Genomic DNA, 115343 nt, shown 5'->3' on the forward strand with positions numbered 1-115343 from the left:
AGGGGATGGAGTTTTTTGCATTTCACGGCTTCTACGACGAAGAGCAGAAAATCGGGAATAAGTATGGGGTAGACCTCTATATCGAAACAGATCTTCATGCTGCTGGCGCCTCAGATAACTTGGCTCAGACGGTCAACTACGAAGTACTTTACCGCTTAGTAGCAGAAGAAATGGCAGCCCCAGCACGTCTCCTAGAGCACCTAGGTCACCGCGTAATGGACCGGATTCTAGCCCGCTTCCCCCATATCCACGGAGTGAAGGTGAGTGTGTCGAAGTTCAACCCACCCCTGGGCGGCATCTGCACCCGCGCCCGTGTAACCTTAAAAAGAAAACGCAGCTCTGCTGGATCAAGTAACTGACGTTCTTCCTTGTTCTAACAAAAGAGGCCTAGGTACACCGTGTACCTAGGCCTCTTTTGTTGTTAGCTTGATGCTACTTCCTCTACCTCATTGCACCCGAGCGTAATACACTCTAAACTGCAGTGGATTAGTGCGATTATTCTTTGCCCCCAGCACGACGCGTGTCACATCGTCAGGCACGACGCCGCGCAATACACCAGCAGTAGTAGTAGGATACAGCAACAAGCCAGTATTCTGGATGCTACGATTCAGTACTGCTTGCAGGTAAGTGGTCAACTGAAACTTGTAGTTTACCACCTCTAAACCTGTCGTTGGCGATATTCTAGGATAAGAGCCTGTTGACGAGTCCAATGGGTTGTATACACCCGTAACGGCATTCCCATCCAACTGCGTGACAATAGCTCCTCTGCGGTTAGAAGGATCCGTGAGTGTAAGAGCAATCGTAGTTGGTGGAGCTAAGTATCTTGATTCTGTACCCTGCACGCCTTCCATTGTCAGTTCGGCCGAGATAACAGACAAGGTGCCACCTAATTCCTTGAGGTTGTTGATGTAGGGAATGTCTACGCGCGTATACAAACCTAGCCCAGCTTGGATGTAAGTTTCTGCTGCAGTGCTGCTACTGCTCAGTGCCTGATAGGGCTTAGTGAGCGGAGCTAGGAGCGTAGCACTACGATTAGCGCGCAAGCGATAGAAGTGCCGGCTACCAGTTGTCAGCGGAAAGGTATATACAAGAGGATCACTTGCTGCTGCTTCGTGATAGTACAAGTTTAAGCTGGAACTGGCGTCACTTATTAGATAACGCAATAAAGCGGCGTCATCCGTAGCACCTGGCGATAATACCAAGCCTTTGAACCGGGCCTGTAAGTCATCAGGTGAAGTAAGTGCTCCTGCGCGAGCAAGCTGATATAGTTCCCGGCCTAGGTCGTCGGTCAAACGGATACGGAGTGTACGCGCACCTGGGCGCGCCCGGAACGTGTACTCTTTTGCCTGCGTTAATCCGACCTGCCCGAGTGGCGTTTCGTCGTAGCGTAAGGCATCAAGGGTGTAATACGTTTTGTCTACGAAATTTTCCTGTAAGCGCTGTACAAGCAAGTGTTGCGTGCGTGTAGTATCACCGTAGCGATACGTATCAGTACGCAATGTCAGAACTAGTGAGTCGTAGGACGTAGTAGCACTAGGAGTGGCGCTATTATTTAACCCTACTTGAGTAAAGCCGCGTGCCTCTACTATGCCTAGGCGTGGGTCAACGTAGCGACCTACCATTAGGGTAGAGCTAGTAGACGACGCAATAGAGTCGAGCTGCACCGTGGACGTACGTACCGTGAACGTATCGATGTACGTAATACCTACTTTATCTGTCGTGACGGGTAGATCGTTACCAATTGCCCCAGGTTCGGAGCAAGAAGTAATGAGCGCAGCTAGCAGTAAGCTGCCAACTGCGCACAAACTGCGAAATAATGTTTTACTATTCTGTTGCATCAGGAGCTAATTCCCACACGTCATCAAGGCGTATGCTACCGTTGGAGCCAGTTGCAACGTAGCCTGTACTACCTAGTCCAAATCCTACTGCATATGTCCGAGCAGAACCAGGGAAATTAGTTTTTTGCGTCCAAGTATCTGCATCGGGGTTGAACTCCCAACAGTCAGACTTATTTCCTTCGCCTACCGTCACATAGCCTTTGCCATTCACAACGAAGCTCGCGCCATAATTACGGGCTACTGCGCTGTAATCGTAACCATCAGTCGAGTTGTTGGTCAGGCTGCGCATGTTGGTCCAAGTGTCAGTAGCCGGGTCGTATGCTTCGTTATCGGTTAGCACAGCACCATTATCCGTACCTGATGCTATGTAGCCATAGTTTCCGATGGTAAAGGCCATTGCACCAATGCGCTTATTACCGAAGAGGCTAGCTTTCTGCGTCCAAACGTCCGTAGAAGGATTGTACTCCCAGAAGTCTTTTAGGTTGGCAGCACCAACTGCTGTTGAACTGATAGTACCGTAGCCCGTACCAACGTAACCTTTGTCGCCAATGGATAGACCTACAGCACTGTAGCGAGCACCACCGGCAAAATCTTTCTTCTTCGTCCAAGTATTAGCATTGGGGTCATACTCATAGAAATCACTTAGACGATTGGTCCCGTCGTACCCGGTACCTACATAGCCTTTGTTCCCAACGGCAAAAGCTACAGCATTGTAGCGTGCTACACCGGGGAAAGGAGCAATCTGACGCCAAGAGCGGTTATCGGGGTTGTACACCCAGAAGTCCTTGAACTTATCAGTGCCGTTCCAGCCTAGGCCCACATACGCTCGGTTATTGATGGTAAAGGTGACGGCGCCACTGCGAGGCGCGCCTTCAAACTGGGCGCCACCTGACCATACGCCAATGATTGCATCAGTATCATCGTCATTCTTATTGCAAGAAGTAAAACTGAACGCGCTGAGCAGTAAGCAAACCGCGAAGAGAAGGTGTTTCATAGAAAGCGAAAACAGTAAAAAAAGAAAGGGTACAGAGGTAAGAGTTAAAAGACAGGGCGAAGGTGGCAGCAAGTTCCGGATTTTTTAGAACATTCTTCCGCACGTCAAAGCTACGAACGCAGCAGCTATGGCCGAAATTGCCTCTATCAATGCGGGCGGAACATCGATGAACAGCCGCCCCTGTGCTCTCAGCCTTGGGCGTAAACCTAGCTGATCTGGTGCTTTTAGACATTACGAAATAAATCGTAGAATTTAATTGCATCTACGATTCTATTCGTATATGTTTGACATACGAATCTGTTCGTATCATCTTTTGCCTGTTAGTATGAGTACTTCCCCGCTCCCCAAGCCGACCGAATCGGAACTAGAAATTTTGCAGGTGCTGTGGCAGCACGGCCCAAGCACTGTCCGTTTTGTGAACGACCAACTCAGCCAGAAGCGCGACGTGGGCTACACCACTACATTGAAGCTGCTCCAGCTCATGCTGGAAAAAGGCCTTGTACACCGCGATGATGACAGCCGTACCCACGTGTATCGGTCAGCAGTGCGCCAAGAAGAAACGCAGGGCCTGCTGCTCGACCGGTTTGTAGATACGGCTTTCGGTGGCTCAGCCATGAAGCTAGTGATGCAGGCCCTCGGCAACCGCCACACCTCCCGCGAAGAGCTAGATCAAATTCGGTCGCTGCTCAACGAGATTGAAAACAAAGAAAACAAGAACCCTAACGCAAACGACTAATGAACTGGTTGGAGCAAACTTTTTCGCCGGCGCTCATCCGCGCCCTGGGTTGGATGCTGATTCACTCCGTGTGGCAAGGTGCTGTGGTAGCACTGGCGCTGGCGGGGCTGCTCTTGCTCTTACAGCGGCATAGCGCGCAAGTGCGCTACGTGGCTGCTACGGCTGCGCTGTTTGCGTTGCTGTTCCTTTCATTGGGCACGTTTGCACGCTATTACTATGCGACTCCCGTAACTACCAACATGCCAGCCGCGACCATGCACGCAGCCGGAGTTTCTGCTGTAGGCACGGCCACAGCAAGTAGCACGGCAGTGGTAGCTAGCACCAGTGCGCCGGCTAGGCCGATAAATGCACTGTCTGCTTGGCAACAGTACTTCGAGCGAAACATGCCGGTGCTAGTGCTGGCCTGGGCGCTTGGGTTGCTCGCCATGACGCTGCGGTTATTGGGTGGTCTCGCTTATGTGCAGCGTATACGCCACTACCGGGTGCAGCCACTCTCAGCTGAGTGGGAAGAGCGGCTAGCTATGTTAGCCAACGAAGTCGGGTTGCGCAAGCCGGTGGTGTTGCTTCAATCGATGTTGGTGCGGGCCCCCATGGTAGTAGGGCATTTACGACCCGCTATTCTGCTGCCGCTCGGCGCCATCACTGGCCTGAGCGAAGTACAGCTCGAAGCTATTCTGGCCCACGAGCTAGCTCACATTGTGCGGCGCGACTACCTAATGAACTTCTTACAGTCAGTGGTCGAAACGCTGTTTTTCTATCATCCGGCGGTGTGGTTTATTTCGGCCTGTCTGCGGACGGAACGCGAAAACTGCTGCGACGATATTGCGACTACGCTTTGCGGCAACCCCCTGAGCCTCGCTCGCGCCCTGACGGCCTTAGCTGAACTGAACGCTGAGCCTCGCGTAGTTCCCCAACTCGCTATGTCGGCCATCGGTCCCGACGGTTCGTTGCTAGGTCGCATCAAGCGGCTGGTGCAAGGCCGGGGCACGCCCACATTTGCCGAGGGCTTTTTGGCGGCTTGCGTAGTGATGGTAGGAGTGGGGCTGCTGAGCACAGCAGTCGCGCTGGCTGATCCGCAGCCTGCTACGAAGCTAGGTAGCCTCAGCGAATTGCCGATCAACTTGGAGGAAAGCAGCCTAGCCAAAACGCAAGGCACACCGACACACTTAGTACTGGCGCAACCCGTCATGCTCACACCCGAGCAGGAAGACAGCTTGAAGAAGTCAGGCACGGTCGTTATCAAGAAGGATAAGAAAGGCCGCCTGACTGATTTGTACGTGGATGGCCAGCGCATCGAGACAGCCGCTCCTGCCAAGGGCAAGAAAGGCACCCAAGTAGAAGTGGTGCAGCTGCCCGAGAAAATGGTTGCCGCCAATGATTTGTCTCTTAGCGAAATCACCCGGATGGCCTTGGATGAGGCGCGGCAAGCCCTGAGCAACATCGATATAGACCATATTACCAGCAATGCCCTAAAACAAGCCGAAACTGGCTTGCGAGCTGCCGAGAAAGAAGCCAAGACCGAGGAGGAGCGGCAGACTATTCGGGAAGCACTGCAGGGTTTTCAGGAGCAAAAGCTTTCGACCCAGCAGGAGATGCGCCAGGAGCTGGAAGAAGCACGCCTCGAGCTAGAAGAAAGCAAGCGCGAAGCAACAGAAGCACAACGTGAGAGACTTGACGTGCAACGGGAGGAGATCGAAGCGCGACGCGAAGCGGAAGAAAGTCGCCGCGAAGCGCTGGAAGATGCCTTGGTCGACGCGCTGGAAGATGATGGCTTAATCAGCGACCCAGGCAACTACCAGCTCAAGATCAGCGCCACCGAATTAGTTGTGAATGGTAAAAAGCAGCCCGCCGCGTTGCACAAAAAATACCTAGCCCTCTACGAAAACCAGAGCGGACGCAAACTTACCGGCAACAAATCTTACAACAGCGTACGCAACTCGGTTAGTCATACTTCTTCCTCCTACGCGGAACGGCCTGAGCGTCCAGAAAGACCCGAGCGTCCGGAACGGCCAGAAAGACCTGAGCGTCCAGCCCGCCTAAGTGCGCTGCCTCCGGTTCCGCCAGTTCCACGTGTCCCCCCCCTAGCTTCGGTGCCACCTGTGCCTCCCGTACCGCCGATGCCGCCCGCAGTTGACAGCGACGTTATCCGGGAAGAGCTACGCAAGGATGGTGTACTTGGCAAAAAGGACAAGAGCTTTCAGTTTGAGCTCAACAACAAAGGCCTTTTTGTGAACGGCAAAAAGCAGTCAGAAAGCCTGACCAAGAAGTACCGCGAAATGCTCGACGTACCCGCCAGCACGAACGGTAAATCCTCGCGCAACATCCAGATTTCTGTTAGCGAGTAAGCTGACCTAGCTTTTGAAAGCCGGCTGCTTGAAAGAGTATGCCGGCTTTTTTGTGCCCGTTGCTGTCGATTAGGCAACGGTCGGAACGTCGTGTGCATCTGGGTCTTAGTAACCTCCCAAGCTGCTTACCGCGGCGCAGACGATCCTGCTAGTCACTCTACCACTCTTCCTTATCGCTCCACCTTTCCTTTCTTCCTATTACGATGCGTTTTCGCATTATTCTTATCGCCTTTTTACTGCTCAGTTTCCTTGCTAGCTACGGGCAAAAAGCAACTACTACCGCTACCGCGAAGCTAGCTCCTAAGCGCCAGCTCAACGCGTTGCGAATCACGCAAGCCCCTAAGCTCGATGGAGTGCTTGATGAGCCGATGTGGCAAGAGGCGCCGCTGGCCAACAAGTTCACCCAGTACCGGCCCAATCCAGGTTTGCCCGAAAACCACCCTACCGAGGTGCGTGTGCTCTACGACGATGCCGCCCTCTACATCGGGGCGGTGATGCATGACGTGTCGCCTGACTCTATCTTCCGGGAGCTGAGCCAGCGCGACGACATGAGCAACACCGATTTCTTCGCCGTGTTCTTGGATACGTACCGCGACAAACTCAACGGCTACGGCTTCTTCCTGACGCCCGGCGGCGTGCAGCTGGATGCGCGCTACTCGCCCGCGGGCGGGGAAGACTTTGGCTGGAATGCCGTGTGGGAAAGCCGGACCGCACTGCACGGCACCGATTGGGTGGCCGAACTGCGCATTCCGTACTCCGCTATCCGCTTCAGTGCGGCGCCTGAGCAGGTGTGGGGGCTCAACTTCATGCGCCGGCGCCGCAGCACCAACCAAGATTTTCTCTGGAACGAGACCAAGCCCGAGGTCGATGGCTTCGTGAACCAGTGGGGCGAGCTAGCGGGCTTGCGTGACCTGAAGCCACCGTTGCGCCTCTCGCTCACGCCCTACGTGTCGACCTACGTCAACCATTATCCCTACCAGGAGCAGGGCACGCGCAACACCAGCACGAGCTTCAACGGCGGCGCCGACGTGAAGTGGGGCATCAACGAAAGCTTCACGCTCGACGCCACGTTAGTGCCGGACTTCGGGCAGGTACAGAGCGACAATCAAGTGCTGAACCTCTCGCCCTTCGAAGTGCAGTACCAAGAGAACCGCCAGTTTTTTACCGAAGGCACGGAGCTGTTCAACAAAGGCAATCTGTTCTACTCGCGGCGGGTAGGGGCACAGCCTATTGGGTTTTCGGAAGCGGAAAACCAGCTGCGCGATGGTGAGAAAGTGGTCAGCAACCCCGGCGTAACGCGGCTGCTGAACGCCACCAAGGTTTCGGGGCGCACGAGCAAGGGGCTAGGCGTTGGCGTGTTCAATGCGCTATCCAACAACGTGTACGCCACGCTGCGCGACAGCTTGGGTGCCGAGCGGAAGGTGCTGACGCAGCCGTTTGCCAACTACAACATCTTCGTGCTCGACCAGTCGCTGAAGAACAACTCGTACGTTTCGCTCATTAACACCAACGTGACGCGCACCGGGGCTACCTACGATGCCAACGTGACCGGGGGCTTGTTCCGCTTTGCTAACAAGAGCAACTCCTACGCTCTAGATGGGCAGCTGGTGTACTCGCGGCGGCGTGGGCAGGCCTTCAACTCGGAAGCGCCGATCGACGACCAGAACGGCTATAAGTACTCGCTCGGCTTTGGTAAGATCAGCGGCAACTTCACCTGGAAAGTGCGGCAGGGCATTGAGTCGAATAGCTACAATCCCAACGACCTAGGTATCCTGTTCGGCAACAACAACATCACCCAATCTATCGACCTGAACTATAACAAGTACAAGCCCTTTTGGAAGGTGAACAACATGTACACCTACTATGGCGTGACCCAATCGCTGTTGTACAAACCGACGCGCTACCAGGACGTAACTTTCTATGCAGGTGGCAACACCACATTCACGAAGAGCTTCCGAACGGTTGGTGCCGACCTCGACTACGCGCCCGCCACGCACAACTTCTACGAGCCGCGCACCTCGCCATTGGGTGAATATTACGTGCGAGTGCCGGCTAACATCGGCGCTGCGGCCTTTGTCTCCTCCGACGCCCGGAAGAAGCTAGCATACGACGTGAACGTACGAGGACGCTGGCACGCCAACGATGGCAACCGCACCGGCCGCACCGGCTACGACGTGAGCCTGAGCCCGCGCTACCGTATAAGCAACCAACTCACGTTTCGCTACGATTTGAGTTGGGGCGTGCGCCAGAACCAGATTGGCTACGCTGGCGCCCTGAACCAAGACGAGCCCCTTGACGTGGACTTCATGAACGCACCTTTGCTAGGTCGGCGCCGGGTCGTGACCATCACCAACACATTGTCGGGCGCTTACACCTTCAATAACCGCATGTCGTTCACGATTCGTATGCGCCACTATACCAGCACCGTGCACTACCGCGACTTCAGCAGCCTAGGGGAAGATGGCAAAGAAACACCCGCCGACTATCGCCGCAACCGCGACACGAGCTTCAACGCTTTCAACGTGGACGCGGTGTTTTCGTGGTGGTTTGCACCCGGCTCGCAGATGAGCGTAGTGTGGAAAAATGCGGGCTCTAGCTTTCTGGAAGCCAACGAAGCGACGCCGCTCTACTTCAACAACCTAAGCAACACGATGAACACGCCGCACAATAACTCGTTGTCGGTGAAGGTGCTCTATTACCTAGATTACTTGGCCGTGAAGCGCATGCTGCCGGGTGCGAAGAAGTAGGGAGGCTAGGACCTCTAATCCTCGAGTGTGGACCGCAAAGTCCCAGCGCTTTTCTCTGCTCAGCAGGAAGTGCTTTTTTGCTGGCAGTCTTCACACCTAGGGTGAACTTGGTTGAAATAGGTTTGTTCTTTACCTATCAGCGTGATTAGTAAGTCACTGATCTGCTGAGGGAGGTGCCGCCAGGCAGAATGAATTCTATGACCAAGAAGAGTGTCGCAGTAGTGCTCTTACTGCTTGTGGCTGCCGTAGGCTACGGGCAGCCGAGTACGATGCGTCTGGATAGCTTGCAGGCACAGACGCGCCGAGCAATGAGAACCAATGATCTGATAAAAGGGGCCAGTCTCTACCAGCAGCAAGCGGAAGTTGAAAAGTACCAGACGGCCAAGGCCAACGCGCATTATAACGCTGCCTGCGCTTACGCCCGGGCCAGCGCCGTTGAGCAGGCACTAGCCGAACTGAAAGCCGCGGCTAAGCTAGGTTGGCACAACGTGGCGCTGGCTAAGGAAGACGATGATCTGGTCAGCCTAAGACAACTTCCTGAATTCAACGCCATCCTACGGCGGATGAGCAAAGTGGAGGCGAAGCAGCTCAACCCAAGAAAGGCAAAGTTGGTGACCAGCGACATTGATTTGTTCTGGAAAGCCTACGACGCTACGCTCAAAAACCCAGGGTTGAAGGAGGAAATATATCAGCAGCAGTACTTCGACAAAGGCACCGTTGGCTTGCAGGATTATTACCTGAGTAAGATCCGGTCCACGCACTTGTTCGTGAAAAACCTAGACAGCAAGCGTGCCTTTTACCCCGCCATCCGATCTAATACGGAGCAGGTGGCGGCCATGAAAAAGCAGATTCGGGCTGGCTTTATTAAGTTAAAAGAGCTGTATCCGCCGGCCTGGTTTCCGAGTGTGTACTTTGTCATCGGGCGCTTCAACGCCGGTGGCACGGTTTCCGGCAACGGCATGCTCATCAGCGCCGACATGGAAGCGCGCTCCGCCGCCACACCGCTCGGCGAGCTGACGCTGTGGGAGCGTAACAACCTAGGGGCCCTGGATGAACTTCCCGCAATTGTGGCGCACGAGCACATCCACATCATTCAGAAAAAGCCCAAGGGCCGAACCTTGCTGCAAGGTGCTATTCACGAGGGCATGGCCGACTTCCTAGCCGAGCTAATCACGGGCAAAAACCCAAACGCTCGTTTGGCAGCGTACGGCAATCAGCACGAGAAAGAGCTCTGGGTTAATTTCCAGCAGGAAATGGCCGGTACCAGTTGGCGCAATTGGATTGCCAACGGCGACCAAGAAACTCCCGAGAAGCCTGCTGACCTGGGGTATTATATGGGCTACAAAATCTGCCAAGCCTACTACGAGGAGCTACCGGATAAGAAGCAGGCCATCTACGACATGCTGAACATCGAAGATTATCCGGCTTTCTTGGCGAAGAGTCGCTACGAGGAAAAGCTAGCTTTGCGCTAACATTCTCCTTATCAAAGTCCCTTTTCTCATGGCTCAACACATCGGCCGCGTTACGCTCATCGTGCGCGATTATGACGAAGCAATTGCCTTCTACACCCAAAAGCTAGGTTTCCAGCTTCTGGAAGATACGAACCTAGGTGGTGGCAAACGTTGGGTGGTTGTAGCTCCTGCGGGCGCTGCAACGGGCTTACTGTTGGCGCAAGCCGCCGATGAGGCTCAAGCCGCCTACATTGGCAACCAGGGCGGTGGCCGGGTGTGGCTGTTCCTGCACACCGACGATTTCTGGAGCGACTATAACCGCATGAAAGCGGCCGGCGTGCGGTTTCTAGAAGAACCCAGAGTGGAGGTTTACGCTACGGTGGTCGTCTTAGAAGATCTGTACGGTAACAAGTGGGACTTGCTGGAACCAGCCAAAACGGTGTAGCGCGAAGCTCCCGCTTCGCGTGTCGTTGAACGACAATCGTTGCGACCACCTTGGGTGCTAGTCGTTCAACGCTGCACGAAGCGGGAGCTTCGCGCTACAGCCCTAACAGTTCGCCGGCGGCACCGAAGGCCGATTTCTGGCCGCTTATTACTTGCTGGCGGATAGCAGCTAGCTGCGCTTGCACGTCGGGGCGGGCGTAGAAGCGTTCTTCCAGGCCGTGCCGAATGGCTTCGTGGAGCCAGTGCAGGTTTTGCGCTTGGCGACGCCGCTGGAAGTAGCCGCTGGCTTGGGTTTGCTGCATGTATTGCTGCACAACATCCCACACTTCCGGTACGCCCACGCCGCTCACGGCTGAGCTAGTCGTCACGACGGGTTGCCAGCCCGATTCGGTGGCCGGAAACAGGTGCAGGGCGTTCTGGTATTCGCGGCGGGCACGGCGGGCGGCTAGCTCGTTGCCGCCGTCGGCTTTGGTGATGGTCACGGCATCGGCCATTTCCATGATGCCCTTTTTGATGCCTTGCAGCTCGTCGCCGGCGCCAGCCAGCATGAGCAACAAAAAGAAATCGACCATGCCGTGCACGGCTGTTTCGCTCTGGCCTACCCCCACGGTTTCCACAAAAATAACGTCGTAGCCGGCTGCTTCGCACAGAAGCATGGCTTCGCGGGTGCTGCGCGTGACGCCACCCAACGAACGGCCCGCCGGCGACGGGCGGATGTAAGCGGCCGGATGCGCCGCCAGCTGGTTCATGCGGGTTTTGTCGCCCAAGATGCTGCCGCCGCTACGCTGGCTCGTGGGGTCGACGGCTAGCACGGCTAGGTGCTTGTGCTGCTCATTGACCAAAAACAGTCCTAGCGCTTCAATAAACGTGCTTTTTCCTACACCAGGCACGCCGGTAATACCCACGCGCACCGACTTGCCCGCATGAGGTAGCACTTGGTCAAGGACCTGCTGGGTGAGGGCTTGGTCGGAAGCTAGGGTGCTTTCGGCTAGCGTAATCGTTTGGCTCAGCACAACGCGGTTGCCGGCGAGAATGCCATCGGCGTATTGAGCGGCGGTGAAGCGTTTGGCCAAGGAGTAAAAGTATTAGGGCGAAAGAACGTGTACGAGGAGGCTAGTAGCTCAGGTTCCTTGATCTGTGAGTAGTTGACCGAAAAGCTAGCGTAATAGAAGTACTATTTATTCTATGCTTTTCAATAAATTGTCCGCTGATGCACCGTGCGGCACTAGCTAAAAGTAGCAGATTACCTGCGCTTCTGAGTGCTTCTCTTCTCCTGAACCCACCTACTATGAACAAACGCTTTACGCTGTTGCTAGCCACGCTGGGGCTGGTTTCTCCCACCCTTTTGCACGCCCAAAACGAGCTCGGTAACTTTTCGGCTACTGGCCGCGGTGGGGTCATCAACACCTTTGCTACCGATTACCAGGCCGTTGGCGTTAATCCGGCTAACCTAGGTCGGGCGGGCGGGGCGCGGGTGGCCTTCACGATAGGAGAGATTAGCGCGGCGGCTAACTCTCAGTCACTCACCCGCGACCAACTCAAAAGCTTTGTTTATGACCGCGACCAGAAGCTGACGTTAGCCGATAAGCAGGGCTTGGCGCGCTCATTCACTTCTGATAATGCGCTTAATGTGAATGCCGGATCTACGGCGTTTGGTCTATCCGTACAATTGCCCGTGATTGGCGGCATTGCTGTGAGCAGTCGTCAGCGCGTAGTGGGGCACGTAGAGTTGAATAAAGACGCCGCCGAGCTCTTGTTCCTAGGCAGCCAAGCACCCATTTACGCCAACTACGACCCCAACAGTGGGAAAGTACCCCTGATTTCGGAAGTGCTGGCGGGCTCGGCCGTGCAGGCTTCCTTCCTGAACGAGTATAACATTGCTTGGGGTAAGAAGCTCCTTGATCTGCCGGCTTTTCAGCTGTCGGCGGGTGTGGGCTACCGCTACGTGCAAGGATTTGGCGTGCTGGATATTCGAATTCAACCCGGCGACCTAAAGGCGTACAGCTCTTTGTCGCCGGTGTTCAACATCGACTACAGCAGCATCAGCGCTGGCAACCCAAACTTCAACGCGCAAGTAGATGGCGGCTTGGAGAAAACCGGCAAGGGCCACGGCTTCGACCTAGGAGCAGCGGCCGAAATCGGTAAAATGATACGTGTTGGCTTGTCCGTCACCGACATCGGCCACATGACCTGGGAAGGCAATTTGCTGTCGGCCAACGACCAGAAGCTAAAAAAGCTAAACTCGACTGGGGTAGGCACTTACAACTTCTTTAAGGAAGCGTCCGAAATCCTAGCTTCCGGCACCGACAGCTTGTTTCAGTACCAAGCTGGCCAAGCCCGTCGCGCCAACCTGCCGACCAAGCTGCGCGCCGGTTTTGGCGTGCGTATCAGCGAGTTTCTCGAAACCGGCCTCGACGTGACGCTGCCGCTTAACAGCGTGGCCGGCAACTACGTCTCGCCTTACGTGGGCGCGGGCATTGACTATAGCCCCAAGCGCTGGTTGCGCCTGAGCAGTGGCCTAGCAGGCGGCGCCGGGTCACGGTTGAGCGTGCCGCTGGGCATCACCTTCGTGAGCAAAGTGTATGAAGCCGGCTTCAGCACTCGCGATGTGCCCGGCCTGCTCACGGCAAAGAACCCGTACTTGTCGGTAGCTATGGGCGTGCTACGGTTCAAATTTGGTAAGGCTGATTAAGCCCGTAAGCACGCGCTCCGGTACGTGCCTACGGATTGCGGAGGAAGATGGGCAACCCTAGCTTGCTGCGGCGACCACCGAGGTTCAGGCCGTCATCAAGGTAGTTGCAGGCTTTGCCAGTTGCGTTGGGGTTTTGAATAACGCCTAGGTACGGGTTGTCCTCGCGGGCCACATAGATTTTGCCATCGGGGCCGAGCTGGAGGCTGCCTACTTTGCGGTTGGCGGAGTTGCCAACGGGCGTTGCTTTGTTGGTAGCTAAGTCAAATTGCCACACTTGGGCATTGCCGCCGCCAGTTCCGTTGCTACTGCCGTAGAGCTTAGTGCCATCGGGTGAAAACTCAACTCCGTAGGCTTCTTCGTACGGCCCAAAGGAGCGCGGCTTGCTGACTTGGCCCGTGCGCCGGTCGAAGTTGAACACTTCAAACTTGTTGCTCTCCCGCCACAAGGCACTAGCTAGCTTGGTGCCATCCGGCGAGAACTTAAGGCAGCCAATAGCGTTACGGCCCGGCCCGGCGTTCATGCTGCCCACGTTGCTCATCACCGGCTTGCCTGTCACTCCATCAGCCGTGACGAGGTAAGCTACAAAAGCGTTGGAGTTCCAGCGGTGCGCTAGCACCCACACGTCGCGCCCATTCTGGTGACGCACGGCCGCTAGCTTTTCAGCCACAGGCGTGATCAGCAGCAAATTGGCGCGGGGCACGTCGCCGAGGCCATTGTCGCGCGTCATGTCTACCACGGAGTAACGCAGGCCGTTCACGCCACCCTGCGGCGCCGTGGTAAAAACGTAAAACACGTTACCGCTGCCTGGGTCGGGCACAACGAGGGCGCTTTGCGTGCTAGAGCCGCTGCCCATCAGCTTGCGGCCATTGGGCATTACCTGGTGCTGGCGGTTGAGGATGTTTTCGCCGTTGGTGTAAAACAGCAGCTGGCCACGGCTGGTAGTAGCTACAGCGCTGCCCTCGTAGGTGGTCATTTTGCTGTCGAGCAGAGGAGTAGGCTGCACATCGGCAAAGGAGAGGCCCGCTTGCTGGCCAAAATACCAGATAGAATTTTCGCGTTGCGCTTGGGCCCGAAAGCCAGGCAAGCTCAGCAGCAAAAGCAGCAAAAAACGGTAACGCATAGGAGGGAGCAGGGAGAAAGAGCTAGTGCCAACAGGGAGCTAAGGCTACAAACGTAAGCCGTACCCTGAATCTTACAAACTATTCCTATTCCCGAAAGCCGTGCCGAAAAGTCTTAATCAGCAAGTGCGGGAGCCCGATAAAATCGGTAGCCCACCTCCAAGATGATCTGTTGCAAGTTTTGGTGCAGATAATGTTGTTGCTGCTGAAACTGAATCGTGCGCCGGTACTGCGTGAGGCCCCACTCGTAGCGGGCATTGATATCGAGCCGCCAGATACTCACGCCAGTGCCGGCTTGAAGCGCCGCCTGCACACGAGCCGGGGGCTCGGCAAGGGCATCGACAACAGCCTGGACGTCGGGGTTGGTGTCTTGGTACCTATCTGTGTTACGAAGATGATAGCCAAGGCTAGGTCCGGCAAACAAGCGGAGCGGTCCTGCTTGATAACCCGCCAATAAGCGTGCATCTAGGTGCCGGATTTGCTGACTGGCGTAGCTAAACGAGCCGCGGTCATAAGCTATTCCTATGGGTGTGGCTAGGGTTGAAACGTAGCCGACTTCTGGCTGTGCATACCAACCACCCCGCCCCACTTGCCAGCGGCCAAAAAGCGTGATGCCGTTTCCCGTTTCATCATTCGACTGATCGAATTGCGGGTCGATGGTGACCGCCCCTAGTTTGTAAGCCGATTGGCCGGAATGCAGCCGCGCAATGTTGAAGCTGCCGCTCACTCCTAAAGCTTGTAGCTGCTGGCTCTGCGCGGTGCTGGCTAAGCCAAGCAAAAACAGCGCGGCCGTGGTAGTAATAAAGGTTTTTTGCATGATAACGAAAGAATAAAATAGAGCAGATGAGGCACGAAAAGAATAGCAGTAAGGAAGTAATAAATTATTGGTTAACAAATAGAAATAAGCGTGTTAAGGCTCCTAGCTACACATCCCACTCGCCTGCTAGCAGCCTAGGTAGCAGTGGCTGCACAATGAGGTAAGTGGCACCCCAAAGGCGGTGGTCGCCGACCTGAAAAAAGGGAAAGCGAGCTGAAGCGTCCCGGTTAGGCGACCAGAATTCGCCTTCCTGCTGGGTACTAGGGTCGGCGAGGTGGCGCACACTTACTTCCAGTACTTCCGCAATTTCGTGCTCCATGGGCAGCCACGTCACGGGTGGCACAATGCGGCCCAGAAACGGCGTGATGAGGAAGTTGCTGGCGTAAGTAGGGATAGTGGGTAGCGTGTCGAGGATCTGCACATCGGTAGTGGGCAGGCCGGTTTCTTCCCACGTTTCGCGCAGGGCCGTATCGACGAGCGACGCGTCGGTGGGTTCCGGCTTGCCGCCGGGAAAAGCAAGTTGTCCGCCGTGAATACCGAAGTCGCCGCGGCGCACTAGCACGAGTTGCAGTTCGCCAGCGGCATTACGATAAACAGGGACGAGCACGGCGGCTTGGCGGAGAGGAGCAGCAGAAAAACGCATAATAGAAGCAAGAATAACGACAAAAGTAGTGCACTAGCTAGCTCGGCGCTACGGGCTCTTAAGTAGAGGCGGGTACTCGTACCTTTGGTTCCATCCTCCTGCTATACCACCCGTGCCTACTACCTACGACGTTGCCATTATCGGAGCCGGACCCGCCGGCACAGCTTGTGCGCTAGCGCTGCGCGGTAGCGGTCTGCGCGTTGTGCTGCTCGATCGGGCTAAGTTTCCCCGCGATAAAGTATGCGGCGACATCATTCCGAGCCCCGCGTTGAAAGCCTTGCGGATGCTCTCTACGGAGCTGTACGAGGAAGTACTCGCGCTAACCCGCAAAGCCGAAGCCCCCACGAGCTGCCTGATCACGCCCGACGGTCACCAGGTACGGTTTCATTGGAAGGGCCGCACGTTCAACAGCGCCCGGTTGCACTTCGACGAACACCTACTGAACACGGTCAAGAAGCACACGGATGTGTGCGTGCTGGAAAGCAAGCCTGTAGTGGGGGTGGAGCTAGCTTCCGACCACGCGGTGCTGACCACCGCTGACGGCGACTTACTCACTGCACGCCTAATTATCGGCTGCGACGGCGCAAATTCGGTGGTGGCGCGCAAGCTCACGCCGCGCTCTTTCGATCGGACGCGGCACTGCGTGGCCGTACGTGCTTACTTCAGTGGCGTGACCAACATGCCTGACCGCACCAACGAGCTCTACTTTTTGCGCGAATACCTGCCGGGTTACTTCTGGGTTTTCCCGGTAGGTGAGGGCCTGTTCAACGTGGGCTTTGGCATGCTGTCGGCTACCGCAGCGGCTCAGAAGCTAGACCTGAAGAAGGTTTTGCTGGCAATCGTGAAGGAGCATCCCCAAGTCGCCGGACGTTTTGCCGGAGCCACCCAGGTATCGGCTATTGGTGGGGCGGGGCTGCCGCTGGGCGGTACGCCGCGTCCCATTGCCGGTGCCGGCTTTCTGCTAGCCGGCGATGCGGCTTCGTTGGTAGAACCGCTGCTAGGGCACGGCATCGATACAGCGATGCAAAGCGGCATGCTGGCGGCTGAGCAGGCGAAGCGGTGTTTCGCCAGCCAGGACTTCAGCGCCGCTGTTATGCAACACTACACCCAAGCGGTTCAGGAAAAGCTAGGTCGTAAGCTGGCCCGCAACTATTGGCTGATGCGCTTCCTCTCAAATAAGCCGAGAATAGTGAGTGCTAGCTTCCGGTTAGCTAGCAACTCACTCTTGCAGAAGTGGCTCGTGCGCGCTGTCGGCTAATGAAGAAGCTAGTACGAGGTAGCTGTATTTACTCCGGCTGAAATACCAGTTGGGGCTTGGGGCTTTGCCCATCATACAGGCGCAAGCTGCCGTCGGCTACTTCGTAGCGAACAATGGTCGGTAGTGCCGCTAAGTAACGGGCCGCTACCGTCGGGCTGCTGCAAGTAGGGGTGCCTAGGGTCAGCGGCGCTACGCTCATTTGTTGGGTGGCGGGCGTGTACGCAAACTTGCCGTTGAAAGTAGTACAAGTAGCTAGTCCATTTACTAAGTTGTTTGCCCTGAACTCGATGTAAGAATCAGTGTCGTAGCTGTAGCTGGAGGCCATTAGCGGAAAGTCGCCTACGTAGGCTAGCTTCCAGCGGGTATTTAGCAGCGTGCGTCCAGGCGCTAGATCGGAATCCTCCTGACAACTGACGGCTAGCAAAGCAACGCCTGCCAAACAACTGCTAAAGTGTCGACGCATAACCAGTTCTGTAAAGGGAATTTTCTAGGAAGATCAAGCGAACCTACGAAAGGTTGCATGAGCTAACTAGCCTCCGCCAACCATGCAACGAACAGGCTGGTAGCACAAAACACCCAGCGTGCGGCTTACCCAATGCTCCGAATTACGCCACCGTCTACGCGTACGGACGCGCCGTTGGTGGCGGAGGCGAGGGGGCTAGCTAGGTAAACTACCATGTTGGCTACTTCCTCGGTGGTTGCGAAGCGCTGTAGCAACGACGAAGGGCGGGCATGCTGGAAGAAATCGCGCTCGGCCTCTTCTGCCGACTTGCCTTCGGCTGCTAGCTTTTTGATAAAGTCTTGTACGCCTTCCGACGCCGTAGGACCGGGCAGCACCGAATTGACCGTCACGTTAGTGCCTTTGGTAAGCTCCGCTAAGCCACGCGCCACGGCGAGCTGGGCCGTTTTGGTAGTGCCGTAGTGAATCATTTCTTCCGGAATTTGGAGTGCTGATTCGCTGGAGATGAACAGAATACGACCCCAGTTCTCGTTCAGCATCTGCGGGAAGTAATGACGTGAGAGGCGAACACCGCTCAGCACGTTCACCTCGAAAAACCGCATCCAATCCTCGTCGCTGATTTCGACAAACGACTTAGGCTCGAAGATGCCGATGTTATTGACCAAGATGTCAACCCGCGGTACTTCCTGCAAGAGCTGTTGCACCTGATTAGCCTGACCAAAATCGACGGCTACGCCGCGCATTTGAGCATTTGGCGTCTGGCGCTTGATGGTGCTGATAGCGTCTTGAATGCGGGCTTCCGTGCGACCCGTGATGATAATTTGGGCGCCTTCCGCGGCTAGGCCTTGGGCAATAGCAAGGCCGATGCCAGCGGTAGAACCGGTAACAAGTGCTGTTTTGTCGGTGAGTTGAAGGTTCATGAGAACGTGAAGCTAGGTTGCACGAATGAACAAGCAACTACCCGGACTGTTCGGAGAAGCCCACAGGTACTGCTAGCGCGCGACGTGTTCTTTGCACGTACCCACGTCCGCTAGCGGATAGCATAGCTGCCAGTCGAATCTACCGTCACTTCCGGCAACGTGTGATGCTGGGCGAAGTATTCATACCCGGGTTGTAGGCTCTGCCAGAACGCGTAGTGCCTGCTCTGCTGACGAGCCATCAGATTGGCGTTGGTGAGAGCAAACGGGAAAATATGCACGGCAATGTGCTGCTGACCCGCATTATGTGCTTCTACGGCTAACACGTAGGCTTCTTGAATGAGCGCATCGGTAATGGGTAAGCAGCCAATAGTAACATCGGAGCCGTGGATGAAAATATCCTGGCCCGGATGCGCACTGCCTAAAAGCCGATCAGCAGCATTCGGGTAGTTCAGGCCCAACGACAAATAGTACAGGCTCTGCGGGTTGAAACGGTCGAGTTCGTAGAAGCCCTCCGGTACTTGCCCGTCGCCTTCCGTTCGCTTAGGACCTAGGGTGCCCGAGGTGCCCGCAATCGGATAAGTACGCAGCAACTGGTACGGTCCTTCGCCTTGGTTACGGCCCCACACCTCTAACTGCCGCCCAATCTTGAACGCCCGAAAGAATAGCTCCAGTCGGCTAGGTTCAATGTGGTGGCGCTGTAATACTACTTGCAGTGGCTTCCACGTAGCCGCATACGCCTCTCGTACCCGCGGATACAAAAGCTGTTGGTCGCGAAAACAGGGCCCATCAAGTTGAGCACTGCAGGTAGAAAGCAAGAGCGTGGTAGCTAGCAGAAAGCGCATGAAGGAGGCAAGGGCTTGCGTACTAGCAATGATTGGCTAGTGCGCAGCCAAAGCACAACGGCGCTGATGATATAATAAGTATACCTATGTTTAAATACTAAAAAGGATACAAGCTCGTAAGCCACATAGTGTATTCAATTGTATGCAATATGATTTGACGCGGTAAATATCCTGTTTAGGTGTTATTCAATCCAGCTAGGCGAAATATCCCATCTGGCGCGTCGATAGCCTTTTCCTTTGCATCATCAAATCAGAAGGTGTTCGACGCCTCGCTCCTTGCCTCTATTTCTCCTCCCTGTTCGATAAACATATTATGCGCTCCTTCTTTACTCGTTTCGCTGCTCTCACCCTGCTGATGTTTGTGTTGTTGAGTACCACCACATTTGCCGCTACTCCCTACACCCGGGCTGCAGGCCGTGGTCATGCGTACACGCACCGTCCTTACTACAAGCAGTATCATGGTACAAAGTACCGTGGTTTGATGAGCCTGATGCGCAGATAAGCCTAGGTCTGACGTCAGACATGCTAAGAGTTTTCGTGTAGCAACAGCTACCAAAAAGCATACACACCTATCCTTTTGCAACACCGCCCCTGGTAAAGTCCTACGGATTACCAGGGGCGGCTTTTTTTAAGTGGCGCAGTTTCTAAGATGAATGAACTGACAGGGGCACAGCTGGTTTCTCTTTGCCAAGCTGCCGAAGCACCACCACGAGCAGCAACACCGTTGCGCCGCAAGCAACGCCAAGCACCGGCGCAGTGGTAACGGTCAATGCCCAACCATTGATTTTGGCGCTGAGCACGTCGCAGAAGTTTACCAGCGCCATGTAAGTAGTAAACTGCGAGCCTTCCACCTTCGCTTGGCAGAGCGCCATGAGGGCGGGCAGCGCTGCTACGCTGAAGCACGGGTCAGCCATATTCGTGAGCAGCAACCCAGCGGTGCCCACGCTTTTGTAGTGCCAGAGAAAATACAAGCTACTGAACCCGAGCAGAAAGATACCTAGCCCAATCATCACCCAGCGCTGGAGTCGCACGGCGCCCACCCGGTCGGAAAGCATGCCGCCGCCCACGAGCAACGTCAGCGTCGCTAGGCTGCCCCAACTACCCTGCAAGATCGAAACGTCGCTGTCGGGCCAGTGAAGACTGTGGATTAGATGAAAAGAATACGCACGACCAAAAAGCCCCGTGCATAAGTACACCAGAGCGATGATACTGAATAGGCGCAAGCTGCGGGCTTCGGTGACGCTGTGATAAAGCGTCTGGAACAGCCAGCGTAGCGACGGGTTCTGGGCGGCTTCCACTTGCGTCTGCCGCGTGCCAAACTGAGGGATAAGCTTATCGTGGCGGTCGAGACGAATAAAAAAGGTTAGCACCGTCAGCGCAAGCAAAACCATCGACTGCGTTAGGGCCGCTTGGTAGAAGCCATAGTGATGCAGCATGAAGGACAAGACGGCCGCGCCAAACGAAATACCCATTAAGTAGCCCGCCCGCATCAGGCCGTTTACGCGGCCGCGCTCCGCTTCGGGCGTCACCTCAATGGCAATAGCGTCGACGCTCGCATCCTGAACGGAAGCAAAAATGCTGTGCGTAAAGAACAGCGCCGACATAAGCGGTAGCTGCGCTACGGGGTCATGAATCAGCAGCAACGACAGCGAGGCCACTACGGCCACCAACTGCGTAAGCACGACCCACTGCTTTCGGTGCCCGATCACCGAGTATTGGTACTTGTCGATGAGAGGTCCCCACACGAACTGGAACGTCCAGGGAATCCCGACGATGGCCGCAAACGAACCCACTGCCTCCGCCGTCTGTCCCTTCCCAATAAGATAATTATAAACAGCCGTTAGCGCAAAGCCCGACGGTATGCCCTGCATTACGTAGAGGTAAAAAAAGGTAAAGTACCGTAGACCGACACTTTCTTTCAGGACGGGAGCTGCCACACAGATCAGTTAAGCCAGTAAATCGGGGCGACTTATGACGTGGTTGAATAACCTAATTAATTCTTGGTTTGTTTAAAGAAACTCCAGTACCATTGGCCAGCTTTCGCTTAGTTTTTGAAGAGCAAAATGATGCAGGTACGTTCTCTTTTGCTTCTTGTTTACGTAAGCGAGGCTAGGTGCCCTTAGTCATTTAAGATCAAGCTTTTGCTTGTTTTTGCGTTTCGCCGTAACAACAAACAGACAGTAGAAGCAGTCTAATGCAAACGGGTATATTCGCTTTGCTCTCACCCACCTAGCCGCCCATTCTCGTGAATTCCTCTCTGCGGATGTATTCTTCCTGGTCGGACGCAACGCTGCTGGACGCATTACGAGCAAACGATGAAGCTGCCTTCGAAGAAATTTATAGGCGCTACTGCTACCGGCTATTTACCCTGGCCTATGGCAAGCTGAAGAGCCGCGAAATAGCGGAGGAACTTGTGCAAGATCTGTTCGAGTCGCTCTGGAGCAAACGGACCACCACCACGATCCAGCAGTTAGACTATTACTTGTTTTCGGCGCTGCGCTACCGAATTATTAACTACATCAAAGCACAGAAAGTGAGGGCAGGCTACGAGTTCTTCTGCCGCGTTTCACTATCTGATGCGGATACAAATACGGAAGACTCGCTGGCGATGAACGACCTGCACTCGGCATTCGCGGCGGGCATGCGTCAGCTGCCCGAGAAGTCACGCGAAGTATTCCGGCTGAGCCGCTTAGAGCACTACACGGTGCCGGAAATTTCGGCGCGTGTACACTTGTCCGAAAAGACTGTGGAGTATCACCTGACCAAGTCGCTCAAGCTACTCCGGAGCTACTTGCGCGAATTTTTAATGAGCTTGTTGCCGCTGCTGTTCTTTTTTAGAGGCTTATAAGGCGCTGATGAACAAGTGTTTGTTTCTGATGTATAGGTTCTAGGCCGTATTGGGTAGAAAAAAGTTTAGGTTCCTTTTAGGGGTATAGCCGACTTCGTTGACTTCCTTTTTAGAAGCCGCCTAATCTCTGCTCCCGTGACAGAATCTGAGTTCCACCATCTTCTTCAGCGCTACCTTGATGGCCGGTGTACGCCTGCGGAGCAAGCTGCAGTGGAGCAGTGGTATAACCGACTGGAACAAGTGGAGACGAAAATGCTTCCTGTTCAGAATCAGGAAGCCATAGAAGATGCTATTTGGCATCGAATGGAGCAGGCTAGGTCAGCAACCACTCCAAAGATGCAGGTGGTACAACGGCCCGTTTCCTTCTGGCAAACGCCCCAATTGCAGTGGGCTGCTATCCTGACTTTGTTCGCCTTAAGCCTAGGGGTGTGGTTTGGGCTAACCAAGCGCTTCCACCCCGCCCACAATATAGCGGCGTCGGCGAGCAACTGGACGCGCCATACGAACACAACGCAGCAAGTCCAGGCATTCCAACTGCCCGATGGCAGCCGCATTACGCTGAACCCGGGGAGTAGCCTGCGGTATGCTTCGGCTTTCGCCGGACCTAGGCGTGAGGTGTATCTAGAAGGCGAGGCGTTCTTTAAGGTTAGCAAAAACCCGCGTCGGCCTTTTTTGGTGTTTACCAAGCAAGTAGTAACTACCGTGCTCGGCACGAGCTTCCGGGTGAAAGCCTACTCGGATAGCAAAGAAGCCTCTGTGGCGGTGCGAGAAGGCAAGGTAGCTGTGCAAGCCCGGGAAGATGCTAGGCTAGATGTTACGCCGGCCAAGCCAGCTGCCAATGGCGTGCTATTGCTGCCCAACCAGCAGGCTGTGTATTCAATAGCTAACCATCATTTACAGAAAGGGTTAGTGGAAAAGCCAGCAGTATTGGCCCCACAAACTTTTGAATTTGAGGAACGCCCCGTCATGGAAGTACTCTCGGCCTTGGAAAAGGCGTATGGAGTAGAAATGGCGTACGACAAAGTGAAGCTAGCTGGCTGTACTGTGAGTATTGCCTTCTATAATGAGCCCTTGTTTGAGAAGCTAGACTTGCTGTGCAAGTCCTTGGGTGCTTCCTACACATTGGCTGGTACGCAGGTCGTCATTCATAGCAACGGTTGCCAAGCTAGATAGGAAGATACATACCTTCTTCTATATACACTGCCTTGATTTTGAGTTTACTACGCTTCTGCTACCAGCATGAGGCTAGCTGTTTCCTTTAGTTCCCACCTTTAACTCACGCTCATGGAAAACTCCATACCGTTCCCACCCATCTGGCGCCCCGTACGACTGCTTCTGCTGCAAGTAGTAATGGCTTGTTTACTGGCTAACGTGGCAACCGCTGGCCCTAGCCTCGCGCAAACCGTGCTAGAGCGTAAAATCACGCTGCAAGTAGAAGCCCAAACCATTAAGGCTACGCTCAATCAGATTGCTAAGCAAACCAATATCCGCTTTGTGTACAGCCAGCAACTCATTGGGGCTGAGCGCAAAGTATCTCTGCGGGCGCAGAACGAGCCACTGGCTCTAGTACTTGACGAACTGCTAGCTCCGCTGAAGATTCAGTATGAAGTAAGTGAAGACCGCGTGGTACTACGCATGCCTTCTAAGCCGACTTCCGCAAACGTTTCAGCTACGCAGGATATCACCGTAACTGGTAAGGTGTTGGATGACAAAGGCGAAGGCCTGCCCGGGGTAAACGTAGTCGTAAAAGGCACTACCAACGGCACTCAAACGGGCGGCAATGGTAGCTACACCCTCACCGCCCCCGACCAAGGTACCCTGGTTTTCTCCTTCGTAGGCTTCCTTTCTCAGGAAGTAGCTATCGGTGGTCGCGCTACAGTGAACGTTAACCTAGCCCCTGACACCAAGACCCTTAACGAGGTGGTGGTAGTGGGATACGGCACGCAGCAGAAGCGCGACGTGACCGGCTCCATTGCCTCTGTGAAAGGCGACGTGTTAGTGAATCAGGCTTCGCAAAACGCGGTGAGCTCCTTGCAAGGCAAAGTAGCCGGCGTACAGATCACTAATAATGGTCAGCCGGGTTCGACGCCGCAAATTCGGGTACGTGGTACGGGCTCCATTCAGGGCAGCGCTAACCCTTTGTACGTAGTCGATGGCACGTTCGTGGATGATATCAGCTTTCTGAACCAGGATGATATTGCTTCCATTGAAATCTTGAAAGATGCTTCGAGCGCCGCTATCTATGGCGTGCGCGCTGCTAATGGTGTGGTGCTGGTAACGACTAAGCGGGGCAAAGCCGGCACACCGCGCATCAATTACAACGGCTTTGTGGGGGTGCAGCAAATCACTAATAAAGTGAAGATGGCCAATGCTTCGCAGTACGCTACGCTGATCAACGAGCGCAGCGGTGCCCAAACTCTCGCCACCAACCTACCGAGCACCGATTGGTTTGACCAGATTTCGCGCACAGCTTCTATCCACAACCACCAATTGAGCATGTCGGGCGGCTCGGAGAAGATAACCTACAGCGTGAGCGGCAGCTACCTAAAACAGCAGGGCATTGTGAAGAACAATGACTACGAGCGCATCACGGCCCGCCTGCAAACTGACTACAATGCCACCGACCACATCAAGGTTGGTTACAGCGCCATTTTCCAGAACAACCGCTCGACTGACGTTCCCGCGGATGTGCTGTTTTACCAAGCCTTTGTAGCGCCGCCTGTGCTGCCCGTGTTCAAGGCCAATGGCAACTACGGCGATGCCGCCGACTTCCCGCTGGGCAACTTCGGTAACCCCCAGGCCACTCTCGACCGCTACAACCAGAAGTCGAATGGGCAACAGTTGGTGAGCAACATCTATGCTTCCATCAACTTCCTGAAGGCTTTCACGCTGCGCTCCAGCCTCGGTATCAACTACGGCGTGGCGCAGTACCGAAACTACCAGGCCAAGGACTCGCTGACGACTACGCAGTTTGCACAGCGCAGCTTCCTGACGTCTTCCTCGACGAAGAACAGCCGGTGGCTTTGGGAAAACACGTTGACCTACGACCAAGCTTTCGGCGACGGTAACCACCGCGTGACTGGCCTGCTCGGTGTTTCTGCGCAGCGCGATCAGAACAACCAGTTCCTGGGTACCATCAACGATGTGCCATACTACAATGAGTCGTCGCTGTACCTAGGTCTGGGTGACCCCACCACGGCTCGCATCCAAACGCCCGCTGACAAGTACACGTTCGCGTCGTACTTCGGCCGGGTCAATTACGCGTTCAAAGACCGCTACCTGCTCACGGCTACGTTGCGCTACGATGGCTCTTCGAAGTTTTCGAGCGACAACCGCTTTGGTACATTCCCTTCGCTGGGTGTAGGCTGGGTGGCGTCGGATGAAAGCTTTATCAGCGACCTAGGCGTGTTTGACCAACTGAAGGTACGCGGTAGCTGGGGCCGCTTGGGTAACAACAACATCCCGTCGAACATTTCTGTACAAACGGTAGCTGTTGGCGCCGGTGCGCCTTACTACACCGCCATCTTCGGTGGTACCCCTTATTTCGGCGGCAACATCAACTCGCTGGCACAACGCGCACTTGACTGGGAAACGACCACGGAAACAGACCTAGGTTTGGATTTAGGTTTCTTGGAAAATCGCCTCACCGCTACAGCCGATTTTTATGATCGGAAAACTAGCAAGGCTATTTTCGACATTCCGGTGCCCGGCACGGCAGGTCTGCAAAGCCCTACTACTCGCGGTAACTTCGCCAGTCTGCGCAATCGTGGGGTTGAACTCACAGCCACTTGGACCAACCAGGCTTCGGAGAAGTTCAGCTACAACGTCAGCGTTAACGGTAACTACAACCAAAACAAAGTACTCACTTTAGGCGCCATTGGAGCTGATTTTCCAGCTGGTAACCTGCCCGTAGGCGGTGTGCAAACATCCATCGTGCGGGCTGGCTTGCCCCTCGGTTCCTTCCTAGGCTATGTAGTCGACGGCATCTTCCAGACCCAAGACGAGGTAAATAAATCAGCTCAGGCTGGTACGGGCGCTGTTCCTGGCTCCTTCCGTTACCAAGACCTGAACGGCGACGGCGTGATTAGCGAAGCCGACCGGAAGATCATCGGTAATCCAAACCCACGCTTCAACTACGGCGTGAACCTAGGTTTTCGCTACGGCAGCTTCGACCTTGCTCTTGACCTGCAAGGGGTAGCGGGGCTCGAAATCTATAACGCCACGAAGGGCGTGCGCTACGGCAACGAGAACTACACCCAAGACTTCTTCAACAACCGGTGGCACGGAGCTGGTACGTCTAATTCGTACCCCTCAGCGGCTATTGGCGGCACCGATTTGAACTCTAACACGTGGTATGTGGAGAATGGCGACTATTTCCGCATCCGCAACGTGCAGGTGGGCTACAGCTTACCCAAGACGTTTGTGAGCACCCTCCGCGTGCAAGGCATCCGCTTCTACGCCAACGCACAAAACCCAGTGACCTGGTTCAAATACAGCGGCTTCACCCCTGAAGTTGGCTTACTACGTGGTTCGACGGGCAACACCAGCCCTGGGGTAGACCTGAACGTGTATCCGCTGTCGGCCACCTACAACCTAGGTGTGAACGTCACCTTCTAACTGCAAACAACCCACCATGTATACTAACTTTTCATTTCTAAAGCGCAGTGTGCTAGGCGCATTGTGCATCGCTGGCTTAGCCGGTGGTATCACGGCCTGCAAAGATTCCTTCCTGGATGTAGAGCCCCAAGGACAACAGCGCCAAACGCAGTTCTTCACCAATCAGGAGCAGGCCATTCAAGGCGTGAACTCTATCTACGCGAACCTTCGTAGCTGGCCGGTAGTAGCGTTTGCGCACCTGGCCATCACCACATTGTCCTCGGATGATGCGGAAAAAGGCAGTGTTGCCGGCGACGCCGCTTTCCTCAACGATTACGACAACTTCACCTTCACCGCCACCCAGGGCATCCTGAATGACTATTGGGGCGGGCAATACCAAGGTATTAACCTGTGTAACCAGGTACTAGCCTATGTGCCCACCATCAACATGGACGCGGCACTGAAGACCCGACTGCTGGCCGAGGCGAAGTTTCTGCGGGCGTACCACTATTTTAACTTGGTTCGGGCGTACGGCGGCGTGCCGCTGGTGCTGATTCCGGTGACGGCTGAAAGCTCCCCAGACCAGTTGAACCCAGTGCGCAATTCGAGTGCGGAAGTGTACACGCAAATTGTGCAAGACCTGACAGATGCAGGCGCTGCGCTGCCAGCCCGGTACGCCAGCACTGACCTAGGTCGGGCTACGAAGGGGGCGGCGCTCGGCATGCTGTCGAAGGTGAAATTGTACCAAAAGCAGTGGGCCGACGTGTTATCCTTGAGCGACCAAGTGATTGCGCTAGGGTACACGCTGGCTCCCGACTACGAGAAAATGTTCCGCATCGAAGGTGAGAATGGGCCGGAGTCCATCTTTGAAATTCAAGCGCAGACTATTCCCGGCAACTGCGACGCCTCAAACAGCCAGTGGGCTGAAGTACAAGGCTCCCGGCCACAATTCGGCTGGGGTTTCTTCAACCCCACCGCCGACTTAGAAGCAGCCTACGAAGCCAACGACAAGCGCAAGGACGCCACTATCTTATTCCGCGGCGAAACCACACCGCAAGGCGATAAGATAGACCCAGCAGCGCCTAACCCACGCTACAACCAGAAGGCCTATGTACCGTCGTCGGTAGATCGGGCGTGCGGTTACGGCAAAGACCAAAACGTCCGGATTCTGCGCTTGGGCGAGATACTGCTCATCAACGCCGAAGCCGCCAATGAGCTAGGTCAGACGGCGAAAGCCCTAGCCGCCGTAAACCAGGTTCGGGCTCGGGCAGGCCTAACCCCCCTCACGACCACCGACCAAGCTACCCTGCGCCAAGCCATTTGGAAAGAGCGCCGCGTAGAACTGGCGATGGAAAACGGCGACCGGTTCTTCGACCTAGTCCGCCAAGGACGAGCTGGCACGGTGCTGCGGGCCCAAGGCAAGCAGTTTGTGGATGGCAAGAACGAGGTTTTCGCTATTCCGCAGCAGCAGATCAACATCACGGGCGGCAAGCTCACGCAGAACCCTGGGTATTAACCCCGCAAGCGGGAGTTGGCAGTAGCTGGCTCCCGCTTTTGGTTTTGCCTCACTCTAGCTCTCTTCGCCACCCATGAAGCATTCTTTCCTTTTTGCCTTCCTGTTCTTCGTAACCATCACGCTGTTTGCTCAACAGCGACCTGCTGCAGGCAGTAGTGCCCAAGCCAAGCCAACGCTTACCTACACGGCCCCCCGGCAGAAGAATTTGTCGGATGAGAAGCTGCTCGACGAGGTGCAGCGCCAAACATTCAAGTACTTCTGGGACTTCGGCCACCCGGTGAGCGGCATGGCGCGGGAGCGGAGCAACGAAAGCTTCGACTACGGCGATGAAGTAGTAACCACCGGCGGCACGGGCTTCGGCCTGATGGCTATCATCGTGGCCGCCGACCGCAAGTGGATTACGCGCGAGCAAGCCGCCGAGCGGGTGTTGAAGATCGTGAACTTCTTGTGGAAGGCCGATATGTACCACGGCGTATTTCCGCACTGGATGGACGGCGCCACCGGCAAAACCATCCGCTTCAGCCTAAAGGATGATGGCGGCGACCTTGTCGAAACGTCGTTTTTGTACGAAGGCCTGATTTGCGCCCGCCAGTACTTCACGAAGGATACCCCGACGGAAAGCCAACTGCGCAACAAGATCCTCTGGATGTGGGAGAACGTGGAGTGGAACTGGCACACGCAGGGCGGCCAGAATGTGCTGTACTGGCACTGGAGCCCCAACAACGGCTGGAGTATGAACCACCAGATTCATGGTTGGAACGAGTGCCTCGTGACCTACGTGCTGGCGGCTTCTTCGCCCAAGTTTGCCATTGATAAGAAAGTGTATGACCAAGGTTGGGCTACTGGCGATTATTTCAAGAACGGGAAGAAGTACCTAGGTACCACATTGCCGCTGGGCTTCGACTATGGCGGGCCGCTGTTCTTCTCGCACTACTCGTTCTTGGGCATCGATCCGCATGGCCTCAAAGACCAGTACGCCGACTACTGGCAGCAAAACCAAGCTCATACCCGCATCAACTACGATTACTGCGTAGCTAACCCCAAGAAGTATAAGGGCTATAGCAAAGACTCGTGGGGCCTCACCGCCTCCGATAGCTACCAAGGCTACGCCGCGCACTCGCCCACCGAAGACCTAGGGGTGATTTCACCCACCGCCGCGCTGTCGGCCATGCCCTACGCGCCTAAGGAGTCGATGATGGCGCTGAAGCACTTCTATAACGACCTCGGCGACAAGATTTGGGGGGAGTACGGCTTCGTGGATGGTTTCAGCGAGCAGCATAATTGGTACGCCAAGTCTTACCTAGCTATCGACCAAGGTCCCATCGTGGGTATGATTGAGAACCACCGGACGGGCTTGCTGTGGAAGCTGTTTATGAGTTCCCCCGATGTGCAGCGCGGCCTCAAAAACCTAGGTTTTGAAAGTCCACATTTAAAGAAGTAAGCCCATTCTAGAAACGTCATGCTGAGCTTGCCGAAGCATCTCGCTCGGTTCGTTGAACGATTGAGTTAGTGTTGCACGCGAGATGCTTCAGCAAGCTCAGCATGACATTCTATTTCACCCGCCCATGCTCCGAACGCTTCTTTTCTGCTTTATCACCGCGCTGAGCCTAGCTGCTCAGGCGCAGCCAACTTCGAGCCCTGGTCAGCGAACCTACTGTAATCCGCTGAATCTCGACTACGGGTACACGCCCATCCCGAACTTCGCGGAAGCTGGGAAGCACCGCGCCACCGCTGACCCGGTTATCACGCTCTACAAGGGCGACTACTATCTATTTTCCACAAATCAATGGGGTTACTGGTGGAGCAAAGACCTGTATAACTGGAAGTTTGTGTCGCGTTCTTTTCTGGAGCCGCAGCACAAAGTGTACGACGACCTGTGCGCGCCTGCTGTGTTCGTGCTCGGCGATACGCTGCTTGTCTATGGCTCGACGCAGGAGAAGAACTTCCCGATCTGGATGAGCACCAACCCCAAGAAAAACGAGTGGAAGAAAGCCGTCGACCCGTTCCAGGTTGGTGCCTGGGACCCAGATTTTTTCCTCGACACCGATGGCAAACTGTACCTCTACTGGGGCAGCTCTAACGTGTACCCACTCTACGGACAGCAGATCAGCCGCAAGACGTTTGCGCCGATAGGGGAGAAGAAGGAGCTGTTCAAGCTGAACGACACGCAGTTTGGCTGGCAGCGCTTCGGCGAATACCTCGACAACACCTTCCTCGACCCGTTCATGGAAGGCGCTTGGATGAACAAGTATAACGGCAAGTACTACCTCCAATACGGCGCGCCCGGCACCGAATTCAGCGGCTACGCCGACGGCGTGCAGGTGAGCGACAAGCCCCTAGGTCCGTTTACGCCGCAGCCGCACAACCCGTTTGCCTACAAGCCGGGCGGCTTTGCGCGGGGTGCAGGCCACGGCAACACCTTTCAGGATACCTGGGGCAATTGGTGGCACCTCTCCACGATGGTCATTGCGGTGAAGAACAACTTCGAGCGCCGCCTAGGTCTGTGGCCCGCCGGCTTCGACAAAGATGGCGTGCTGTACAGCAACACCGCTTTCGGCGACTACCCGACCTACCTACCCACCGGCTCCGAAGACCATTTGAAGAGCCGCTTTACCGGCTGGATGCTGCTGAACTACAACAAACCTGTGCAAGTATCGTCTACGCTCGGCGGCTACGCGGCCAACAATGCCGTGGATGAAAGCATCAAAACCTACTGGAGCGCCACCACCGCCAATAAAGGCGAGTATCTGCAAACCGACCTAGGTAGCGTGTGCACCGTGCGCGCCATTCAGATCAACTACGCCGACCAGGATGCGCAGTTCCTCGGCAAGCAGCAGGGCACGTACCATCAGTACAAGCTCTACCAGTCGAACGACGGCAAAACGTGGAAGGTGCTGGTCGATAAAAGCCAGAACAAAACCGACGTACCCCACGACTATATCGAGTTGCCCGCCGGCGTGAAAACGCGCTACCTCAAGCTCGAAAACATCCACATGCCCACTGGCAAATTCGCCATCAGCGGCCTGCGAGTATTTGGGCTAGGATCGGGCACTAAACCTAGCTCTGTCAAAGGCTTCGTAGTGTTGCGCACCGAAAAAGATAAGCGTAGCGCATGGCTACGATGGTCGCCGACGGATGGGGCGTACGCCTACAACATCTATACTGGCATCGCGCCCGATAAGCTATACAGCTGCATCATGGTGCACGGCCAAAACGAATACTACTTCAAAGGCATGGACAAAGACCTGCCGTATTACTTCACCATCGAGGCCATCAACGAAAACGGCATTTCACAACGCACGCCGGTGATGGAAGCCAAGTAGATAGAGCGGTGTAGAGACACATACTTGTGTCTCCTCGTTGCTGATGTTGTTTACCTCGTGCCGCTCAGAGCTAGGTCGTTCACGCGAAGTCGTTCAGGAAAGAGACACAAGTATGTGTCTCTACATGAGGTGCCTAATTCAAAAGAACCTGTTCTCAATCAATATCCTTTTTACATGAACTCAACTTTCCGTACTGCCGTGCTGGCGCTAGGTCTCCTGGCAAGTCCGCACCTACAGGCACAGAAGGCTGCCACGACCAGCACCGCCAACGATCCGAAAATGAATCAGTTCATTGATGAGCTGATGAAAAAGATGACGCTGGAAGAGAAGATCGGTCAGCTGAATCTGGTGTCGGTGGGCTTCGACGTGACCGGCCCGGTGGTGAGCAAAGACGTGGACGCGAAGATCCGCAAGGGCCTCGTGGGTGGCGTGCTGAACACCTACACACCCGTGGCGGCGCGTAAGCTTCAAGAAATGGCCGTGAAAGAATCGCGCCTGCACATTCCGCTCATCCTTGGCTACGACGTTATTCACGGCCACCGCACCATCTTCCCGATTCCGCTGGGGCTGGCCGCTAGCTGGGACCTAGCGGCCATGGAGCGCAGCGCCCACATTGCCGGCCAGGAAGCCGCCGCCGACGGCGTCAACTGGGTGTATTCGCCCATGGTGGATATTGCCCGCGACCCGCGTTGGGGTCGCGTGGCCGAAGGCGCTGGCGAGGATCCCTACCTAGGTTCCCGCATCGCCGAAGCCATGGTGCGCGGCTACCAGGGCACTGACCTCACGAACCCCTCCAACGTGATGGCCTGCCTGAAGCACTTCGCTCTCTACGGCGCCGCTGAGGCTGGCCGCGACTACAACACCACCGACATGAGCCTAACGCGCATGTACAACGAATACCTGCCGCCCTACAAAGCGGCGGTAGAGGCTGGCATCGGTTCGGTGATGAGCTCTTTCAACGACATCAATGGCACGCCCGCTACCGGCAACAAGTGGCTCATGACCGACTTGCTCCGCAACCAGTGGGGCTTCAAAGGCTTCGTGGCCACTGATTACACCGCCATCAATGAGTTAATTCCGCACGGCCTCGGCGACGAGAAGCAAGTGTCAGCCATTGCCCTCACAGCGGGCATCGACATGGATATGGTGGGCGAAGTCTTCCTGAAGAACCTAGCTCAAAACTTGAAGGAAGGCACCGTAAAGCAGACCGACATCGACCTAGCTTGCCGCCGCATTTTGGAAGGCAAGTACAAGCTAGGTTTGTTTAAGGACCCGTACCACGGTGTGAGCGAGAAGCGCGCCAAGGCAACGCTGATGAAGCCCGAGTTTATCGAAGCTGCCCGCGACATTAGCCGTCGCAGCATGGTGTTGCTCAAGAACGACAAGAACACGTTGCCGCTGAAGAAGTCAGGTACCATTGCCGTCGTCGGGCCGCTGGCCGACCGTTCGCGCGACATGATCGGTAACTGGAGCGGCGCGGGTGAAGGCAAACAAGCCATTTCGATTCTGCAAGGCCTGAAAAACGTGGCCGGCAACGGCGTGAAGTTTACTTACGCCCAAGGCGCCAACGTAACGGATGACGAGCAGATGATTGCCCGCCTCAACGCCCACGGCGGCGAGCTAGCCATTGACAAGCGCGCGCCCGAAGCCATGATCCAGGAAGCCGTGCAAGCCGCCCAAGCCGCCGACGTCATTGTCGCCGTCGTAGGGGAGTCGCAGGGCATGACCGGCGAAGCTGCTAGTCGCGCCGATATCAGCTTGCCCGGTCGCCAACTCGATCTGCTGAAAGCCCTCAAAAAGCTAGGTAAGCCGCTGGTGATTGTGCTCGTAAACGGTCGGCCGCTGACTTTGCCCTGGGAAAATCAGAATGCCGACGCCATCCTCGAATCGTGGTTTGGCGGTACGCAAGCCGGCAACGCCGTGGCCGATGTGCTGTTTGGCGCCTACAACCCGGCCGGTAAGCTCACCATGACTTTCCCGCAAGTGGTAGGCCAAGTGCCAATCTATTACAACCACCGCAATACTGGCCGCCCCTTCGCCGGTGAGCAGCTTGATAAATATAAGTCGCGCTACCTCGATGTGACGAATGACCCGCTGTACCCATTCGGCTATGGTTTGAGCTACAGCAAGTTCACTTACTCGAAGCCCGAGGTAAGCAAAGCTACCCTGCGCACCGGCGATACGCAAGAGGTGAAGGTGACGGTGCAAAACACTGGCAACTACGACGGCGAAGAAGTCGTGCAGCTGTATATCCGCGACATGGTGGGCTCCATCACGCGCCCCGTGCAGGAGCTAAAAGGCTTCCAGAAAGTGATGCTGAAGAAAGGAGAGAGCCGCACGCTCACCTTCCGCCTCACCCCCGACGATCTGAAGTTCTATAACGCCGACCTGAAATTTGTGTCAGAACCCGGCGCCTTCCAGGTGATGGTGGGCGGCAACTCCCGCGACGTGCAGCAAGCTAGCTTCACCTTAGAATAAGAGAGCCTAGCTAGGTTTAGAAAAAAGAGCGGCCATGCGAAAGCATGGCCGCTCTTTTTTCTAGTATTAAGGTGCCGTCTGCCGGTCCGACGCTTACTTGATGCGGCCTGCTTCGGTATCTAAGGCTGATTTCCGTTCGTGCGGCGCGGCTACTTGCTTGTTGCCAAAGTTGTAAGTGAAGTTCAGGCGTACTTGGCGGGTCTCGCCGTAGCCATAGCTGCGCAGATAAAAGCCCGCAAACTGGCTTCGACTGTTCCAGCGGCTGGTTAGAAAAATATCGGTGATACCTAGGCTCAGGCTGCCGGCCTCCTTGAAGAACTTCCGACTGAGAGCCGCGTCGAGCTGGCCGTTGCCGTGGTTACGCTCGTTGGCTGAAGTAGTAGTTGGCGAGTTGTAATTACCCACTAGTTCGGCGTTCAAACTCCAAAAAGGAAGCTGGAAGCTTTGTTGCAAACTCACATTACCAGCTAACGCCCGCAGCCGAAACTGCCGATTCACATCAAAAGCAATTTGGTTGTCGACGTAGTACAGCGTAGCGCTGGCCGAGATATTCCACCACGTAGTAGGGGCGAAGGAGCGAGTAGCCGTAAGGCTGAGGTGGTGTTGGCGGCCCACGTTGCGCGGGGTCATTGCCACCTTGTTGCTTTCGAGTGTGTCGTTGATGGAGGCAATGATGTCGCGGGTGCGGGTGTAGGCGAGCGTGAGAGCTAGGTTGCCGCCCGTCGCATAATCGACGGCAAAGCGGTTGGCGTACTGCGGGCGCAGTAGCGGGTTGCCCTGCCAAAAAGAAAGCTCGTCGAGGAGCGTGATAAAAGGATTCAGATTTTGGTAGGCGGGCCGGTCGAGGCGGCGGGCGTAGGAGAGGGATAGGCGGCGCTGGTCGCTGAGCTTGTAGCCAGCGGAAAGGGCCGGAAACAAGTTTAGGTAGTCACGCTTTACGGGCTGGGTGGGCGTCGTTTGCGCGTCGGCGTAACTCAGCTGCCCCCGAGCCCGCGTGTTTTCCAGCCGCAAGCCGCCTTGTAGACGCACGCGCGAACTAACGGCCACCTGGTAGTCGGCGTAGGCGGCGGCAATTTGTTCGTGGTACTCAAACCGGTTAGAGCGCTGGGCATCTAGCAGTTCAGCCGCACCTTCTACCCGCAAGAAACGGTAGTCGTTATCCGATTGCACATCCGAAAACTTAGCCCCGACGCTCAACTGCCCCCGACCTAGGCTGTCTTGAAAATCGGCCTTGAAAGCATATAAATGAATACCAGCCTGCGTGAGCGAGCGGTACAGGTTTTCGCTCAGCGTGGTGCCTTCCGGGCTGCGGTAAACATTGGGCTGCAAGTTGCGCGAGCCGCCGTCGAAGTAGCCGTAGTCGGCGGCGGCGCTGAAGGTACGGCCAGTGCTGTCTTGCCAGCGGTAGTTCAGGCTAGCATTGTAGCGGTTGCTGCGTTGAAAGTAGTAATCGTTGGTGGCGTAGAGGGTGCGCAGGAGTTGGCCGGTGGCCTCGGGCAAGATGCGCGTGGTGGTGTGGGTGAGGCCGGGGCCAAAGCGCTGGTTGGTGCTCAACGCCAGACCTAGGGTCTGGTGGTCGTCGAGCTGGTAATCGGCGCCGAGCGTGGCGTTGACGCTGCTGCGCTTGTCGGTATCGCGGGTGGGGCTGTCGTAGATGGTGTCGCGCTGCACCCGATAGAGCGTGTAGCGGTAGGCGTAGTTGCCAAGCTGGTGGTTGTAGGTGCCGTAGAGGTTCAGCCGGCCACGGCGGTAATTTAGGTTGAGGTCAGCATTGGTTTTGGGCGTGTACCAGTGCGAAACGCCTACCGTGAAGGCGCCGTTTAGGCCTTCGGCCATGCCTTTCTTCGTGCGGATATTGATGAGCCCAGCCGTGCCCGCCGCGTCGTACTGCACACCAGGGTTGGCGAGCAGGTCGATGTTGCTGATAGCGTTGGCCGGAAGGGTTTTCAGTAAGGCCACGAGGTCAGCACTTTCTAGGTACACCAGCTTGCCATCGAGCATGAGGCGCACGCCCTGCTTACCATTCAGTGAAACAACGTTGTCGCGACTAATAGCTACGCCCGGCGCTCGGCGCAGTAAGTCGTAAGCCGTTTGGCCCGCCGCCGTGGTGCTGCCGGCCACATTCACGCTGAGGTTGCCGTTTTCGGCCGTTACCAGATCTTGCTTGCCAAATACGCGCACTTCGCCTAGCTCGGCCGCTGATGCTGTGAGTACCAGCGTGCCCCAGTCGCGGCTAGCTAGCGCAAACGCCTCGGACTGATACGGCTGGTAGCCCACGAACCGCACCATAAGCTGATAAGCGCTCGGCGCGTCATAGTGCAGCACAAACTCCCCCGCGGCGTTGGTGAGCGTACCCTGCACCGCCTGCTGATCGGTGGTGCGCACCAAGGCCACCGTCACGAACTCTAACGGGTGCTGTTGAGCATCGACTACCCGGCCGCGCAACGTCTGATCGGTTTGAGCCTGGGCGGCAAATTGAATCAGCAAGCAGAAGAGCAGGGGCAGAAGATACCGCATAGAAGCGAGGAAAAGGCGTGTACTTCAAGAGGTGAAGTACCGCCAAAGATAGAAGCTCCGGCGCAGCGAAAACCCGTTTGCTGGTGGCCCAGTCTACCTAGCTAGGTTCCACAGCAATGCGGCCACCAGCGCCCCGACTAGCGTGTTAAGCGAGTTGACGGCATCATTCGAAAGCCAGTGCTTGCGCTCCAGCGTGGCACCCAGCACCGAGTCGGCTAGGTTGCCTACCGTGCCCGCTAGCAATAGCCAGCCAAATGCCCTGCTCCACCCGAAACCTAGGCTATACACCACAGCAATAATAAAGCTGCCCGCTAGCCCCAGCAGCGTGCCTTCAAGGCTGATTACACCATCTAGTCCGCGCGTATCGGGCTTCAGGGTGAGGATATTGTAGTAACGTCGGCCGTACACATTACCTAGCTCCGAGGCCATAGTGTCGGCTGTAGCTGAGGCAAAGCTGCCGGCTATCATCAGTTGAAACACTGGAGAATAGGCGGGAAAAAGCCAACTTAGTAAGCCTAGAATTCCTGCTACGCCACCATTAGCCAACGCTTGACTAGTAGTGCGCCGGCCCTTGTTTTCTTCAGCCAGCCCCGCCCGGCGCTTCTCCTCCACATGCCACCCCGATGCTGTCGACCCAAGTAGAAAGAACACGCCGAGCATCGCCAAACCCGTATAACCCGCCCCTAAAAAGATCAGCACGCCCAACACGCCACCAGTGCAGGCGCCCGCCACCGTGAGCTTGCCGGCCCGCACGCTGTAGAACATGCCCGCCCCCAAAATCAGCACCACCGCCCCGACGTGTAGGATATTATTCATCTAGCTTGATTTAGTTTGCTGCGCAATCTTATAGTGTTAGCAAGCTAGCACGAAGCGCCAGAAGATATCATTGAGCATAGATATTCTCCCCCTTTGCAAATAAGTTGGTAGAACGATCGAGTAGATCCAAAAGCAAAGAACGACTTGTCAACTTGACAAGTCGTTCTTTGCACAGGTAATATGTTAAGGGAGGATGCTCTCCCAAGCCTTTGTGCTACCGTCTACTTTTTGGCGGTTGCTGTTTTTACAAAATCCTTGAGTGTCCAATCTTGAATTTCTCCTAAAGCTATGTCACGCATCAAGTTGTATTCAGCGTATGCTACAACTTGTCCAGTTGCTGCTTCGACCAATTGGTACCCGTGGTTCTTGTACACGGTAATGCAACGTGCATACAGATACTGTGGATCGGCAGAAGCTACTGCGGCTTCGATCGTAGCACGATCAACTACTTGGACAGGGTAGGGGTAAAGGCTGGAAATCTTAGTCTCAGGAAGGTTTGGGGCCAGTCGGCTGCGATCCAGAAGCAAGGTTTTCTTGGTAAGAATAGCATTAGAATGATTAATGCGTTTCAATTCAGTGGCTTCCAGATCTTTTTTCTTTTGCTGATGAATACGCGCATCGACGAACAGCTGTAGTTGTTGTAATGCGCTAATCATGTCACTAGTGGAGTACGCCTGGCTCCAGTAGTGATGGGGGTTGGGCATAAAGTACGTAGCAGCAGCTATGCGTGATTGAGGATCATCGGGTGATGCATCAGGTGATAATGAATAAAGGGAGTTTCCGAAGCTTAGTTTATCAGGCTTGCCTTGGACGGTGAGCATCAAGGCCGGAGCAGTGAATGTGCTACCGAATGATAGGATGGTGTGTGACGCTTTCTTGTCGTTGTAGTAGGTTTTTTCTTGCTCCACAGTAATAAACTGCACCTCCTTCGACAAATGCCATGTCTTGACCGCTTCACGTAATGCGTCGTTGGTTGCTGCGATGTCAGCGCGATACAAAGTAGCCTCCTGGGGATCTTTGGCAGCTCGGCGTAAGCTGCCGGCATCTTTAGCTTCTTCGCGAAGAACCACCAGCAAAGGCTGTGTGCTGAATCGTGCAAAGTCGGAAATCATTCCTTCTCGGATAGGTAGATAAATCTCTTGAGCACTTGTATTAAGGCTAATCAAACAGCCTGATAACAATAACAAAGAAGTAAGACGCTTCACTAGTAGTAAAAAGTTGGGTAGAAGAGAAAGGAAAAGGATGTGTTTACTGATTGAATAAACCTCCTGAAAAATAGTGCCACACTAATATTATGTGACGCTGTTCTCGGCCTATAATCTTCTTGAGCGATATGTAGATAATTAGGGATAAAGCTCAATTCACGTCCTGCGCAGGAAACCATTGCTGAAACCACCCCAAAAGCGAATGAAACTCATGCTGCCCACCCACAAAACCTAGGTACGCATCCGGCCGCACGAGGAGCAGACTTTGACTACCGCCAAAAGCCTGTTTGAACTGCGCGGTTGCTTCTGCCGAACTAGATGCGGGGGCGATGTGGTAGATGCGCAGCATATCCTGCCACGGCCGAAGCTGCTCCACCCAGTCATACGGCAGGGCTGCTTTGCTTTCATCACCAACTACAAACAGCGTGAAGCAAGCTGGATCGAGTAGTACTTGCAAGGTCGCTTCATGGGATTGTGCGCTCACTTCGGTAAGCAGTTGTGCTCGAATGGCGAAGTCGGGCATCCGGTCCCCGGCCCTGAGTTCTCCGCGCAGGTAACGCGTGCGCGATAGGGCGCTAGCTCGGTAATTAGCGGTTACTTCGCTCACTAAGCCTGTGCTTAGCTCTTGAATGAACTGGGCATTGAGCACCACTGGCGCGGCGAGTGTGAGCAGCTGGTGCACCAGCTTGCTGGTGGAGTTGAAAATGTCTGTCGCCGTTTCGGTGCGCGCCACCACTTGGCGGATGACGGGCAGTCGCTCTTCCGCGTAGGTGTCGAGTAGCTCGGGGGCGGCTTTGCCGTGCCACACCAAGGCTAGCTTCCAGCCTAGGTCGATCATATCCTGAATACCCGTGTTCATGCCCTGTCCGCCGGCCGGACTGTGGATATGGGCTGAGTCGCCGCCGAAGAAGATGCGCCGTTCCCGCAGCGTGTCGAGCATGCGGCTGTTGATGTAAAAGCGGGAGCTCCAAGTCAGGTCGTGTAGTTGGCCTGGCCTGTGCGCGATAGTATCGTATAGGCGTTGCAGCTCCGCTAGCGTTGGTTCGCTGGTTGCGTCAGCTTGTTGATCCGTGTCGCTGGCAATGAACCGGAAGTGGCGGTTTCCCATCGGGAATACGGCCAGAAAGCCGTGGCTGGTCAGAAAGATCGACAGCTCATTATCGGGCAAGTCGCTGTCGAGGTACAGATCGGCCACGGCGTAGCGTTGCGGAAGCGACTTGCCTTTAAACTCTAGGTTCAAGGTGCGGCGCATGAGGCTGTGCGCTCCTTCCGCGCTAATGGCATAGGCGGCATCTAGCTCTTCTAACTGGCCTGCCTGGTTGCGCAACACGGTCCGCACGCCCGCGTTCTTTCCTAGGTTCGACGCCGATTCTATCTGCGAAAAAGCAACCAGCTCAGTGCCTCGCTCAATCACAACGCCCTGTTGCGCTAGGTGCTCGCGCAGCAGGCGTTCGGTCTCGGCTTGCGAAATGAGCAGGATGTAGTTGTAGCGGCTCGGGATGTTAGCTAGCTCTATTCTGCCCAGGCGTTTGCTGTCGCTGTAGAGGGTGGCGGCCGTGCCGCGGTTGCCCACTTGAAGCATCTGCTGCGTAAGGCCTCGTTGCTCTAGCAGTTCCAACGTGCGCGCCTGCACGGCCAAGGCGCGCGAAGTAGTGGAGGGCGTCGGCATCTTATCGATAAGGCGGACCGGAACGCCGAAGCGAGCTAGCTCCATGGCGGCCGTCATGCCAGTGGGGCCTGCGCCTATAATCAGAACGGGTCTGCTTTCCCCGAGCGTGCCTTGTGCTATTTTGCTTTGCTGGTTCATAAGCTTTTAAGGGTGAGATGGTTGTTTCTTAGTAGGGTGACGCCACGGATAACTGCCACAGCGGACCTAGCCTACTTGGCTACTATTAATTGTATGGTTCAACCATTTGGTTAAGCACAGGGCCAAAAAATTAAGCTTCGATTGCCCTGATAATAAAATCGGCTACTTCGGTGTGGCGACGCTCCATTTCTGCTTCAAACTCGGCGGCTGATAATGCCAACACCGCCCGAAAAACCGGCTCCCCGAGGAAAGGAAAAATCAACATCGACATCATATTGATGAGCAACTGATTGGCGCTAATCGGTCGGATGCGGCCTGCTGCTATTGCGGCATCTACTTGTTGTTGGAACAAGACAAAGCCGGCTTGTTGGTGCCCCAAAGTAGCCGTGAAAAAGAACTGCGGACTGCGGTTTACCTCGTTGATGATGAACAAGGGCAAAAAGCGGTGCTGACTAATAAATGTGACGTACTCGCTCGCGAACTGCCTAATCTTCGCAAACAAGTCAAGGTCAGCTTCCAGGATGGCTAGCATACGTGGCACCAGCAAGCCTACCGTTTTATTGATAACTAGCGAGGCTAGCTTCTCCTTGCTGCGGAAGTAGTAGTGCAGCAAAGCTTTGTTGATGCTCGCTCGATCGGCAATTTCCTGCATGCGCGCACCAGCTATGCCCTTTTCCAAGAACACTGCTTGAGCCGCATTCAGGATAAGTTCTTCGGTACTCGGCTTGCTGGCTTCCATTAACCTACTGGATTAACTATTTGGTTAAACTTACGCTAAAGTAGCACAGAGGGTTCAATCCGACAATAGCCAAGCAAAACAAAACCGGCTCGCCAAATTGGCGAGCCAGTGTACAAGATTCCACGCACAAGCTGTAAAAAGAGCTAGGTGGCTTAGCCTATATCGGAAACGATAAGGTGCGTTTTGGACAGCACCGAATCTGGCAGACTAGTGCGTCGGAGGAGCGTGGCAATGGGCTCCGGAATATCCTTAATGGTAAGCACAGCAACTGGGCGAACTACTAAGTGATACTGCGGATCGAGGTGCTTGTTGAGCAACGTCTTATCGAAGGAGAACAGGCCCCGGCGGGCGTAGCGCATAGCGTTCTGGTAGTTGCGGCCGCTCTTTTCGGCGTTGGCTTCTACCTGCACCAGTGAGGCCGCGACGGTGTCAGGCAGCGCCAAAAAGTATTGGTGCAGTTGCAGCAACGTCTCCTGAGAAGAAGCTACCGATTCTGGCAATACACCGCCGCCCGAGGAAATGTGCAGCACGTGCCCGTCGCTGTCAATGGCAAACCATTCGATGTCAGAATCTTCTTGTTCTATTTCGTCGATGCGCATAAAAGGGCATGTGCAAGTAATTACCTGGGAGAAGTTGCTTCAAAGCTAGGTAGTTTGCCTTTCCAGAAGGTACAAGCAGGCAGAGATTTGGGTCGTGTTGATCCTATCGGAGCATATCTCTCGCTTCGTTGCTTGATGTAGAGACACATACTTGTGTCTCCTCGCGTTGCTGACGTTGTTTACCTAGGTCGTTCTGACATCGGTCGTTCAACGACGAGACGCAAGTATGCGTCTCTACATATCGTTCTAGCATTATAGGTTCAGCACAACGCGCTGATTCCTCTAGAAATCCACAACGTCAAGCCAAGTAATTAAACCTACAGCTCCGGACGACCAGATGATCGTAAGAGTAACCTAGTGTCAGCAGGCGAGATTTCTCCCGCTGGTCGAAATGACGACCTATTTGGCTAGGTGCTTAGTTGTAAGAATGGAGCTAGGTCGCTTATAGGACGAGCGGCTTCCAGGTAACGTCAGCCACCGCTGCGGTATTAACCGACAAGTACTTGTTGTACATCTCCTGCGCAGGACCTTGCTCCGGCTCGCCTCCATCTGAGTGCAATACCAACAGCAATGCTTCCGGGCTTAGGCCGAGCAGAGGAGCTAGCTGTTGCCGTACCTCGGCTGGGGAGGCGTTCAGGCCATCTTGCAGCTTAACGACTGTCACGGTTTGCCCGTCTTGCTCGATCTGAGCGTACACGCCCGCTGGGCCAGTAGAAAAAGTGTCTGGGAGCATAAGAAAGTAGATTGGGGAAGCACACTTAGCATACGCAAAGCAGGGGCAAAGGGCCAGACAACAATGCCGCGCTGACCTAGGCTCGCTCGCTAAATAACGGACGGATTTTATCCTGATCTTGCGCTCCGCCACTTTCCCACCGCTGCTATGATCAGGCTCCTTTCCTCGTTCCTTTTGCTGGTTGTTTTATCCTTCGGCTTTGGCGCCTTCCGACCTAGGCCGGCGGTGTTGGGCGCGGTGAAAACCCGCAGCGGACCCGTATCAGGCGGCAAAAATAAAGTGGGTGATGTAGCCTACTACAAAGGCATCCCCTTCGCCGCGCCGCCGGTGGGAGAGTTGCGCTGGAAAGCGCCACAACCGGTGAAGCCCTGGGTCAAGGTGCGAGAGTGCCTACAGTACGGACCTAGCCCGATACAGGCAGCGCCGGCGCCGTTCAGCATGTGGAGTGCGGAGTTCTTGATTCCGGCCGCGCCCATCAGCGAAGATTGCCTGTACCTGAACGTGTGGACCGGAGCCAACGCCACCACCGAGCGCAGGGCGGTGCTGGTCTGGATCTACGGGGGCGGGTTCACGAGTGGCGGCAGCGGCGTGCCCATTTACGACGGCGAGGCCCTGGCCCAAAAAGGCATCGTGTTCGTCAGCCTCAATTACCGGGTGGGGCCGTTCGGCTTTCTGGCGCACCCGGAGCTGACGAAAGAATCAGCGAATCATGCTTCCGGCAACTACGGCTTGCTCGACCAGCTAGCGGCCCTGCGCTGGGTGCAGCAAAACATAGCCGCGTTCGGCGGCGACCCCACCAACGTGACCATTGCCGGGCAATCGGCGGGCTCAATGAGCGTTAATTGCTTGGTGGCTTCGCCCTTGGCCAAAGGGTTGTTCACCAAAGCCATTGCCGAGAGTGGGGCCGGATTTTCGCGCCCGTACCCCACGCTGGCCCAGGCCGAGCAGGAGGGCGTGCGCTACGGCCAGGAGCTGAAGGTGCCTACGCTAGCAGAACTGCGCCAGCTTCCGGCGGCCGCCTTCGTGCAGAAAATGCCTAGCCTGCGCGGACCCATCACCGATGGTTATGTGTTGCCCGCTTCCATCCCAGAGCTGTTTGCGGCAGGCAACGCCAACCCCGTGACCCTGCTCACCGGTTGGAACGAAAACGAAGGCTTGCTGGCCGGACCCTTGAAGAACGCCGCCGATTTCCGGCAGCAGGCCGAGCAGCAATACGGCGCCCAGGCGAGCACCTTCCTGCGCTTCTTCCCGGCCACCAACGATGCCGAAGCGGAAACTTCCCAGCAGAACCTAGGGCGTGATGTCATCTTTGGCGTCCCGAATTATACCTGGGCCAACGTGCAAAGCCAGACCCTGCACCGCCCCGTGTACGTGTACCGTTTTGCGCGCAAAGTGCCGGCTACCGGCCAATACGTGAAGTATGGGGCGTTTCATACCGGGGAAGTGCCCTATGCCTACCACAACCTGCGCTTTGTGGACCGCCCCTGGGAGCCCGGCGATGAGAAGCTAGCCGATACCATGACGGCCTATTGGGTGAACTTCGCCCGCACCGGCAATCCCAATGGCGCTGGGCTACCCAAGTGGCCCGCTTACCAAACCACCGACAAACAAGTCATGGTGCTGGACCTGAACCCGGCCACTCAATTCCTTCCTGATCAGGCTAGCTTAGATTTCTTAGCTACCCAAGCTGGGAAGAAGTGAGAGGCAATTAGCATCACCTGCACGGATAAGGCAGCGCTTTGCTTGGTTAAACTTGTAATCTTGTTGTCTGAAGAAAAATTTACTCGCATTCAATAGAAAATTCTGAAAGATGCTCAATAAATATATTGAGACTTTCATTAAGACGTGCAGCGCTGATCAAATCTTTGTTTTTTCTGTACGTTGATGATAATTCATTGTATACTTCTGGCTCTTTGCTTTTAATGGTGTAGTCTTGTTTTTTAAATATTCATTTAAGGCATTTAAACAATTTATTGACTTATTTCTAATATTTTGGTTATTAGAATAAAATATTGGTAATAACCAACACTCTATGCTGTCAACAGGAATTGCAAATATTGTTCTATTTGCTACTTTGTTATAGAATTCAGAACCTATTGCGTTAATAAGGGAGGATTTAATTCCGTCGTAAACTTGATAAATGGGCTTTGCCTTTCCTTCTGAGTCTGTCTTTTTAATAGAAAAGTATGGTTCTTCGCATATATCTGTATCTATGTGAATGACTACATATTTGTTAAATTGATATATATTTCTAAAGTTTTCTGTTTGTAAAAAATTTACTAGGTAATGCCAACCTCCTTGTGATTCGTTCTTGCTTAAACTACGGTTTGGCTGCACTAAGTTTAAGTCCAAATTCTTGTTTCTATTGAATCCGATAAGAATATTAGAAATTACTTCTTGGTCGCAAGGACCCTCAGTTACAAGCGCAAAGCAATTCATTAATTAAAAATTTTTAGGAAGGCCGCCGATAAATCCTTTCATGAATGCTTCTGATAATTTAATTGATTCTTGACCTTCTAACGGTTGTGGTTTATTAATTTTTTTAATATTAGTTTCACCTATTTTGTTTCTAAATACAACATGTAAAGTGTAGTTAGGGTCCTCTAGATCTATTCCATCTAAGATGGACGGATTGTGAGTAGTTAGGATTACTTGCTTGTTATGCTCTAATGCTAATTTAGATAATTGTCGAATAACTTCGGTGCAAAGTTTTGGATTTAACGCACTGTCGATATTGTCAATTGAGAAAAAAGACGGTGTTTCATCCGATATAAATAGAGCACAATAAAAAAGTAAGAATAAAAAACCTTCATTAGTGCTTCTTTGGTCCAAAACAACATCTACATTCTTTATAAATCTATCTTTTAAAGTTAAGTAAGGTTCGTTTTCTGAATTTTCTTTACTGAAACTATCAAACCATGATATAAGCTTCATGAAGCTCTTGAACTTTTCTTCATTGCTTTTATCTTTTATTAGCTCTTTAGTATATTTTAATATGCCTTCTCCATTTATACCAAGAGGTGTTATTTGACTCTCCTTTTCGTAAATTCTTAATGTTGATATTTCTGGCATGTAAATTATAAATTCACCCAATTCATTTGTTTCGTAATTTTTTAAACCTGTTTGCATAGTTTCTTTTAATATTTCTACTTGAGAATGTTTTGGAACTTTTAGCTCCTTCATTCTATTTATAAGGCTTAGATAAGGGTTGTTTGGATTTTTTACTAATTCTTTAAAAAAAAGCTTTTTCTGAATCTCGTAGATTTAATTTAGATAATCTCTTTTCTAATTCCTTTCCAGTGTATAATAGATGAAGTGCTTGTCCTGTTGCATATTCGTCAATTATAGGAGCATTTGAAAGATTAATAGAATAACCCCACTTATTATAAGTTGAATCATTTGTATGTATTCTAATTGTCAATGAATCTATTTTATTTCTGTTTTTATCGTAATCAACCTTGATGGTGGGTTCAAAGAATTCCTCATTATCAATAGCTGATATTACTGAGGTAGGGGAGGTTACCCTAATACCTCTTGAATATAGAAATTCGTTATCTAATTTGTCGACCGCTGCTGCACCTGCAATTGCAATTGCTTCTAATATATTGCTTTTTCCACTGCCATTTTCTCCAATAAGTATATTAAATCTTGATAGTCCTAGATCTATTTTTTCTATTGATTTGAAGTGCTTTATCTCGATTTTAGAAACCATGTTCTTGTTTTTTCTTGTTGCCTATTCTGCTTGTAAACTTATCATATTTATTCCTTAAGTAACTTTCCTCAAAATCTCCTGCGCCGCCACGGCAATAACCGTCCCTGGGCCGTACACGCCCACCACGCCGGCATCATACAAAAACTGGTAGTCTTGCGCGGGGATGACGCCGCCGGCAATGACGAGAATGTCTTCGCGACCTAGCTTGCCTAGCTCCGCAATGAGCTGGGGGATGAGCGTTTTGTGGCCGGCGGCTAGGCTGCTCACGCCTACTATGTGCACGTCGTTCTCTGCCGCTTGGCGGGCTACTTCGTCGGGGGTTTGGAACAGCGGCGCGATGTCCACGTCGAAGCCCACGTCGGCGAAGGAGGTAGCAATGATTTTGGAACCGCGGTCGTGGCCGTCTTGGCCCATCTTAGCCACCATCATGCGGGGGCGACGGCCCTCCTTCTGGGCAAATTCGTCGGCCATCTGGCGGGCTAGGTTGAACTGCTCGTCGTAGTCCATTTCGGAAGAGTACACGCCCGACACGGCGCGGATAGTAGCCTGGTGACGGCCGTATATTTTTTCAAGTGCATCCGAGATTTCACCTAGGGTAGCGCGCAGGCGAGCCGCTTCCACGGCCAGCGCCAACAGATTTTCCTTGCCCGAGCGGGCAGCTTCCGTGAGGGCATCGAGGGCGCGGAGCACGGCGGCCGAGTCGCGCTCCGAACGAATCTTGTTCAACCTAGCTATCTGCGACTCGCGCACGGCGGCGTTGTCGATGTCTAGGATTTCAATGTCGGTCTTCTCGTTGACCTGGTACTTGTTCACGCCCACAATGATTTCCTTGCCCGAGTCGATGCGCGCCTGCTTGCGGGCGGCGGCTTCCTCAATGCGCAGCTTGGGCAAGCCCGTTTCGATGGCCTTCGCCATGCCTCCTAGCTCTTCCACCTCCTGAATGAGCGCCCAGGCCTTGTCGGCTAGCTCGTGGGTCAGCGCCTCCACGTAGTAGGAGCCGCCCCAGGGATCTACCACGCGGGTGATGTCGGTTTCGTGTTGGAGGTAGAGCTGGGTGTTGCGGGCAATGCGGGCCGAGAAGTCGGTGGGCAGGGCAATGGCTTCGTCGAGGGCGTTGGTATGCAGGCTCTGGGTGCCGCCGAGCACGGCGGCCAGGGCCTCCACGCAGGTGCGCGTCACGTTGTTGAACGGATCCTGCTCGGTGAGCGAGTAGCCCGAGGTCTGGCAATGCGTGCGCAGCGCCAACGACTTCGGGTTTTCGGCCCCAAACTGCTTGATGAGCTTGGCCCACAAGAGCCGCCCAGCGCGCATCTTCGCAATTTCCATGAAGTGGTTCATGCCGATGGCCCAGAAAAACGACAGGCGCGGCGCAAACTGGTCGATGGTCATGCCCGCTTTCAGACCGGCGCGCACGTACTCCACGCCGTCGGCGAGGGTGTAGGCTAGCTCTAGGTCGGCGGTGGCGCCGGCCTCCTGCATGTGGTAGCCCGAGATGCTGATGGAGTTGAAGCGCGGCATGTGCTTCGCGGTGTAGGCGAAGATGTCGGCAATGATGCGCATGGAGTGCGCGGGCGGGTAGATGTAGGTGTTGCGCACCATGAACTCCTTCAGAATGTCGTTCTGAATGGTGCCCGACAGCTTCTCCGGCGTTACGCCCTGCTCTTCCGCCGCCACAATGTAGAAGGCCATGACCGGCAGCACCGCCCCGTTCATGGTCATCGACACCGACATCTGATCCAAGGGAATCTGGTCGAAGAGCAGCTTCATGTCCTCCACCGAGTCGATGGCCACGCCCGCCTTGCCTACGTCGCCCACTACCCTAGGGTGGTCGGAGTCGTAGCCGCGGTGGGTAGCTAAGTCGAACGCTACAGATAGCCCTTTCTGCCCGCCGGCTAGGTTGCGGCGGTAGAAGGCGTTGGATTCCTCAGCTGTGCTGAAGCCCGCGTACTGGCGAATGGTCCACGGGTTCTGCACGTACATCGTGCTGTAAGGCCCGCGCAAGTAAGGCGCTTGGCCGGCCCCGAAACCTAGGTGGTCGAGGCTAGCTACATCGTCGGCGGTGTAGTAGCTTTTCAGCTTAATGCCTTCCGGCGTATTGGTCTCGGTAGGGCTAACAGCAGGCGCCGGAAGCGAAGCCGCATTATAAGGTATCTGAGAAAAGTCGGGCTTCATGGGCGGGGTGGTTTGTCATCCTAAGCTTGCGAAGGACCTTATCACGTTTGCAGACGCAAGCTGTTCTAGCGTGATAAGATCCTTCGCAAGCTCAGGATGACGGACGTAAAGGGATGGCAAACGAGAGGGGAATGAGAGATAATAAGGTATTACTTTCTTCTACTTGCCTTTATTTTCCCTGCAAACGGGCTAGTACTTCTTCGGTGGTGTAGCCGTTCACGGTGAACTCCTGAAATCCGAAAAACTGCACAGCTTCCTGCAAGGTGGCTAGGTCGGCACTTACCAATGTAGGCGCTGCAAACGACGGGTCTTCCGGATCAGCACGATTAATGGCGCGGGCAAAGGCGTTGTATTGCTCGGGCGTTGCATACATCAGAATAGCTTGCTCGGGCGAGGAAAACAGCACAGACAGCGTGCCGACCGGATGCGCTGCGGCTAGTTCAGGCCGCTCCTCCAGCGGCAGCGTCTGAACAAACGATTCTAAAATGTGCTGGTTGGTATGCGGGCCCAGCAGCACCACTGCCGCCCGTTTGATCTTCTTCTCGCGGCGCTGAAAGTGCATGGCTGTAGCGAGCCGGAGCACTTCGGAAGGGTAGGTAGCACGCGTGGTGTCAAAGTCTCGGCTGCGCAACAGCCGCTTCGGGTTGAAGCTGAATTGCTCGTGCGCGTTCTGGAAGCGGTTGGTGCCCACTACCATTTGCTCGCCAGTGGCAATGCGGCGGAACTGCGTTTGGGCTGCTTCGTGCAACTCCTGCACCACCACCGACGTTGCCGCCGGTAAGCCGCCCGCAGCTTCGAGGCGCTGAAATAACGCCCAGGCGCCGCGAGCTAGCTCGTCGGTAAGCGTTTCGAGATAGTAAGAGCCCGCAGCGGGGTCGGCAACGCGACCTAGGCCGGTTTCCTCGCGCAAAATGATGGAGATATTGCGGGCAATCCGGGCCGAAAAGTCATTTGGGGCTTCGTATATGCTGTCGAAGGGTCTGATGCTCACCGCATCGGCGCCACCGAGTACAGCAGCCATGGTTTCGGTGGTTGCGCGCAATAGGTTGGTATGCGGGTCCAGCGTCGTTTGCGACCAAGTGGCGGTGCTGGCAAAAACGGGAACAGCCGTGGCAACTGGCAGCTGGTAAGCGTGGAGCAACGTGGCCCACACGCGGCGCAATGCGCGTAGCTTAGTCAGTTCCACGAAGAAGTTGGGATTGATAGCGACGTGCACCTGCATGGCGGCCGCCACGTCTGCCGTTGTTAATTCCGTATTGGGTAGCTCGCTCAGGTAGGTGGCTGCCGTGCTCAGGGCAAAACCTAGCTGCTGAGTGGCGGTAGCACCGCTATTGCCGAAACAGTCGATGTTCAGTGATAAGCCTCGAAAGTTGGGCATGGCGCGCGTTAAGCGCAGCACATGGCGCAACTCGCCAAGCTGGCTAGCTAGGTTGGGCGTGCGGCTGGTGAGAGGGTCCTGTTGTAGAAAACCGCGCAGGGTGTCGGCGCCCGTTGCGAGCAGGCGTTGGACCAAGCCAAGCCCTGCTGTTTGGACGGAGTAGCTGATGTAAGTAGTCGGCAGCGGTAGTTTTTGGTGCAAGTATTCTACGTCGAACAGGCGTGCATCTGCCAACATGAAATGAGCACCATCGGCTCCAGCCGTCAAGGCCTGCGTTGCCCTGTCGATAGCATCGTGGCCTGAGTCGGCGGCGGGGACGCGGTAGCTAGGTACGTTCAGCCAGGGCTGGTCAGCAGAAGTCGGCAGTTGCGGCGTAGGCTGTCCTAACGGTGCTAGGGCCTCGCGGTGGTAGAAAGGCTGCACCGTGAAGCCTTCGGGGGTGTGCCACTCCAGCGAAGCTAAGTCCGCGCCTTTCAGGTCGCGGCGAATGCGCTCCTGCCAAGCGGCCGTGCTTAAGGGTTCAAATTCGGAGAAAGAAACTGGGGTGGGCTGCGGGGTATCGGACATAAAGCAAGCGGGTGGTCAGCCGTGCATACGAAAAGGCTAGGGGTTAAAGATACCGCATCAAGCAGAATCATGGCGAGAAGTGGGTTTGATTCCTGCAATCGCATGTGCTAGCTTTGCGCGCCTTTATATTTATTAATATAAATGTTATTATATAAACTTTGGTTGAGCGTATGCGCAAACTTTTTCTCTCTTTTGGTTCTATACTAGCTTTCGCCTCAATAGCGCAGGCTCAAGCCGACTTCCGCCCAGGGTATATTGTGCAGGCAAGCGGCGACACCCTGCACGGGCAAGTCGACTACCGAGGCGCGCAGCGGAGTGCTCGACTAGCGCGTTTCCGGTCAGCGGCCGAAAGCGCAGTCGCGGAATATACCCCAGCGCAATTGCGTGGCTATGGCTTTGCCGACGGCAAGCAGTATCAAACCGAGCCAGTAGCGCTAGCGGGCGCAGCATCAGAGCCTTTCTTTTTGGAAGTCATTGTGCTAGGTCCAGCCAGCCTGCTTTCCCTGCGTAGTAAGGACGATGCCGAGCACTTGTATTTGCGGAAAGCAGGGCAACCTATGCAGGAGTTGATACAGCGCACTGAAGAAACTTTCGTGAACGATATACGCTATCTGCACAACACGAACGAGTTTCAGCGCACGCTGGCTGCGAGCATGCAAGATTGCTCGGTGGTGCAGCCTAGCTTGACCAAGCTGCGGTATAGCGTGGGGAGCCTAGCCGCCGTTGTGCGGCAATACAATGCTTGCGTGGGAGGAGCCTCCAGTGCTACAAGCAACCCCGATGAAAAGAACGCCTTCCGGTTCGCGCTGATAATAGGAGGACAGGCCAGTAGATTAGATATCAGGCGATTAAATGCAGCTACTGGCAACAGTATTCGTGGGAAAGCACAGCCTACTGTTGGTATAGCTGCGCACATTGCGCTTGCACGCTTGAACCCACACTTGTCTGTGCGGCTAGAGGCGCTGTATAGCCCGCTGGTCGTTTACAAAACAGAATACGATTATAAGGCTGCCACCGACGTGTACACGACGCATTACCAGATGGAAGTCGAGCAAAGCAGCATTCGTATACCGTTGTTGTTACGGTACACATTTCCCTCCAAACGGGTACAACCGTTCATACAAGCTGGCGTTAGCGGAAATGCCCTGCTCCAACTCAAAAACCAAGAGCGTACCCGCTTTGCCGACCGCCCGGCTTTCCCAGAGTACACGTCCTGGCGTCCTATCGTGGAAAAGCCCCGCCGGTTTGAACAAGGAGTAGTGGGAGGATTTGGGTTGAACTTTGCACAAGCCAGTGGCCGAAACTTGTCGGCTGAAGTGCGGTATGAGCGCACCAATGGATTCAGCGACAATGTAGGCACCCCTACAAGCAGGCGCTTCTATTCGGTGCTGCTGAGCTACAGCCTGACGAAGTAAGCAACATGCTCAGGATAGCCTAAGTATTCGACGAAAGCAGAAAGCAAACGGACGTAAGGTTCTTTTTTTGGCTATTCCAGCATCGTCTGAACAAATCAACTGTGAGGCTATGTATCTTTGTGGTTTCGCATTCGTTTTCTCCCCGTTTTTACCCATGTCTTTCCTTCGTTCTCGCGTAGCTGCTTTCGGATTGTTGGCTGCCGTGGTGCTAGCCCCGAGCTGTCAACGTGCTGTTTACCAAGCCAAACCTCAGCTAGCTCCGCTTACGGCGCAGCCAGTTGGCAAAGCACAGCCGGAAGATGCCAAAGCCGCAGCTGTTATTGAGCCTTACCGCCAGCGAGTAACGCAGCAGATGAGTGAAGTGCTGGGCTCGGCTCCCGTGCCGCTCACCAAAAACTCGGGCGAGTCGCCGCTGGCGAACTTCGTAGCTGACCTGCAGCGCGAGCGAGCCTCCACCGAGCTACACCAGACCATTGACGTGGGCGTGATGACCAACGGGGGGTTACGCTCCTCTCTACCTGCTGGGCTCATTACTCTAGGCTCGGTGTTTGAACTGATGCCCTTCGAAAACGAATTGGTTGTACTCGATGCGCCTGGTCCGGTGATGCAACAGCTTTTTGATTACGCTGCACGCATAAAGATGGCTTTATCGAACGTTACCTACACGGTGGAGGGCGGTAAGCCGACCAACATCCGCATTGGTGGTCAACCATTCAATCCGGCCAAGACTTATACTGTAGCCATTTCGGACTATCTGGCCGGCGGGGGCGACAATATGATCTTTTTCAAGGCGCTAAAGCCCCGCGACACCGGCGTGCTCTTGCGTTCCGCCATCACCGACCGAATTCGCCAGTTCACCAAAGCAGGCCAACCCGTAACGGCCAAAGTAGAAGGAAGAGTAAAAGGCATTTAACAATTACTAAGTGTGGGTCACCAGCCAACAATACGCTGATGCCTGAAGCTTAGTAACTGATAACTGGTAATTGAAAAACATGAATCGCCGCGACTTTCTAAAGAACTCAACGCTTGGAGTAGCTAGCGTAGGCTTGCTAGGCTTGAGCCTGCCCGCTGTTGCTGCTAGCGAGGCAAAGTTGGTTATCCTGCATACCAACGACATGCACTCACGCATCGATCCGTTTCCGGAGAGTGATAAGCAGTGGGGTGGGCTAGGGGGCATGGCCCGCCGTGCCGCGATGATTGAGCAAGTTCGCAAGCAAGAGTCGCATGTGCTGCTGCTCGACTCGGGCGATATTTGGCAGGGTACGCCATACTTCAACTTCTTCGGCGGGGAGTTAGAGTACAAGCTCATGAGTCAAATGGGCTACGATGCCACCACCTTCGGCAACCACGATTTCGACAACGGCTTGGAGGGACTACAGAAGCAATTGCCCAATGCCGGCTTCCCTTTCCTCATTGCTAACTACGATTTCTCGAAGACGCCACTAGCTGGCCGTTTTCAGCCGTACAAGGTGTTCGAAAAAGCAGGTCACCGCATCGGAGTATTTGGGCTAGGTATTGAGCTTAGCGGCTTAGTAGCTGATAAGAATTTTGGTGCCACGCAGTATCTCGATCCTGTGGCCAAAGCCAAGGAAATGGTAACGCAGCTGCGCGGGCCCGAGCACTGCGATATGGTGATTTGCCTGTCGCACCTAGGGTATAAATACGAAAGTGCAAAAATTGATGACCGGAAGCTCGCTGCTCAAGTGAGCGGCATCGACCTAATACTAGGTGGTCATACGCACACGTTCATGGATGCTCCGGAAGCAATTAACAGCCCTAACGGACGAGCTACGCTGATTAATCAAGTAGGATGGTCGGGCATTAACCTAGGTCGACTGGATTATACGTTTACCCGTGGGACGCGTCAGCCTAGTGTTGCCATGGCTTCGGTACTACCCGTGCAATCTGCCTGAAAAACGCAAGGATTTGCAGGTTTTTTTCTCTCCTGACTTTTCCACATTTTTGTCTCCCCCTAGCAAAATCGGGCCGCGCTGCGCCCGTAGCTGCACCCTTTCCTCTCCACGTTACATCTGTTGTTTTTGCTCTAATTGATTGATGCTGAAGGACTGCCGAATAGTATGGGCCAATTGCCTTCGTGTCATCAAGGCAAACGTGGGGGAGCAGAGCTTCCGCACGTGGTTCGAACCTATTGTTCCGGTTCAGCTTCACAATAACGTTCTCATCATTCAGGTGCCCAGCCAATTTTTTTATGAATGGCTGGAAGAGCACTATGTAGATGTGCTAAAGAAGAGCATCTACCAGGAGCTAGGGGTAGAAGGACGCCTAGAATACAGTATCGTCGTTGATCAAGGCAACAGCCAGAACAAGCCGCGTACCGTCAATATCCCGACGGCTCGTAAGGCGGCGGCTCCCTCGCAGCCTGCCACAGATGCCGCTATGGTAGCAGCCGGAGCCATGACGGCTTCAGCGCGCAACGTAGCCGCGGCAGCCAGCGCCCCTGCGCCCTCCGATACGCTACGAAACCCTTTCGAGGCGACCAAAGGCATCGACCGCAATTATCTGCAGTCGCAGCTCAACAATACGTATTCGTTCGATAACTATGTGGAGGGCAGCTGCAATCGGCTCGCGCGCTCAGCAGGTTTGGCCGTAGCCAACAAGCCAGGCACCACTAGCTTCAACCCGTTGATGATTTATGGTGGCGTGGGGCTAGGTAAGACGCACTTGGTGCAAGCCATCGGCAACCACATCAAGGCTACCAACGCCGATAAGTTCGTGCTGTACGTGTCGGCCGAGAAGTTTACGAACCAGTTCATTGAGAGCTTGCGCAACAACGGTGTGCAGGATTTTGCCAATTTCTATTTGTTGGTAGACATCCTGATCCTGGACGATGTGCAGTTCTTGGCCGGCAAGGACAAGACGCAGGAGATGTTTTTCCACATCTTCAACCACTTGCACCAGGCCGGCAAGCAGATCGTAATGACGTCTGACCGGCCGCCCCGTGACCTGAACGGCTTAGAAGACCGCTTGCTGTCGCGCTTCAAATGGGGTTTGACCACTGACCTGCAAAGCCCGGACTTTGAGACGCGTATGGCCATCATCCAGAACAAGATGGAGCAAGATGGTATTGACATTCCGCCGCAGGTGGTAGAATACCTAGCTCACTCGGTGCACACCAACGTGCGCGAGCTGGAAGGCGTGCTCATTTCGCTGGTAGCCCAAAGTAGCCTCAACCGCCGTGAGATTGACTTGGAAATGGCCAAGCAAGCGCTGCGGCACATTATAGAGGAAGTAGAAGCGGAGGTAAACTTAGACTTCATTCAGAAGACGGTGGCCGAATACTTCGGTGTGCCACTGGACTTGATGAAGGCCAAAACGCGCAAGAAAGAAGTCGTGACGGCTCGGCAAGTAGCTATGTACTTTGCTAAGGAGCATACCAGCCATTCGCTCAAAAGCATTGGCCATAATTTCGGCGGGCGCGACCACAGCACGGTTATCCATTCCGTACAAACCGTTTCAGACCTCATCGACAGCGACAAAAGCTTTCGGAGCACGATTCAGGAGCTACGGAAAAAATTTGCCGGCAAATAGTATAACAGCACAAAGCTCCTGCTTCACGTATCGTTGAACCACCCAGCTAGCTATTGTGCTAGCATCAATTGGTTTGCGATACGTGAGGCAGGAGCTTCGCGCTAGTAGGCTAGCTATTTAGGCCGACGGTTGGGTATCGTGCAAGGGAACGTTGTTCTTGCTTGCAAAGGACCGTACTTGCTCGCGCAGAATGCGCTTGCGCCGGGTGCCTTTTACCTCCCGCAAGCTCAGGGCATATACTTCGCCGTTCTTTAGGTTGACTCGCAACTGCTGGGGAACAAACTCCAGCAGCGCAATATCTTCGACCGGAAACACCTGCTTGGGCCGGAAAAGACCATTCTTATGCACGATGTAGCCGGGGGTAAACTCTAGGTAGCTCTGCGTGCCGAAGATGGGCGCGTTGTGCACCAAGACGTAGCCCACGTAGACGAAGCTGAACACGAGGAAGACGTAGTGCAAGAAGTGATAGTCGTTCAGCCCAGAGTCGGACCAGATCAGGAAAATCGTGTAGATAATCCAGAGACTTCCAATAAAGAGCTGCCCCCAAAACGGAATACGAGCCGTGTTGGCAGGTTGCAGACGAATGCGCGTAAAAGCTGAGGCCATAGAGGCGAAAAAGGGTGGGATAGAATGAGTTGCCAACAGCTGGGCGTAGTTACCACAAGCTATTGGGTAGCCAAAACTACAACCGGCAGCTGGCAACTCATAGCTAGCCCTGGTATTACTTCAGCGTAGCCGAGGCTAGCTCCATTTCGGGTACAGCTTTCAGCAAGGCCGAGATTGGGCAGTTCTCTTTCGCTTTTTCGGCGTACTGCTGAAATTCCTCTTGCGAGATGCCTTCTACTTCACCTTCCGTCGTGAGGGTGATTTTGACCACTTTCGGTACTTCTCCTGAGGTGTCGAGGCTTACTTTCGATTCGGTCTGAATTTGCTTTACCTGCTTGCCGTCTTTGGTCAGGATGCTGGTCAGGAACATGGTGTAGCAACCGGCGTGCGCGGCTCCAATGAGTTCTTCGGGATTGGTGCCTTTTTGGCCTTCAAATCGAGCGCCAACAGAATAAGGCGCGCTAACAGTGCCGCTTTGCGTGGTGATATTGCCACTGCCTTTGATGTCGCCGTTCCAAACGGCATTGCCACGTTGGTTGATCATGGGAAGAGAAACTGAGTAAGTGAATAGTTGAGTAAGGCATACGAAGAAGCCCGGCGAAAGATAGGAACTCAACCATGATTTGGTAGAACAGGCAATACCTTTGCCGGAAGCCCACTTTCTGCGTAATAAGCCACAGACCTAGGTTTCAGCACCTAGGTCTGCAGTATTATTTCGTTATTCTACTACTCCGCTACTCCATTACTCGACTATGGGTTTGAAATCGGTCCTGAGCCGCCCGTTGGCAGCTATCGTGCATCGCCAATACCAGCAATGGCTAACGCAGCCGGTGGCTACGCAGCAGCGCGTGTTGGCGGATCTGTTGGCGCAGGGTGGAAGTACTGCCTTTGGCCGCGACCATGATTTCGGGGCTATTGCTACGGCCGCTGACCTAGCCCGCCATGTGCCTGTGCGCGATTATGAAGCCTTGTACCCATACATCAGCCGTGTGAAGCAGGGTGAAGCCGACGTACTCTGGCCCGGCCAACCTTTGTACTTAGCCAAAACCTCGGGCACGACCTCCGGCGCTAAGTACATCCCGCTGACGAAAGCTAGCATTCCCAACCACATCAACGGCGCGCGCGATGCGCTGTTGCACTACATCTACCACACCGGACGGAGCCAGTTTTTGGATGGTAAGCTGATCTTTCTGTCGGGCAGTCCGGAACTGGAACAGGTCAACGGGATTCATACGGGGCGCTTATCGGGCATTGTGAATCACCACGTGCCGGCTTACCTGCGCCGCAATCAGCTACCTAGCTACCAGACGAACACGATCGAGGACTGGGAAACCAAGCTCGACCACATCGTGGAGGAAACCTTAAACCAGCGCATGACGCTGATTTCGGGCATCCCGCCGTGGGTTCAGATGTATTTTGACCGCATCACGCAGCGCACTGGCAAAGCCGTGAAGGACGTATTTCCCGACTTCAACCTGTTTGTATACGGCGGGGTCAACTTTGAGCCCTACCGCAAGAAGCTGTTCGATACCATTGGGCGCCCGGTGGACAGCATCGAAACCTTTCCGGCATCCGAGGGCTTTATTGCCTTCCAAGACGAGCCCGGTAACCCTGGTCTGCTACTGCTGCTGAATGCCGGCATCTTCTACGAGTTCATTCCCGCCGAGCGCTTCTTCGAGTCTAACCCACCTAGGCTCACCATTGCAGATGTCGAACTAGATAAGCAGTACGCGTTGGTACTAAATACGAACGCGGGCCTATGGGGCTACAGCCTCGGCGACACGGTGCGCTTTGTGAGCAAGAACCCATATCGGGTGGTGGTGAGCGGCCGCATCAAGCACTTCTTATCTGCTTTTGGGGAGCATGTGATTGGGGAAGAAGTAGAGCAAACCTTACGCGAAGCCATGGCGCAATTCCCGGAAGTAGATGTCGTCGAGTTTACCGTGGCACCCCGTGTGAGCGACAACCCCGCCAAGCCTTCGCAGCATGAGTGGCTGATCGAATTTGCCACGCCGCCACACGACGTAGCGGCGTTTGCTGCCGCACTGGATACAGGTCTGCGCCGCCGTAACGTGTACTATGATGACTTGCTTAGCGGTAATATTCTAGCGCCGCTTCGGCTGACGGCGTTGCCGAATGGTGCGTTTCAGCGCTACATGAAAAGCCTAGGCAAGCTAGGTGGACAGAACAAGGTACCTAGGTTGAGCAACGACCGGAATGTGGCAGAGGGGTTGCTAAGTGTATAAGTACACTCAACTTGCTGCTCTGTGAAACTCCTTTTCCTATTACTATTGATCATACTAGGAAGTGTAGCTACTGGCTATGGTCAGGTTGCCGATAGCCTTCTGCAAACATCTCAAGCACCTAGTACACCTAGCACTTTTGAGGAGCCCTTCGTTGACGATACAGATGATTTTACGCCTATGCTCGGCTTATTTCTCCTTATTGGAGTTGCCGTTGCGCTTTGCTGGGTAGGAGCGGGCATCGTGCTGATTGGTGGACTTCTGTGCCTTGTCTTTGGTCTGGTCGCAACTGGTATCCTCTCAGCTTCGCTATTAGTCAGTATCAAGACGAACTCTGTTGTGGCTGGTGCTAAAACGTTCTGGGTGCTCGGTAGTACTGTAACAAGCTTGTTAGTCGGTGTTGTTGGGTTATGGATGCTTGTGCGAGTGATGCATCGGGCTATATCAACTCCAGTAGTACTAACAGTGGGAGGCCTAGGTGGTGTAGCGGCTGGGCTCATCTCTGCGAAACTTGTTTGGTGGTTGGGCCGTCGCTTATTAGACTATGTACAGCGTAGGTTAAGTAGTAAATTCTCTACCACAAATTATCACTAAACAGCCCTGCCTAGTAAATGCACGTTGCCCTTGACCTAGATAATACATATTATTTAGGAGCTAGTACTACATGATGATAAAGAACGAACTTCACGCCGCTTGCCAAGCCTACGTGCAGCAGCGCATCGACGCGGCCCAACAAGCCATGCAAGCCGCCCAAGAATCAGCTAATAACGAAACCAAGAGTAGCGCTGGCGACAAGTACGAAACTGGCCGAGCCATGGCGCAAGAAGAGCGCAACCGTAACGCCGTGCAGCTACAAGAAGCCCTGAAGTTGCAAGCCGAGTTAACGCGCATCGATCCCGAAAAGGCCTGCGATACGGTGCGGCCTGGCGCTTTGGTAGCTACCAACCTAGGTCAGTTTTACCTCAGTATCAGCGCTGGTAAGTTGATAAGTGATGGGAAAGAATATTTTGCCGTATCGTCAGCCGCTCCAATAGCGGTAGCCATGAATGGCAAGCGAGCGGGCGAGGAGGTGCTGTTCAACGGCAAAAAGATTCAAATAGCGGAAGTAGCATAGAAGCTAGCTTCACTGTGCGGACTGTTGGTCACAAGTACGCTAAGTAATAAGGGTAACTGACACGCTTATGAAAAAAGGAATTCTGCTACTTGCGCTACTCACAATGAGTCTAGGTGCTACCGCTCAAAGGCAGGCGCAAATGAATGCCAAAACCTGCGGCGACTATCGCAAGGCCGATCAGCAACTCAATCAGCTCTACCAGCAAGTGCTGAAGCTCTATGCTAAGGATGCCGTGTTCCTGAAAGCGTTTAAGGCGTCGCAGGTGGCGTGGCTGAAGTTTCGGGATGCGCAAGCAGAAGCACTTTACCCCAAGCGGCTTAACCAAGACAAGCAGGTAACCTATGGCTCCGTTTACTCGCTTTGCTCTTGTCAGACGTTGACCAGCTTGACAAATGATCGGAATAAGCAACTGAAAGTGTGGGTAGTAGGTATTGAGGAAGGAGATACTTGCTCAGGTTCAGTGCGAGCGAAAGCACAATAAGCTAGCTTCGGCACAGGCATGTACTACCTTTGTAGTGCAAGTTTGATTCTATGTCCTCTTCCCACCCCAAACGCGTCACGCTGCTCGGCTCTACTGGTTCTATCGGTACGCAGGCACTCGACGTTATTCGCGCGCATCCTGGCCGCTTTACGGTCACGGCTCTTTCCGCGCAGTCCAATGCTGAGCTGCTGATCCGGCAGGCGCGTGAGTTTCAACCCGCCGCCGTTGTTATCGGCGACGAGACGAAGTACACTACCGTCAAAAGTGCCCTTGCTGATCAGGCTACTGAAGTACTAGCCGGTGTTGCTGCCCTAGCCGATGTTGCCGGCCGCGACGATGCCGATGTCGTACTCACTGCCATGGTAGGCTACGCTGGCTTGCTCCCGACGGTGCGCGCTATTCGAGCAGGCAAGACCATTGCCCTCGCCAATAAAGAAACGTTGGTAGTAGCTGGCCAACTGATTACTAAGCTGGTCAAAGAATATGGCGTCAGGTTATACCCCGTCGACTCAGAGCACTCGGCTATTTTCCAGTGCTTGGTAGGAGAGGAGCGCAATTCGATTGAGAAAATCATCCTAACGGCTTCCGGTGGTCCGTTCCGAGGGCGCACGGCGGAGCAGCTAGCTACCGTTACGAAAGCCCAGGCGTTGAAGCACCCCAACTGGGACATGGGCGCCAAAATCACCATCGATTCGGCTTCGCTCATGAACAAGGGCTTGGAGGTGATTGAGGCCAAGTGGCTGTTTAATCTCACCGACGAGCAAATTGATGTAGTGGTGCATCCGCAGAGCATCATTCACTCGCTCGTGCAATTTGAAGATGGCTCGCTCAAAGCACAGCTAGGTCTGCCCGACATGAAGCTGCCTATTCAATACGCGCTTGGTTATCCGGAGCGTTTGCCGTCGAGCTTCCCGCGTTTCTCTTTCCTCGATTATCCGCAGCTCACCTTCGAGCAGCCCGATCGTGCTACGTTCCGCAACTTGCCTTTAGCCTTTGAAGCTATGCGTCGCGGCGGCAACGCGCCCTGTATTCTCAACGCGGCCAACGAAGTTGCCGTGGCCGGGTTCTTGCGCGACGAGCTTGGCTTCCTGCAAATGCCTGACCTAGTAGAAAGCTGCCTCACAAAGGTTTCGTACCTTGCCGATCCTTCGCTCGACGACTATGTAGCAACCGACCAGGAAACCCGCCGGGTGGCGCAAGAACTAGTCAAGCAGCTGTAAGTGTTGTTACAAAAGCTAGGTTAAAACGTCGTGCTGAGCATGAAGCACGACAGCTGTTTTTACATTTAATAAACTCTTTCCCTTCTCCTCTTGGAAATTCTCATCATGGCCGGCCAGATGTTGCTTGGCCTTTCCATCTTGGTGGGCTTGCACGAATTCGGGCACTTTGCCACTGCCAAATACTTTAAGATTCGCGTCGACAAGTTTTATATCTTCTTCGATTTTCTGTTTCCGCTACCGGGTGTCGCCAACTTTGCTTTGTTTAAGAAGAAAGTAGGAGAGACGGAGTACGGCCTAGGATGGTTCCCGCTCGGTGGCTACGTGGCCATTCACGGCATGATCGACGAAACCCAGGACGCCGATTCGCTCGCCGCCGAACCCGCCCCGAATGAATTTCGCGCCAAGCCAGCCTGGCAGCGCCTGATTGTGATGCTAGGCGGTATCATCATGAACGTAATTACTGGCATTGTCATCTTCTCAGCCCTTACGTTCAAGTACGGTGAAAGCTACCTACCCGCTTCCGAAGTCCGCTTTGGTGTGGTGCCCAATAAGCTAGGTGAGCAAATAGGCTTCCGGACGGGCGACAAGATTGTAAAGATCAATGGGCGTCCGTTCACTGAGTTCAACGACGTGTACAGCGCCGATGTCGTGCTTGGCAACCATAGCTACTACACCGTCGACCGCAATGGCCAACTGATCGATATTCCGGTACCAAGTGATTTCATGGATCGGCTTTCAGATCAGGACCAAGCCGCCTTCGTGGTACCGCTCGACCCGTTTGTGGTAGATGAAGTAGTTGCTGGCGGACCAGCCTCCAAGGCGGGCCTGCAAACCGGTGACCGGATCACGCAAGTGGGCAAGCAAAAAATTCAGTTCTTTCCCGAACTCCAACAGGCACTAAAAGCCAATGCCAGCAAGCCCACACCGCTGATTGTAGAGCGTAGCGGCCAGCCCGTGACGCTTACCGTGAACGTAGACGAAGAAGGCAAGGTAGGCTTCCGGCCTAAGTCGTTGCTCAACTATGCCACGCGCAACTACAGCCTTGCCGAGGCGGTACCTGCGGGGGCGAAACAAGCTTTCGGCGTAGTTGGAACCCAGGTGAAAGCCTTTGGTAAGATCTTCCGGGGAGAAGCGTCAGCTCGGAAGTCGCTAGGTGGCCCTATGGCAATTGCGCAGCAGTACGGCGGCAAGTGGGACTGGATCCGCTTCTGGACCTTGACGGGCATGCTCTCAATGGTGCTAGCTTTCATGAACCTGCTGCCCATTCCGGCCCTCGATGGAGGTCACGTGCTGTTCTTGCTTTATGAAATGGTTGCTGGTCGCAAGCCCTCCGATAAGTTCTTGGAGAATGCCCAGAAGGTCGGTATGGTGCTGATCCTGAGCCTAATGGTCTTTGTAATTTTCAACGACCTGTTCAAATCCTTGTTTTAAACCAAGCTAGGTGCCTCGGCCCCCAAAGCGCCCCTCTTCGCGATGAGAGGGGCGCTTTGTGCTACTATTGTTTGCGTTATGCGTCGTTTGTCTTTGCTTGTTGCCACACTCCTGATCAGCTTGCTGGCTGCTGCCCATACCTACCATGCTAGCATCATGGAACTGCACTACAATGCAAGTAAGCAGCAGCTTGAAGTGGCGCTCAAAGTTTTTACTGATGATTTTGAGAAAGCCTTGTCAACCGGTCAACCTAGGTCAATCAGTCTTGAGCAATCACCAAAGCCACAAGTAACCGCCTTAGTAAGTGCCTTACTACGACGTTCTATTGTGTTCGGCACTAAACCCGGCGAAACGTTGCCTATTCAGTTTATTGGCATTCAGAAAGAAACAGATGCGCACTGGCTCTACTTTGCCGTGAAGCTTGCCAAACCGATAAACGGTATTTACCTGCGTCATTCGTTGCTAGAAGACACTTTCCCCGACCAAATGAACATCGTGAACGTGGAAGCTAACGGCAAAAAGCAAAGTGCGCTGTTTAAAGACGGCGACGAAAGTCAAAAGCTGACTTGGTAGCGCTTTGTCATTCCGAGCGCCGCGAAGAATCCGAGTTTAATCGTATGATTGACCCAAGTTTCTTGCGGCGCTCGGAACGACAAAGAATCAAGTTACCAGCCTGCACCACCCTCAGCCGGTTTGTCACCGTCGGGTTTGATGAGGCGGAACTCCACCCGGCGATTGATGCGGGCATCTTCTTCCGTGACTTCCGCTTTTAGCGGCTGGGTGCTGCCGTAGCCCATACTTTCGATGCGGTTGGGCTGAAGCTTGCCCTTTTGTTCAATGTAGCGCCGAATCGATTCGGCCCGGTCCTGCGACAATTTCTCATTTACATCCGGGTCACCATTGCTATCCGTGTGGCCCGAGATGCTAAGGCGGAAGCTAGGGTTCTCGCCTAGGAACAACGCAATACGGTCGAGTGTACTGTGCATGGAAGGGCGAATAGTAGCCTTGCCCGCATCGAACTCAATGTTTTTGAAAATGAGCGGCAGCTTGTAGTCAATCGAGTTGCTCAGCAGCTTCATGACTGTGTCGCCTTTCAGAACGAACTGCTTCTGCACGCTAAACGACTCTGGGCTCTGAATCAACATCACATAGTGCGAACCTTCGATAAGGTCGAAGTCGAAAGAGCCATCGGGGCGCACGTATTTGCTGGCAACTTCGATTCCGTTGTCAGTATCAATGATGCTGATGGTGCCGTTCAGCGGCTTGTTCGTGAGTGAGTCTATGAGGCTGCCTTCCACACGCGTCGTGGCAAGCGGCTGAGCTTCCATCGGCAGCGGAAAGGAATACAGATCGAGATTCTTCATATCCTGCGTTTCCGAGCGAGCGTAGTATAGGTTTTTCGATTCGCCATCGATAGTGAAGTAGTACTCTGAGCCTTTACCGTTCACAAGCGGCCCAATATTACGTGGCTCCTGCCATCGGCCTTGCACCCGATACGTCTTATAGATGTCGAAGTCGCCGTAGTTCAGCAGCTGCCCACGCGAGCTGAAATACAGCACATTGTACAGCGGATGAAAGTAAGGGCTTACTTCACTCTCGCGCGTGTTCACCACGGGGCCCATGTTCTCGGCGCGCGCCCATTGGCCATTCTTCAGCTTGTGGGTGTACCAAATATCGGAGAGACCAAACCCGCCAAGGCGGTCGGAGGCAAAATACAACGTGTCTTCGCTCGGCGATAAAGTCGGTTGTGAATCCCAGGCCGAGGAGTTTACTTGTGTACCTAGGCTCTTCGGGACCGACCACTGCCCATCCTTGAAGGTTGATACAAATAAGTCGCAGTTGCCGTGGCAGTTGGGACACTCGCAACGAGCAAAGTAAATGGTGTGGCCGTCTTTCGTGATGCATGCTGAGCCTTCGTTATAGGAGCTATTGATAGGTTTAGGCAAAGGCTCTGCATCTGTCCACGAAACGCCTTCTTTTCGCGAGGTGTAGAGATCTTCGTCTATTACACCATTGATGCCCCGCATCTTACGCTTGGAAGAGAAGATAAACATCCCTGCGTCGGAGTTGATCGTGGGGCCGTAGTCTTCTGCTTTGGAGTTGATGGCATCGCCCATGCTCGTATACACGCCTTTAGGTGGACGGAATGCGGTGATGCTCTTGCGGTATTCTACTAGGTCGTAGTATACCTTCAGTGGTACGTAGAAATCAGCCGTTTTCTGCTCCAGTGAGTCATAATAGAGCTGCACCTTTTTCAGATCTTGACGGCGGTGTTTCAGAGCCAGGCGGAAGTAAGCCTTCGCTTTTTCTTCGTTGCCGGTACGTTCCCAGAGTTGTCCTAGGCGCCAGAGTAGCGGTGTATCTTTGTAAAAATTCTGAATACCGAACTGACCTACGTATGCAGTTAGTAAATTGCGTGCTTGAACCCAATTGTGGCGTTTTTCCGCTTTTTGAATGGCTTTCAGCTCTTTTTTGTTCTGATAGTACGCGAGGCGGTTTACGTTCGGAAAGTCGGGCGTAGCATCGGGGTGCAGGCGCAATCGGGCGCTAGCTTTGCCGGTAAGCTTACGCTGCTGCAAAGGAGGTGTAGTGCTAGGTCGCTGCGCGTAAATGCCAGTTGACGAGAGCAGAAGTAGAAAGAGCAGGAGCGAGCGTAAAAAACGAAGCATAAAGTAGCATAGCACTAAAACTGACCCAAAAAATAAGGTAGGCACCAAAAATAGCAGTTTTTTGATGCCTTTCGCCGTTCGTTGGTGTCTGTCGCGTTGGCTGCTACTTACGCAACGCACGTGCCGCCTTGTCGGAGAAGAAAGCCAAAATTGAACTAAACTAGACGTGGCATAGCACTTGACAAACCTGTACTTTTCGGAAAGCGCTAACTCAAGCGTATGCAGGTGTGTTGTCAAGCTGTCATTCTGACAACGTCGCCCTTTCGTCGTTCCTTCCAATGAGCCATAACCGCAATTCGCGTAAGCCCAGTCCTTTTTCTTCGTTGCTGATGGCCGATGATCCGTCGGAGATGGTGTCCATCGTTGCAACCGACCCTGACCAGCCGATGAGCGAGCAGGATGCACCGACGGAGCTGCCGCTGCTACCCGTGCGCAATACCGTGCTTTTTCCTGGTGTGGTGTTGCCCGTTACAGTTACGCGTAAGAAAAGTATCCGCTTGGTACGCAAGGCCTATCGGGGTAACAAGATTGTGGGCGTGATTGCGCAGCGCAGCCAAAGTGACGATCCGGGCCTAGCGGATATCTACGAGATAGGTACGATGGCGCGCATCCTGAAGCTGTTGGTGCTGCCTGACGGAAACACAACCATCATCATTCAGGGACAGAGCCGATTCAAGATTGAGGAAGCTACTCAAGATACGCCGTTTTTGACGGCACGTGTGAGCTACTTCCCCGAGACCTTTCCCAGCAAAAGCTCGCAGGAGCTGAAGGGATTGGTGGCGTCGTTGAAAGATGCAGCAGTGAAGATGCTCAAGCTCAATCCAGAAATTCCGCAGGAAGCTCAGGTAGCCCTCGACAACATCGATTCTCCAGCTTTTCTGACTCATTTTCTGTCCTCAAACATCAATGTGGAGGTGGGGCTGAAGCAGAAACTGCTGGAGATAAACGACGGTGTGGAGCGCGGCACTACGCTGCTGGAGATGATGCTGAAGGAAATTCAGCTGCTGGAGATCAAACACGAGATTCAGAGTAAGGTCCATACCGACATCGACCAGCAACAGCGCGATTATTTCTTGCGGCAGCAGATTAAAGTGCTGCAAGATGAGCTAGGTTTCGATGGCCCTGATCAGGAGCTAGAAAAGCTACGGGCACGAGCAAAGGCAAAACAGTGGCCTGAAGCCGTTGCCAAGCACTTCAATAAAGAGCTCGATAAGCTAGGTCGTATCAACCCGCAGGCTGCCGAGTACCCAGTTAGCGTGAACTACGTGGAGTTTTTGCTCGACCTGCCTTGGGCTGAGTACACGAAGGACAACTTTAACCTGAAGCGCACCAAGAAGATTCTCGATGCCGACCACTATGGCCTCGAAAAAGTAAAGGAGCGCATCATCGAGTATCTGGCTGTGCTGAAGCTGAAGCAGGATATGAAGGCTCCGATCCTATGCCTTTATGGTCCGCCCGGCGTGGGTAAAACCTCCCTAGGTCGCTCCATCGCACAATCATTAGGGCGTAAATACGTGCGGATGTCGCTAGGCGGCGTACGCGACGAGGCCGAAATACGAGGGCACCGTAAAACCTATGTTGGGGCGATGCCAGGCCGTATTATCTCGCAGATCAAGAAGGCAGGCGCTTCGAACCCTGTTATCGTACTCGACGAGATTGATAAAATTGCCTCCGATTTCCGCGGTGACCCTAGCTCAGCGTTGCTCGAAGTATTGGACCCGGAGCAAAACTCTACCTTCACCGACAACTACCTGGAGGTGGAGTACGACCTATCGAAGGTGCTGTTTATTGCTACAGCCAACTCTCTCGATACTATTCAGCCTGCCCTACGCGACCGGATGGAGATTATCGATCTGACGGGCTATACATTAGAGGAGAAAACGCAGATTGCTAAGAAGCACCTGTGGCCTAAACAACTCACCGATCATGGACTCATTTCGAAAGATGTGAGCATCACAACGGCTGCGCTACAACGCGTAATCGACGACTACACGCGTGAGTCAGGCGTGCGCAGCTTGGAGCGTAAGCTAGGTGCTGTTGCCCGCAACATTGCCAAAAGCAAGGCCATGAAAGAGTCCTTCCCGGAAGTACTCGAGCCGAAAGACGTAGCGCGCATCCTAGGTGCCGCCACGTTCGACCGTGACCTGTATCAGGACAACGAAACAGCCGGCGTTGTGACGGGTTTGGCCTGGACTTCGGTTGGCGGAGATATTCTCTTCATTGAAAGCCTCCTCAGCCGCGGTCGGGGTAAGCTAACGCTCTCGGGGCAGCTAGGCGACGTGATGAAGGAATCGGCTGTAACGGCTTTGTCGTATCTGCGCAGCCGAGCTGAGTCGTTAGGCATTGATTACCGCCTTTTCGACCAATACGATCTGCACATTCACTTCCCAGAGGGCGCCGTACCAAAGGATGGACCAAGCGCTGGCATTGCCATCTTTACCAGTATTGCGTCGGTCTTTACCCAGCGTAAAATCCGCAGCCACCTAGCTATGACAGGCGAAATTACGCTGCGCGGCAAAGTGCTACCGGTGGGCGGGATCAAAGAGAAGATTCTGGCTGCTAAGCGCGCTGGTATTCGCGACGTTATTCTTTGTGAAAAGAACCGGAAGGATATCAACGAAATAGCCCCTGAGTATCTGAAGGATCTTACCGTTCACTATGCTGACCGGGTAGACGATGTGCTGCGGGTGGCACTACTAGAAGAGAAAGTGAGCGACCCAATGCCGCTCATCGTGCGTGATGAACCCTTGTCTTCATCGCCTGCGCCGAGTGTAGAAGTAGCATAAGAGAGAATGATGCGGCCGAAGAAAAATCAATCGTTTCTTCGGCCGTTCTTCTTTTACACAATAAAATGTAGGTAGTCGCGTCTTATCTTCAGTTATCGAAAACTTCTATACGTTAGGTCAATGATTCGACTGCTACGCGGCCACTCTATAGCATCTTTAGTTTTCGTCGGTAGTCTGCTCGCTGGTCGGGCTGGCCACGCACAGATTGGGGGGCAACAAGCCTTTTCCTTTCTGAACCTTCCCAACAGTGCAAAGCTAGCGGGCCTAGGTGGGGCCAACGTTAGTTCCCGCGACGGCGACGCTACCATGCTCTACGCCAACCCCGCCTTGCTCAACAAAGAGATGGACGGTACGCTGGCCCTTGGTTACGTCGATTACCTAGCTGATATTAAGCAAACGACGGCGGCTTACGTGTTCAATACTGAGCATGCCGGTCGCTTCGGCGTGGGCCTAACGTACCTGAACTACGGCAGTTTTGAGGGGTTTGACGCGGCCGGGAACAGCCTAGGTAACTTCTCCGTGAACGAATATGCAGTAGGCGTTTCTGATGCATACACGAGCGGTAATTTTGTATTGGCAGGCACGCTCAAGCTAGGAGTATCCGGCATTGCTGGCAATCATTCGGTAGCGGCATTGGCTGATGTCGGCGCTTTATTTAAGCACCCGACGAAAGACTTCAATGTGGGGCTCACGGTTAAAAATGTAGGCTATCAGCTAAAAACCTATGCTGGCGCCGGGCATGAACCCATGCCGCTTGATGTGCAGCTAGGTGCTTCAATAAAGCCGGAGCACATGCCGATCCGGTTTTCGCTTACCGCTTATAATCTGCAGCAGTTTGATATCGTGTACCTCGACCCGAATCAACGTGGGCAGCTAGACGAGAACAACAACGAGGTGAAGCCTAAGAAGACCATTGGTGACAAAATCGCACGCCACTTTGTGGTTGGTGGCGAAGTTATATTAAGCAAGAACTTCAACCTGCGAGTGGGTTATAATCACCTGCATCGTCGAGAGCTTCGGCTTGATACACGTTCAGCTGGAGCCGGCATGAGCTTCGGGGTAATGCTGCGCATTAGTCAATTTCAGCTCGATTATACCCGTGCTTACTACCACGCATCTGGCGCTAGTAACTACTTGACGGTAGCTCGTAACCTGAATTCTTTATTCAAAAAGACCTAGCTATTCAGTGAGTAACAGGCTTTTCGCTACTGAATTTGCGCCGGTTTGCATTTTTCTTCGTAGAAAAGTCAACTCTTTCCCCTGTACTCTATTTTCCAAACGGCTACTTCCCTAGTGGCTATTCAGTCCCATGCTAGATTCTTCCAATTTCCTTACGCCGGTTCAGATCGTGGCCGAGCTAGATAAGTATATTATTGGTCAGCACGACGCTAAGCGTCACGTTGCTATTGCGTTGCGTAATCGTTGGCGCCGGTTGCATGCCCCTGCCGATATGCAGCAGGAAATTGTTCCAAACAACATCTTAATGATTGGGTCCACGGGTGTGGGCAAAACCGAAATTGCCCGCCGCCTGGCGAGCATTGCAGGAGCTCCCTTCACTAAGGTAGAAGCCTCCAAATTTACTGAAGTTGGCTACGTGGGCCGTGACGTCGAAAGCATGGTTCGCGACTTGGTAGAGCAATCGGTGAACATGGTGAAGCAACGTCGCAAAGAAGAAGTGAAGGTGCAAGCGGCGCAAGCCGTAGAAGACATCATTCTGGATGCATTAATCCCACCGGTAACCACTAGCGCGCCTACTAGTGTGAAACCTTCATTAGGCTTCAGCGGAACTGATGGACAAAGCATGCCCGATTCTGACCATGAGTTGAACGAGCGTACCCGCGAGAAATTTCGCGTCAAAATTCGCAACGGCGAGCTAGATGACCGTAAGATTGACATCAAGGTGCAGCAGAATAGCGGACCCGGTATTGGCGTGGTTGGTAGCCCTGCTGGCCTAGATGAAGCTTCGCTTTCGGGCTTGCAGGATATGCTAGGCTCTATGCTGCCCAAGAAAACACGGAAGCGTAAGGTAACAATTGCCGAAGCACGTAAGCTGCTGCTTGACGAAGAAGCCGCCAAACTCATCGATATGGATGAGGTAAAAGACGAAGCTATCCGTCAAGCCGAAAACGCCGGCATCATCTTCATTGACGAAATCGACAAAGTGGCTAGCCGTAGCGGCAAGGGTGGGGGAGGCCCCGATGTGAGCCGGGAAGGTGTACAGCGTGACTTACTGCCTATTGTAGAGGGTAGCGCTGTAAATACCAAATACGGCATCATCCACACCGACCACATCCTCTTCATTGCCGCTGGTGCTTTCCACGTAGCGAAGCCGAGCGACCTGATTCCGGAGCTACAAGGACGTTTTCCTATCCGTGTCGAGCTACAAAGCTTGACAAAGGAAGACTTCTTCTTAATTCTAAAAGACCCAAAGAACGCCCTAACGAAGCAATACGAAGCTTTGCTGAAAGCTGAAGACGTAGATCTCTCGTTCGACGAAGCTGCCCTAGAGTTGCTAGCGGAAATTGCTTCACAGGTAAATGAAGAAGTAGAAAATATTGGTGCCCGTCGTTTGCACACGGTGATGAGCCGCTTGCTCAACGATATTCTCTTCGATGTACCCGACCGGATTGGCCCTAACGCCCATATCCTTATTACGCGCGAACTGGTAGAGGAGCGCCTGCGTGACATGGTTCGCAACCGTGACCTAACGCAGTATATCCTTTGATTCAAGGTAAAACGGCTAAAAAAGAGAAGGCAGCTCATGAGCTGCCTTCTCTTTTTTAGCCGTTTTACGTATGGGAGGAATAATTCTCTTCCCCACTTCAAGTATGCATTACTACATCATTACAGGAGCTAGCCGTGGACTAGGTAAGGCGTTGGCTGAAGCTATCCTAACTGAGGATAATACGAAGGTTATTGGAGTGGCACGCCACGCTACAATTGAACATGACCGCTACCATCATCAACCCCTCGATCTGTCAGATAGTGTAGCTGTAGAAAATAATCTTTCCAAAGTGTTTGTGCAATGGGTGGACATAGAAAGTATCACTTTGATCAATAACGCTGGAGTGCTTGGTGAAATTGGTTACCTAGGTGAGCAGCCTAATGAACATTTCGACTTTGTCTTCACAGTGAATACAATAGTGCCTGCTATGTTCATGAACACCTTTCTGAGTGCTTATGCTAGCTACCAAGTGCCCCGTACTATTCTTAATATCAGCAGTGGGGCTGCACAACGCCCTGTTGATGGCTGGGGAGCCTATTGTGCTTCGAAGGCTGCTTTAGAGATGATGACTCGAACTGCGCGAAAAGAGCAAGCTATTCGTGCTTCTGGTATACGCATTCGGGCTATATCACCTGGGGTAATTGACACGGCCATGCAAGAACAGATTCGCACAATAGGCGAGCAGCAATTCAGCGAAGTTGAGAGATTTATCAAGTTACAAGCTGATAAGCAGCTCCAAATGCCTGAACAGGTAGCTAACAAAATACTCAATTGGGTTCAGCAACCAGCTTCTGAGAGCGAGGAAGTGGTACTACAGCTTAAGAATATGTAGACCTAAAAAAAGCCCTGGCTACAGCCAGGGCTTTTTTATTAATCAGAGTAGTCTGGATTAATAACCAGGGTTCTGAACAAGATTCGCGTTCAAGAGAGTCTCTTGGTTCGGAATTGGGAATACCAAGCGTGGATCACCGTAGGGAATAGCTGCGATGCCGCCGTGAGCAGGAACACCTTGCTTATTACGGAGAAGATCTGGCAGACGGAAGCCCTCGAAAGCTAGCTCTAAGCGCCGCTCTTGTAAAACAGCATCCACAAAGGCTTGCGTACTAATGAAGCTAGCCAGAGTATAAGATACTTGTGAAGAGCCTTTGGACCGATCACGTACTTGGTTGAGCAAGCTTATCGCTTCCTGGCTAACCACACCGGTGGAGCGCACAAGGGCTTCAGCACGCGTCAACAGCACTTCTGGGTAACGAACAATCGGAACCCAGTTGTCAACAGCATTGAATTTCTGAGTGTAGTAGTTGGTCGTTGTACCTGACTTAACAGGACGTATCATCAAACGACGCTTATCATCGGCTGGGAATACTGTGGTTGCTATTGAGTTGAATGGCGTAATCAAGATGTCCGCCCGACGAGTCGCCCCATAATGCTGACCAATAGCATTATTCGTGTTGGGGTTGTCGTTCGCGTTCATTGCAACCGAGAAGATACTCTCAAGAGTAGTGTAGGTAGGAACAGACTGTGGAGATGTATAGGTTACAGAGGCAGTTGGCCCTTGCAAACCAAACACCGTCCATGGGTCGGGGTTCAACGCGTATTTAGCGCTAGTAATCACCTGACCAGATAAGGCTGCAGCATTAGTATAGTCGCCTTTGTAGAGGTACACTCTAGCTAGCAACGCTTGAGCTGCTCCTTTTGTAGCTCTATTTACCGTAGTAGCAACAGGTAGCGCGGCAATTGCATCAGTAAGGTCGTTGATGATCTGCGTATATACGTCACGTACGGAAGAGCGTGGTAAACGCAAGGTCGGATCAAAAGCCTGATCTACGTTTGTGGGAGCTGTTAGCTGGATAACGATACCGGGGTGTGATGCATCCGCCGTGAAGTTATAAGGCTGTGCATATAGGTTGACTAAATGCAACATCGTTAGGGCCCGGATAAACTTCGCCTCGCCAACGTACTGAGCTTCCTGCGTAGCTGGAACTATACCAGGATGAGCCTGGATGTTTTGCAGGAACGTATTAGCCGAAAAGATGCTACGATAGCCGCCATACCAAGCGTTAGAGGCATACGTATCCGTTGATAGCTGGGTGAAGGTAGGAACTGCACCGAAGTACGAAGCAGGATCAGTATCGCCGCTACGAACATCAGAATAGATCAGAGCACGTCCACCTAAAAACTCAGCGTTTTGTAAGTCGTTGTACACGCCTACCATTGATAGCTCAACACGTGCGGGAGTGCTGAAGGCTTCATCAGTAGATTGGAATGCTGTGGGTGGGTCTTGCTGCAATACATCGCAGCTTGGCAGCACTGTAAGTAGCGCACCACTTAATACAGAAGCCCGAAAAAAGATATGAAACGATTTTTTCATGGAAAAATCTACTACAAAGTAAAGTTCAGGCCCACAGTGTAGCTGCGGGTTTGTGGTACTGAGCGGTTATCGACGCCGTAAGCAATGTTGCTGTTGTTGCGGTTCGAGTTTACTTCAGGGTCAGCACCCTTGTAATTAGTGAAGATAAATGCGTTCTGTACTAGTGTATAAACTCGCAGATTTGAAATACCAATGCGACCAGTTACCGTTGCAGGTAGGTTGTATCCTAGGCCAATCTGGCGCATGCGCAAGAAATCGCCTTTCTCCAACCAGCGGGTAGAAGCTTGCGTCGAAACGTTGTCACGCAGAACGAGCTTCTGGATGTCAGTCTGGTCACCTGGTTTCTGCCAACGGTCTTTGATTTCCTCTAAGTTGTTGTTGAGGTAGGTGGTCAGCAAACCTGAACGGGTTGTGTTGTAGACCATGTTTCCACCGCTGTACTGCAAGAATACGGTTAGATCGAAGCCTTTGTAGGTGAACGTGTTGTCAAAACCGCCATACCACGTTGGGTAACCCGTCTTCGTGGTGTACTTAGCATCACTTTGAGTGATAGCCGTTGTTGCATCACCAGAAGCAGTAAACCACTTAGCCTGAACAGCGTCATACTGCTTTACGTTGCCATCCTTATCAAGGAACTGAGCGTTACCGTTATCAGGATTTACACCAGCCCAGCGAATGAGTTGGTAAACGCCTAGCGAGCGGCCGATGCTAGCACGCTGGTTGCCCGATGGCAAGTCAGCCTGATCGTTCAATGCCGTTATGCGGTTCTTGATGATGGACAAGTTAAGGGAAGAAGTCCAACGGAAGCCGTTTGCTGTCTCTACGTTCGTTGTGTTCAAGGCAGCCTCAATACCACGGTTGTACATTGAGCCTACGTTACGCGCGATGCTGCCGTTAAGAGCCGTTGTGCTGCTAGGAATACCTAGGGTGTTAGCAGTTGGAGCGTAGAGTACCAAACCGCTGATGTTAGTGTTGAAGTAGTCGAATGTGAGGCCAATGCGGTTCTTGAGTAGGCTCAAATCCATGCCGATATCAAGCTTCTTTGATGTCTCCCATTTTAGCTTTGAGTTGCCAATTTGTGTAACAGACAGGCCGTTCAAATCTGCATACTGACCACCACCAATCAGGATGTCACGAGAAGCATAGCTACCTAGGCCGTTAGAGTTACCTACCAAGCCGTAGCTAGCACGGAGTTTCATGTCGGAGATAGCAGAAATACCTTTCATGAAGTTCTCCTCCGAAATACGCCAGCCTACCGAACCACCTGGGAAGAAACCAGTCTGGTTGGCCTTACCAAAGCGAGAGTCAGCGTCAGCACGAAGAGCAAACTGAGCATAGTAGCGGGTACCGAAGCTATAGTTCACGCGGCCGAAATACGAGCGGAAAGCATTTGCATTTTTAGTACCGCCAGAGAACTGGGTACCAGAGTACAAGCCGTCTAGGATGCTGTTAAATTTTGGGTCAACGATGCCAGCGGCACCTGTGTAAACCTGCTGTTCGGTAGTCTGTTGGTATTCCAGACCTACAGTAGCACCAAAGTTGTGCTGCTCACCAATGGTTTTATCGTAGTTGATATAGTTCTGCCAGTTCCACTGCGTACGGTCCAAGCGGTTATCCTGGATCAATCCACCATAGGCAGTACCTAGGCCACCAATACGAGGATCGCTATACTGATCTTCGAAGTTGTCGAGGTAGTCAACGCCATAACGGGTTGTCAGACGCAAGCCAGTGATTGGCTGGATTTCTAAGTAAGTATTCGCCAACAAACGGCGAGACGTGTTGTCGTTGCGCTGAAGCTTAACTACTGCTACAGGGTTGTAGAAGTTGTTCAGAACGTAAGCAGTGTTATTGCCGCCTACCCCTAACAAACCTGTACCCGTCATGTAGTAGGGGGAAGTAGAAGCTGTAGGAGCGTAAACCGGTACGTTAGGTGGAGCATTGTAACCAGCAACAGTAGCCCCTGCTAAGTAACCGTCGGTTAGTACACCATGGTTGAGCGTTTGCGTATAGCCCGAGCTAACACCAGCTTTCAACCATTTCTTTGGCGTAACGTCTACGTTGAGACGAACTGCACCTTGACGCAAGCGGTTAGTTAAGATAATACCACGTTGGTCGGTATAAGTACCCGAGCCGTAGAAAGAAGCTTTGTCAGTACCACCCGATACAGCAGCTTGGTGGCTCTGCGAAAACTGGCGCTTGTAAATTTCCTTTTGCCAGTCGGTACGTACTTTATCTACTTGTCCGTCGCCATCAAGATCAACGTCTGCAGCTATGGGTGCAATACTTTTATTAGCTGCTTTTTCATTCTGGATGGCAATAAAGTCATCCCCATTGAGTAGGCTTAGCTTACGAGTTGGCTCGTTTAGACCGGCCCAAGAGTTGATAGAGACATGCGTCTGTCCAGCCTTACCGCGCTTCGTCGTGATGATGATAACACCGTTAGATGCACGTGAACCATAGATGGCAGAAGCTGAGGCGTCTTTCAGAACCTCAACAGATGCAATATCATTGGGGTTGATGTCAGCTAAAGGGTTGTAACGTGTACCATTGCCACCGTTGAATGTGTTAGCGTTTTCACGAGTGTTCAATGGTACACCATCCACTACATATAAAGGCTGGGAACTGCCGCTGATCGAGTTAGTACCACGGATGCGCACGGATACACCGTCAGCTAGCGTACCACCAGGATTAGTAACCTGAACACCTGCCATCCGGCCTGCGAGTGCCTGGTCAACACTTTGTACAGGTTGGTTTGTAAGCTTATCAGATTTAACCTGAGCTACTGAACCAGTGATGTCTTTTACATCCTGTGAGCCACCATAACCAGTTACAACAACTTCACTGAGTTGTTTTGTATCTGCTGCAAGTACTACATTGATCTGATTGTCTGTACTTATTGCTCTTTCTTGAGTAATATACCCTACTGAAGTAAATGTGAGTGTCGCAGTTGAATTAGGTATACTAAGAGTGTAAGTACCATCTGAATTAGTTGATATACCTATCGTGGTACCTTTCACAAGTACAGTTACGCCTGGCAGACCTTCACCAGTCTGCCGATCCGTCACCCGTCCGGAAATCGTCCGGTTTTGGGCTGATACCTGTTGTAACAGGGTGATCATGAGCAAAAAGCTCATGAGTAAGAGTCTTTTCATGCAAAAAAAGGTTTGATAAAACGAAAACAGGCATCTAAAATAGATAATGACCTGTTATAATCATCTATATGACCTCAAAAAAAGTACCTCTTTTGCAAAAAAGCTTAATACTATCATACTCTACAACACTTAAAGTTGTTGTAATATGTTATATGGATGTGCTAAAAAAATTAGTTGGCCTTTTGATATATGTGTAAATAAAAAGCCCTGTAGAGTTCTACAGGGCTTTTTATTTACACATATATAAGTTACGATTTATAACTTATCCCACCACAGCTTAGTAGTAAGTAAATCAGGACCTTGATGGGTCACAGCCTCAGCGCGATTGGCAGCATTTAGCGTTTGTTCGTTAGCGGGGTAACGGAAGCGTACAGGAATTTTGCCGCTTGCAGCCCCAACGGGACTAACTGCTACTTTCAGTTGAGGGTAATCGAGACGACGCCATTCTGACCACGCTTCGACGCCCTGACCATATAGGGCAATCCACTTTTGGTCGCCAATGCTTTGCTTATAGTTCGCAGGATTATAAGCGACACTGGGCTGAGCTAGGTAGGTCGTAACGTCAGCTCCGCTAAAACCATATTGGCTCATAGAAGCTCGAATAGCATTTTGATACTCAGTTGCAGCGTTACCACTTATGAAACCTCGAGCTATAGCTTCTGCTTTGAAGAACAGGACCTCCGAGTAAGTCATAAGTACCCCCGGCGCTTCAGCAGCTGCGAAATAGCTGCCAACTTTAGACGAACTACAAAATTGACCAAATGCTGAAGCTGCCGCATTGGTCAAGCCGTTTGGAATACCTCGGTAGAAGGCGGCAGAATCACCACATTCGGGGTGATTAGCATACACAGATAAACGTGGATCCTTGAGGCGAGCGAGCCTCGAGGTAAGCGTCCGGCTTACTCGATAGTCATCTCGCGTCAAACGGTTATTGTAGATAGGGTTGGTGTTAGGCGTGTTGCTCAAAAAAGTAAACTCGGCGTTATCAGTATTACTGGCGAACACTGGGGTAGTACCGTTGAGTAGCGTAGCTACTTCAGTTTTAGCAACGTCAGGTTTGGCGTCAACTAACCGCATCGCCAGCCGAAGTCGCAATGAATTCGCAAAGCGTTGCCAGTTGGCCATATTACCGTCGTATAGAACATCTCCGTTCACCGCTGCTCCATTCACGGCTATTAAGCCAGCAGCAGTTTTCAAGTCTGCTATAACGCCTGCATATACCTGCTCCTGCGTATCATACTTAGGAGTCAATATATTGTCAGATAGGCGTAGCGCTTCCGAGTACGGAATATCTCCGTATATATCGGTCAGAACCGAAAAGAAGTAGCTGCGCATAATCAAACCTACAGCTTGCAGATTTGGATTGTTGGTAGCCTGACCCTGACGGATTAATTCGTTAAAATCCTGTAAGCCTCCTGCGTAAAATCCATCCCAGATACTCTGATAGGAAGTAGCGCGGAAAGCATAACGATCCTCGTCGGTGTACTGTACCTTCGCCCAATGTTGGATGATGAGTAATCCCCCATCCATGCTAGCCGGAGTATCAAATAAGCGATAGATGTTTGCTCGCTCTGCGTTGGTCAGAATATAAGCGGGGTCGCCAGTAGTTGGGTTGTTAGGGTTAACATTTAGCGATTCTAACCCTTGGTCACAAGCCCCGAGCCCTAATGCTAAAGGCAGGGCTAAGGCAAGTTTTCGGTAGTTGAAAAACATATTTTGTTGAATTCAGAAGGTTGAAAGCACTGCAAAAAACTAGCAGGCTGAGCACTACAACGTCAGGTTGATATTGAAGCCGTAGCTCCGAACTGACGGGATCTGCGTCGATTCTAATCCTTGTGTGTTGCCGCTGTTGAAAGATGTTTCAGGATCAATACCCGGCGCATGTGAGCTAATCAGCCATAGGTTACGACCAACGAAGGATAATCCAATGCCTTTGAAGAAAGTTCGCTCCACGAGTGACTTAGAAAGCTGATAGCCGAAACGCACTTCGCGCAGTTTCACGAACGAAGCATCGTAAACGGTACTTTCACGAGCATTGTAGTAGTAACCATGGTAGTAGTTCTCGGCCGTGGCGCGCACATCATTCGGACGGTACGTGCCGTCAGCGTTTTGCTGCACTCCCGCTCCAATAATACCATCTTCACGCCCAGCTAGTGTGGCTTTAAGTGCACCGGAATAACCACCCCACATGTTAGTTTCGCTTTGCAAGTTGCCGCCTTGACGGGTGTCAATTGTGAAGCTAAAATTTAAGCCTTTATAAGAGAATTGGTTGGTAAGACCACCAAGCCAATTAGGTGGATAATAGCCCAAAATGCGACGAGTAGGATCAACGAGCGGGGTACCATCACTACCATAAACGATTTGGCCCTTGTACTCACCGTCCTGTACACGAAGAAAAGCATCGCCGAAGATGGCTCCATACTTCTCGCCCCGACGAGCTTCAATGTTGACACCGAAGCCTGACTGGCCAATTACGTAGTTCTGGATCTGACCAGCATCGTCAAATTTAACAACGCGGTTGCGGTTAGCAGCAAAGTTAGCTGTGAGATTCCACTGGAAAGCGGCAGTAGCGGGAAGTGGAGAAACCGTTAGCACAGCTTCAATACCACGGTTAGAAATCTGGCCAGCATTAAGCAGATTTGCTGTGTAGCCTGTAGTGGCCGACGTGAGTACGTTCAGAATCTGATCGTATGTATTGGTCTTGTAACCGGTGAGATCCAAACCAATCCGGTTCTGCAGGAAGCGAACCTCTACCCCCACTTCTGCTGAACGGGTACGCTCAGGCTTTAGATTCGGATTGTAGTTCTGGTTGTATACAGTTTGTGTAGGTAGGCTGCCGAATGGTTGCCCACCAGTGTAAATATTTAATAAGCTGTATGGATCAGTGTCATTACCAGCTTCAGCGTATCCCCCGCGGATTTTGGCAAACGATAGAAAAGATTCTTGAATACCGAAAGCATCCGTTAATACAACCGAGGCATCCACAGAAGGATAGAAGAACGAACGGTTGTTAGCTGGAAGTGTGGAGGACCAGTCGTTACGAGCAGAGGCACCTAGAAAAGCAAAGTTCTTATAGCCAATACGCGCAGAACCGTATACGCTATTGATGCGCCTGTTGGAGACAGGATTAAGTACTGGGCTGTTGTTCTGGTTGCCGTTTGCGTCAAAGTTGTTATTTACTACTAACGGGGTCGATGAGTTACCCAAGGAATATAGACCAGGTACAGCCAGTTCAGGTGCCGCAATCTGGCTTCGATTCAAGCGGTTGTCACGACGGTTAGCTCCCACCAAAACATCGAGGTTGAAATCCTCAGACAAGTTCTTGTTCGCATTAGCCAAAAATTCCGTGTTACGCTCTAACACACGAATTTTTTCTTCCGTGTAATCATCGTACACATCATTGCTGATGGTTTGGCTAGGTACTCTGCGCTGATTGAACTGATTATAAATGTCGTTCGTCGTGCGGGCGGTTAGTGTAAGCCAGTCCGTTAAAGCATATGTCAACGTTAGATTACCAATAACACGGTCCCGTAAGTCGTCGTTGGTAGCTTGATAAAGAACGTAGTAAGGGTTGTTGTGATAATTGGAGTTCCAGCTAGCGTTGCTGTTGGTGCTCTTGTATAAACTCTTCAGATCTTGTACGCGTACTTGACGACCGAACCAAGTATAAAGCTGCTGCATTACGTTCAACTCGTCGTAGCCCTGACCAGGACGGCGGCCACGGGTTTCAGAGTAGTTGACGTTAGTGCTGAATTTGAGCTTGCTTGTAATATCTACGCCGCCATTCACATTGACGGTATTCCGCCGCAGGAAAGTATTAGGCAAGATACCACGCTGATCTAAGTTGGTATACGATACCCGGACACCTGCTTTTTCATTACCTCCTGAGAGAGCAACGTTGTTGGTAAGAGTATGGCCTGTTTGAAAAAAGTTGCGTATGTTTTGTTTGCCGGGGCTTACCCAAGGCGTGGCTTGGCGAACACCGTTCACTACTGGCGAATTGTACTGTGGCAATAGACGTCCATCTAATCGAGGGCCCCAGCTTTCGTCTGTTCCATCATTGATTCCTCCACCTGCGCCGTCAACGTAAGAGAACTCCCCACCACTACCTTGACCGTATTGATCCTGGATATCTGGAATTTTTAAGGGCGACTCAAAGCTAGTTGTGCTGTTGATGCTAATGCCTAGCCCACGTGACTTACGACCAGACTTTGTTGTGATAACAATTACACCGTTAGCACCACGGCTACCATAAAGTGCGGTAGCATTAGCACCTTTAAGTACTGTGAGGCTTTCAATATCATCTGGATTGATATCAGACGCGGCGTTGCCATAGTCGACACCTCCACCCGAAGAGCTGTTAGAGAAGCTTGAGTTATCAATTGGCTGTCCATCAATAACAAACAAGGGTTGATTGCTACCTGAGATGGATTTAGAGCCCCGGATCACAATTCGGGAAGAGCTACCAGCTGCGCCAGTGCTATTGGAAATTTGCACACCCGCTATCCGACCGGCTAAGGAGTTAACCACATTGGTCTCGCGCGCTTGCGTTAATTGGTTGCCTTGAAGATCTTGCACAGCGTAGCCTAGGCTACGTTTCTCTTCCTCACGTCCTAAGGCAGTCACGACTACTTCACCAAGCTGCTTGGTGTCATTAGCAAGCGTAACATTTATAGTAGAACCAGTGATAGGTTGTTCGACTGACAGATAGCCAATAGAGGTGAAGGTTAGCGTTGTCGCAGAGGAAGGAACATTGATGGAGTAACTGCCTTCTGAGTTAGTTGATGCGCCTAGCGCAGTGCCTTTTACCAGCACAGTTACGCCAGGCAAGCCTTGACCTGTGCCCCGGTCAGTAACCTTGCCGGAAATGGCTCGGTCTTGAGCTACTGCTTGCTGCAACAAGCTGGTAACGAATAGTAAAAACAAAAATAAAGTTTGCTTCATTGGTGAAGAATTTTGGTGAAAAGTGCTGAAGATGTGTGGATAAGGGAGTAAAAAGTTTAGGTAAAATGTCACAGATTAGACCTAAATTATACAATAGATACTCAGTATCATTATTTCTCTTCTAAAAAATCATCAAAAATTTACTTTAATACTGAAAACCTGTGAGTTGTGAATTGTCTTTTTTTTAGACAATTAAATATTGTATAGACATAATTGATCCGCAATAAAGAGAAGTTTCACAACTCAGTACTGTAAGGATCTTTAGTTACTGACGGGCTTTCGAAGTTTTATCTTAACTTGAAAAAATCTTCAAAACCCTCTTCTCTATTATTCTTTTTTCACCCCATCTATAACTGTATGAAAAGAATTCTATTCTGGTTTATTGTGCTGACCTTTAGTTTGCTAAGGCAAGCAGCAGCGCAAGAGAAAGGCATATCTGGTCGGGTTACAGACCGTGCGACTGGGCAAGGTTTACCTGGGGTAACCGTCCTCGTGAAAGGTACTACTGTTGGCGCCTCTACTAACTCCGAAGGTACCTACTCTCTCAACGCCCCCGCCTCGGCTACTACCCTCACTTTTAGCTCTATTGGCTTTGTCACCTTGGAGCGTGCCATCGGCAATGCTACTACGGTAGATGTTGCATTAGCAGCAGATAATCGTCAATTGGATGAAGTAGTTGTAACAGGCCTAGCTACTACAATCAAACGTTCTAACCTAGCTAATGCTGTAACAACGGTTAGTGCAAAGGATCTGTATGGCAGTACCCGTCCAGTTACTGTAGATGCTGCATTAAATGGCAAGATTGTAGGCGCCAATATTGCACAAACTAGTGGTGCGCCTGGTGGCGGTGTTTCCATCCAATTAAGGGGTATTTCCACCATCTCAGGTAGCTCTCAACCACTCTATATTATAGATGGAGTGTATGCTGTATCCGATGAAGTAGGGAACGGCGCCGGCGGTACTGCTTTTACAGGAGCCGCAAGTGCAACAGGACGTACAAACCAGGACAATGGTACTAACCGCTTGTCTGACTTGAACCCCAATGACATAGAGTCAATAGAAGTACTGAAAGGACCTAGTGCAGCAGCTATTTATGGTACGCGTGCTAACGCCGGGGTAATCATTATCAAAACTAAACGTGGAGTAGCTGGCCAAACTAGGGTGAGTGTTTCTCAAGACCTAGGTTTCACACAGGCTAGGCATTTGCTGGGCTTGAGCGATGACCCTTGGACAGCAGAAAAGATCGACCGAGTGAATCTTTATTCGGCTGCACGCGCTCAGCAGGAAAAACAAAAACTAGCAGCTGCACAGGCAAGTGGCAAGCTGTATAATTACGAAAAAGAAATATTTGGTAATACAGGCTTCTTACGCAATACTAATGTAAGCGTGTCTGGAGGATCAGATCGAACTAAGTTTTACGTGTCAGGCTCGACAACTAAGGAAGATGGTATTGTCAAGAATACGGACTACAGCCGTAGCTCTATTCGTGCTAACGTAGACCAAAAAATCGGTAAACTCATTGACTTAGGCATAAGCTCTGGTTATAACCGTTCGAAAAACCGCAGGGGTTTCTCCGGCAATGACAATAATGGTATTAGCCTAGCTTACTCACTAACGCAGATTCCTACTTATGCTGAGTTGCATAAGGATCCTGTGACAGGCTTATATCCTAATTCCGATTATACAGGAGATAACCCGTTGGCTATTGTTGAGCGTGCCGTCAACGAGGAGACAACTAACCGTGTGACGCAAGCTGCCAATGCAACAGTACACCTGATCGAAAAAGAAAAGTCTTCCTTGCGCTTTGCAGCTCAAGGAGGTGTTGATTTCGCCAGCAGCACTGCGTTACTAGCCTTACCATCTGACTTGCAATCGCAGGCTAGCTCAGCTAACCCTGGAGCAGTACGTATTGCTAAGAATGAATTTTTTAATTACAATCTGCAAGGTTTCCTAATTTACAATTTCACCTTAGGGCAAAATGTGAATTTGACCTCACAAGTTGGATTAGTGCGTCTCGGGTTGAACTCTAACTTAAGCTATCAACAGGGGCAAAACTTAGTACCAGGTCCGCTATTACCTAATCGTGGCTCACTCGTTACGCAAGATGTTCAACTGACCGATCAAGCCGACGTAGGTTATGTAGCGCAACAAGAAGCAAACTTCCGAGACCAAATTATCGCAACAGCGGGCATCCGTTTTGATAAATCTAGCCGCAATGGAGACCCTAACAAACTGTATGCTTTTCCTAAAGGCTCGTTAGCCGTAAACCTAGCTAAGTTTGACTTCTGGTCTGTAGAGAAGGTAAACCTGGTAAAGCTACGTGCTGCGTATGGCCAAACGGGCGGACCTGCCTTCTTTGGAGGTACTTTTTCCCCTTTGACAAGCATAAGCATTGGCAACCGTCCAGGCTTTACACCATCCAACGTCGTGGGCAACCTAGCTATTGGCCCGGAACGGGCTACAGAGTTGGAGACTGGTATTGATATTGGGCTTCTTAATGGGCGCGTCAACATCGAAGCTACCTTTTACAATAAGAAGATCAAGGACATTGTCAATACTTATGTAACAGCACCTAGTACGGGTGTAACATCCATCCGTGCGTTCCCAGTAGGAGATCTACGCAATAATGGTCTGGAGCTAAGCCTAGGGGTAGTGCCTTTCCAATCCGAGAACTTTACTTGGAGTTCGAATAACCTTTTCTGGTACAACCGCTCGAAAGTAACACGCATTATTGTACCTGCTTTCTCCGCTAGTAGCGGGTTTGGCTCAACTTACGGACAGACGTACTTTGCCCTAAATGACTCTCCTTCCCACTGGTATGGTACGCCTGTGAGTGCTGCTGACAACCCCGGTACTCCCAGCAACCTGACTGGTTATGGTAATGCGCAGCCGAAATTTCAAATGTCTTTTCAAAACACATTTACGCTATTCAAAAACCTTGAACTCTCGTTTTTGCTAGCTTGGAAGAAAGACAGCTACAATAGCAATTTGACCTATGCGCAAACTGATGTTTATGGAACTAGTAAGGATTGGAGCGAACCCAGCGGTCAGACGGGCGATGCTGGAACTGAACTAAATAAGGGTGAATATCGACAGCTACGAGGAACTGCTTCGAGCAGCGTTTTCATCGAGAACAGCAGCTATGTGCGGTTGCGAGAAGCCTCAATTTATTACTCACTTCCTGTTAATCTGCGGACCAGCCTTTTCAAAGATTACGTGAGAAACATTCGTGTAGGTGTATCAGGAAATAACTTGCTCACCTTCACTAACTACTCAGGTTATGACCCTGAGGTCTCCAACTTCGGTCAGACATCTACTGCAGCTCAAGTTGACTTGCTGCCATACCCCGCGACTCGCCGCGTGTTCTTTCACTTGAATCTTGACTTCTAGTAGCCTTAATAGACCGAAAATTGTGCGGCTACTTCACTTCTTTATGATTCTCAACAATGTATAGTTTTCCTAGAAATAAGTCTCAGATGCTTACACTTGTCAGTGCTCTGACACTGGCGGGAGTATTCACGAGCTGTGACCTTGTAGAAGTTGACAAAGTTACAGATCCTACCAATCCAAGTTTGACAGATGTTACCACGAATGCTTCTCAAGCGCAGCTCAATGCTTTGGGAGTAGGAGTAGAAGCGTCGCTCCGGCTTGGGCACGTCAACAACGGACCAAACAATCAAATTCTTGGCACTCTAGGTCGCGAGGTCTTCAACCTAGCTTTAAATGAGCCGCGTTGGTATACAGAGTTACTTGGTACTCGCGGGGCGTTGGATAACAACGCTTTCTATAGCAGTGCTGCCTATAATGGCTTCGGACGAGTGATCCGGTCTTCGAAGGTATTTCTTGCTTCAGCACAAGCTACTGCGGTTATCAGCGATCAACAAAAACAGGGCATAGCAGGCTTCTGCCACACGTACGAAGCTCTGGGAAAGTTGCACTTGCTTAATTTGATGGGCGAGAATGGCATTCGGGTTGATTTAGATGATTATTTGAAGCCCGGCAAGTTTGTTCCGCCAGCGGAGGCCCTTACAAACATTCGGCAGCTACTCGATCAAGCTGCTACGGAGCTAGCAGCAGCCGGTGCTACGTTTGCCTTTCCTCTATCGTCAGGTTATGCAGGCTTTAACACTCCCACGACATTTTTAAAAGTAAACAGAGCCTTAGCAGCACGGGTAGCACTGTATCAAGGAGACAATGCTGGCACTCTGGCTGCACTTGGTCAATCATTTTACGATCCTGCTGGCAGTCTAACCATAGGTCCTAAAATTGTCTTTGCCCCAACAGTAGCTGGTGATGCTGGCAATCCTTATTACCAAGTAGCCAACGGTACGCAGAATGCTTTGATCGTGGCGGCTCCCAATTTTGTGACAGAAGCAGAGACTGGAGACTTGCGTTTGTCGAAGGCCCCTCTGCGCACTGGCCCGGCACGTTCAGGTAATACTGTTCCAAGTACATATGAGGTGCGTTTATTCTCGTCACAGACTGCGCCATTGGACATTATTCGCAACGAGGAACTAATTCTAATTGCTGCTGAAGCAAAGGCTAAGACGGGCAATACTACTGGTGCGCTGGAAGATATTAATACTATCCGGACCAAAGCGGGTGGACTAACTGCGCGAACAGCTGCTTCGTTCACCCAGCAATCGGACTATATAGATGAGATATTAAAACAGCGGCGTTATTCTTTATTCTACGAAGGCCATCGACTTGTCGATCTTCGTCGCCTGAACCGGCTAAATGCCAATCCGGCTCCTGGGCAAACATTACCCTATATCAGTGGGACAACCACAGCTGGTACGTTCAGACTCTTTGATCGTTTAGAAAAACCTTTTGCAGAGGTTTCGTGGGATGTTGCTAATCCTTAAGAATGCAATGTATCAACAAAAAAGGCTGCATAACTTATGCAGCCTTTTTTGTTGATGAATAAAAGCAACACCTAGCTCTCCATTAAGAACCCTTTGATGTATTCATCTAGGTCGCCATCCAGCACATTCTGCACGTCGGTGCGCTCGATGCCAGTACGCAGATCTTTGATGAGCTTATAGGGGTGCAGCACGTAGTTACGGATCTGCGAGCCGAAGTCAATCCGCTTCTTGCCGGCTTCTACCTTGTCACGCTCCGCATTGCGCTTGTCAAGCTCTAGCTGGTAGAGCCGTGACTTAAGCATCCGTAGTGCGTGTTCCTTGTTCATGAGCTGACTACGTTCAATTTGGCATTCGATAACGATACCAGATGGGGCGTGCTTAAGCCGTACGGCGGTTTCTACTTTGTTCACGTTTTGGCCGCCTGCCCCACCTGAACGGAAAGTATCCCAGGAAATATCGGCCGGATTGATTTGGATATTAATGGTGTCATCAACTACCGGATATGCAAACACCGAGGCAAACGAGGTATGACGCCGACCGCTAGAATCGAAGGGCGAGATGCGCACGAGCCGGTGCACCCCGATTTCGCTTTTTAGGTAGCCGTAGGCAAAGTCACCGTCAATTTCCAACGATGCCGACTTGATGCCAGCACCTTCACCAGGCTGATAGCTTACCTGCTTCACCGCAAAACCATGCTTTTCGCCCCACATGATGTACATGCGCATGAGCATTTCGGCCCAATCCTGACTTTCGGTGCCGCCGGCGCCTGGGTTGATATCGATGATGGCGGAGAGTTGGTCTTCTTCGTCCGAGAGCATGCGTTTGAACTCAAGCTGCTCAACGGCTTTCTGCGCAGTCTCGAACCCCTGCTGCATTTCCTGCTCCGTTACGTCGCCTTCACGGTAAAAATCATAGAGCACTTCTACATCGCCCACGGTCTTTTCGACGGTTTCGTAGTCGTCCGTCCAAACCTTAATGGTTTTGATTTCCTTAAGCACCTCTTCGGCCTTTTTGGAATCGTCCCAGAAGTCGGGCGCTGTGGTTTGCTTTTCGGCTTCTATAATCTGCTCTTTTCGGTTATCGTAGTCAAAGATACCTCCTCAGAGCCTCAGCGCGGCCCTTCAATTCCTTCACCTGATCTTGCGTCATGGGGAATATTAAATGTGGGTGTTTACTAATTGAATGGTAAAGGTCGGGATGGAAATCTTAAAAGCGTGAGATTCCACAGCAACCATACAGATTTGCACTTATTGGTCGTACGAAAACCACGCTAGGCTAGCTTATTAGGGCTATTTATCAAGCATTATCATCCGTGTGAAAAAGAACAGCCAGCCCTAGCCAGGGCTGGCTGTTTTAATGCCGAAGGAGCAAGTTGAAGCTGCAATAGAAAGCTTAAACAGTTACTACCCAGTTGTGTGTATCGGGTGCGACACCCAAACGAATGTCGTTAAGCGCTTGCAACATGCGCTTCGCGAAGGAATCTGCTTTTAGCTCAGGCAACGAATAATCTTGGCCCTGACAACCAACGACGGTAATAGGCGAGATGGTTACGGCAGTGCCGATACCGAACGCCTCAGCTAATGTACCATTCTGGAGTGCTTCCAATACTTCAGCCGCCGATACTTTTCGCTCTTCAACAGGCATGCCCCAGTCGCGAGCCAGCTGCAGTACACTGCGTCGGGTGATACCGTCCAGAATGGACGTGCTGAGCGCCGGTGTAACGAGTTTACCATCCATAATGAAGGCCACGTTCATGGTGCCGGACTCTTCGATAAAGCGGTGTTGGGAAGCATCCGTCCAGAGCAGCTGGTGATAGCCTGCATCTTGGGCTAGCTTCGTGGGGTAAAGCGCCGCGCCGTAGTTACCAGCGTTCTTGGCGTAACCAGCACCACCTTCTGCCGAGCGTACGTATTTTTCCTCGAAACGCACCCGCAGTGGCTTACCAAAGAAAGCGCCTACTGGGCAGGTAATGATGGCAAATCGATACGTCTCGGAGGGCCGAACGCCAAGCATGCCATCAGTGGCAAACATGAAAGGCCGAATGTACAAGGACGTGTTGGGGGCACTAGGTACCCAAGCAGCATCAAGGCGTACGAGCTGCGTAAGCGCCTGAATGAACAATTCCTCTGGTACTGGCGGCATGCACATGCGGTCAGCTGAGGTATTCATGCGGGCAATGTTGTCGTAGGGGCGGAAAAGCGTAATGTCACCCTGCTCGTTTTTATACGCTTTTAGCCCTTCAAAAATAGCCTGGCCATAGTGCAGGGCAGAGTTAGCGGGGCTAACGGTGAAGTCGCCGTAAGGCAGAATCTGGGGATTTTGCCATTCGCCATCTTTATAGTCGGCCACAAACATGTGGTCGGAGAATTGTTTACCGAACTCCAAGTTATTGGTATCCAGCTCAGCCAGCCGCGAAGCTGTAGTCGTCTGGGTTGGAATGGTTAGAGTGTCAAGCATAGTAGTAAATCGTGAAATGAGGCTGGGTGAGCAGAAGAGGGCCGTAAGTTAGGAAGCTAGGTAAGCTCTGCCTAATCAGAGACGTGGTTTCCAGGTAACTTCTTCCGCGCCCAAATCGTGCGCCATTTGGCGGCTAAGTACAAACAGGTAGTCAGACAAGCGGTTTAAATAAACGACCACCAGCTCGGCGACAAACGAATCTTCTCGCAAGCCGATGACTAGTCGCTCGGCCCGGCGGCACACGCAGCGAGCTACGTGCGCAAAGGAAACGGATGGATGTCCGCCTGGCAGCACAAACATGCGTAGCTCGGGCAAGTGTTCATTCATGGCATCCATCTCGCGTTCCAGCAACGTCACGTCTTCGGCATGCAGATCCGGAATTTTCATCTTGGACTTCTCCGGATCGGAGGCTAGTGAAGACCCAATTGTGAACAGACGGTCCTGAATTTCTTTCAGCAAACCCCGACGAGGTGCATTAACGTCTTGGTCACGAAGCAGGCCGATGTAGGAGTTAAGCTCATCGACAGTACCGTAGCAATCAATACGGAGGTCCGACTTAGGAACGCGCGTACCGCCGATCAGAGACGTAAGACCTTGGTCGCCGGTTTTGGTGTAAATTTTCATTGTCTCATTTATCAATTAACATTCAGCATTTAACAACCAACACTGATTTCCTTAAAGAGATACTGTCGTGACTGTTAAATGTTAACTGATAATCGTTAAATGGCTAGGTAGTAGACGCCAGATGACCGTGGGTGGCAATATCGGTGTTCACCATATCGGACTCTACCAGCCCGTCGCGCAGACGAACAATGCGGTGAGAGTAACGCGCAATGTCTTCTTCGTGCGTCACCATGATAATGGTGTTGCCTTTGGCGTACAAGGCCTCGAACAAATCCATAATCTCGTAACTGGTTTTGGTGTCGAGGTTACCAGTAGGTTCGTCGGCCAGGATAATGCTAGGGTTGTTGACTAGCGCACGAGCAATAGCAACACGCTGGCGCTGGCCGCCCGACAGTTCGTTGGGGCGGTGCTTGGCACGATCAGCCAAGCCGACACTGCGCAACGATTCCATGGCAATAGCTTCCCGTTCACTCTTGCCGTAGCCAGCATAAATGAGCGGTAGTGCTACGTTGTCGAGCGAAGTGGCCCGGGGTAGGAGGTTAAACGTCTGAAAGACAAAGCCTATTTCCTTGTTGCGTACCTCGGCCAATTGGTTGTCCGACATGCGACTCACATCTTGCCCGCTAAGCACATATTGGCCAGCAGTAGGAGTGTCTAGACAGCCAACGATGTTCATTAGAGTTGACTTACCTGAGCCCGAAGGACCCATGAAGGCTACGTACTCGCCACGTTGGATGCTGATGGTGACCGAACGCAACGCTTGAATCGTTTCGGTGCCCATCTGGTAAACCTTCGAGATGCCGGTAGTTTCGATGACAGGTTGCTGCATGGCCAGAGCTATTTCCAGGGGGCAGTTTCTGCAAGTTGCGCAGCATGGCGCGCCTCGAACTGCTGACGAAAGGTAGCGTATTCTGCAGGGGAAAGCAACGTGCGAAGCTCCTCAAGTGGCGCTGAAGCATAGTCACCTAGGCCAGCTGGAATAGTTGCCATGGCGTAGGCTTTCAGGAGCGCTGCAGATTGGGCATTAGCCGTCAGCGCGTGTTGCAGCAAGTTGTAAGTGGCCGTGAAGTTGCGTTGCGCGGTATAAAACGCAGCGGCGCTTAACATGGCGGGCTCTAGATAGGGCGCTTCGCGACTAAGCTGAGCGTATAGACGAGCTGCTTTGGAGGGTTGCTGCTGCAACTGGGCTAGTTCGGCTTGGTAGTACAAGCCATAAGCCCGATCTAGGCTGGTAAAGTAAGCTGTCTGGAGAAATTGCTGTAGTTCAGCTGGCTTTTTTTCTTGGGTGTAGAGTTGTCCACGCACCACATTCCAGGCGGAAGCAGTTGGGGTCTTCTCCGCAACAGGTGCTGCGTACCGCTCAATAGCTTCGCGCGCTTCTTGTACCTGCCCGACCCGAATAGCCCGTGGCACTTGCGCTAACAAAGCGGCTTGCCGCGCAGCGGGGTCGCGCAAGGCCGCTGCCTGAATAACCAAGCTTTCAGGATACAAAGACGCGCCTCGAACAACCAAATACTGCGCCCGCACAGCCTCAGAAGCTAGCCGGTAGTCACGATTGAAATCAGTAGATAGCACTTGCTGAAGCATACGGGCAGGCTGCGCAATAAGCGGGTTCTTCTCCTGGGCAACTGTTTGGAGTGAGAGGCGAGCAGAATCAAGCTGACTATTAAGCGCAAATGCGTAAGCGCGGGGCAGAGCAGCTTCAGCGTAACCACCTTGCTTTGCCACGGCTAAGCGTGCAATAGCCGAGTTATATAGCTGCTGATCGAGTAACCAGGTGCCCCATAAGTTATGGTAATAAGCAGCTTCCGCACTGGTACCGCCGGTGAGCGGTAGCAACGTATTCTGGGCCGTCATAGGATGACCGCCATAATATTGCGTGAGGGCCCGCAAAAAGGTAAGCTGCTCAAAGTAGGCGGCATTGCCAGGACGTTGCGCCAGCTTACCTAGGACTGGTAACAGGCTCGTATCCCGGCGACCGATGCTGTTTAGAGCTAGGTGGTAAACCTGCGCAAACGTAGCAGAAGTTAAGTCTTGGTCGCGCGGTGGTGCAGGCGTCTTCGGCGTTGGCTTACGGGTGAGCTGCGCTAGAAGGAGAGTATTGGTTTGCAGCGCAACTGCATCCTCAGGAATGGGCTGATCGGCTACCAAGGCTTGGGCATCTTTCCACTGCTGATGTTGCATGAAAAAAGCTAGCTTGTTGGCCCGCAATACAGCATTATTAGGAGCCAGGGCTTCCGCACGGGCCTGGTAAGTCGCAACGGAATCGGTAAGCGTCGAGCGGGTGTAGAGTTGCGCCAAGTCGCTAGCTATAAAAGCACTGCGTGGATGCGCCTTCAACGCTTCGCGCAACACCTGCAGCCGATCGAAGAAGTCGCGCTGATCGGTGGTGTACAATGCCGCCAAGCGCAACGATACCTTTTCGGAAGGCTGGCGGCTAAGAGCGCGTCGTAGGGCGTTGATCTCATTTTGGCGCTGCGCCCGGAAGCGGTAGAGGGCCGCTCGTCCGAAGCTAGCTTTTCGGTTGTAGCGGTCAAGTACATCGCTCTCGGCGTAGTAACGTTCGGCCAAAAGAGCTAGGGCATCGGCTTGCGGCTGTTGCTCGCTCTGGAGCCGGGTCAAGTCGCCGATGTTATTGTAATAGCCTGCTTGCACCTGATCGAGCACGAAGAAGTTGTTACGTACTTCCACGGCAATCAATGCCCCCAGTGCGAAGATATATACCGCGTAAAAAGGTACCCGCCGTGGCTCATACACAACCCGGTACACACGGAGCCGCTGCTTGATAAGCGGGGCGAAGTTGAGCAGAAGGTAGATCATGAAACCTACACCGCCTGTGAGCAAAGCCAACCCCACAAAATCGCGTGCAGCGGATAGCAATGGGTCGTTGGCGGTAACGAAGGCGTACCCTAGGGCGCCAGCAGCTAGCGCAGTTAAAACCAGATAAAGGTGAGACGCTACGGGCCAGTAAGGCAACCAGTCGTTGTACGTAGCTGCCCGCCGGCGCAAACCAAGCCAGCCTACTACTACGGACGGCAAGAGCAGCACCAAGGGGTCGAGGCGCAGCCCCGCGAATAACAGCACCTCACCTTCGTTGAGGTAGTAGAACAGCAAAATACCTAGGTACAACCCACTAGCCAGCAGAAAGGGCCATAGTCCAAACCGGCTAGCTGGATTCTCAGCCTGCGTATTAAACCACAGTAAGCCGTAAATATTTTCGAAGCACACCCATAGCGTCAGCAAACCCACTACTGCGGCCCCACCCGCCGTGAAATAGCTGGCTAGGTGCAGTACTACAAAAGGAGCTGAATAATCACTGCGCCACAGAAGCAAGCCACTGAGAATCGCTACAATAGCCGCAAACGTAAGTAGGCGCCGCGACAGGGACGTTTGTGGCCAAAAGGCATGAAATGCGTAAGCTGGTAGGCCTAACGCCAGCAGCGCGGCAATCAGAAAGTACTGTTTGCTGGTATCAAACACGCCGAGTAAGTCGGCGTTGAGCGACATTAGTAGGAAGATAAGCAAGCCCATCGATACTACAAACGGCGTACGGGCGAGCGTGCTTACCACGGCTAGGTAGTAAACGAGGCAGATAGCTAACAGGCTAAGTAGAAGGCTCGCTGCTACGGGTTGCACATAAGGACCCGTTACGTCGTAGGTCTGTGTAACCAAGTAGCCGTTAACCCGCACAGGGAGTTCGGCTAGGCCAACGCGTACCGGAGCTAGAGTTGTGGGAACCGGCGTGAGCTGTGCAACGGGCTCAATGGGAAATGCGTGGTCGTCGCCGGTAAAGTAGTAGTAACAAGCTAGGGCCAGCGCTACGCTAGCTACCAAGCCAAGCAGCACCAGCCAAGGGCTGCGTCGACTTACGGCGGAGTCGGTGGGGGGGGAAGTCGGAAGCGCCAACGGCTAGTCCAAAACTTTAGGTACGCGGAAGTAATCGGAGTCTTTACGCGGAGCGTTGCGTAGGCCATCTTGGTGACTCACGGTGTTCTTGGCCTCGTCGGTCCGCAGTACGTTGATTTCGTGTGATAAATGGACCAGCGGCTCTACGTTGGCTGTGTCAAGCTCACGAAGTTGCTCTACCCAGTTCAGGATCTTGTTCAACTCGCCAAGCATTTTCTCCTCTTTGGTTTCGTCGAGTTCCAGGCGAGATAAGTGGGCTAGTTTGCGGAGGGTAGCTAGGTCGGTACTCAAAGGAATAAGCAGTTAGTAGTTACGAGTTAGGAACGTGCAGCGTAGGCTTGCGAGTATTTTCGTTTGCGGCTTTATCATCGGGAGCGGTCAAAGTCGCCGCTTTTTCTCTCAGCTTAGGCCGGTAATAGGGGGTTGGCTCCGGAATACCGGCTGCCTCCGGAATAAATTCGCTAGCAATGATAGCGAATACCCGGTTTTTCAGCTCTTCTGCATCGGCCTGCGTGAGGCCTTCTGTGGAAATAGGTTCGTGAACAACCACCCGCAACGGCGTATAGCGCACCCGAATACCGCCAACGTCAGGCATGAAGCGGTGGTTCAGCGGCATTGTGATCGGAACGATAGGCACCCCCGCGGCAATAGCTAGCTGAAATGCGCCGTCCTTGAAAGGACCCATCTCTTCGGCTGGCTTTTTTGAGATGGTACCCTCCGGGAATAGAATAACGGAACGGCCTTCTTCTAAACTCTTGCGAGCCTGCACCATCGAACGGCCGCGGCTAACGGCGCTTTCCCGGTTTACGGTGATATACGTGCTTCCAAAAATGGGACCCCACAGCGGAGTCTTGGCGAGTGAGCTTTTGCCTACAATGTTTAGAAAGCCCGGCAGCACTTTGAACAGCACCGGAATATCGATGTACGAACTGTGGTTAGACACGTACACGCACGGCTGATTAGCGGGTAGCGGCTTTTTGCGCACAACCGTGACGGGCATGCCCCACATCCAGACGGCGCTTGTCGACCAAACTCGGTTGATGGTATGCAGGTGACGATGCCAGCGTGGCTGTCGCGCTAGAATCAGCTGCAAAGGATACGTAACGAAAAAAGGCAACACAAACCAGAAGGTACTCCAAGTAGTGTACAGCCGATGACCAATGAAACGAAGTAACCGTCGCATACTGCAAAGGTAAGAAAGAGCAACAGAGTAGCTGAATGCCTGCGCAAGCATATTCAGCTACCCTAGGTTATCATTCAAGTAATCAGCTATTCAGCTGGCCTGGTAGCCAATATTTTGTCGGCTTTTAGTAGACCGGCTACGCTAATGGCGTCCGTGATGCGATTATCCAAGGCCATTTGTACGGCGTCGGCAAATGGTAGCTTCCACAAGCGCAGGTCTTCAGTTTCTTCGGGTTCTACTTCGCCGGGGATGAGGTCTTCCGCTAAAAACACGAAGCCTTCTTCGTCAGTCACCGAGTTAGAAGTGTGCAGCCTCGCAATGTTGGTCCACCGCTGGGCGCTGAAACCCGTTTCTTCGCGCAATTCACGCTGCGCTGATTCGAGTATATCTAGCTCAACTGGACCACCGCCCATCGGGATTTCCCACGAGTATTCATTCAGCGGATAACGGTATTGCCCCACAAGCCAGGTGTTGCCATCGGCATCAATGGGAATGATACCAATCGCCTTGTTTTTCATGGTAACCACGCCGTAAATGCCGCGTCCACCAGCTGGATTAATCACTTGATCTTCCCGTACGCTGATCCACGGATTCTGATATTTTGGCTCTGTATTAAGTACTTGCCAAGGGTTGTGAGTTTCGTCGAAGTCTGGAGAAGCAGATGAATTCATTAGAAAGTAAGCAAGAGAAAAGAAAATAAGGTAGTTCCTATATTGAGAAAAGATTTCCTATTCTTAGAATGCCCTATCGGGTACGATAAAGCCTTTGACGAGTAGAAGGCGGTGTTGGGCCAAAATATGTGGCGTAAGAAGATAGCTTCCAATACTTTTGTAACGGAAAATTATTCAGCGCGGGTAGGATTCATGGAAAGGAAGGTCCTATCTGCGTAGCGAAATTCGGCAAAGGAAGAGTGGATAAAACTCGCCGAAGGAGCGTTAAAAGCCACTGCCCAACGCAGTGGCCTTTTTGTTTTAGGGGACAACTGTCGGGGAAAGGCTGGCGTATTTAACGAAGCTGGCCGTTCACATTCCGGCTAGCCTCGGATACTTTATGGCTAATACGCCCAAAAAACAGCCGGCTCAACCTGAACCCGGTGATCCGCTATTCAACTTAAAACATGCCGAAGCCGAAGCGGCCCTAGGTACCGATACAAGTGCAATTAACGAAGCCATCAATGAAGATGGTCCCGAAGATGATGACCTCGACGAAGGCCCTCGTGATTCGCAAGGCAACCGACGTGGGGAAAACAGCTCGCCTGAAGCGGGCACCACTGCTGGCAAACACTAAGCTGCTCGTCTATTAGATAAATAGACTTCGTTTGATAAGAAGCTCGCGGAGCTAGCAATCAACGCTAGCTCCGCGAGCTTCTTACGTCTAGAGGCGCTACTTTTGCCGCTATTATGCTACTTGCTTCCCACACTGGCCAGCGCTTAGAAGCCGGCCTCGACGAGGCTGGCCGGGGCTGCTTGGCCGGGCCCGTATTTGCCGCCGCTGTCATACTGCCACCCGATTTCGCACCAGCTTACCTCAACGATTCCAAACAGATGACAGCGAAGCGGCGAGAAGCTGTGCGGGCTGAAATCTGCCGGGAAGCAGTGACGTGGGCCGTGGCGGAAGCTTCACCGGAAGAAATAGCCGCCGTGAACATTGAGCAGGCTAGCTACCTAGCTATGCACCGAGCCGTAGCAGCGTTAGATACTACACCAACCCACTTGATTGTAGATGGCAAGCGCTTCCGGCCCTACGCAGGTATCGACTATAGTTGCCTAATCGGTGGCGATGGTCGCTACCGGAGCATTGCCGCCGCGTCGGTTTTAGCCAAAACGTTTCGGGACGAGCGAATGCGGGAGCTAGCGGCTGAGTTTCCGTTTTATGGCTGGGAGCAGAATGCCGGCTACCCAACGGTCCGCCACCGCGATGCTATCCGAACACACGGTCCTACAGTGCACCACCGAATGGGATTTAGGCTTTTGTAGAAGCGTGTCGGAGCTAGTCCTTCAGGCGGAGCAGGTCCAGGAACAAGCTAAAGCCATCGACGGTAGAACCACCTTCCCCGAACTTATCGAAGGTGAGTGGCTTGACGATGTAGCCGCTTACGGCTAGCTCGCGCGCTTTGAGACGGTCGGCTTCTAGATCAGAAGTAGTCATGATGAACACGTTCAACCCCACGAACTCGGGGTCGGAGCGGAGCGCTTCGAGCAGTTCAAGACCGTTCATGCGGGGCATGTTGATATCAATCATCACCACGCTCGGTTTGTCGATCTTCGGCTGGCTGTTTTCGCCGCGTAAGAGGTTGAGCGCTTCGCGACCATTGCCCGCAATATGCATCGGCACGTTGATGTTGTGCTTGCGTAACTCGCGCTGCACATTCATGATATCCATCTGATCGTCTTCGACGAGCAGAATACAAGGTGGGGAAGGATCAGTTGACATAAAAAGGAAAGACCAGGAAAGGAAACCTAGGTCCCTATACGGTTAAGATTTAGATTGAGCTAACTCTGCGTTGCTAGCTGGAACGGCAGCCGGAGGCTGAACGCTAAGCTTGGGCCACGTAAAGATGAAGGTAGCTCCTTGTCCCTCGCTTGACTCTACGTGGATGTTGCCGCCCTGGCCCTCCACAATCTTCTTTACAATAGCTAGCCCCACACCCGTACTTTCAAGGGTATCGCGCGCCGTGAGTGTTTGAAAAATGAGGAAGATACGCTCGTGATACTCCGGGGCAATGCCCGGACCGTCGTCGCTCACGGCGAAGGTGTATTGCTGCCGATCTTCGCGGCAGCTAACGCGCACGCTACCCGTAGCCGGGTGGTCGTGATACTTGAGCGCGTTGCTGATCAGGTTGGTAAACACTTGCTGAAGTAATACTCGCGGCGTGACAAACGTAGGCAAGTAGGTGGGAAGGTCTAGCCGAAAACCCTCGGGTGGCGCCAGTGAATCCAGAATTTCCGTAAGCAGCTCCCGCACGTTCACGCGCTCGGTTGCTTGCTGCACGCGTCCCACCCGGGATAATTCCAGAATGCCTGTAATCAGGTTTTCCATGCGGTGCACCCGGGTGCGCATGAGCACGAGAAATTCCTGAATGTGAGGCGGCAATTCCTCACCCATATCTTCTTCAATCCAGCGCGTGGCACTCTCAATTCCTCGTAGCGGCGCTTTCAAGTCGTGCGACACCACGTAGGCGAACTGATCTAGCTCTTGATTGCGGCGCTCTAGCTGCGTGATCGTCGAGCCAATGGTATTCGACATGGTATTCATCGAATCGGCCAGTTGGCTAAGCTCGTCGTAGTCGGTATCCTCAATGCGCGTTTTATAATCGCCATCCGCCAGGCGGACGGCTAGGTCCGCCATTTTGCCAATACGCCGCGCAATGAGCCGGGTAATGTAGATGGCCCACGTAACACCTAGCACACTCGCCAGCAGCGTGATGGTAACGGAAATGATTCTGTTCTCATTAATGCTGTCCGTCAGCTTCCTGCGCAACTCGCTACGCGTCTTGAGCTCAGTGGTATCGAAGCCGCGAAACAGTACGCGAATCTGGTCCATCATGAGCTTGCCCGTGAGGCCTTCCGCCAGCAGCCGGTGCTCCATTCCTTGCAGACCTAGCTGGTTAGGAACGCGCCGCTTTGCCTCCCGTTTCTCACTGATCATCAGATGAGAGTAAGCAGACCACTGCTGAAACAAGCGCTGTGCGCGTACGAGTCGCTCGTATTGCGGCGAATCGGATTTGAGCAGACTGCGCAGCTGCACGAAACGACCTAGCAACCGAAGCTCGCCTTCGTAGTAAGGCTGCAAAATGGCCGCGTCGCCGATCAGCAAGTAGCCGCGGAAGCCCGTTTCCATGTCAATGATGCCGCCCACTAACGAGGTTGCTTCGCTGGTAATCCGCTGTGACTCGGCTACGCGTTGTGCATTGCGCAGCACCTTGCGCGACAACTGGTAGTTGATGAGGACAACGCCGGCAAACAGCACCAGAATGGCTAAGAAACCAGCAATGAGTTTAGTGGAAAGCTTCAGCTTCATGTACTAACGAGGCTACAACGGCGAATCAGCGACCGTGGCGCAACTTATCTTCCATAGCACGGAGAAGTTGTACGATACGGTCGGCCATGACTTGTACGTCGGCTAGGCCGGTAATGGCCTGTTCTGTTTTGCCTGCCAAATGCAGATCCATCAGCTGATTAGCTTTGTAGTGGATTTGTTGGTGTACTCGGTTCAACTCGTGCGATTCGGGTAAGTGCTTGTAGGTCACAAGCGCCCGCTCGTTGATCCACTTACCAAGGGCGCACATACTGGGGTCACGAATAGGGCCTTCAGCTGTATCGCTGCCGTAGAGAAAAGAGCGGAGCTTGGACTTGAAAAGAAAATGCTTTACAGAAGCAGTCTCAAAGTCCTGTTTGATATCATCGTGCATGAGGGGCGAAAAGCAAGTGGCGCAAGTAAGTAGAACTCAAACGGTAACTGCCGAAAGAAAGAGATACGTAAGTCATCAAAGATAACTCATCCGCTTGAGGCAGGATGGGCCGGGCAAATAGTTAATTTCGCCCCGTCGCTTTTGCAAGCTGCCGCTCCTGCTCCGCTGAGCGCCCAACTAAATTCACTAAGCAATACACTATGGCCGAAGACCTCAAAACCGTCACGTTGAACGAGGTACACCAGCAGCTAGGTGCCAAGATGGTGCCTTTCGCCGGGTACAACATGCCCGTCCGCTACTCTTCCGACCTCGACGAGCACCACACCGTACGGCGGGCCGTCGGCATTTTCGACGTGTCGCATATGGGCGAGTTTCGGGTCCGCGGTCCGCATGCGCTCGACCTGATTCAGCGCGTGACCAGCAACGACGCTAGCAAACTCGCCGACGGCAAAGCCCAATACGCGTGCCTCCCTAACAACGAAGGAGGTATTGTGGATGACTTGCTGGTGTATCGCCTGGCCGACGAAGACTACATGCTGGTCGTGAATGCCTCCAATATTGAGAAGGATTGGAACTGGATCAGTCAGCACAACACCGACGGCGCTGATCTGGAAAATGTATCGGATGAAATCAGCTTGTTTGCCGTGCAAGGCCCCAAAGCGGCGGCGGCATTGCAGCCGCTCACCGACGCCGACCTAGGTAGCATTCCGTATTACTCGTTTGTGCAAGGCACATTCGCCGGAGCGCCTAATGTCATCATTTCTGCCACGGGCTACACAGGGGCCGGTGGCTTCGAGCTTTACGTGCCGAACGAACACGCGAAAGCTGTGTGGGACAAAATCATGGAAGCTGGCCAGCCCTATGGCCTTAAGCCCATCGGCTTGGGCGCCCGCGATACGCTTCGGCTCGAAATGGGCTATTGCCTATATGGCAACGACATTGACGACAAAACGTCTCCTCTGGAAGCAGGCCTCGCTTGGATAACTAAGTTCACCAAAGAGTTTACGAACTCGGCCATGCTAAAGCAGCAGAAAGAACAAGGGGTTGAGCGCAAGCTGGTTGGCTTCCAGATGGATGGCCCTGGTATTCCGCGCAGCCATTATCCACTGGTTGATGAAGCGGGCGAGCCAGTCGGGGAAGTCACTTCGGGTACTCAGTCGCCTTCGTTGAGCAAAGGCATCGGCCTAGGTTACGTGAAGTCGGAACTGAGCAAGCCAGGTAGCAAAATCTTTGTGCAAGTGCGCGGTAAGAACTTGCCGGCTACTGTAGTAAAGCTTCCATTCGTGCCCGGCACGGAGGAGGCGTAAGGAAGTAACTAATTGCGTATTCGGACGGTCATGCTAACAAGCATGGCCGTTCGATTTTAGGACCATTCGCTTTGACAACACAACCTAGCCTCGACGTGTGCTTCACGCCTGAGCTTCTCTCCTTATTTGATTTGCGCGGCCACGTGGCCGTCGTCGTTGATATTCTACGCGCCACCTCCTCCATGGTAACAGCGCTGGCCGCCGGTGTTACGCACATCGTACCGCTGAGTGAGTTAGAAGAATGTCGCGCTTACGCCGAACAAGGCTACCTCACCGCTGCAGAGCGAGATGGACGGCAAGCACCGGGTTTCGACCTAGGCAACTCACCCTTCGGCTACCTCAACGAGGCGGCCCCGGTGCGGGGTCGTGCGGTTGCCATCACCACTACCAACGGTACCCGGGCGCTACAGCTCTCTCTTTCCGCTGATGCGGTGGTGGTGGGCGCTTTCCTCAACCTACAGGCTGTGGCCGATTTTGCGCGCCAGCAGCAAAAAAACGTGGTAGTTGTCTGCGCTGGGTGGAAAGGCAATTTCAACCTGGAAGACACAGTCTTCGCTGGTGCACTAGCGGAGCTGCTAGCTCCCGACTTCGATATCACCAGCAGCGATGCCACCTTGGCCGCGCACCAACTCTGGCTGCAAGCCAAGCCCGACCTAGCTACTTATCTGCTGCAATCGGCACACGTGCGGCGTCTCAACAGCTTAGAAGCTAATAAAGACATGGATTTTTGCGTGCGCCTGAATGAGTACGACTTGGTTCCCATCTGGCGAGATGGCCGAATCGTAATCAATTAATAGTTGTTAGGTAATGAAGCGCGCAGGGCAACTATCAACTATCCTTCAGCTTTTCGTTCTGGCGGTGCCGGTCGGTGTCCCGTAAGGTTTTCTTCTCCAGGTTTTTTACGAGAGCTTCGGTGAGGTCAACGCCCGTTTGATTAGCCAGACAAATTACTACGAACAGCACGTCGGCTAGCTCATCCGCTAGGTTTTTGTCGCGGTCGGAGGCTTTAAAGGACTGCTCACCATACTGGCGGGATATGATACGGGCAACTTCCCCTACTTCTTCGGTGAGGATGGCCATGTTCGTTAATTCATTGAAATACCGAATGCCCGTGGTTTTTATCCACTGGTCAACGGTTTGTTGTGCTTCTCCGATGGTCATAGTTGAGTGAGTAACTGAGTAACTGAATGGCTGGGTGACTGAGCGAGGTCGTTCAACGATTCACTTAGTCACTTAGCTACTCAGTCACTCTCAGGTGAGTCAAGGACGATGGTGACGGGGCCGTCGTTGAGCAAGCGTACTTTCATATCGGCGCCAAACTCGCCGGTAGCTACTGGCTGACCGAGGAGCTTCTCTAGCATTCGCACAAACTGTTCGTAGAGGGGAATGGCAATGGGCGGCGGCGCCGCACCTAGGTAGCTAGGCCGGTTACCTTTACGAGCGTCGGCAAGCAGCGTGAACTGGCTTACGATGAGCACTTGCCCCCCGATATCCTGCACGCTGCGGTTCATCTTGCCCTCTTCGTCGCCGAAGATGCGCATTTGCACCAGTTTACGTGCTATCCATTCGAGGGCGCGCGTGTCGTCAGTCGGAGCAAAGCCCGCGAGTACCAACAAGCCAGGCCCAATTTCACCCGTAACTCGCCCCTCAACGGTGACATTGGCCTCGCTGACGCGTTGAATGACTACTCTCATGGGTTATGGTGGCTATTAAAAGCGAAATGTAGTGCGAAGCTTCCACTTTGCCCGCCACCTAGGTTACGGCGAAGTGTCGCGTGCAAGTCCTTACTTGCGCCCCGATAAATACTAGATGGTACCTGTTGCATGAATAAAGCGCTGTGGCTCCTGGGAGCGTTGCTGATCGTCACGGCAGTGCGGCTGCATGGGTTGGAAGCCGCGGCATTACCCGACTACGACTCGGTACGCAACTGGCAGATTGTGCAAGAAGTAGCACATGGCAACCTCCGCAACCTTTTTCACCACGGCAGCCCCGGCTTCTCGTTTCTCTACGCACCCGTGGCGTGGTTTACCACCGATTTTTACGTTTTTCAATACCTGAATGCCTTGGTGGCCGTAGCTGCCGTTGGCTGGTTGACGCTCTTTGTTAGCAGAGCGGCAGCGTTAGCGGGGTACGAAAGTGCACTGCTTGCGCTCTTCGTTGGCACTTCGGTATTCCTCACGTTTTCGGGGCGCGATTTTACGATGGGCTCCTGGAGCTTGGTGGCTTTCACAGGTTTGCTCCAGGCTTACTACTGTCGTTTACAGCAAGCTACACCTAGGTCGTTGTTGCGAGCGGCAGTCTGGGTCGCCATTGGCTTGTGCATCAATTACAAGTTTCTGCTCACGTTGCCTATTCTATTGGTTTTTGAGCTGTTGCAACAAGATGGGCTGTTGTTTCAGCCGCGCAATTTGCTGCGCGTGGCTGGCATATTGGCCGCTCCTTATGTCGTATTAGCTGGCGTCAGTTGGCTGGTAGGGTTACAATGGTACCGCTGGCTAGGTGTGTATTACAATATCATGCGCCCTGGCGCCCCGAATGCCGCTGGACGGCTAGGTATGACCCAGACGCATTTGGATGCGTTTTACTACTTCAAATACATCCGCGACTTCGAGTCGCCACTGATTCTGCTAGCCGTGCTAGTTGTTCCCGTGTTGTGGAGACGGTTGCTGTTTCAGCGGCTGAAGCAGCCTAATTTGGTTCGCTACCTAGCTATCTGGGTTTACTGCTTTCTCGCGGGTATGTCGTTGTTGCTAAAAGCACCGCGCGGGCTGCTGCTGATTTACGGGCTGCTGTACGTACTGGCCTTTTTGAGTTTGCGCCGGGTCCTCGACCGGCGTTGGTGGGCGTTGGTGTTGGTAATAGGGGTTGCCGTTGTATTCAACCTGCGCCGTATCCAGCAGGAGGTGTATGCCTACACGCCTAGCAGCTATCCGAAAGTGGCAGGGTGGCTACGCCGCCATAATGCTTTACCCGTAGTGAGCACCGTAGGGTTAGGAGTAGCGCCGTTTGTAGCACCCAGCACAATGGCTGTCATCATCAAAGAGGAGGAGCTATTGACGTTGCGTGAGCAAGGCTACCGGTATGTGCTGCTCGATGCCTATTGGCGTGTAACCAACGTGCGCAACTTCGATTTACTGCGGAAGGTACCAGCCGTGGCTGCCTGGCCAGAACCCATGCTCACCGCTCCGTTGCTTTTTCTGGAGCATTCTGAGTACACGAGCCTAGGTTACGAAGAAACGCTTGCTCTCCAGCGAACCGCTAGTCGTGACTCGTTTCAGCTGCGAGTTATTCCCATTCCTCAGCCCTAGCTCACCGCCTGATCTGTAAGCTATCCAGACGATGCTGATAGCGTCGTGCATTCTGCTTGTGTTGGGCGTACGTCTCGGCGAAGTCGGAGTAGCCGCTGCCGTCAGGACGGGCGCAAAAGAAGTAATAGTTGTGTGCCATGGGCTTGAGCACCGCATCCAAACTCTGCCGGTTTGCCGACGTGATAGGGCCTGGTGGCAGGCCTTTGTGTTTGTAAGTATTGTAGGGCGAATCGACGAGCTTATCCTTGTTTAAGACCCGCCTCACGCCAAAGTTGCCGATGGCCCAAAGCAGCGTAGGGTCGGCTTGCAGGCGCATACCCCGGTGCAGCCGATTAAGGTAGACGCCCGCAATAACAGGTTTGTCTTCGGGCTTGGCCGTTTCGCGTTGTACGATGCTGGCTAGCACATGCACCTCCGTGGGCGACAAACCTAGGGAGTCGGCCCGGCGCTGACGCTTCGAGGTCCAGAACCGACGGTGCATAGCCGCCGCCGAATCAAGAAACTGCTCGGCTGAAGTATTCCACAAAAAGCGGTAGGGACCCGGCAAAAACAGCGTCAGAATAGTCGTCGTGTCAAGGTGATAACGACGTTGCAGAAAGGTGTTGCTACGCAGTAAGTGGCGCAACTTGCTTGAGTCAGCTTCCAGCTGCCGGGCAACTTGGCGGGCGAGCTGGGGTTTGTACTTGAAAGCATCTAGCTGAAACGCTACCGTATCCTGCTGGCCTAGCATCAACTTATCCAGCAGATCAGCGTTGCTAGCCCCGAAGTTCAACAAATAGCGGCCGGGTCGCACGTGTTCGGGATAGCCGCGCCGCTCGGCTAGCCAGGCAAACGTTGCGGGTTCCTCCAATAGCTCTTGCTTCTCAAGAGAAGCCAACACATCCTGAAAGGAAGCGCCAGTGCGGATATACAGATAAGCGGGTCCGAAAGGGGACGCCACTACGTTGGGCTTCCATTGGATGCGCCATGCTCGGTAAAGACCTAGGCCTCCAAGCAGCAAAAGAAAGAATAGTAAAATCGTCGCGATGCGACGCCGTAATTGGGTGGAAATAGAAGAACGCAAAACAAGGAATTAGACGACAGATCAAGGCTTGATCGCCTTAGCAGCGACACGTTGCCACGCAAACGCGTAATCACCAGTAGGTAGTTCGCGAATATGAAAGGTACGAACTGCTGCCGCAGGAGCTGCCGCGAAAGCAGCTCGCACCGCTTCGGCTTGGTCACCAGTGCAGCCCGCTTTGGTCATCCAGTCGTTGAGATGCATGGCAATGTCACTCGTCGGTTCGCAGAGAGCCGTCACATGTAAGCCAGCTGCTTCCAGCGCCTCCTGCCATTCCTGCGGAGCTAGGTTCCGCATGTGCGAGGGGTCACGTAGGGCTTCTACTCGGTTCTGCCACTCATTCACTTCCGGCTCTTCGTCGGGCACGCACGTATCGGCGAGCAAGAAGCGCCCGTGCGGACGCAGCACACGCTTCACCTCGCTCAAAAACTGCGGTATGGATTGGAAATGGTGCGGGGCAATTCGGCATGTTACGATCGAGAAGGTCTCATCGGCAAAAGGCAACGCTTCCGCGGCTCCTTGCTGCCACGTCACATTGTCGACGTGCTGCGCCACTTGTTGCTGCCGTGCCTGCTCCAGCATGCCCGTCGATACATCAATACCCACCACCGATTGGACGAAAGGCGCAAAAGCTAGGGCGGTAAAGCCCGTACCAGTTGCTACATCTAGCACCAGGTCATCGGGCTGGCATTCGGCTTGCTCTAGTAGCCAGTTGAGCGCGATACCTGTCCAGGAATTCCACTGCGCATTGTAGTGGCTGGCTTGACGATCAAACTGTTCTTGGGCAGAGCGAGTGGGCATAATAGAAAGGCTGTAAATCAAAGGAAACAGCTTACCAAGTGTTTCCTGTACCGAAGCTAGCCTAGCTAGGTTACAACGCAAAAGGCTCGGCTACTAAGCTATACGGTAGCTCATGCCGCTCGGCCGTTTCCCGCAAAATGGTTTGTTGCCAGGGGCGCAGTACCCGCTCCGCACCTAGTTCAATGATATCCGCAATCAGCCGATTAGACAACACCAAATTGGCCACATAGCCATTGATGTCGTTGGTGATGTGCGTTTTTAGGCTAGTCAGTAATTGCTCGCGAGCATCGGCGCGCGCCGCTTTTTCGCCGCTAAGCCGCCGCCGAAATGGGAACCGCCGCTGCTCAGTCGGTAGAGGCGGCTCCGGCACCGACACAAAGTTATCGGGCGATAAGGCCGCCAGTTGATCTAGGTATGGAGAGCGTTTCAGCTCCGGGTGCAAGCCGCGCGTGGCTTTCCAGTCCGTCGCATCGAGTGGCATAGCGCGCACCAGCTCTGGGAGGCGGTCGTTGGCAAACACCATGTAAGGAGGCCGGTCAAGCTCTTTTGCTATTCGGTCGCGGAGCATATACAGGTCGCGAAAGAGCGGCATCTCATTCGGCTGAATACGATATTTACCTGCAATGCGTAAGTACGGGCGCTCGTCGCGAACGTAGCGTACGTCTTCCAGCGCTTTGTTCTCCTCTTCGGCCCAGTGCAGGCGCCCCAGCGAAGCTAGCTTGGCCGCGAGCCGGTCGCTAAGCTCGAACAGGTACAGCACATCATTAGCCGCATAGAGCTTCTGCGCTTCCGTAAGTGGACGCTTGAGCCAATTCGATTTCTGCTCGCCCTTATCTACTTCCAAACCTAGCTCCGCCTGAATCAGACGACCCAGAGAAATATTGTTGTCCGATTCGCCTAGCAGCGTGTACTGCACGCTGGTATCCGTGATGTGGCGTACGTGCACGTCGTAAAGCTCATCCAGCAGCAGAATGTCGGACTTGCAACTGTGAAATACCTTCTCAATGCCTGGATCCCGCAGCAAAACCCAAATGGGCTCTAGCTCATGAGCTGGGTTGGTTAGCGGAATAGGATCTATGAGGTAGACCTTCTGACCGTCGTAGATCTGGATAAGAGCTAAGTTGCGTCCATACCGATGGCGCATGTCGTCAAACTCCAGGTCAACCGCGAGGCGTGAGCTAGCTCCTAGAATGTCGGCTGCTTGTTGAACGCCGGCTGAGGTAGTTAGGTACTGAATGTCCGTCATTAAGAATGGGATAATACAAGGCTAGAACCAGGGGAATATGCAGATAAAACACTGGTTTTGGACAGAGTAAAGGTAGGAAGCTGGCGTGGGGAAAGCCAATTCTCCTAACTCTTCTGCGTCAACTGCTTAGAAAGTAGCCCCAATCTGCTGGATTGAGTGAATGAGATGAGTTAATAAAAACGCATAAAAAGACAGCCTAATATGCTGCTTGCTAAGTAGCTACTTCTTGCTTTATGCTTATATAATGTGGTATTAAATGAATATTAAAATACGGTTAAACTTTAAAGAAAAAAAGAAGAGTTCATGCAGTCAAATAAAACTTTCCCTAATAGATTTGCATTCCTACCTGTTCCGACCTGAACGCAATACTAGTTATTGGCCTCCTTTTCTGCTGATTTGTTAGCTGCATATTCTGGATTGTTGCATTTAGGCGCTCAAAGTCTGCGGGATGTGATGTGCGCGCCAATCGTCTAAGGGGGCCTGTGAAGTTGTGTTGTTAGTAGAATCCTTCCTTTCCTTTTTTTCTCAAATTCTGCCATCTCAACCGTTGGCAGCCTTTTTCACTTTAACCGGCTTGCAGGCCACGTTTGATGAAACAAAAGTTTTTACTCACCTTGATTTGGTGCCTGTTGGTGTCCGTGGCGTGGGCACAAACCCGTAGCGTAAGCGGACGGGTAACTGGTCCTGAAGGAGCTAGCTTGCCCGGCGTAACCGTACTAGAGCGCGGCACTACCAATGGTACCAGCACCAACGTAGACGGTGCCTTCTCGCTCACTGTTCAGCCCAACGCAACCTTGGTTGTTAGCTCTATAGGCTATGAAAGCCAAACCGTTCTCGTTGGTAACAATTCGACCCTCAATGTCACGCTTAAGAGCAGCGCCACGCAGCTAAACGAAGCAGTAGTAGTTGGCTACGGCACGCAAGCGAAGGCCGACTTAACGGGCTCGATTGCTCAAGTAAGTGGCCGCGAAATTGAAAATCAGCCCGTAACGACTTTCGAACAAGCTATTCAGGGTAAGGCTGCCGGCGTGTTTATCGAAAACTCCAGCGGTAAGCTAGGGCAGTCCGTGAAGGTACGCGTGCGGGGTACTTCCTCCGTGAGTGGTGGTACGCAGCCATTGTATGTGATTGATGGTATTCCGATTGTATCGGAAAGCAACTCGGGCACCTCGGCGCCGACTAACCCCATTGCGGATCTGAACCCGAACGATATTGAGTCGATCAACATTTTGAAGGATGCCTCAGCGTCGGCTATCTACGGTTCGCGGGCTTCCAACGGGGTAATTATCATTACGACGCGTCGTGGCAAATCGGGGGCGACACACTTCAACCTAGGTTTTCAAACTGGTAGCAGCGAGCCAACTCGTCGCAAGGATTTTCTGAACTCTACCCAGTATCTTGAATTGATTCAGGAAGCTGCTGCGAACGAGAACGTACGCGACCCTTCGTTTGATTACGTTGCCTATACCAACCGTTTCCTGACGCGCTATGCAGCGGGCAACGCAGATTACGCCAATAGCGGTGTTAGTACCGATTGGCAGGACCAAGTATTGCGCAAAACGCCCTTCAGCCAGTACGACCTAAGCGCCAGCGGTGGTAACGATAAAACTCGTTTCTACCTGTCAGGCCTGTATAGCAAACAGAATGGTATCCTGGTCGGTAATAAGTTCGAGAAGATGAGCGCTCGTCTCAACCTCGATCATAAAGCGACCGATAAGTTGTCCCTAGGTGTCAACATCAACCTGTCGCGCACGGTCAACAACCGTTTGGACAATGACAACTCGTTTGGTACGCCGCTGCAAATTGTGGCCTTAACGCCGATTACGCCGTTAATTGACCCACGTACTGGCCTGCTCAGCGGCTCGCTAGACCCTGCTACGGGTTTGCCGAACACGAACTATCCGGTTTACTATAACCCGTTGCTCAGTATCAACAATGCGTACTTCAACACCACGGTTTACCGTACGCTCGGCAACGTGTTTGCGCAGTATGAGTTCATCAAAGGGCTGACCTTCCGCAGTGAGCTAGGTATCGACCTGATCAACCAGAACGAGGACAATTACTCGGGGCTGTTGACGGCACGTAACACCGATTTCACCAGCAACGGCAACGGTACGAACAGCTACTTGCAGAACAACCGCTTCACCACGAACAACTACTTCTCTTACCGGAACATCTTCGCTGAGCGGCACTCGGTAGAAGCCGTTGCGGGTATGTCTTTCGAAGGACGTAAGATCACCGCTAATAGCGTCTCTGGGCAGCAGTTTCCGAGTGATGCTTACCGCTATATTGCTAGTGCTGCGCTGATCAATGCGGGTTCGTCGTCCTCGTCGTCCAGCTCTTTGCTGTCGTACTTCGGCCGTGTAAACTATGCCTTTGCCAGCAAGTACTTGCTGACGCTAAGTGGCCGTATTGACGGTTCGTCTCGCTTCGGAAGAAACAACCAATATGGCTTCTTCCCAGCGGCTTCGATTGGCTGGATGCTTACCGAGGAGGCATTCTTAAAGGATCAAACTGTATTGAGCACGCTGAAGCCCCGGGCTAGCATTGGCAAGACGGGTAACCAAACCTTCCCTGATTTTATCTCACGTGCCTTGTATAGTGCTGGTTCGTACGCGGGCACAGCTACGCAGCGTTTAAGCCAGTTTGCCGACCCCAACCTAAAATGGGAATCGACGACGCAGATTGATGCGGGTATTGAATTTGGCTTCCTCGACAACCGTATTACCGGTGAGGTAGACGTGTATCAGAAGAAAACGGATGGCTTGGTGCTGAACGTAAACGTACCTAGCGCTGCTGGCTTAACGACTCGGTACCTGAACGTTGGTAGCCTGCAGAACAAAGGTTTCGAGTTTGTATTGACTACGCAGAACGCCGTAGGTGCCTTCACGTGGACCACAAACTTCAATGCTGCTACCAACCGCAACAAGATTACCAACCTACAAGGCCAGGTAATTGAAGGTGGTTATGTGAACCGGGCGGTAGAAGGCCAGCCTATTGGTGTGTTCTTCACAAAGGAGTACGCCGGTGTTGATCCCGCTAATGGTGATGCGCTTTACTACCTAAACACGAAGAATGCTGATGGGAGCATTAACCGCAACACCACCAGTGATTATAACGCTGCTGAGCGCATCGTGCTAGGCAACCCAAACCCCAAGTGGACGGGTGGCGTGACCAACACCCTAGGTTACAAAGGAGTTGAGCTGAACTTCACCTTCCAAGGTGTATTTGGCAATAAAGTGTTCGACGGCGGTGGGCAGTATCAGTCCGCTAACGGTAGTAACGGCTTCGATAACCAGACTGCGAATCAACTCAAGCGCTGGCAGAATCCCGGCGACATCACCGATGTGCCCCAGGCTCGTCTGTTCGAAGGTAATGGTGTTGGCAACTCTTCGCGCTACATCTATGATGGCTCGTACGTGCGTTTGAAAACCACTACCCTGAGCTATTCTTTGCCCAAAGCGCTTGTTAGCAAAGCGCATTTCGACCACGTGCGCGTGTACTTGACCGGTGTGAACCTGCTCACCTTCACCGACTACAAAGGCTGGGACCCCGAGGTAAATGCAGACTATCTGAGTGGCAACATTGCCCAAGGCAATGACTTCTACTCTGCGCCCCAGGCTAAAACATACACTATCGGTGTGAACATAGGGTTTTAAGCTAAGCCGGTTATTACGCGCTTCGCTTGTTCTCACTTTCCATGTCATCCAACAATGAAAAATACATTTCACAAACTGGCTCTAGGAACCCTGCTGCTAGCTCTGCCGCTAGTAGGGTGTGACAAGAAGCTGGATACAGAACCCGTTACTTCCATTCCGGCCGAAAACGCCTTAAATACGTCTGCCGACGTGCAGGCTGCCCTGCGAGGTGCTTACGAATTGCTTGGCAACCAGTACCTCTACGGCGGCGGCTTTCAGTATTACGCTGACCTGCTTGGTGATGCTGAGGAAGTACAATGGGGTGGCACCTTTTCCGCGCCGCGCGAAATTTTTCGCAAGTCTATCCTCGTAAACAACGGCTTTGTTGCTAGCACGTGGACCACTTCCTACCAAGCTATCAACATGGCCAATACTGTTTTGGCCAACATTGATAAGGTGACGGCAGTCAACCAAAAAGAGGTAGAAGGTGGTGCTAAGTTCGTTCGGGGTACGTTGTATTTCGAGCTAGCTCGCTTTTACGCCCGCGACTGGAATGATGGTAATCCCACGAGCAACCTAGCCGTGCCCTTGGTTCTAACGCCAACGAACCCATCGTCTCCTGACCAGACTATTGTTGCAGCAGCCCAGTTATCGCGCAATACAGTGGCCGAAGTATATGCACAGGCTATCAAAGACCTGACAGATGCTGAAACATTGTTGTCGAAGCCATCCTCGCCTACTTCCAATCTATACGCAAGTTCTTACACTGCCTCGGGTATGCTGTCGCGCGTGTATTTGCAGCAAAGTCGCTACGCCGAAGCTGCTGCCGAGGCAAACAAGGTGATTTCCTCCGGGGTATATAGCTTGGTCCCATCCCTAGCGGATGAATTTGCTTCGAAGACCAATACTTCAGAAAGCGTGTTTGATGTTCAGTTGACCACCCAAAGTGGTATCAATGACTTAAACACCTTCTACTCGTCATACGGTCGGGGTGGAGATATTAGCTTGAACGATGCGTATCTGAAACTATACGAGAAGGCAGACTCACGTGTCAGTGAAGCCTTGATCGACTACGATTCTTATCTGACCAAGAAGTTCGACAACACGCACGGTAATATCCACCTGATGCGCTTAGCCGAAATGTACCTGACGCGCGCAGAAGGCAACCTCAGAGCCGGTACCAGTGTAGGTGCTACGCCGCTAGCGGATGTAAATCGAGTACGGGCACGGGCGGAAGCTACCCCGCTGACGTCTGTCACGCTGGCTGGGGTGCTGAGTGAGCGTCACCGGGAGCTAGCTTTCGAAGGCTTCTTGCTACATGATCAGAAGCGTAACATGGTAGCTGTCGGTACACTACCCTACAACTCACCACGCTTGATCTTCCCAATCCCGCAACGGGAGCGTGATGTAAACAGCAATCTGGTGCAGAACGAAGGCTACTAACTACGCCAGCTTAATGAAGCATCAAAAAGGCCGCAACGAATTCGTTGCGGCCTTTTTCGTTTCTACGAGCCAGTACATAGAATTTATCCAGCACACTCGTTTGCTGATCTAAGCATCTCTGCGAAGCAAAAGCTTAGGGAATGAATTTCACTAACGAAGGTGAAAATTTGAATTTTCTATAAGTTTTCTAGGAAAAACTATGTGACAATTGTGGGATATATGACTTTACATAATAAATTTACATTTCCTCCTGCCCATTTATTGCGGCAACGCTAGGGGTTAGCTTCTTTTTTAAGCTGGTCTTGCTAACCTCCGGCCTAGCTTGTCGCAAGACAAATCTTGTCTCTTGCCTGATAGCGCAAGCTGGCCTTGACGTGTGTGCCTTTTCACAAGGTATTTCTGGAACACCACGGCCATGTAGGAGGTCCCTTTTGTCACTTTTCTTAGCTACTCAGCCCTCCAGCTGAGGTTTTTTACTTAACCGGCCCGCAGGGCACCCTTAATGAAACAAAAATCTCTACTCATCCTCGTATGGTGTCTGTTGCTAGCTACGGTGTCGTGGGCGCAGAATCGTACAATAACCGGTAAGGTTTCTGGCCCAGAAGGCGCTGGCCTACCGGGTGTAACCATCTTAGAGCGCGGAACTACCAACGGCACTAGCTCCAATGCCGATGGCGATTATTCGCTGACGGTAAAGCCAGGTGCTACGCTGGTGTTCAGCTCCATCGGTATGGAAAGCCAGACTGTGACAGTCGGCTCATCATCAGCTCTGAACGTGACGCTGAAGAGCAATGCCACGGAACTGAACGAAGCGGTAGTAGTTGGCTACGGCCAGCAGTCGAAAGCCGACTTAACGGGTTCTATCACTCAAATCAGTGGCCGCGACGTACAGGACCAACCGGTACAAAGCTTCGAGCAAGCTATTCAGGGCAAAGCGCCGGGCGTTTTCATTGAAAATAGCAGCGGCAAGCTAGGGCAGGGCATCAAGGTGCGTGTGCGCGGCACGAGCTCTGTGAGTGCCGGTACGCAGCCGCTGTATGTGGTCGATGGTATTCCGGTGATTTCCGACAACCTGTCGGGTACGTCGGGCCCTACTAACCCTATTGCCGACCTCAACCCCAACGATATCGAAAGTATTTCTATTCTGAAGGATGCTTCGGCTTCGGCCATCTATGGCTCGCGAGGGGCCAATGGCGTCGTGCTCATCACCACTCGACGGGGCCGCACAGGCCAAACGCGCTTTACCCTAGGGTATCAAACGGGCCGGAGCACGCCTACGCACAAGAAAGACTTTCTGAACGCAACCGAGTACGTGGAGCTTCTACGCGAAGCTGGGGCTAACACAGGCCAAGCTGCCGCTGTGGAAACCCGTTTGCAGCGCTATGCCGCCGGTACGGATTACACCACGGGTGCCGTAAACCAGGATTGGCAAGACGAAGCTTTCCAAAAAGCGCCTTTCAACCAATACGACCTGAGCGCCAGCGGCGGCAGCGACAAAACACACTTTTACGTGTCGGGCCTCTACAGCAAGCAAAATGGTATCATCGTAGGCAACAAGTTCGAGAAGATCAGCGCGCGTTTCAACCTCGACCACAAGGTGAACGACCGCATGACCATCGGGTTGAACTTCAGCACGACCCGCACTCTAAACGACCGCCTCGCTAACGACAACGCCTTCAGCTCGCCATTGCAGATTGTGGCTTTGTCGCCGATTACTCCTCTGATCGACCCGCGTACCGGTCTGCTCAGCGGCGCCTTGGATCCGGCTACCGGTTTGCCCAGCACCAACTACCCGGTGTACTACAACCCGCTGTTGAACACGATTGGCAGTAAATTCCAAACGACGGTTTACCGGCAGCTAGGTAACGTGTTTGCCCAATACGAATTCGCCAAAGGCCTTACGTTCCGGAGTGAGCTAGGGCTGGATGTTATCAGCCAACGCGAGGAGCAGTACTACGGTCGCGTTACCCAGCGCAACTCGGGGCAAGCTGCCGGCACAGGCACTGATCGGCGCGTATTCAGCGGCCGCTACACGACTAACAACTACCTGACCTATCGGCACACATTTGCTGAAAACCACTTGGTAGAAGTAGTAGGTGGTATGTCTTACGAAGGACGAAATGCGAACAGCAACAGCATCACGGGCCAACAGTTTCCCAGTGATGCCTACACTAAGCTGTTGAGTGCTGCTGTGTACAGCAGCGGAACTTCCACCGAAACCAATAGCGCACTGCTCTCTTACTTTGCGCGCGCCAACTACTCCTTCGCCAGCAAATACCTGCTCACGCTGAGTGGTCGCGTTGATGGTTCCACCCGCTTCGGGGAAAACAACCGATACGGCTTCTTTCCGGCCGCTTCGGTTGGTTGGTTATTGACCGAAGAGCCTTTCTTGCAAGGCAATACCGTGCTGAGCATGCTAAAACCCCGCATTAGCTACGGCGCTACGGGCAACGAAAGCATTGGTGACTCTCAGTATCCGACGCTCTACTATGCTGTTGGCTACAACGGCACACCCGGACAAGCACCTTTCCAGCTAGGCAACCCCGACTTGAAGTGGGAAACGACGGTGCAGGCTGATGCGGGCATCGAATTTGGCTTCCTGAATAACCGCATTTCGGGTGAAGTAGACGTGTATCAGAAGAAAACGCACGATTTGCTGCTCAACGTGAACGTGCCCGGCACTACGGGTTTCAACTCGCAGTTCCGCAACGTCGGTAAGATGGAGAACAAGGGTATTGAAGCTACGGTCACAACGCGCAACTTAGAAGGCGCTTTCACCTGGACAACTAACCTGAACGCCTCCATCAACAGCAACAAGGTTACGGACCTACAAGGGCAAGTAATTGAAGGGGGCTTCCTGAACCGCGCAGTAGCTGGTCAACCAATCGGGGTATTCTTCGGCCGCGAATACGCCGGGGTTAATCCGGATAACGGCGATGCCTTGTATTACCTGAATACGACCAATACAGATGGCTCCGTGAATCGTGGCACTACCAATGACCCGAACGCGGCGCAGAGGGTGTTGCTTGGCAACCCCAACCCCAACTGGACGGCTGGCGCTACCAACACCGTCGCGTGGAAGGGCATCGACCTTACCTTCACCTTCCAGGGTGTGTTTGGTAACCAAGTGTACGATGGCGGCGGCCCTTATCAAGCGGCTAACGCTAGCAATGGCTACGATAACCAAACCAAAGACCAGCTACGTCGCTGGCAAAAGCCCGGTGACATCACCGACGTACCCCAGGCTCGCTTATTCGGGGGCAATGGCGTCACGGCATCATCGCGCTACGTCTACGATGGCTCGTACGTGCGCCTAAAGACGGTGACCCTAGGGTACAATCTCCCAACGACTTGGCTAAAGTACGTTAAGATGCAGTCGGCGCGCATTTACTTCAGTGGAGTGAACTTGCTCACTTTCACCGATTACAAAGGCTGGGACCCCGAGGTAAACACCGATTACTTGTCTACCTCTACTGCTACCGCTACTTCGCTCGGGCCAGGGAGCACCGCCTTGGGCAACATTTCGCAGGGTAATGATTTCTACTCGGCGCCTCAAGCAAAGACGTACACGCTCGGCATCAACATTGGCTTCTAGCCTTTCCGATCAGTGCAACGACTTCGTGCTTCTGTTCACAACGATTTGACGTTCATGAAAAAAATACTTTCTTCTCTGGCGCTAGCTACTATCCTGGGCGCGCCAGTTTTCCTCACGGGCTGCGCCAATAAAATAGACGAAATCCGACCGGTGAACTATGTAGATGCCGCAGGGGCGCTGCAAACATCGGCAGACGTAGAAGCTGCGCTCATTGGTGCTTACGACGGTCTCAGCTCCGCGGGCCTTTATGGTGGGCAGCTGCAATTCATGTCGGACCTACTCGGCGACAACGGCGAAGAGTCGTTTGTGGGTACGTTTACGCAGCCGCGCGAGGCTTTCCAAAAAACCTTGCTCATCACCAACACATTTGTGCGCGATGCGTGGCTCGACGGCTACCGGACCATCAACATCGCGAATACGGTGCTGGCAAACGTATCGAAAGTAGATGCAAGCCGCCGCGACAAGGTGGAGGGCGAAGCCAA

Annotated in this window: 88 protein-coding genes (2 of these 88 cut by a window edge); 43 read left to right on the top strand and 45 right to left on the bottom strand. The window is 52.9% G+C overall.

The window, feature by feature from the left end; genetic code table 11:
* Positions 1–359, top strand: the 3' portion of a protein-coding gene (gene folB / locus SD425_RS05515; protein WP_324676246.1) for a dihydroneopterin aldolase. It extends 19 nt beyond the left edge of the window; 359 of the gene's 378 nt are visible here — the last part of the coding sequence; the start codon falls outside the window, past its left edge; the stop codon is at positions 357–359.
* A gap of 87 nt (positions 360–446) precedes the next feature.
* Here the strand turns inward: folB and SD425_RS05520 are convergent, their stop codons facing one another.
* The gene (locus SD425_RS05520) at positions 447–1838 is read right to left on the bottom strand and encodes a DUF4270 family protein (protein ID WP_324676248.1); all 1392 of its coding nucleotides are present in this window, start codon (positions 1836–1838) and stop codon (positions 447–449) included.
* On the bottom strand, positions 1825–2832 hold the full coding sequence (locus tag SD425_RS05525) for a Kelch repeat-containing protein (protein WP_324676250.1): 1008 nt from the start codon (positions 2830–2832) through the stop codon (positions 1825–1827). The genes SD425_RS05520 and SD425_RS05525 overlap by 14 nt, the downstream gene beginning before the upstream one ends.
* A 325-nt stretch (positions 2833–3157) precedes the next feature.
* Here SD425_RS05525 and SD425_RS05530 point away from each other — a divergent pair, with 325 nt between their 5' ends.
* From SD425_RS05530 to SD425_RS05550, 5 genes are all read left to right on the top strand, one after another.
* Positions 3158–3568: a BlaI/MecI/CopY family transcriptional regulator gene (locus SD425_RS05530; protein ID WP_324676252.1), complete on the top strand. Its 411-nt coding sequence runs from the start codon at positions 3158–3160 to the stop codon at positions 3566–3568.
* Positions 3568–5913 (top strand): M56 family metallopeptidase, encoded by a 2346-nt coding sequence (locus SD425_RS05535; protein ID WP_324676254.1) that lies wholly within the window; start codon positions 3568–3570, stop codon positions 5911–5913. Before SD425_RS05530 ends, SD425_RS05535 begins: the two co-directional genes overlap by 1 nt.
* Positions 5914–6116: 203 nt before the next feature.
* Positions 6117–8660 (top strand): DUF5916 domain-containing protein, encoded by a 2544-nt coding sequence (locus tag SD425_RS05540; RefSeq protein WP_324676256.1) that lies wholly within the window; start codon positions 6117–6119, stop codon positions 8658–8660.
* Between the two features lie 197 nt (positions 8661–8857).
* Positions 8858–10132: a TPR end-of-group domain-containing protein gene (locus SD425_RS05545; protein ID WP_324676258.1), complete on the top strand. Its 1275-nt coding sequence runs from the start codon at positions 8858–8860 to the stop codon at positions 10130–10132.
* Between the two features lie 28 nt (positions 10133–10160).
* Positions 10161–10556, top strand: a complete 396-nt coding sequence (locus SD425_RS05550) for a VOC family protein (protein WP_324676260.1) — start codon at positions 10161–10163, stop codon at positions 10554–10556.
* A gap of 94 nt (positions 10557–10650) precedes the next feature.
* Here the strand turns inward: SD425_RS05550 and meaB are convergent, their stop codons facing one another.
* Positions 10651–11628, bottom strand: a complete 978-nt coding sequence (meaB, locus tag SD425_RS05555; protein ID WP_324676262.1) for a methylmalonyl Co-A mutase-associated GTPase MeaB — start codon at positions 11626–11628, stop codon at positions 10651–10653.
* A 215-nt stretch (positions 11629–11843) separates the two neighbouring features.
* On the opposite strand from meaB, the gene SD425_RS05560 reads away from it, so the two are divergent.
* Positions 11844–13247 (top strand): DUF5723 family protein, encoded by a 1404-nt coding sequence (locus SD425_RS05560; protein ID WP_324676264.1) that lies wholly within the window; start codon positions 11844–11846, stop codon positions 13245–13247.
* A gap of 28 nt (positions 13248–13275) precedes the next feature.
* On the opposite strand, the gene SD425_RS05565 is transcribed toward SD425_RS05560, so the two are convergent.
* The 3 genes from SD425_RS05565 to SD425_RS05575 all read right to left on the bottom strand — a co-directional run bounded on the left by SD425_RS05565 (position 13276) and on the right by SD425_RS05575 (position 15825).
* Positions 13276–14367: a WD40 repeat domain-containing protein gene (locus SD425_RS05565; RefSeq protein ID WP_324676266.1), complete on the bottom strand. Its 1092-nt coding sequence runs from the start codon at positions 14365–14367 to the stop codon at positions 13276–13278.
* 113 nt (positions 14368–14480) lie between these two features.
* The gene (locus SD425_RS05570; protein ID WP_324676268.1) at positions 14481–15182 is read right to left on the bottom strand and encodes an outer membrane beta-barrel protein; all 702 of its coding nucleotides are present in this window, start codon (positions 15180–15182) and stop codon (positions 14481–14483) included.
* 106 nt (positions 15183–15288) lie between these two features.
* On the bottom strand, positions 15289–15825 hold the full coding sequence (locus SD425_RS05575; RefSeq protein WP_324676271.1) for a CoA pyrophosphatase: 537 nt from the start codon (positions 15823–15825) through the stop codon (positions 15289–15291).
* A gap of 112 nt (positions 15826–15937) precedes the next feature.
* Here SD425_RS05575 and SD425_RS05580 point away from each other — a divergent pair, with 112 nt between their 5' ends.
* A complete protein-coding gene (locus SD425_RS05580) occupies positions 15938–17083 on the top strand; it encodes a geranylgeranyl reductase family protein (protein WP_324676272.1) in 1146 nt (381 codons plus the stop codon).
* 28 nt (positions 17084–17111) lie between these two features.
* On the opposite strand, the gene SD425_RS05585 is transcribed toward SD425_RS05580, so the two are convergent.
* The 3 genes from SD425_RS05585 to SD425_RS05595 all read right to left on the bottom strand — a co-directional run bounded on the left by SD425_RS05585 (position 17112) and on the right by SD425_RS05595 (position 19305).
* The gene (locus SD425_RS05585) at positions 17112–17546 is read right to left on the bottom strand and encodes an META domain-containing protein (RefSeq protein WP_324676274.1); all 435 of its coding nucleotides are present in this window, start codon (positions 17544–17546) and stop codon (positions 17112–17114) included.
* Positions 17547–17671: 125 nt separating this feature from the next.
* On the bottom strand, positions 17672–18463 hold the full coding sequence (locus SD425_RS05590; protein WP_324676276.1) for an SDR family oxidoreductase: 792 nt from the start codon (positions 18461–18463) through the stop codon (positions 17672–17674).
* Between the two features lie 110 nt (positions 18464–18573).
* Positions 18574–19305, bottom strand: coding sequence for a hypothetical protein (locus SD425_RS05595; RefSeq protein WP_324676278.1), 732 nt, complete (start codon positions 19303–19305; stop codon positions 18574–18576).
* A gap of 313 nt (positions 19306–19618) precedes the next feature.
* Here SD425_RS05595 and SD425_RS05600 point away from each other — a divergent pair, with 313 nt between their 5' ends.
* Positions 19619–19807, top strand: a complete 189-nt coding sequence (locus tag SD425_RS05600) for a hypothetical protein (RefSeq protein WP_324676279.1) — start codon at positions 19619–19621, stop codon at positions 19805–19807.
* A gap of 142 nt (positions 19808–19949) precedes the next feature.
* Here SD425_RS05600 and SD425_RS05605 read toward each other — a convergent pair whose 3' ends face one another.
* A complete protein-coding gene (locus tag SD425_RS05605) occupies positions 19950–21242 on the bottom strand; it encodes an MFS transporter (protein WP_324676280.1) in 1293 nt (430 codons plus the stop codon).
* Positions 21243–21550: 308 nt separating this feature from the next.
* On the opposite strand from SD425_RS05605, the gene SD425_RS05610 reads away from it, so the two are divergent.
* The 7 genes from SD425_RS05610 (at position 21551) to bglX (ending at position 34066) form a co-directional block, all read left to right on the top strand.
* The gene (locus SD425_RS05610) at positions 21551–22153 is read left to right on the top strand and encodes an RNA polymerase sigma factor (protein ID WP_324676281.1); all 603 of its coding nucleotides are present in this window, start codon (positions 21551–21553) and stop codon (positions 22151–22153) included.
* Between the two features lie 135 nt (positions 22154–22288).
* On the top strand, positions 22289–23326 hold the full coding sequence (locus SD425_RS05615) for a FecR family protein (protein WP_324676283.1): 1038 nt from the start codon (positions 22289–22291) through the stop codon (positions 23324–23326).
* A gap of 111 nt (positions 23327–23437) precedes the next feature.
* On the top strand, positions 23438–26770 hold the full coding sequence (locus tag SD425_RS05620) for a TonB-dependent receptor (RefSeq protein ID WP_324676285.1): 3333 nt from the start codon (positions 23438–23440) through the stop codon (positions 26768–26770).
* Positions 26771–26786: 16 nt separating this feature from the next.
* The gene (locus SD425_RS05625) at positions 26787–28265 is read left to right on the top strand and encodes a RagB/SusD family nutrient uptake outer membrane protein (RefSeq protein WP_324676287.1); all 1479 of its coding nucleotides are present in this window, start codon (positions 26787–26789) and stop codon (positions 28263–28265) included.
* Positions 28266–28338: 73 nt separating this feature from the next.
* The gene (locus SD425_RS05630) at positions 28339–29706 is read left to right on the top strand and encodes a glucoamylase family protein (protein WP_324676289.1); all 1368 of its coding nucleotides are present in this window, start codon (positions 28339–28341) and stop codon (positions 29704–29706) included.
* Positions 29707–29830: 124 nt separating this feature from the next.
* On the top strand, positions 29831–31588 hold the full coding sequence (locus tag SD425_RS05635; RefSeq protein ID WP_324676291.1) for a family 43 glycosylhydrolase: 1758 nt from the start codon (positions 29831–29833) through the stop codon (positions 31586–31588).
* A gap of 174 nt (positions 31589–31762) precedes the next feature.
* Positions 31763–34066: a beta-glucosidase BglX gene (gene bglX, locus SD425_RS05640; protein ID WP_324676293.1), complete on the top strand. Its 2304-nt coding sequence runs from the start codon at positions 31763–31765 to the stop codon at positions 34064–34066.
* A 93-nt stretch (positions 34067–34159) separates the two neighbouring features.
* Here the strand turns inward: bglX and SD425_RS05645 are convergent, their stop codons facing one another.
* From SD425_RS05645 to SD425_RS05675, 7 genes are all read right to left on the bottom strand, one after another.
* Positions 34160–36583 carry an outer membrane beta-barrel family protein gene (locus tag SD425_RS05645; RefSeq protein WP_324676295.1) on the bottom strand — a complete coding sequence of 808 codons (2424 nt, stop codon included), beginning with the start codon at positions 36581–36583 and terminating at the stop codon, positions 34160–34162.
* Positions 36584–36676: 93 nt separating this feature from the next.
* Entirely contained in the window at positions 36677–37399 is a 723-nt protein-coding gene (locus SD425_RS05650; RefSeq protein ID WP_324676297.1) for a DUF92 domain-containing protein, read from the bottom strand.
* A gap of 221 nt (positions 37400–37620) precedes the next feature.
* Positions 37621–38511, bottom strand: coding sequence for a hypothetical protein (locus SD425_RS05655; protein ID WP_324676299.1), 891 nt, complete (start codon positions 38509–38511; stop codon positions 37621–37623).
* A 244-nt stretch (positions 38512–38755) separates the two neighbouring features.
* Positions 38756–40411 (bottom strand): FAD-dependent monooxygenase, encoded by a 1656-nt coding sequence (locus SD425_RS05660; protein WP_324676301.1) that lies wholly within the window; start codon positions 40409–40411, stop codon positions 38756–38758.
* Positions 40412–40541: 130 nt separating this feature from the next.
* On the bottom strand, positions 40542–41150 hold the full coding sequence (locus tag SD425_RS05665) for a helix-turn-helix domain-containing protein (RefSeq protein ID WP_324676303.1): 609 nt from the start codon (positions 41148–41150) through the stop codon (positions 40542–40544).
* Positions 41151–41302: 152 nt separating this feature from the next.
* On the bottom strand, positions 41303–41749 hold the full coding sequence (locus SD425_RS05670; protein WP_324676306.1) for a hypothetical protein: 447 nt from the start codon (positions 41747–41749) through the stop codon (positions 41303–41305).
* A gap of 442 nt (positions 41750–42191) precedes the next feature.
* Positions 42192–42482, bottom strand: coding sequence for a hypothetical protein (locus SD425_RS05675; RefSeq protein ID WP_324676308.1), 291 nt, complete (start codon positions 42480–42482; stop codon positions 42192–42194).
* Positions 42483–42629: 147 nt separating this feature from the next.
* On the opposite strand from SD425_RS05675, the gene SD425_RS05680 reads away from it, so the two are divergent.
* The gene (locus SD425_RS05680) at positions 42630–44183 is read left to right on the top strand and encodes a carboxylesterase/lipase family protein (RefSeq protein ID WP_324676310.1); all 1554 of its coding nucleotides are present in this window, start codon (positions 42630–42632) and stop codon (positions 44181–44183) included.
* Between the two features lie 156 nt (positions 44184–44339).
* Here the strand turns inward: SD425_RS05680 and SD425_RS05685 are convergent, their stop codons facing one another.
* From SD425_RS05685 to SD425_RS05705, 5 genes are all read right to left on the bottom strand, one after another.
* Positions 44340–44921, bottom strand: a complete 582-nt coding sequence (locus SD425_RS05685) for a hypothetical protein (protein ID WP_324676312.1) — start codon at positions 44919–44921, stop codon at positions 44340–44342.
* Positions 44922–44924: 3 nt separating this feature from the next.
* Positions 44925–45665 (bottom strand): AAA family ATPase, encoded by a 741-nt coding sequence (locus SD425_RS05690; protein WP_324676314.1) that lies wholly within the window; start codon positions 45663–45665, stop codon positions 44925–44927.
* 49 nt (positions 45666–45714) lie between these two features.
* Positions 45715–46194, bottom strand: a complete 480-nt coding sequence (locus SD425_RS05695) for an AAA family ATPase (RefSeq protein WP_324676316.1) — start codon at positions 46192–46194, stop codon at positions 45715–45717.
* A 54-nt stretch (positions 46195–46248) separates the two neighbouring features.
* Positions 46249–48366, bottom strand: a complete 2118-nt coding sequence (gene scpA, locus SD425_RS05700) for a methylmalonyl-CoA mutase (RefSeq protein ID WP_324676319.1) — start codon at positions 48364–48366, stop codon at positions 46249–46251.
* Between the two features lie 169 nt (positions 48367–48535).
* The gene (locus SD425_RS05705; RefSeq protein WP_324676321.1) at positions 48536–50311 is read right to left on the bottom strand and encodes a methylmalonyl-CoA mutase family protein; all 1776 of its coding nucleotides are present in this window, start codon (positions 50309–50311) and stop codon (positions 48536–48538) included.
* A gap of 170 nt (positions 50312–50481) precedes the next feature.
* Here SD425_RS05705 and SD425_RS05710 point away from each other — a divergent pair, with 170 nt between their 5' ends.
* The 4 genes from SD425_RS05710 (at position 50482) to dnaA (ending at position 55275) form a co-directional block, all read left to right on the top strand.
* The gene (locus tag SD425_RS05710) at positions 50482–51726 is read left to right on the top strand and encodes a porin family protein (RefSeq protein WP_324676323.1); all 1245 of its coding nucleotides are present in this window, start codon (positions 50482–50484) and stop codon (positions 51724–51726) included.
* Between the two features lie 154 nt (positions 51727–51880).
* Entirely contained in the window at positions 51881–52639 is a 759-nt protein-coding gene (locus tag SD425_RS05715) for a 5'-nucleotidase C-terminal domain-containing protein (protein ID WP_324676325.1), read from the top strand.
* 79 nt (positions 52640–52718) lie between these two features.
* Positions 52719–53639 (top strand): metallophosphatase, encoded by a 921-nt coding sequence (locus SD425_RS05720; protein ID WP_324676327.1) that lies wholly within the window; start codon positions 52719–52721, stop codon positions 53637–53639.
* Between the two features lie 142 nt (positions 53640–53781).
* A complete protein-coding gene (dnaA, locus tag SD425_RS05725) occupies positions 53782–55275 on the top strand; it encodes a chromosomal replication initiator protein DnaA (protein ID WP_324676329.1) in 1494 nt (497 codons plus the stop codon).
* Between the two features lie 117 nt (positions 55276–55392).
* Here the strand turns inward: dnaA and SD425_RS05730 are convergent, their stop codons facing one another.
* Positions 55393–55881, bottom strand: coding sequence for a hypothetical protein (locus tag SD425_RS05730; RefSeq protein ID WP_324676332.1), 489 nt, complete (start codon positions 55879–55881; stop codon positions 55393–55395).
* A gap of 115 nt (positions 55882–55996) precedes the next feature.
* Positions 55997–56425, bottom strand: a complete 429-nt coding sequence (locus SD425_RS05735; protein ID WP_324676334.1) for an OsmC family peroxiredoxin — start codon at positions 56423–56425, stop codon at positions 55997–55999.
* Positions 56426–56633: 208 nt separating this feature from the next.
* Here SD425_RS05735 and SD425_RS05740 point away from each other — a divergent pair, with 208 nt between their 5' ends.
* The 7 genes from SD425_RS05740 to SD425_RS05770 all read left to right on the top strand — a co-directional run bounded on the left by SD425_RS05740 (position 56634) and on the right by SD425_RS05770 (position 62943).
* The gene (locus SD425_RS05740; RefSeq protein ID WP_324676336.1) at positions 56634–58127 is read left to right on the top strand and encodes a GH3 auxin-responsive promoter family protein; all 1494 of its coding nucleotides are present in this window, start codon (positions 56634–56636) and stop codon (positions 58125–58127) included.
* Between the two features lie 21 nt (positions 58128–58148).
* Positions 58149–58718 (top strand): hypothetical protein, encoded by a 570-nt coding sequence (locus tag SD425_RS05745; RefSeq protein WP_324676338.1) that lies wholly within the window; start codon positions 58149–58151, stop codon positions 58716–58718.
* 70 nt (positions 58719–58788) lie between these two features.
* Positions 58789–59238, top strand: coding sequence for a 3-oxoacyl-ACP synthase (locus SD425_RS05750; RefSeq protein WP_324676340.1), 450 nt, complete (start codon positions 58789–58791; stop codon positions 59236–59238).
* A gap of 67 nt (positions 59239–59305) precedes the next feature.
* On the top strand, positions 59306–59719 hold the full coding sequence (locus SD425_RS05755; RefSeq protein ID WP_324676343.1) for a lysozyme inhibitor LprI family protein: 414 nt from the start codon (positions 59306–59308) through the stop codon (positions 59717–59719).
* A 50-nt stretch (positions 59720–59769) separates the two neighbouring features.
* Complete coding sequence (locus SD425_RS05760; protein WP_324676345.1) at positions 59770–60939, top strand: 1-deoxy-D-xylulose-5-phosphate reductoisomerase; 1170 nt, start codon at positions 59770–59772, stop codon at positions 60937–60939.
* Between the two features lie 90 nt (positions 60940–61029).
* The gene (rseP, locus tag SD425_RS05765) at positions 61030–62370 is read left to right on the top strand and encodes an RIP metalloprotease RseP (protein ID WP_324676348.1); all 1341 of its coding nucleotides are present in this window, start codon (positions 61030–61032) and stop codon (positions 62368–62370) included.
* Positions 62371–62448: 78 nt separating this feature from the next.
* Positions 62449–62943: a DUF6702 family protein gene (locus tag SD425_RS05770; protein ID WP_324676350.1), complete on the top strand. Its 495-nt coding sequence runs from the start codon at positions 62449–62451 to the stop codon at positions 62941–62943.
* 92 nt (positions 62944–63035) lie between these two features.
* On the opposite strand, the gene SD425_RS05775 is transcribed toward SD425_RS05770, so the two are convergent.
* Positions 63036–65039 carry an OmpA family protein gene (locus SD425_RS05775; RefSeq protein WP_324676352.1) on the bottom strand — a complete coding sequence of 668 codons (2004 nt, stop codon included), beginning with the start codon at positions 65037–65039 and terminating at the stop codon, positions 63036–63038.
* 278 nt (positions 65040–65317) lie between these two features.
* Between SD425_RS05775 and lon the strand changes: the two genes are divergently transcribed.
* From lon to SD425_RS05795, 4 genes are all read left to right on the top strand, one after another.
* Complete coding sequence (lon, locus tag SD425_RS05780) at positions 65318–67825, top strand: endopeptidase La (RefSeq protein ID WP_324676354.1); 2508 nt, start codon at positions 65318–65320, stop codon at positions 67823–67825.
* 120 nt (positions 67826–67945) lie between these two features.
* Positions 67946–69004 carry a type IX secretion system protein PorQ gene (gene porQ, locus SD425_RS05785; RefSeq protein ID WP_324676356.1) on the top strand — a complete coding sequence of 353 codons (1059 nt, stop codon included), beginning with the start codon at positions 67946–67948 and terminating at the stop codon, positions 69002–69004.
* A gap of 130 nt (positions 69005–69134) precedes the next feature.
* On the top strand, positions 69135–70550 hold the full coding sequence (hslU, locus tag SD425_RS05790; protein ID WP_324676359.1) for an ATP-dependent protease ATPase subunit HslU: 1416 nt from the start codon (positions 69135–69137) through the stop codon (positions 70548–70550).
* A gap of 103 nt (positions 70551–70653) precedes the next feature.
* Positions 70654–71382 carry an SDR family NAD(P)-dependent oxidoreductase gene (locus SD425_RS05795; protein ID WP_324676361.1) on the top strand — a complete coding sequence of 243 codons (729 nt, stop codon included), beginning with the start codon at positions 70654–70656 and terminating at the stop codon, positions 71380–71382.
* Between the two features lie 57 nt (positions 71383–71439).
* Here SD425_RS05795 and SD425_RS05800 read toward each other — a convergent pair whose 3' ends face one another.
* From SD425_RS05800 to SD425_RS05815, 4 genes are all read right to left on the bottom strand, one after another.
* A complete protein-coding gene (locus tag SD425_RS05800; protein WP_324676363.1) occupies positions 71440–72921 on the bottom strand; it encodes a RagB/SusD family nutrient uptake outer membrane protein in 1482 nt (493 codons plus the stop codon).
* Between the two features lie 11 nt (positions 72922–72932).
* A complete protein-coding gene (locus SD425_RS05805; RefSeq protein WP_324676365.1) occupies positions 72933–76073 on the bottom strand; it encodes a TonB-dependent receptor in 3141 nt (1046 codons plus the stop codon).
* A gap of 255 nt (positions 76074–76328) precedes the next feature.
* Entirely contained in the window at positions 76329–77786 is a 1458-nt protein-coding gene (locus tag SD425_RS05810; RefSeq protein WP_324676367.1) for a SusD/RagB family nutrient-binding outer membrane lipoprotein, read from the bottom strand.
* A 54-nt stretch (positions 77787–77840) separates the two neighbouring features.
* Entirely contained in the window at positions 77841–81089 is a 3249-nt protein-coding gene (locus tag SD425_RS05815) for a SusC/RagA family TonB-linked outer membrane protein (protein ID WP_324676369.1), read from the bottom strand.
* Between the two features lie 285 nt (positions 81090–81374).
* Here SD425_RS05815 and SD425_RS05820 point away from each other — a divergent pair, with 285 nt between their 5' ends.
* Together SD425_RS05820 and SD425_RS05825 are read left to right on the top strand one after the other, a co-directional pair.
* Positions 81375–84407 (top strand): SusC/RagA family TonB-linked outer membrane protein, encoded by a 3033-nt coding sequence (locus tag SD425_RS05820; RefSeq protein ID WP_324676371.1) that lies wholly within the window; start codon positions 81375–81377, stop codon positions 84405–84407.
* A gap of 86 nt (positions 84408–84493) precedes the next feature.
* On the top strand, positions 84494–85882 hold the full coding sequence (locus tag SD425_RS05825) for a RagB/SusD family nutrient uptake outer membrane protein (protein ID WP_324676373.1): 1389 nt from the start codon (positions 84494–84496) through the stop codon (positions 85880–85882).
* 71 nt (positions 85883–85953) lie between these two features.
* Here SD425_RS05825 and prfB read toward each other — a convergent pair.
* The 8 genes from prfB to SD425_RS05865 all read right to left on the bottom strand — a co-directional run bounded on the left by prfB (position 85954) and on the right by SD425_RS05865 (position 94723).
* Positions 85954–87031 (bottom strand): peptide chain release factor 2 gene (prfB, locus tag SD425_RS05830; protein WP_324676375.1). Its coding sequence is split into 2 segments (ribosomal slippage): positions 85954–86979 and positions 86981–87031, totalling 1077 coding nucleotides; the frame shifts between segments, so codons are not numbered across the junction.
* Between the two features lie 243 nt (positions 87032–87274).
* A complete protein-coding gene (locus tag SD425_RS05835) occupies positions 87275–88339 on the bottom strand; it encodes a branched-chain amino acid aminotransferase (protein ID WP_324676378.1) in 1065 nt (354 codons plus the stop codon).
* Positions 88340–88414: 75 nt separating this feature from the next.
* A complete protein-coding gene (locus SD425_RS05840) occupies positions 88415–88963 on the bottom strand; it encodes a cob(I)yrinic acid a,c-diamide adenosyltransferase (RefSeq protein ID WP_324676380.1) in 549 nt (182 codons plus the stop codon).
* A 103-nt stretch (positions 88964–89066) separates the two neighbouring features.
* Positions 89067–89792, bottom strand: coding sequence for an ABC transporter ATP-binding protein (locus SD425_RS05845; protein WP_324676382.1), 726 nt, complete (start codon positions 89790–89792; stop codon positions 89067–89069).
* 8 nt (positions 89793–89800) lie between these two features.
* Positions 89801–92869: a hypothetical protein gene (locus SD425_RS05850; protein WP_324676383.1), complete on the bottom strand. Its 3069-nt coding sequence runs from the start codon at positions 92867–92869 to the stop codon at positions 89801–89803.
* A gap of 3 nt (positions 92870–92872) precedes the next feature.
* A complete protein-coding gene (gene gatC / locus SD425_RS05855; RefSeq protein ID WP_324676385.1) occupies positions 92873–93160 on the bottom strand; it encodes an Asp-tRNA(Asn)/Glu-tRNA(Gln) amidotransferase subunit GatC in 288 nt (95 codons plus the stop codon).
* Positions 93161–93179: 19 nt separating this feature from the next.
* A complete protein-coding gene (locus SD425_RS05860; RefSeq protein WP_324676387.1) occupies positions 93180–94052 on the bottom strand; it encodes a lysophospholipid acyltransferase family protein in 873 nt (290 codons plus the stop codon).
* 86 nt (positions 94053–94138) lie between these two features.
* Positions 94139–94723 (bottom strand): NUDIX hydrolase, encoded by a 585-nt coding sequence (locus tag SD425_RS05865; protein ID WP_324676389.1) that lies wholly within the window; start codon positions 94721–94723, stop codon positions 94139–94141.
* 379 nt (positions 94724–95102) lie between these two features.
* On the opposite strand from SD425_RS05865, the gene SD425_RS05870 reads away from it, so the two are divergent.
* Together SD425_RS05870 and SD425_RS05875 are read left to right on the top strand one after the other, a co-directional pair.
* Positions 95103–95339, top strand: a complete 237-nt coding sequence (locus SD425_RS05870) for a hypothetical protein (protein WP_324676391.1) — start codon at positions 95103–95105, stop codon at positions 95337–95339.
* A 113-nt stretch (positions 95340–95452) separates the two neighbouring features.
* On the top strand, positions 95453–96028 hold the full coding sequence (locus SD425_RS05875; RefSeq protein ID WP_324676393.1) for a ribonuclease HII: 576 nt from the start codon (positions 95453–95455) through the stop codon (positions 96026–96028).
* 13 nt (positions 96029–96041) lie between these two features.
* Here SD425_RS05875 and SD425_RS05880 read toward each other — a convergent pair whose 3' ends face one another.
* The 3 genes from SD425_RS05880 to SD425_RS05890 are packed head-to-tail and all read right to left on the bottom strand — an operon-like array spanning position 96042 to position 98463.
* The gene (locus SD425_RS05880; RefSeq protein ID WP_324676395.1) at positions 96042–96485 is read right to left on the bottom strand and encodes a response regulator; all 444 of its coding nucleotides are present in this window, start codon (positions 96483–96485) and stop codon (positions 96042–96044) included.
* A gap of 42 nt (positions 96486–96527) precedes the next feature.
* Positions 96528–98072, bottom strand: coding sequence for a sensor histidine kinase (locus SD425_RS05885; RefSeq protein ID WP_324676397.1), 1545 nt, complete (start codon positions 98070–98072; stop codon positions 96528–96530).
* A 25-nt stretch (positions 98073–98097) separates the two neighbouring features.
* Positions 98098–98463 (bottom strand): CZB domain-containing protein, encoded by a 366-nt coding sequence (locus SD425_RS05890; protein ID WP_324676399.1) that lies wholly within the window; start codon positions 98461–98463, stop codon positions 98098–98100.
* A 200-nt stretch (positions 98464–98663) separates the two neighbouring features.
* Between SD425_RS05890 and gcvT the strand changes: the two genes are divergently transcribed.
* Together gcvT and SD425_RS05900 are read left to right on the top strand one after the other, a co-directional pair.
* Positions 98664–99770 carry a glycine cleavage system aminomethyltransferase GcvT gene (gene gcvT, locus SD425_RS05895; protein WP_324676401.1) on the top strand — a complete coding sequence of 369 codons (1107 nt, stop codon included), beginning with the start codon at positions 98664–98666 and terminating at the stop codon, positions 99768–99770.
* Between the two features lie 71 nt (positions 99771–99841).
* Complete coding sequence (locus SD425_RS05900) at positions 99842–100564, top strand: 2-phosphosulfolactate phosphatase (protein ID WP_324676403.1); 723 nt, start codon at positions 99842–99844, stop codon at positions 100562–100564.
* 34 nt (positions 100565–100598) lie between these two features.
* On the opposite strand, the gene SD425_RS05905 is transcribed toward SD425_RS05900, so the two are convergent.
* Complete coding sequence (locus tag SD425_RS05905) at positions 100599–100931, bottom strand: nucleotide pyrophosphohydrolase (RefSeq protein ID WP_324676405.1); 333 nt, start codon at positions 100929–100931, stop codon at positions 100599–100601.
* 80 nt (positions 100932–101011) lie between these two features.
* Complete coding sequence (dtd, locus tag SD425_RS05910; RefSeq protein ID WP_324676407.1) at positions 101012–101464, bottom strand: D-aminoacyl-tRNA deacylase; 453 nt, start codon at positions 101462–101464, stop codon at positions 101012–101014.
* A gap of 129 nt (positions 101465–101593) precedes the next feature.
* On the opposite strand from dtd, the gene SD425_RS05915 reads away from it, so the two are divergent.
* Complete coding sequence (locus SD425_RS05915) at positions 101594–103078, top strand: hypothetical protein (protein WP_324676410.1); 1485 nt, start codon at positions 101594–101596, stop codon at positions 103076–103078.
* 1 nt (position 103079) lies between these two features.
* Here the strand turns inward: SD425_RS05915 and mltG are convergent, their stop codons facing one another.
* The 3 genes from mltG to SD425_RS05930 all read right to left on the bottom strand — a co-directional run bounded on the left by mltG (position 103080) and on the right by SD425_RS05930 (position 106185).
* Positions 103080–104141, bottom strand: coding sequence for an endolytic transglycosylase MltG (gene mltG / locus SD425_RS05920; RefSeq protein WP_324676412.1), 1062 nt, complete (start codon positions 104139–104141; stop codon positions 103080–103082).
* Between the two features lie 21 nt (positions 104142–104162).
* Positions 104163–104939, bottom strand: a complete 777-nt coding sequence (locus SD425_RS05925; protein ID WP_324676414.1) for a class I SAM-dependent methyltransferase — start codon at positions 104937–104939, stop codon at positions 104163–104165.
* Between the two features lie 70 nt (positions 104940–105009).
* Positions 105010–106185: a ribonuclease D gene (locus tag SD425_RS05930; RefSeq protein ID WP_324676416.1), complete on the bottom strand. Its 1176-nt coding sequence runs from the start codon at positions 106183–106185 to the stop codon at positions 105010–105012.
* 590 nt (positions 106186–106775) lie between these two features.
* Between SD425_RS05930 and SD425_RS05935 the strand changes: the two genes are divergently transcribed.
* From SD425_RS05935 to SD425_RS05950, 4 genes are all read left to right on the top strand, one after another.
* Positions 106776–109844 (top strand): TonB-dependent receptor, encoded by a 3069-nt coding sequence (locus SD425_RS05935; RefSeq protein WP_324676418.1) that lies wholly within the window; start codon positions 106776–106778, stop codon positions 109842–109844.
* A gap of 54 nt (positions 109845–109898) precedes the next feature.
* Complete coding sequence (locus tag SD425_RS05940; protein WP_324676420.1) at positions 109899–111266, top strand: RagB/SusD family nutrient uptake outer membrane protein; 1368 nt, start codon at positions 109899–109901, stop codon at positions 111264–111266.
* Positions 111267–111768: 502 nt separating this feature from the next.
* Positions 111769–114861, top strand: coding sequence for a TonB-dependent receptor (locus SD425_RS05945; RefSeq protein ID WP_324676422.1), 3093 nt, complete (start codon positions 111769–111771; stop codon positions 114859–114861).
* Between the two features lie 54 nt (positions 114862–114915).
* Positions 114916–115343: the beginning of a RagB/SusD family nutrient uptake outer membrane protein gene (locus tag SD425_RS05950; protein ID WP_324676424.1), read on the top strand. It continues 922 nt past the right edge of the window; only the first 428 of its 1350 coding nucleotides appear in the window; the start codon lies at positions 114916–114918; the stop codon falls past the right edge of the window.

This window comes from Hymenobacter sp. GOD-10R (assembly GCF_035609205.1).
Taxonomy (GTDB): Bacteria; Bacteroidota; Bacteroidia; order Cytophagales; family Hymenobacteraceae; genus Hymenobacter.

Coding starts and splice junctions, on each gene's coding strand:
- SD425_RS05550 (WP_324676260.1), top strand. CDS start 10,161: ATGGCTCAACACATCGGCCGCGTTACGCTCATCGTGCGCGATTATGAC.
- SD425_RS05810 (WP_324676367.1), bottom strand. CDS start 77,786: ATGTTTTTCAACTACCGAAAACTTGCCTTAGCCCTGCCTTTAGCATTA.
- SD425_RS05620 (WP_324676285.1), top strand. CDS start 23,438: ATGGAAAACTCCATACCGTTCCCACCCATCTGGCGCCCCGTACGACTG.
- SD425_RS05945 (WP_324676422.1), top strand. CDS start 111,769: ATGAAACAAAAATCTCTACTCATCCTCGTATGGTGTCTGTTGCTAGCT.
- SD425_RS05890 (WP_324676399.1), bottom strand. CDS start 98,463: ATGCACGATGATATCAAACAGGACTTTGAGACTGCTTCTGTAAAGCAT.
- scpA (WP_324676319.1), bottom strand. CDS start 48,366: ATGAAGCCCGACTTTTCTCAGATACCTTATAATGCGGCTTCGCTTCCG.
- SD425_RS05695 (WP_324676316.1), bottom strand. CDS start 46,194: ATGGTTTCTAAAATCGAGATAAAGCACTTCAAATCAATAGAAAAAATA.
- SD425_RS05670 (WP_324676306.1), bottom strand. CDS start 41,749: ATGCGCATCGACGAAATAGAACAAGAAGATTCTGACATCGAATGGTTT.
- SD425_RS05570 (WP_324676268.1), bottom strand. CDS start 15,182: ATGCAAAAAACCTTTATTACTACCACGGCCGCGCTGTTTTTGCTTGGC.
- SD425_RS05655 (WP_324676299.1), bottom strand. CDS start 38,511: ATGATTTCCGACTTTGCACGATTCAGCACACAGCCTTTGCTGGTGGTT.
- SD425_RS05575 (WP_324676271.1), bottom strand. CDS start 15,825: ATGCGTTTTTCTGCTGCTCCTCTCCGCCAAGCCGCCGTGCTCGTCCCT.
- SD425_RS05800 (WP_324676363.1), bottom strand. CDS start 72,921: ATGAAAAAATCGTTTCATATCTTTTTTCGGGCTTCTGTATTAAGTGGT.
- SD425_RS05680 (WP_324676310.1), top strand. CDS start 42,630: ATGATCAGGCTCCTTTCCTCGTTCCTTTTGCTGGTTGTTTTATCCTTC.
- SD425_RS05880 (WP_324676395.1), bottom strand. CDS start 96,485: ATGTCAACTGATCCTTCCCCACCTTGTATTCTGCTCGTCGAAGACGAT.
- SD425_RS05650 (WP_324676297.1), bottom strand. CDS start 37,399: ATGAATAATATCCTACACGTCGGGGCGGTGGTGCTGATTTTGGGGGCG.
- SD425_RS05710 (WP_324676323.1), top strand. CDS start 50,482: ATGCGCAAACTTTTTCTCTCTTTTGGTTCTATACTAGCTTTCGCCTCA.
- SD425_RS05755 (WP_324676343.1), top strand. CDS start 59,306: ATGAAAAAAGGAATTCTGCTACTTGCGCTACTCACAATGAGTCTAGGT.
- SD425_RS05865 (WP_324676389.1), bottom strand. CDS start 94,723: ATGAATTCATCTGCTTCTCCAGACTTCGACGAAACTCACAACCCTTGG.
- SD425_RS05915 (WP_324676410.1), top strand. CDS start 101,594: ATGAATAAAGCGCTGTGGCTCCTGGGAGCGTTGCTGATCGTCACGGCA.
- SD425_RS05805 (WP_324676365.1), bottom strand. CDS start 76,073: ATGAAAAGACTCTTACTCATGAGCTTTTTGCTCATGATCACCCTGTTA.
- SD425_RS05630 (WP_324676289.1), top strand. CDS start 28,339: ATGAAGCATTCTTTCCTTTTTGCCTTCCTGTTCTTCGTAACCATCACG.
- SD425_RS05795 (WP_324676361.1), top strand. CDS start 70,654: ATGCATTACTACATCATTACAGGAGCTAGCCGTGGACTAGGTAAGGCG.
- porQ (WP_324676356.1), top strand. CDS start 67,946: ATGATTCGACTGCTACGCGGCCACTCTATAGCATCTTTAGTTTTCGTC.
- SD425_RS05675 (WP_324676308.1), bottom strand. CDS start 42,482: ATGCTCCCAGACACTTTTTCTACTGGCCCAGCGGGCGTGTACGCTCAG.
- SD425_RS05645 (WP_324676295.1), bottom strand. CDS start 36,583: ATGCGGTATCTTCTGCCCCTGCTCTTCTGCTTGCTGATTCAATTTGCC.
- SD425_RS05925 (WP_324676414.1), bottom strand. CDS start 104,939: ATGCCCACTCGCTCTGCCCAAGAACAGTTTGATCGTCAAGCCAGCCAC.
- SD425_RS05525 (WP_324676250.1), bottom strand. CDS start 2,832: ATGAAACACCTTCTCTTCGCGGTTTGCTTACTGCTCAGCGCGTTCAGT.
- SD425_RS05735 (WP_324676334.1), bottom strand. CDS start 56,425: ATGATCAACCAACGTGGCAATGCCGTTTGGAACGGCGACATCAAAGGC.
- SD425_RS05770 (WP_324676350.1), top strand. CDS start 62,449: ATGCGTCGTTTGTCTTTGCTTGTTGCCACACTCCTGATCAGCTTGCTG.
- SD425_RS05635 (WP_324676291.1), top strand. CDS start 29,831: ATGCTCCGAACGCTTCTTTTCTGCTTTATCACCGCGCTGAGCCTAGCT.
- SD425_RS05840 (WP_324676380.1), bottom strand. CDS start 88,963: ATGAAAATTTACACCAAAACCGGCGACCAAGGTCTTACGTCTCTGATC.
- hslU (WP_324676359.1), top strand. CDS start 69,135: ATGCTAGATTCTTCCAATTTCCTTACGCCGGTTCAGATCGTGGCCGAG.
- bglX (WP_324676293.1), top strand. CDS start 31,763: ATGAACTCAACTTTCCGTACTGCCGTGCTGGCGCTAGGTCTCCTGGCA.
- SD425_RS05715 (WP_324676325.1), top strand. CDS start 51,881: ATGTCTTTCCTTCGTTCTCGCGTAGCTGCTTTCGGATTGTTGGCTGCC.
- lon (WP_324676354.1), top strand. CDS start 65,318: ATGAGCCATAACCGCAATTCGCGTAAGCCCAGTCCTTTTTCTTCGTTG.
- SD425_RS05625 (WP_324676287.1), top strand. CDS start 26,787: ATGTATACTAACTTTTCATTTCTAAAGCGCAGTGTGCTAGGCGCATTG.
- SD425_RS05870 (WP_324676391.1), top strand. CDS start 95,103: ATGGCTAATACGCCCAAAAAACAGCCGGCTCAACCTGAACCCGGTGAT.
- gcvT (WP_324676401.1), top strand. CDS start 98,664: ATGGCCGAAGACCTCAAAACCGTCACGTTGAACGAGGTACACCAGCAG.
- SD425_RS05740 (WP_324676336.1), top strand. CDS start 56,634: ATGGGTTTGAAATCGGTCCTGAGCCGCCCGTTGGCAGCTATCGTGCAT.
- SD425_RS05530 (WP_324676252.1), top strand. CDS start 3,158: ATGAGTACTTCCCCGCTCCCCAAGCCGACCGAATCGGAACTAGAAATT.
- dnaA (WP_324676329.1), top strand. CDS start 53,782: ATGCTGAAGGACTGCCGAATAGTATGGGCCAATTGCCTTCGTGTCATC.
- SD425_RS05860 (WP_324676387.1), bottom strand. CDS start 94,052: ATGCGACGGTTACTTCGTTTCATTGGTCATCGGCTGTACACTACTTGG.
- SD425_RS05940 (WP_324676420.1), top strand. CDS start 109,899: ATGAAAAATACATTTCACAAACTGGCTCTAGGAACCCTGCTGCTAGCT.
- SD425_RS05820 (WP_324676371.1), top strand. CDS start 81,375: ATGAAAAGAATTCTATTCTGGTTTATTGTGCTGACCTTTAGTTTGCTA.
- SD425_RS05540 (WP_324676256.1), top strand. CDS start 6,117: ATGCGTTTTCGCATTATTCTTATCGCCTTTTTACTGCTCAGTTTCCTT.
- SD425_RS05750 (WP_324676340.1), top strand. CDS start 58,789: ATGATGATAAAGAACGAACTTCACGCCGCTTGCCAAGCCTACGTGCAG.
- SD425_RS05845 (WP_324676382.1), bottom strand. CDS start 89,792: ATGCAGCAACCTGTCATCGAAACTACCGGCATCTCGAAGGTTTACCAG.
- SD425_RS05585 (WP_324676274.1), bottom strand. CDS start 17,546: ATGCGTCGACACTTTAGCAGTTGTTTGGCAGGCGTTGCTTTGCTAGCC.
- SD425_RS05590 (WP_324676276.1), bottom strand. CDS start 18,463: ATGAACCTTCAACTCACCGACAAAACAGCACTTGTTACCGGTTCTACC.
- SD425_RS05730 (WP_324676332.1), bottom strand. CDS start 55,881: ATGGCCTCAGCTTTTACGCGCATTCGTCTGCAACCTGCCAACACGGCT.
- SD425_RS05825 (WP_324676373.1), top strand. CDS start 84,494: ATGCTTACACTTGTCAGTGCTCTGACACTGGCGGGAGTATTCACGAGC.
- SD425_RS05885 (WP_324676397.1), bottom strand. CDS start 98,072: ATGAAGCTGAAGCTTTCCACTAAACTCATTGCTGGTTTCTTAGCCATT.
- SD425_RS05535 (WP_324676254.1), top strand. CDS start 3,568: ATGAACTGGTTGGAGCAAACTTTTTCGCCGGCGCTCATCCGCGCCCTG.
- SD425_RS05660 (WP_324676301.1), bottom strand. CDS start 40,411: ATGAACCAGCAAAGCAAAATAGCACAAGGCACGCTCGGGGAAAGCAGA.
- SD425_RS05690 (WP_324676314.1), bottom strand. CDS start 45,665: ATGAAGGAGCTAAAAGTTCCAAAACATTCTCAAGTAGAAATATTAAAA.
- SD425_RS05565 (WP_324676266.1), bottom strand. CDS start 14,367: ATGCGTTACCGTTTTTTGCTGCTTTTGCTGCTGAGCTTGCCTGGCTTT.
- SD425_RS05775 (WP_324676352.1), bottom strand. CDS start 65,039: ATGCTTCGTTTTTTACGCTCGCTCCTGCTCTTTCTACTTCTGCTCTCG.
- SD425_RS05560 (WP_324676264.1), top strand. CDS start 11,844: ATGAACAAACGCTTTACGCTGTTGCTAGCCACGCTGGGGCTGGTTTCT.
- SD425_RS05545 (WP_324676258.1), top strand. CDS start 8,858: ATGACCAAGAAGAGTGTCGCAGTAGTGCTCTTACTGCTTGTGGCTGCC.
- SD425_RS05595 (WP_324676278.1), bottom strand. CDS start 19,305: ATGCGCTTTCTGCTAGCTACCACGCTCTTGCTTTCTACCTGCAGTGCT.
- SD425_RS05705 (WP_324676321.1), bottom strand. CDS start 50,311: ATGTCCGATACCCCGCAGCCCACCCCAGTTTCTTTCTCCGAATTTGAA.
- SD425_RS05720 (WP_324676327.1), top strand. CDS start 52,719: ATGAATCGCCGCGACTTTCTAAAGAACTCAACGCTTGGAGTAGCTAGC.
- SD425_RS05935 (WP_324676418.1), top strand. CDS start 106,776: ATGAAACAAAAGTTTTTACTCACCTTGATTTGGTGCCTGTTGGTGTCC.
- dtd (WP_324676407.1), bottom strand. CDS start 101,464: ATGAGAGTAGTCATTCAACGCGTCAGCGAGGCCAATGTCACCGTTGAG.
- SD425_RS05835 (WP_324676378.1), bottom strand. CDS start 88,339: ATGCTTGACACTCTAACCATTCCAACCCAGACGACTACAGCTTCGCGG.
- SD425_RS05760 (WP_324676345.1), top strand. CDS start 59,770: ATGTCCTCTTCCCACCCCAAACGCGTCACGCTGCTCGGCTCTACTGGT.
- SD425_RS05905 (WP_324676405.1), bottom strand. CDS start 100,931: ATGACCATCGGAGAAGCACAACAAACCGTTGACCAGTGGATAAAAACC.
- SD425_RS05600 (WP_324676279.1), top strand. CDS start 19,619: ATGCGCTCCTTCTTTACTCGTTTCGCTGCTCTCACCCTGCTGATGTTT.
- SD425_RS05665 (WP_324676303.1), bottom strand. CDS start 41,150: ATGGAAGCCAGCAAGCCGAGTACCGAAGAACTTATCCTGAATGCGGCT.
- SD425_RS05685 (WP_324676312.1), bottom strand. CDS start 44,921: ATGAATTGCTTTGCGCTTGTAACTGAGGGTCCTTGCGACCAAGAAGTA.
- SD425_RS05520 (WP_324676248.1), bottom strand. CDS start 1,838: ATGCAACAGAATAGTAAAACATTATTTCGCAGTTTGTGCGCAGTTGGC.
- SD425_RS05930 (WP_324676416.1), bottom strand. CDS start 106,185: ATGACGGACATTCAGTACCTAACTACCTCAGCCGGCGTTCAACAAGCA.
- SD425_RS05875 (WP_324676393.1), top strand. CDS start 95,453: ATGCTACTTGCTTCCCACACTGGCCAGCGCTTAGAAGCCGGCCTCGAC.